A 115,343-nucleotide genomic window follows, 5' to 3' on the forward strand; every position below is an offset into this window, starting at 1 on the left:
CGCCAAGATGGACGACTACATGATCAAACGGAACGAGACCGCCCGCCCCTTCAAGTGGACCTACGCCGCCAGCCCCCTCCAGGAAGCCTGAACCCCCCTCCACGAACTTTCGCGGAGCAGCACTAGGCGCGGATCCAGGCGTAGCAGCCCGTCGAGTTGAACTGCGTGGCACCGGCCGGGATGGTGGCCGTCACCTTGTCGCCCGCCTTGAGGGGGGACGCCGGACCCGACGCGAGGACGGCGCCGTCCTTGCCCTTCGCCTCCCAGGTGCAGGTGGTGCTCTGGGTCAGCGCCCGGTAGTTGCCCGCGGCGGGCGACTTCCGGGGGCCTTCGGGGAAGCCCTTCTCCGCCGCCGCGAGGATCGGCTTCTGCTCCGGGCACAGCAGGGTGATGGCGTCCTTCGCCCCCGGGATCTCCCCGGTGATGACGGCCCCGGTCGCGGCGTCCTTGTCGCGCTTGGCGGTGCGCTCCACGCGCTGGCAGGACTCCTGGCCGGTCTGGAGGACGGCCGCCGGGTCCATCTTCTCCGGCACCCGGCCGCTCAGGTAGTTCTTCTCCTTGTCCGTGAAGTTGCCCGTCTTCGGGGTCAGCTTCGCGTCGGGGAGGACCGGGCCCGTCGGCTTCGTGTCGGTCGACGGGGTCGCCGAGGCCGGCGGGGCGTCCGCCGGGTCGGGAACCGACGACGAGGCCGGCGGCTTCGGCTTCGCGGCCTCGGAGTCGGCCTTGCCGTCGCCCGAACTGCAGGCGGTCAGCGTCAGGGCGGCGGCCAGCAGAACAGCGGCCGCCGCGGGGCGTCGGTACATCAGGGGCTCCCGTACTTGCCGGTGGTGAGACAGGAATACGGGGCCCGCCGGGTGAGGCGGGCCCCGTACTCCGTCAAGCGGTGGTTACTTCGGGCCGAAGGTGAGGATCAGCTGCGGAGCGGCGTCCGCGGCCGTCGACTCCGAGGACCAGAGCCACAGCGGGTCGGTACCCGTGCTGGTCAGCGCGAGGCTGGTGTTGCTGCCCAGCAGGGCGGTGACCGCCGCGGTGTCCAGGTCGATGCCGTGGACGGCAGAGCCGTCCGCGGCGCCCGCGAGGGTGCCGAGCGCGGGGGTGCCCAGCGCCGGCTTGGTGTTGAACGTGGTGGCCGCGGCGGTCCAGGAACCGGTGACCGGGACCACGGACACGGTGTCGGTCGTGCCGGCGCCCGCCTGGGTCGTGGTCTTGACCTGGAGCGAGGCCGCCTTCAGGACCTGCCCGGCCGGGGCGGCCGGGAGGGTGAAGCGCAGGTACGTCTGGTAGGCCGAGGTACCGCGGACCGCGAGCGAGGTGGCCGCGCCGTTGGCGGCGTTGGGCGCGCCCTGGTTGACGTAGGTGTCCTCGGTCGTGACGACCTTGGAGACCGTGTCGGTGGGGGCCTTCGCCAGGTCGTAGTGCGACTTGACCTGGGCCTGGGTGAGCGCCGTCGGGTAGACGGCCGTCTCGTCGATCTGACCGGCGAAGAAGTTGCTGGTCGGTCGGGTCGGCCAGCCGGCGAGGTTGTCGCCGCCCACGTGCCAGAAGCCCTCGTACGCGGTGGAGGTCGAGGCGTTGTTCGTGCCCTTGTTCTGACCGTCCACGTACAGCGTCATGCCACCGGGGCCCTGCGTGCCGACCACGTGGTGCCACTTGTTGTCGTTGTACGAGGAGTCGAACAGACCGGTGGAGATGGTCCGGTTCGAGCCGTTGTAGACGCCGAAGATCAGGCGACCGGTGTTGGTGATGTACAGCTGCTTGTCGTACGTGCCGCTGTTGCTGGTGGTGTTGTTGCCGAAGCCGATCAGCTTGCCACCGCGCGAGCTGTTCGTCTTGAACCAGGTCTCGACGGTGTAGCTGGACCCGACGCTCTGGCGGTGGTCGCTGTACACCTGCTGGCTGGTGCCGTTGAAGCCCATGGACGTGCTGGTACCGGTGACGGCGCCGGGCGTCTGGCGCAGTGCCGGGGCGTTGACCTGGACGCCGCTGGTGTTGCCGGAGACCGAGGAGTCGGCGACATACGGGCTGACCGCGTCGTCGTAGCGCCAGTACAGGTTGGCGCCGTCCGAGCGGACCTTGTCCGGGTACGACTGGACCGAGCTCGGGATCGTGACCGAGGCGGTGGCCGACAGCGCACTGGTGTTGCCGGCGGCGTCGGTCGCGGTCACGCGGTAGGTGTAGGACTGCCCGGCCTTGACCGTGGTGTCGGTCCAAGAGGCCTGCGGGCGCTCCCACTCCAGGGACTCCGCCGCCACGGTGGCGATCGCGGTGCCCGAGCCGTTGCGGTAGATGCGGTACGTCAGCTTGCTGTCGTCCTGGTCGTAGCTGGTGCGCCAGCGGACCTGGGCCTCGCCGGGCTTGACGCTGCCCGCGCCGGCCACCGGGGTGGTCGGCGCGCCGACGTCACCCTTGGAGGAGAAGCGGGTGAGCGCCTGCTGCGGCCGGCCGTTGATCAGGGTGAACTCACCGCCGACCCACATGTACTTGGTGTCGTTCTTCTCCGCGATGGCCATCACGCGCGGGCCGATGCCCTCGCCGAGGCCGTCGTTCGCGGTGGGGTGCCAGCCGAGCTTGCGCGGGCTGCGGACGAAGCCGTCCACGGGCGCGGGGGCGGCGCCTTCGTGGTCGGTGAGCTGCGCCAGCAGGAAGTTGCGCTTGCCGTCGGGGAACTGGCCCTCCAGCGAGCAGTCGTGCGCGTGCGAGGAGCTGTAGAGGACTCCGTCGTACGGCAGGACGAACTGGGTCGCGCCGAGGCAGCGGTCGCGCCACTTCTCGTTGAAGTTGGTGCCGAGACCGATGCGGCCGTCGAAGACGCCGCCGCCGGAACCCTCGTTGCCCGTGTAGTAGCCGGTCGCGTCGGCCGAGATGTGCTTGACGACCGAGTTCGACGGGATGTTGTTGTAGGTCTTGGCGACGGCACCCGTGGTGGCGTTGACGACGGCCAGCGCGTGGGTGTTGGAGCCGTTGACCGAGAAGAAGTCGCCGCCCAGCAGGACGTTCTTGCCGTCGTTGCTGAGCGCGACGGCGCGGCCGGGCTCGTCGGCGTTGGCGACGAAGGGCTTGATCGCACCGGAGGCGGCGTCGACCGCGGCGAACCGCTCGCGGGTCTGGCCCTCGACGGTGCCGAAGTCGCCTGCGGCGTAAAGGGTGTCGTCGGTGACGGCGAGCGCGCGCACGGTGGCGGGGAAGCTCGGGTGGAACGACGCCTTGGGGGTGCAGGACTCGATGTCGATCGCCGCGACGCTGGAGACCGGGGTGCCGTTGACGGCCCCGAAGTATCCGGCCGCGTACAGCGTCTTCTTGTCCTTCGATACGACCAGCGACCGGACGGTCGCACTGCCGTCGCCCGTGGTGAAGGCGAGCTTGCAGGAGGTCGGGGTGCCCGTCGCCGCGTCCAGCGCGACGAAGTTCACGGCTTCCTGCTCGGTGCCGCTGCCGGCGTTGTCCGGCGGACGGACCGCCGAGAAGGTACCGCCGGCGAACACGGTGCCGTTGGCCTGGGCCATGGCAAAGACGATGCCGTTCGGCTGCCAGGTCGGCAGGTCGTCGGCCGTGAATGCCACCGGCTGCGTGATGGCCGACGCCTCGGGCATCAGCACCAGGCCTATGCCGGTGCCGACACCGGCCAGTGACAGGACGAGGGCAGCAGTCAGCCCTCTGGATCTACGCATGAGCCCCCCAGGGCAATTGCCCGGTTTGATGGCTGGAACTATACGAACAGCCATATGTACAGGCGCAGACTAGGGCTCGCGTGAGGGCCCGGTCACCTCACTTGACCCATTGCATACCAACTTGGAATCAACAGGGTTCAGCATGGAGGGTGCACTACGGACATACGGCAGGTTTACCCCGGCCACACCCGCAGAGACCTGCGGAACATGGCCGGGACACGGCAAAGCGTAGGCGAAATATAAGCCCTCAGCGGTCAATCCGTACCGTCACGCCCGCCAGTTGGTCCTCGACCTGGCGGATGTCGGCGTCGACCATGATGCGTGCCAGCTCCGCCACCAGGACCGACGGCTTCCAGCCAAGCAGCTCGTTGGCCTTGGAGGCGTCGCCGATGAGGGCGTCGACCTCGCTGGGGCGCTCGTACTTGGCGTCGTAGCGCACGTGCTCGTTCCAGTCGAGCCCGGCGTGGGTGAAGGAGGACTCGACGAACTCGCGGACGGTCGCGGCCACACCGGTGGCCACCACGTAGTCGGTCGCCTCGTCCTGCTGGAGCATCCGCCACATGGCGTCGACGTACTCCGGGGCGTAGCCCCAGTCGCGGACGGCGTCGAGGTTGCCCAGGTAGAGGTGGTCCTGGAGGCCGGCCTTGATCCGGGCGACCGCGCGGGTGATCTTGCGGGTCACGAAGGTCTCGCCGCGCCGCGGGGACTCGTGGTTGAAGAGGATCCCGTTGACGGCGAACATGTCGTACGCCTCGCGGTAGTTCACCGTGGTCCAGTACGCGAAGACCTTCGCGGCGCCGTAGGGGCTGCGCGGGTGGAACGGGGTCGTCTCGTTCTGCGGCGGCGGGGTGGCGCCGAACATCTCGGAGGACGAGGCCTGGTAGATGCGGGTGTCGATCCCGCTCGCCCGGATCGCCTCCAGCAGGCGCAGGGCGCCGAGGCCGGTCACGTCGCCGGTGTACAGCGGGGCGTCGAAGGACACCCGCACATGCGACTGCGCGCCCAGGTTGTAGACCTCGTCGGGGCGTATGTCGCGCAGCAGGTTCACCAAGGCGACGCCGTCCGACAGGTCGGCGTGGTGCAGGACGAGGGAGCGGTTCTCGGTGTGCGGGTCCTGGTAGATGTGGTCGATCCGCTCCGTGTTGAAGCTGGAGGACCGCCGCACGAGCCCGTGCACCGTGTAGCCCTTGGAGAGCAGGAGCTCGGCGAGGTACGAGCCGTCCTGTCCGGTGACTCCGGTGATCAGTGCGGTCTTGCCCATGTGGGGTCCCCCTGTGAATCGTTGCGGTCTGTTGTGAAGTGCGGGGCGTGCCCCACCGTGCCGGGACGGCGCCCCGGCGTTTCGAGGCCGTGCCTCGGGGTTCGTGACGGGCCTGTCGGCCCGCGGCGGCGGCGCGCCCTGCGGGGGCGCGGGTCCCGGTCGGGGGGCGCTCCGTCCGCGCGGGCGCGGGCGCGGGGGCTGGATGGGTACCGTACACGGCCGAACCGGAGCCACGCCCTCCGGATTCCGGCCGTCCCGACCCGTCGCGGGCCGGCCACCTCGGCGTCGACCCGCGTCCGGGGGCCGGCATCATCGGCGGTATGACAAGTTCGCTGCCGCTCCTGCCTCCGCACGCCCGCGTCTTCGTCGCCGGCCATCGCGGCCTCGTGGGGTCCGCGATCGTCCGGCGCCTCACCGCCGACGGCCACGAGGTGCTCACCCGCGGTCGCGCGGAGCTCGACCTGCGCGACGCCGCCGCCACCGAGGCGTACCTGAAGGACGTCCGTCCGGACGCGGTCGTGCTGGCCGCCGCCAAGGTCGGCGGCATCATGGCCAACAGCACCTACCCGGTGCAGTTCCTGGAGGACAACCTCAAGATCCAGCTCAGCGTGATCGCCGGCTCGCACGCCGCCGGGGTGAACCGCCTGCTGTTCCTGGGCTCCTCCTGCATCTACCCCAAGCTGGCCCCGCAGCCGATCAGCGAGGACGCCCTGCTGACCGGCCCGCTGGAGCCGACCAACGAGGCGTACGCCCTGGCGAAGATCGCCGGCATCGTCCAGGTCCAGTCGTACCGCAAGCAGTACGGGGCCTCGTACATCTCGGCCATGCCGACGAACCTCTACGGTCCGGGCGACAACTTCGACCTGCAGTCCTCGCACGTGCTGCCCGCCCTGATCCGGCGCTTCCACGAGGCCGCGGTCGAGGGGCGCGACGAGGTCACGCTGTGGGGCTCGGGCACCCCCCGCCGCGAGTTCCTGCACGTGGACGACCTCGCGGCGGCCTGCGCGGTGCTGCTGAACGGCTACGACGGGGACGAGCCCGTCAACATCGGCTGCGGCGAGGACCTGACCATCAAGGCCCTGGCCGAGACCGTCGCCGAGGTGACCGGCTTCGAGGGCCGGCTCGCCTGGGACACCACCAAGCCGGACGGGACGCCGCGCAAGCTGCTGGACGTGACCCGTCTGACCTCGCTGGGCTGGAAGCCGGGCATCCCGCTGCGGGACGGCATCGCCTCCACGTACGCCTGGTGGTTGGGGCAGGGCTGATCGCACGGGCCTCGGCCCCTCAGTACGCTCCGCGACCGTCGACGACGGCGCGGAGGGTACGGCCCATGACGTCGACATCGCTGGTGAAGGACCAGTTGTCGACGTACTGCAGATCGAGCTGAATCGTTTCGTCCCAGGACAGGTCCGACCGCCCGCTGATCTGCCACAGGCCGGTCATGCCGGGCCGCACGGTGAGCCGGCGCAGCTCGACCTCGTCGTACCGCGCCACCTCCTCCGGCAGCGGCGGCCGCGGACCGACCAGCGACATGCTGCCGGTCAGCACGTTCACCAGCTGGGGCAGTTCGTCCATCGACGTCCGGCGCAGCAGCCGGCCCACCCGGGTCACCCGGGGGTCACGGCGCATCTTGAACATCAGGCCGTCGTTCTCGTTGGATGCCGCCAGGTCGTCCTTGAGCTTGTCGGCGTCGATCACCATCGTGCGGAACTTCCACATGACGAAGGGCTCGCCGTCGCGTCCGATGCGGTGCTGGCTGTAGAAGGCCGGACCGGGGGAACCGAGGCGTATCGCCAGCACGACCGCGAGGAACATCGGTGACAGGACCAGCAGCCCGATCGCGGCCCCCACCCGGTCCAGCACCGACTTCAACAGGGTCTGGATGCCCCGCCGCACGGGCGGCGCGATCCGCAGCACGGCGAGCCCGCCCGCGGACAGGGTCTCCAGTCGCTTGACGGAGATCTCCACCAGTCCGGGGAAGACGGCCAGTTCCAAGCCGGCGTCGTGCAGGGCCCAGGCGACCCGGCGCAGCCGCTCGCCGGCGATGCGCACGCCGGGGGCGACCAGGACCAGGTCGGCGTGGTGTCCGGCGACGGCGCCGAGCACGGCGGCCGAGTCCCCGTACGGGGTGTCCGGCATCCCCGCTTCGAGCCGGGCCGCGACGGGCACGCCGCTGGAGAGCGGGCCGTCGCCCACCGGGATGACCCCGACCACCACGTAGGGGTGGTCGGTCCGGGCGGCCAGGTGTGCGATGACGCCCTCGGCGGCCTCGGGTTCGCCGACGACCAGCACCCGACTGACGGCCTGCGCCTCGCGACGGGCGGCCGAGAGGTGGCGGTAGGTGAGCTTGTGGACCGCGACGGTGATCAGCAGGGTGGGCAACAGTGCCCCGAGCGCGGCCAGTCGGGGGGTGCTCTCGCCGGTCACCACGCGGGCGACGGCCAGTACCCCGATGAGAATCAGCCAGTCGTGCACGACCGGCAGCACTCCGCGCGATTCGCCGAGCTGCCGGGCCGCGTAGCGCCGGCGCACGGCCTGCACCCCGGTCCACGCGAGAGCGGCGCCGACGGCGCAGTACGCGGGCCGGACCTGCTGCGCGGCCTCGAAGACGAGTCCCACGGGCACGGCGGCACCGAGGAAGTCGGCGGCCACGGCGACCGGCAGGTACCAACCGGCCTTGTCCCCGAGCCGTCGAGCGGGCACGGTGGCCGCCCCGGCCGTATCGGCGACGGTCCTGGCCACTCTTTGCGCAGGAAAATGGACATGCCTCATGGGCCCCCCTGGCACGTGGTCATATGACAGCGGCGAGCGCCCGTGGCTTCCCCTGGCAACGGGCAACAGCCGCACCGGGAAACAGTACGACAAACACCCGTACGGTAAATGCCGTTTGCGTTAACGGTGCCTCTCGTTGCTCAAGCGTTAGCAACCGGTACATCCCGTTCCACATCCCGAACTCCCCCTTCCCACACAAAGGTGAATGGTTCGGATACCGGATACGTATCTTCGGACAACGAACCGTTTCCAGCCAACCTTTTGACGCGGCCCTGACATCAGCGCCCACAGGTGGCACTCTTCGACCGTTCATCGCACCAGCCCTGATCTGCCCGGAGGCCCACCCAGCCATCCGGAACCCCCCTTGCAGAAGGAGTCTGCGTTGAGTCCCACCCCCCAGCGGCGTGCCACTGCGGCCGGCGCTCTCGTAGCCGCGGCAGCCCTGCTCGCCGTAGGTATACAGGCCGGAACAGCCACCGCCGACGCCACCGCGTCCCAGGCCCGCACGGCGGCCCAGCCCAACCCGGGCTCGGTCAACCGCGCACTCAGCGCTTCGGAGCGTGCGACGCTCCTCGCCGACGCCAACTCGACCACCGTGCAGGCGGCGAAGGCGCTCGGGCTCGGCGGCCAGGAGAAGCTCGTCGTCCGCGATGTCGTCCAGGATGCGGACGGCACCACGCACACGACCTACGAACGCACCTACGCCGGCCTGCCCGTGCTCGGCGGTGACCTGACGGTCCACGCCAAGAGCGGTGTCACCAAGAGCGTGACCAAGGCCACCAACCACGAGATCAAGGTCGCGGACACCAGCGCCTCGGTCGCCCCGGCCTCGGCGGAGCAGCAGGCCCTCGGTCTGGCCAAGACCCAGGGTGCCAAGGACGCGAAGGCCTCCAAGAACGCCCGCAAGGTGATCTGGGCCGCCGAAGGCGCCCCGGTCCTCGCGTTCGAGACCGTCGTCGGCGGCCTCCAGCACGACGGCACCCCGAGCGAGCTGCACGTGGTCACCAACGCCAAGACCGGCGCCAAGATCACCGAGTGGCAGGCCATCGAGACCGGCACCGGCAACACGATGTACAGCGGTCAGGTGACGCTGGGCTCCGCGCAGTCGGGCAGCAACTACACGCTGACCGACACCGGCCGCGGCAACCACAAGACGTACAACCTGAACAAGGGCTCGTCCGGCACCGGCACCCTGTTCTCCGGCCCGGACGACATCTGGGGCAACGGCCAGGCGTCCAACGCCGAGACCGCCGCCGCGGACGCCCACTACGGCGCCGCCGCGACGTGGGACTACTACAAGAACGTCCACGGCCGCAACGGCCTGCGCAACGACGGCGTGGCCCCGTACACCCGGGTCCACTACGGCAACGCGTACGTCAACGCGTTCTGGGACGACAGCTGCTTCTGCATGACGTACGGCGACGGCGAGGGCAACACCAAGCCGCTCACCTCGACGGACGTCGCGGCGCACGAGATGACCCACGGTCTCACCTCGGTCACCGGCAACATGACCTACAGCGGTGAGCCCGGCGGTCTGAACGAGGCCACCTCCGACATCATGGCGGCCGCGGTCGAGTTCTACGCCAACAACCCCCAAGACGTCGGTGACTACCTGGTCGGCGAGAAGATCGACATCAACGGCGACGGCTCCCCGCTGCGCTACATGGACAAGCCGAGCAAGGACGGCTCGTCCAAGGACTCCTGGTACTCGGGTCTGGGCGGCATCGACGTCCACTACTCCTCGGGTCCGGCCAACCACTGGTACTACCTGGCCTCCGAGGGCTCGGGCGCCAAGGTCGTCAACGGGGTGAGCTACAACTCGCCCACCGCCGACAACCTGCCCGTCACGGCGATCGGTCGGGACGCCGCCTCGAAGATCTGGTTCCGCGCGCTGACGGTCGGCTACTTCAAGTCGAACACCAACTACGCCGCCGCGCGCACGGCCACCCTGCAGGCCGCCGCCGACCTGTACGGCCAGGGCTCGACCACGTACAACAACGTGGCCAACGCCTGGGCGGGCATCGCGGTCGGCGCCCGCATCACGACCGGTGTCACGGTCACACCGATCGCCAACCAGAACACCCAGGTGGGTGGCGCTGTCAGCCTGCAGGTCCAGGCCACCAGCACCAACCCGGGCGCGCTGAGCTACGCGGCGACCGGCCTGCCGGCCGGCCTGTCGATCAACTCCTCCACCGGCCTGATCTCGGGCACGGCCACCACCGCCGCCACGTCCAACGTGACCGTCACGGTGACCGACTCGCAGAGCAAGACCGGTACGGCCTCCTTCACCTGGACGGTCGGCACCTCGCAGCCGAACGTCTTCGAGAACACGGCCGACTACCAGATCGCGGACAACTCGACCGTCGAGTCCCCGATCACGGTGAACCGCACGGGCAACGCCCCGAGCACCCTCAAGGTGGACGTGAACATCGTCCACACCTACGTCGGTGACCTGAAGGTCGACCTGGTCGCCCCCGACGGCAGCGTCTACAACCTGCGCAACCGCACCGGCGGCAGCGCGGACAACATCGTCCAGTCCTTCACCGTGAACGCCTCCTCCGAGGTCGCCAACGGCGTCTGGAAGCTCCGCGTCGCCGACCTGGCCGGCGCGGACACCGGCTACATCAACAGCTGGAAGCTCACCTTCTGATCCCCGTCGGGGATTGACCGCACCACCGTTCGATCGCGGGGCCGCTCGGGAGAAGACCACCCCGGGCGGCCCTGTTCCATGTCCGGGGGTCCCGCCGAAGGCGGGACCTGGTGCCCCCGCGAGGGGACCTTCGGCGCCCGCCGCCCGACCCCGCCGGGGAGACAGTGGAACCCGGCGAACCTACGCCACCGTAGGTTCGGGTCACCGCACAGGGACGGACGCACGCACATGGCCGCGACAGCACACCAGCCCACCTCCGACCCCGACGCGCCCGGCCGACCCACCGTCCACCGAGCAACCGACGCCGGCTCCGCGCCCGTCCCGGCCCCGGGCGGGCACCCCTGGCTGATCCAGGGCGGCATGGGCGTCGGCGTGTCCGGGTGGCGGCTGGCTCGCGCGGTGTCCCTCACCGGCCAACTGGGCGTGGTCTCCGGCACCGCGCTGGACGTCGTCCTGGCCCGCGTGCTCCAGACCGGCGACCCGGGCGGGCACGCCCGGCGGGCGCTCGCCGCCTTCCCGATCCCCGAACTCGCCCGGGCCGTCCTCGACCGCCACTTCCGCGAGGGGGCCCGCCGGACCCCTCCGCCCCGCTGCGGGCCACCCCGCGGCTACGCGTGACCGGCGGGACCCCGGCGGACGTACTCACCGTCCTCGGCAACTTCGTCGAGGTCGGGCTGGCCAAGGAGGGACACGATGGCCTCGTCGGCGTCAACTACCTGGAGAAGATCCAGCTCGCCACCGCCCCCGCGATGTTCGGCGCGATCCTGGCAGGCGTCGACCACGTGCTCGTGGGCGCGGGAGTCCCCGGTCAGATCCCGTCCCTCGCCTCGCGGTTGGCGCGCGGCGAACCCTGCGTGACCCGGATCTCCGTCGAGGGCGACGAGGAGGAGCCGCTGGAGCACCTCTTCGACCCGGGCGCCCTGTCGGCGGGTTCTGGCGCAACGCCGCCCGGGCGGCCGGGTGGAGCCCCCGTTGGTGACGATCGGCAAGGACCTGTCGTTCCTGCCGAGGCTCTCTCCCGACGCCTCCCCCTACACGGCGGCGGACGTGGTGGCCTGGCTGGCCGGCGGGCTCGGGACGACAGGAGCGACGCCGCCCGTGTAGCCCGACCGACCGTCCCCGCGCGAAGGACCCGGCACCCACGGGGGTGTCGGGCCCTTCGGTTCAGCCGGGAGACATGCCGGCCGAGGCCGGTGTCAGCCGTGACGGGTCAGCCGAGGGTGCGGAAGACGGCGTCCAGGACGCCGTACTCCTCTTCCTCCTCGCCGTCCTGGCCGCGCTCGTCGCGCTGCTCGTCCTCGCCGCGCGCCTCGTTCTCGTCGTCCTGGCCGCGCTCGTCGCGCGCCTCGTCCTCGTCGCGCTGTCCGTTCTCGTCCTCGGCCTGGTCGTCGCCCGGACGGCCGGCCTCGTCGCGCCCCTCCTCGTCCTCGCCGCGCTCCTCGTCCTCGCCGCGCTGCTCGTCCTCGCGCCACTGCTCGTCGGCGGACGGCTCGTCGTCGCCCGGGCGTGCGGCGGGGGCTGCGGCGTGGGCGGCGACGGTGGGCTTGGCCAGGTGCGTCAGCCCACCCTGCTCCGGCCGGGCGTCGCGGCGGACGCTGCGGTCGTCGTCGTTCCAGTCGCCGTCGTGGCCGTGGTGGCCGTTCCCGCCGGTGGGCCGGAAGTACACCGAGAGGGCCTCGACGTCGTGCGCCCCGTCGCCCGGCGCCAGGGTGCGCACCGCCCGGCCGTTGCAGCCGCGGCCCTCGAAGAGCACCGCCAGCGACTCCGTGCGGTTGTACGCCTCGGTGGCCGGCTGGTGCCGGGAGGTGCCCGTCAGCTCGTAGCAGGTGTCGTTGTCGGCCGGGCTGATGTGGCGGGTGTACTCGTCGCCGTCCTCGTCCTCGACGACGTAGTAGAGGCGGCCGAGCGTGTGGCGGTCGTCGTGGTCGTCGTCGGCCATGGCCTGGCCGGAGGCCGGCAGGACGAGCGCGAGAGCGCCGAGGAAGGCCGCGGCAGTGGTGCGAGCACGCATGAAGAGTCCGTTTCTCTGGTCGCTGGATGCCGGATCCGGAGACATCCAGCGGGCAGCGTAGGAGCGGGCCGATCAGCAGAAACGATTCAGCATGCGCAGCGCGTTCGAAGGTTCACCCTCCCGGACCGGGCACCCGGGCCGTACGGCGGTCGTACGCCCGTCCGCCCCCGGGCATACGGACACCCGCGCACCGGGGTCCCGATGCGCGGGTGTCCCTAGGGACTCGGCGGCTCAGGCGGCGGCCCGCTCGGTGGTCGAGTCCTTGGCCTGGGCCGGGACCGACGCCCCGGTCCCCGCGGCGGGACGGATCAGAAGGACGACCACCAGCGCGCCCACCAGACCCATCACCCCGGAGGCCACGAAGGTGTCGCGGAGCCCGCTCGCGAAGGCGGCCTCCACCCACTCCCGGGCCTGCGGGCCGGCCGCGAGGAACCGCCCCGCCCCGCCCGAGGCCAGTGCCTCGGCGGTGCCGTGCGGCTGCCCGCTGCCGGCGAGCCCGCTCGTCAGACCGGCCTGGAAGAGCGCGCCGAGCACCGCGATGCCGAGGGCGTTGCCCAACTGGCGGGCGGTGTTCAGGGCGCCGCCGGCCATTCCGGCCCGGGCCGGGGCCACGGTTCCCATCGCGGCGGCGGCCAGCGGCGGGGTGGCCATCCCGACGCCCACGCCGGTCAGCACCAACCCGGGCACCAGGGCCGTCCAGCCGTCGCCCGCGTCCAGCATCCAGGCCTGGAGCAGCGCGCCCGCCCCGATCAGCAGCAACCCGCCGCCGATGGACAGTCGGGCGGGGGCGCCGTGCAGCAGTCGGCCGGCCACCGCGGAGACGAGGAACGCGGCCAGGCTCAGCGGCACCAGGACCAGTCCGGCCTGGACCGGGCCCATCCCCTCGGCGGACTGGAGCCAGAGCGAGACGTACATGAGGTACGAGAACGCCGCCCCGGACAGCAGCAGTCCGCCGGCCATCACCGCGACGAAGGTCGGGCTGCGGAAGAGGGAGAGGTCGAGCATCGGGTGCGCGGTGCGCAGTTCGACGAGGACGAAGGCGGCGAAGCAGGCCGCGCCGAGACCGAGCAGGCCGAGGGTGGCGGCGGAGGTCCAGCCGTTCTCCGAGACCCGGATGAGGGCGTAGGTGACGATGCCGGCGCCCGCCGTGAAGGTGACCATGCCGGGCAGGTCAAGGCCCTTGGCGTGCGGGTTGCGGGACTCGGCGACGGCCTTGAGGGTGACCCAGACGGCGAGGGCGCAGACGGGCAGGTTGATGAAGAAGATCCAGCGCCAGCCGAAGTGCTCGGTCAGCAGTCCGCCGATGATCGGCCCGGCCGCGGCGGCCGCGCCGTTGACCGCGCCCCAGACGCCGAAGGCGATCCCCCGGTCGCGGCCCTGGTAGGCGCTGCTGAGCAGGGCCATGGTGGTGGCGAACATCGCCGCGCCGCCTATGCCCTGCACGGCGCGGAAGGCGATCAGCAGGCCGGGGCCGGTGGCCAGGCCGCACGCCAGGGAGGCGGCGGCGAAGACGGCGAGCCCGCCGAGGTAGACGCGGCGGCGGCCGATCCGGTCGGCGAGGGAGCCCGCGCCGAGCAGCAGTGCGGCGAGCGCCAGGGCGTAGATGTCCATCACCCACTGGAGTCCGGCGAAACCGGTGTTCATGTCGGTGGCCATGTCCGGGAGCGCGACGGTCACGATGGTGACGTCGACCAGGAGCATGAAGGCTCCGAGGCTCACGGCCGTCAAGGGCAGCCATTTACGCATGGGGGTTCTCCGGATCAAGAGCAGATGAGGTGTGCCACCAGAGTCGCGGTCACTCGTACGGACCAACCATCCAGCGGCCTGCCCTTGCCGGATTTCACTCGTCGGACGCTCTGCCATGATGGAAACCATGCAGCCTCTGGCCGGCCCCGCCGAGATGGACCACCTCGACCTGGCTCTCGTACAGGCCCTCATGATCGACGGGCGGGCCTCCTTCAGCCGGCTCGCGGAGGTGCTGGAGGTCTCCGACCAGACCGTGGTGCGCCGCTACCGCCGGATGCGCACCACGGGCCTGCTCCGGGTGGTCGGGCTGCCGCTGGGCAGCCGGGTCGGACTGTTCGAGTCCTGGTTGCGGGTGCAGTGCACGCCGGACGCCGCGCTCGCCGTCGCGGAGGCGCTGGCCCGACGGCCGGACATCGCCTGGGTCACCCTCAACTCCGGCGGCACCGAGATCCACTGCATGACCAAGGCCCGGACCCGCCAGGACCGCGACGTCCTGCTGCTGGAGAAGCTCCCGCGCACCCGCCGGGTGATCGGGGTGAGCGCCCACACCATCCTGCGCATGTTCACGGGCGGACCCGAGCGCTGGTTCGGCATCGACGCGCTGCGCCCGGACCAGGTGGCGGCGCTGGAGCGGCAGCCGCCGCTGCCGGATCAGGAGCGGTACGCGCTGGACGAGGCGGAGCTGGCGATGCTGGCCGTGCTGGGGCAGGACGGCCGCGCCGGCTATCCGGAACTGGCCCGGGCCACCGGGCTGTCGGAGTCCACCGCCCGGCGCCGGCTGGACCGGCTGCGGGACATGGGGGCGGTCTACTTCGACGTGGAGATCGTGCCCGGGACCCTCGGGTACGAGGCGGAGGCCGCGATGCTCCTGACGGTGGACCCGGCCCGGCTGGCCCGGGTGGGGGCGGCGATAGGCGAGCACCCGGAGGTGCCGTTCGCGGCGGCGGTCACCGGCTCGGCGAACCTGCTCGCGGTGGTGGTGTGCCGGGACACCGACGCGTTGTACACGTACCTCACCGAGCGGATCGGCGCGGTCGACGGCATTCGGCAGGTGGAGCTGGTCCCGATCCTGCGCACCGTGAAGCGGGCCGGGATGCTGGTGGAGGACGGGCGGCTGGTCGATCCGCCGCCCGTCCCCTGAGCGGCGGTCAGCGCAGCAGGACGCCGCCCCCCGCGTCGGTGTCCGCCGGCCCGGCGACCAGGCCCAGTTCGGCCGGGGTCGCCAGCAGCGGGTGCGCGGGCAGGATCCGCACGGTGTAACCGAAGGGCCCGGTCCGGTCGAGCGCGAGCGGGCCCTCGTACACCCAGCGGCCCTCCAGGTCGGGTCCGGCGGCGGCCTTGAGCGGGAAGGACCGGCCGCCCTGGATGACGTCCTGGGCGTCGACCCGGCCCGCGACCGCCTGGACCTCGACGTCCTCCGGCGCGAGGGAGTCGAGGGCGACCCGCACCCGGAGGGTGAGCGTGGCCCCGAGTTCGGCGGTGCCGCCGACGGGCGCGGCGGCCATGGCCTCCACGTGCTCGACGGTGACCCTCGGCCAGGAGCCGCGGACCCGACCCTTCCAGTCGGCGAGGTCGCGGGCGGCCTCCGGGGTGAGGGCGCGGTGGGAGAGCGCGGCCGGCGCGTAGAGCCGTTCCACGTACTCGCGGACCATGCGTCCCGCGAGCACCTTCGGGCCCAGCGACACCAGGGTGCGCCGGACCATCTCGATCCAGCGCGCCGGGAGGCCGGTGTGCCCGGCCCGGTCGTAGAAGCGGGGCGCGACCCGGCCCTCGATCAACTGGTAGAGGGCGTTGGCCTCCAGGTCGTCGCGGCGCTCCTCGTCCGTGCCGATCCCGTCGGCGGTGGGGATGGCCCAGCCGAAGTCGGGCTCGAACCACTCGTCCCACCAGCCGTCCAGCACGGAGAGGTTGAGGCAGCCGTTCAGTGCGGCCTTCATCCCGCTCGTGCCGCAGGCCTCCAGGGGGCGCAGCGGGTTGTTCAGCCAGACGTCGCAGCCCGGGTAGAGCTTCTGGGCCATGGCCATGCCGTAGTCGGGCAGGAAGACGATGCGGTGGCGCACGCGCGGGTCGTCGGAGAACCGCACCAGTTCCTGGACGAGCCGCTTCCCGCCGTCGTCGGCCGGGTGCGCCTTGCCCGCGACGACGATCTGCACGGGCCGCTCCGGGTCCAGCAGCAGCCTGCGCAGCCGCTCGGGGTCGCGGAGCATCAGCGTGAGCCGCTTGTAGGAGGGCACCCGGCGGGCGAAGCCGATGGTCAGCACGTCCGGGTCGAGGACGGAGTCCACCCAGCCCAGTTCGGCGTCGGCGGCGCCGCGCTGCTTCCAGGAGGCGCGCAGCCGGTCGCGGACCTCCTGGACCAGTTGTTCGCGCAGCACCCGGCGCAGGTCCCAGACCTCCTGGTCCCCGATCCCGGCGACGGCGTCCCAGCGCGGGGAGCCGCCGACCGACAGCGCGTCCTCGGTTCGGCCGGCGCCGATCTGCCGGGCGCCGAGCCGGATCACCTCGGGGGCCACCCAGGTCGGCGCGTGCACCCCGTTGGTGACGGAGGTGATGGGGACGTCGGCGGGGTCGAAGCCCGGCCACAGGCCGGCGAACATGCCTCGGCTGACGGCCCCGTGCAGGGTGGAGACGCCGTTGGCGCGCTGCGCGAGGCGCAGCCCCATGACGGCCATGTTGAAGACCCCGGGGTCGCCGCCGGGGTAGGACTCGGCGCCCAGTTCGAGGATCCGGTCCACGGGCACGCCGGGCAGTTCGCCGCCCTCCCCGAAGTGCCGGGCGACCAGGGACCGCTCGAAGCGGTCGATGCCGGCGGGGACGGGGGTGTGCGTGGTGAACACGGTTCCGGCGCGCACCGCCTCGACGGCGGCGTCGAAGCCGAGCCCCGGCTCTCCTCCCAGTTCCCTTATGCGTTCGAGTCCGAGGAACCCGGCGTGCCCCTCGTTGGTGTGGAAGACCTCGGGGTCGGCATGGCCGGTGAGCCGGCAGTACGTGCGGACCGCGCGGACGCCCCCGATGCCGAGCAGCATCTCCTGGAGCAGCCGGTGGTCGCTGCCGCCGCCGTAGAGCCGGTCGGTCACCTCGCGGGCGGCGGTGTCGTTGTCCTCGACGTCGGAGTCGAGGAGCAGCAGCGGCACCCGCCCGACGCGGGCCTGCCAGATGTGCGCGTGCAACGCGCGGCCGCCGGGCAGGCTGAGTGCCACCCGGGCGGGGCTGCCGTCCTCCTCGCGGACCACGGAGACGGGCAGCTCGTTGGGGTCGAGGACGGGGTAGTGCTCCTGCTGCCAGCCGTCGCGGGAGAGCGACTGGCGGAAGTAGCCGTGGCGGTAGAGCAGGCCCACTCCGATGAGCGGGACGCCGAGGTCGCTGGCGGCCTTGAGGTGGTCGCCGGCGAGGATCCCGAGGCCGCCGGAGTACTGCGGCAGGGCTGCGGTGATGCCGAACTCGGGGGAGAAATAGGCGATCCCCGCGGGGAGCCCGCCATCGCTCTCGTGGCTCTGGTACCACCTCCCGCCGTGGACGTAGTCGTCGAGGTCGGCGGCGGCCACGGCGAGCCGGCGCAGGAACCGGCGGTCGCCGGCCAGTTCCTCCAGCCGGGCGGCGGGCACGGCGCCGAGCAGGCGGACGGGGTCGCCGCCGGCGGCCTGCCAGCCTTCGGGGTCGACGGATTGGAAGAGTTCGCGGGTTTCCGCGTGCCAAGACCAGCGCAGGTTGCGCGCGAGGTCGGCGAGCGGCAGAAGGGGTTCGGGGAGGACGGGGCGCACGGTGAATCGACGGATAGCCTTCACGTGTTCCACCTTCGCAGGGGATGACGGATCGGAGCGGTCGCACCACGCTGTGCACCCGCGCTTCGACCCCCGGAAGGCTAGCGGCGCCCCCGCCGCCCGGCCATGGCGCCTCGTGGGGCCGGGTCTCCAACGGGTCTTCCGGCGAAGGCCGCAGACGGCCGGCGACCGGCCGGCACGCCCGCCGCGGGCCGCCCGGTCCCGTCCGCCGCGAGGGTGCGATTCCGGCCGGATCCCTGCCCCGCGGACCATTCGGCCGCGTGCCCCCGCGCTTGCCGGGGCAGACGAGATGCGCGGGCCCGACGGAGCGGAACAAGGGTGTCTGCGGGGCCCGTGAGGCAACTGGGACAGGGGGTGTGCCGCTGTACATCAGTCGGTCCTCACCGACTTGACGGAGCCTCGACCGATGTCGATCCGGCCCTTCGCGATCCGCGTGCCGCTACGTACGAGTAGTTAACCGAGCACCCGGGTTGGGCGGGACCAGAGTGGGAAGGGCTCCCCGGGTACACGCACGGCGCACCAGGCCCCGGGCTCCGTCCGGAGGCAACCCCGCCCACCTCCCGCCACCCGAGTGAACGCGGACAGGAGCGGCCATGCCCGCAGCGCAGCCGTCTTCCGAGCGGCTAGAAACAGAGCGAACAGAGCGTGCACTGCCGGCTGCCCAGACAGTCGGTCCGTTGTCACCGAGCCCTGCGAACTGCCCCCAGGTGATCCCATCATGATCGGTCGCATTCCCGTGCTGGACGTCCGCCCCGCCGTCGACTGCGGCGCCAGACCCGCGAAGGCGGTTGTGGACGAGGTCTTCGAGATCTCGGCCACCGTGTTCCGCGAGGGCCACGACGCCGTCTCCGCCCACGTCGTACTCCGAGATCCGAGCGGGCGGCTGCGGCCTCCCGTACCGCTGCGCGAGCTCGCCCCCGGCACCGACCGGTGGGGGGCCCGGGTGTCCGCCGAGGTCGAGGGGAGGTGGACGTACACCGTCGAGGCGTGGAGCGACCCGCTCGCCACCTGGCGGGCCCACGCCGCCGTGAAGGTCCCCGCCGGGATCGACGCCGACCTGACCCTCCTCGAAGGCGCCGAGCTCCACGAGCGGGCCGCCGCGAAGATCCCCAAGCGGGACGGCCGGGCGGACGTGCTGGCCGCCGCCGAGGTCATGCGCGACGAGGACCGGGACCCCGCCGAGCGGCACGCCGCCGCCCTCGCGCCCGCGGTGGTGGCGGCCCTCGCCCGGCGGCCCCTCCGGGAGCTGGTCACCGCCGCGAAGGCCCTGCCGCTGCTCGTCGAGCGCAAGCGGGCCCTGTTCGGTTCCTGGTACGAAATGTTCCCGCGCTCCGAGGGAGCGGTGCTGGAGCCCGGCTCGGCCCCGGTCAGCGGGACCTTCCGGACCGCGGCCGAGCGGCTGCCGGCCATCGCCGCCATGGGCTTCGACGTCGTGTACCTGCCGCCGATCCACCCCATCGGGAGCACCTGGCGCAAGGGCCCCAACAACACCCTGTCCGCCGGTAGTTGGGATCCCGGTGTGCCCTGGGCGATCGGTTCCACCGAGGGCGGTCACGACGCCGTCCACCCCGAACTGGGCACCATCGAGGACTTCGACGCCTTCGTCGCGCGGGCCCACGAGCTGGGGATGGAGATCGCGCTGGACTTCGCGCTCCAGTGCTCCCCGGACCACCCGTGGGTGGAGAAGCACCCGGAGTGGTTCCGCCACCGCGCCGACGGGACGATCGCCTACGCCGAGAACCCGCCGAAGAAGTACCAGGACATCCACCCGATCCACTTCGACACCGACATGGCCGGCATCGTCGAGGAAACGGTCCGGATCCTGCGCCACTGGATGGATCACGGCGTGCGGATCTTCAGGGTCGACAATCCGCACACCAAGCCTGTCGTGTTCTGGCAGAAGGTGATCGCGGACATCAACAAGTCCGACCCCGACGTGATCTTCCTCGCCGAGGCCTTCACCCGTCCCGCGATGATGCGCGCGCTCGCCGCGGTCGGCTTCCAGCAGTCCTACACGTACTTCACGTGGCGCAACACCAAGGCCGAGCTGACCGAGTACCTGACCGAGCTGTCCGGCGACCGTTCGGCCTCCGTCATGCGGCCGAATTTCTTCGTCAACACCCCCGACATCCTCCACGCGTACCTTCAGCACGGCGGCCGCCCGGCCTTCGAGGTGCGGGCCGTACTCGCCGCCACCCTGTCCCCCGCCTGGGGCGTCTACGCCGGCTACGAGCTCTGCGAGAACACCCCGGTCAAGGAGGGCAGCGAGGAGTACCTGAATTCCGAGAAGTACGAGTTCCGGCCACGCGACTGGGCGGCCGCCGATCGCGACGGGCTGAGCATCGCCCCACTGATCACGGCCCTGAACCGGTTGCGTCGGCGCAACCCGGCCCTCCAACAGCTCCGCGACATCCACTTCCATTCGACCGACAACGAACAGGTGATCGCCTATTCGAAGCACGCCGGAGCCAATTCCGTACTGGTGGTCGTCAACCTCGATCCGCACCACACCCAGGAGGCGACGGTCTCGTTGGACATGCCGGTACTCGGCCTCGACTGGCACGGGTCCCTCGCGGTGCGCGACGAGCTCACCGGCGAGACCTATCACTGGGGCAGGGCGAACTACGTGCGCCTAGAGCCGGGCCGCACGCCCGCGCACGTACTGGCCGCTCTGCGACCGTCCCCGCCCACCGGAGGGTCACCCATCACATGATGATCAACGATCCCGTCCACGACACGTTCGAGGACACCCCCGCCAAGGACCGCGATCCCGACTGGTTCAAGCGGGCGGTCTTCTACGAGGTCCTCGTCCGCTCCTTCCACGACAGCAACGGCGACGGCGTGGGTGACCTCAAGGGGCTCACCGCCAAGCTCGACTACCTCCAGTGGTTGGGCGTCGACTGCCTCTGGCTACCGCCGTTCTTCGCCTCACCCCTCCGCGACGGGGGCTACGACGTCTCCGACTACACCTCGGTACTCCCCGAGTTCGGCGACCTCGCCGACTTCGTGGAGTTCGTGGACGCCGCGCACCAGCGCGGCATGCGGGTGATCATCGACTTCGTCATGAACCACACCAGCGATCAGCACGAGTGGTTCCAGCAGTCCCGCAAGGACCCCGACGGCGCGTACGGCGACTACTACATGTGGGCCGACAACGACAAGCAGTACCAGGACGCCCGCATCATCTTCGTCGACACCGAGACCTCCAACTGGACGTACGACCCGGTACGCAAGCAGTACTACTGGCACCGCTTCTTCTCGCACCAGCCGGACCTCAACTACGAGAACCCTGCCGTGGTCGAGGAGATCATCTCGGCGCTCCGCTTCTGGCTGGACCTCGGCATCGACGGTTTCCGGCTCGACGCCGTGCCCTACCTGTACGCCGAGGAGGGCACGAACTGCGAGAACCTGCCGCGCACCCACACCCTCCTCAAGCGGGTCCGCGCCGAGATCGACGCGCACTACCCCGACACGGTCCTCCTCGCGGAGGCCAACCAGTGGCCCGAGGACGTCGTCGACTACTTCGGCGACTTCGCGAAGGGCGGGGACGAATGCCACATGGCCTTCCACTTCCCCGTCATGCCGCGCATCTTCATGGCGGTGCGAAGAGAGTCCCGCTACCCCGTCTCCGAAATCCTGGCCAAGACACCGGCGATCCCGGACCGCTGCCAGTGGGGCATCTTCCTGCGCAACCACGACGAGCTCACCCTCGAAATGGTCACGGACGAAGAGCGCGACTACATGTACGCCGAGTACGCCAAGGACCCGCGGATGCGCGCCAACATCGGCATCCGCCGCCGGCTCGCGCCGCTCCTGGACAACGACCGCAATCAGATGGAGCTGTTCACCGCCCTGCTGCTGTCGCTGCCCGGTTCGCCGGTGCTCTACTACGGCGACGAGATCGGCATGGGCGACAACATCTGGCTGGGCGACCGCGACGGCGTCCGGACCCCCATGCAGTGGACCCCGGACCGCAACGCCGGTTTCTCCTCGTGCGATCCGGGCAGGCTGAACCTGCCGGTCATCATGGACCCGGTCCACGGGTACCAGGTCACCAATGTCGAGGCGGCCATGGCATCGCCCTCGTCGTTGCTGCACTGGACCCGCAGGCTGATCGAGATCCGCAAGGCGAACCCCGCCTTCGGTCTCGGCTCGTACACCGAACTGCCGTCGTCGAACCCGGCGGTACTCGCGTTCCTCCGCGAGTACGGGGACGACCTGGTGCTGTGCGTGCACAACTTCTCGCGCTTCGCGCAGCCCACCGAGCTGGACCTGCGGTCGTTCAACGGGCGGGTTCCGGTGGAGCTCACGGGTGACGTGCGCTTCCCGCCGATCGGCGAGTGGCCGTACCTGCTGACCCTGGCGGGACACGGCTTCTACTGGTTCCGGCTCCGCACCGAGTAGCACGCGGGGTCCGCTCCCACCGGAGCCGACGTGAACCGACGTCGGCACCGGGCGAGCGAGCCGAAGGGGCACGCCCGCGGAACGGGGTCGAACGCGCGAAGGAACGCCCCACACGAGCGCTTTCGAGCACGTACGACCCCGCGAGTCGGGCTGCCGGGCCCCGGGACGAACCGAGCCCGGGGAACGGCCCGAAGAGCGACCCGAAGAGCAAAAGGCGCGCGAATGGGTCAATCGCCCGCCCCTGTACGGATCATCCATGGCCCGACACTCGTTCACCGCCGGACAGCAACCATCGCCATCCGGGACACTCTGCGCATTCTGTGACGGCCCGGGGAAAGGACGCGACGCCATGTCGGAGGCTGCATCCGCCCGGAGTCGCCAGGGCAGCCTGGCCGCGGTCCCACTCGGACCGCTCGAACCCATGCTGCGCAACTGGCTGCCGAGGCAGCGCTGGTTCGCCGGAAAGGGGCGCGCCATCACGCGCCTTCGACTGGTCTCGGCCGTCGAACTCCTGCCACCCGGGGCCTCACCCGGGTTGCTGCACCTGCTCGTCGGCGTGGACGCCGAGGGCAGCTCGGACTGCTACCAACTGCTGCTCGGGGTACGCCCGAACCTGCCGCCGGCGCTCGCGCCCGCCCTGATCGGGCACGCGGAGCAGGGGCCGTACGCCGGGCAGGCCGTCTACGAGGGACTCGGCGATCCGCGGCTCGCCGCGCTGCTGCTGGAACGATTGCGCTCCCCCGGAGTCCTCGGACCGTTGCGCTTCGAGCGGGACCCGGGAGCCCTGATCCCGGCCGCGCCGACGCCCCGGCCGCTGTCCGGGGAACAGACCAACTCCTCGCTGATCTACGGGGATTCGTACATCCTCAAGGTGTTCCGCCGGGTCGGTCCGGGGGTCAACCCGGACCTGGAGCTGCCCAGGGCGCTGGCCGCCGCGGGCTGCGCCCGGGTGCCCGCGCCGGTCGCCTGGTACGAGGCCGACCTGCCCGGCGGCGAACCGTTGACCCTGGGCGTGCTCCAGCCGTACCTGCGCGGCTCCGACGACGGCTGGCAGCTCGCGCTGCGCCGGCTCGGCGCCGGGGCCGACTTCACCGCCGAGGCCCACGCGCTGGGCCGGGCCACCGCCGAGGTGCACAACGCCCTGGCCGACGCCCTGCCCACCGTGGCCCTGGGGCCGGAGCAGACCGCGCGGCTCGCCGCCGGGATGACGGCCCGACTGGCGGCGACCGCCCGGGAGGTGGCCGCGCTGCGACCGTACGAGGCGGGACTGCGCGGCGCCTTCGACGCCCTGGCCGCCTCGCGGGGCGGCGGGGTGTCCGCCCAGCGCATCCACGGCGACCTGCACCTCGGGCAGACCCTGCGCACCGTCGAGGGCAGTTGGGCGCTGATCGACTTCGAGGGCGAACCGGCCCGGCCGCTGGCCGACCGGCGGCGGCCCGAACCGGCGGTGCGGGACATCGCCGGGATACTGCGCTCCTTCGACTACGCGGCCCGCTCCCACCGTCCGTTCGCGCCCGCCTGGGCGGACGCCTGCCGGGCGGCGTACTGCGAGGGCTATGCCCGCACCAGCGGACGCGACCCGCGCGAGGACCCCGTGCTGCTGCGCGCGTACGAGACCGACAAGGCGGTGTACGAGGCCCGCTACGAGTCCCGGCACCGTCCCGACTGGCTGCACGTCCCGATGGCGGCGATCCGGCGGCTGTCCGAACCCCAGCGGCCCGCCCACCGGCCGGGACACCCCGTGACCCCGCCGACCGTCCCAGGCTCCACCACCCCCCATCCGAAGCCCCCGAGGAGGCCGCTCGCGTGAGCGCCGCACGACAGCCGTCACCGACCGTCCGCGACGAATCCGGGGTCACCCCCGAGCCCGTTCGGAAGGCCCGCGCGCCCCGGGCCCGCAAGGCCGCGCCACCCCACGGGGTCCGGCCGGCGCCCGCGCTGGGCGGCGAGGAACGGGCCCGGCTGCTGGAGGGCCGGCACCACGACCCGCACGCGGTGCTCGGCGCCCGGGCCCGGCGCGGCGGGGTGGCCTTCCGGGTCCTGCGCCCGTACGCGAAGGCGGTGACGGTCCTCGGCAAGGGGCTGCGCGCCGAGTTGTGCGACGAGGGGGACGGGCTGTTCTCCGGGCTGTTGCCGTTGTCCGACGTGCCGGAGTACCGGCTGTTGGTGGCGTACGACAGCGACGAGATCGAGGTTCACGACCCGTACCGGTTCCTGCCGGCGCTCGGCGAGTTGGACCTGCACCTGATCGGCGAGGGCCGGCACGAGGAGCTGTGGACGGCGCTGGGCTCCGAGCCGATGGAGCACCAGGGCGTGGCCGGCACCCGGTTCACGGTGTGGGCGCCGAACGCCCAGGGGGTGCGGGTCACCGGCGACTTCTCGTACTGGGACTCGGTGGCGTACCCGATGCGCTCGCTGGGCTCGACCGGGGTGTGGGAGCTGTTCCTGCCCGGTGTCGGCGAGGGCACCATGTACAAGTACGACATCACGCGCCCGGACGGCAGCCACACCGTGCGCGCCGACCCGATGGCGCGGTACGCGGAGGTCCCGCCGGCGAACGCGTCGGTGGTCACCGCCTCGCACCACACCTGGCAGGACGCGGAGTGGATGGCCACGCGCGGGCTCCGGCCGCCGCACCAGGCCCCGCTGTCCGTGTACGAGTTGCACCTGGCGTCGTGGCGGCCGGGGCTGTCGTACCGGCAGCTCGCCGAGCAGCTGCCGGCGTACGTCAAGGAGCTCGGTTTCACGCACGTGGAGCTGATGCCGGTCGCGGAGCACCCCTTCGGCGGTTCCTGGGGCTACCAGGTCACCGGTTACTTCGCGCCGACGTCCCGGATGGGCACACCGGACGACTTCCGGTTCCTGGTGGACGCGTTGCACCGGGCCGGGATCGGGGTGATCGTCGACTGGGTGCCGGCGCACTTCCCGCGCGACGAGTGGGCCCTGGCCGAGTTCGACGGCCGGCCGCTGTACGAGCACCCCGACCCGCAGCGTGCGGCGCACCCGGACTGGGGGACGCTGGAGTTCGACTACGGGCGCAAGGAGGTCCGCAACTTCCTCGTGGCGAACGCGGTGTACTGGTGCCAGGAGTTCCACGTCGACGGCCTGCGGGTGGACGCGGTCGCCTCGATGCTCTACCTGGACTACTCGCGCGCGGAGGGCGAGTGGACGCCGAACGAGCACGGCGGCCGGGAGAACCCTGACGCGGTGGCGCTGCTCCAGGAGATGAACGCGACGGTGTACCGGCGCTGCCCGGGCGTGATGACGATCGCGGAGGAGTCCACGGCGTGGGAGGGCGTGACCCGGCCGACGGACGCGGGCGGGTTGGGCTTCGGCCTGAAGTGGAACATGGGCTGGATGCACGACACGCTGCGGTACGTGTCGAAGGAGCCGGTGCACCGCAAGTACCACCACCACGACATGACGTTCGGGATGGTGTACGCGTACAGCGAGAACTACGTGCTGCCGATCTCGCACGACGAGGTGGTGCACGGCAAGCGCTCGCTGGTGTCGAAGATGCCGGGCGACTGGTGGCAGCAGCGGGCGGCGCACCGCGCGTACCTGGGCTTCATGTGGGCCCACCCGGGAAAGCAACTGCTGTTCATGGGGCAGGAGTTCGCGCAGGGGTCGGAGTGGTCCGAGACGTACGGGCCGGACTGGTGGGTGCTGGACGAGTCCTATCCGGCGGCCGGTGACCACCGCGGGGTGCGCACGCTCGTGCGCGACCTGAACCGCGCGTACACGTCGGCGCCGGCGCTGTGGGAGCAGGACACGGTGCCGGAGGGCTTCGCCTGGGTGGAGGCGGACGCGGCGGACGACAACGTCTTCGCGTTCCTGCGGTTCGCGCAGGACGGTTCGCAGCTGTTGGCGGTGTCGAACTTCTCGCCGGTGGTGCGGCACGGCTACCGGCTCGGGGTGCCGGAGGAGGTCCCGGTGTGGCGGGAGGTCCTGAACACCGACGAGGAGCGGTACGGCGGCAGCGGTGTCCGGCACCTCCAGTCGCTGCGGCCCGATCCGGTTCCGGCCCAGGGGCGGCCGGCGAGTCTGCGGCTGACGTTGCCGCCGATGGCGACGGTGTGGTTCAGGCCCTGAGGACGACCCTTTTTCGGGGCCCTCGCCACCCCCGTGCGCGAGGGCCCCGAAAGGGATCACGGATCGGTCGCATGGCCGGTTCACATCCTGTGACGGGGATCACTCTCCGATTGTGGGGGTACCGGCGAAATGGAGTGGCTGAATCCGTACGCTGGAAATGGATCTTTCGACGGCCCCGATTACCGGACAGTCGCCAGGAAACCGGCATAAAGCCCCGAATTCCATAGTACTTTCCTACGAGTTATCAGCTTGTTTGAATGGTCTGTAGTCGCCACGCCTTGGCCACTCCTACGGTGTGCTTGTGCACTCCAGCCCCCCCTTCAATGCCCCCGCCGCGCGTCGTCTGCGCGCGGCCCTGGGCATGGCGCCCGGCCACGTCGCTTATGGCCTGCGCGCCCAGTACGGACTGAATGTCGCGCCCGAAACCGTGATGGCCTGGGAGCGGGGCGAGGTCTCACCCACTTCCGCCGAGCTCACGGCGCTCGCCGGCGTGCTGTGGTGTTCCCCCGGGGAACTCATCGCCGCGCCGGTCACCCTTCGGGAGCATCGAATGGCCAGGGGGATGGCCGCCGAGGAATTGGCCCGGCGCATCGGGTTGGAGACGAACTCCTACCAGAAGATGGAGGACACCGGCCGCTGGAAGGGCAACGAGCGGCAGTCCGCCGCCCTCGCCTCGACGCTGGGACTGACCCTGGCCCAGTTCGTGACCGCGACCGGGAAGCACGAGGAACTGGCCGACCTGCTGCGCAGCGCGGTCACCACGCGCTGGCAGGCCTACGGGAAACCGCTGTCCAAGATGCTGCCGGTGCCGAAGGCGCACCTGGAACGGGTGCTGGAGCGGCTGCACGGCGAGTACCAGTCCCGCATGGTCGCGACCCTGAGCTGGGGCGGCGGGGAGGGCACCGCCGGGACGGGGGATTCCGGCCGGGACTACCTCGCGGACATCGTGAACCGCTTCTGGGCCATCGCCGGCGGTGCGGAGTAGGACACGTTCCGGGCGGTTGGGGCCGGGGACGAAACGGCCCCGGTCGGTCCGCGGAGGGACTCGACCGGGGCCGTTCGGCGCGGGAAGTCGGGACGTAGGTCCCGCTCGCGCGGGCCGGGCACCGGTCAGAAGACGGATTCGGCCTCGTACATGCGGTCCTCCGGGACCGTCTTCAGCTCGGTGACGGCGTGCGCCAGCGGGGCCATCACGATGTCGGTGCCGCGCAGCGCGGTCATGTTGCCGTACTCGCCCCGGTGGACGGCCTCGACGGCGTGCCAGCCGAAGCGGGTGGCGAGCACGCGGTCGTACGCGGTCGGGGTGCCGCCGCGCTGGACGTGGCCGAGGATGACCGGGCGGGCCTCCTTGCCCAGGCGGCGCTCCAGCTCGACCGCGAGGCGGTTGCCGATGCCGGCGAAGCGCTCGTGACCGTACGCGTCGATGGCGCCCTTCTCGTACGGCATGGAGCCCTCGGCCGGGTGCGCGCCCTCGGCGACGCAGATGACGGCGAACTTCTTGCCGCGGGCGAACCGCTCCTCCACCATCTTCACCAGCGCGTCCACCTCGAAGGGGCGCTCCGGCAGGCAGATCCCGTGGGCGCCGCCGGCCATGCCGGACTCCAGGGCGATCCAGCCGGCGTGCCGCCCCATGACCTCGACGACCATCACGCGCTGGTGGGACTCGGCGGTGGTCTTGAGGCGGTCGATGGCCTCGGTCGCGACCATGACGGCGGTGTCGAACCCGAAGGTGCGGTCGGTGGAGGAGATGTCGTTGTCGATGGTCTTCGGCACGCCGACGACCGGCATCCCGGCCTCCGACAGCATGCGTGCGGCGGTGAGCGTGCCCTCCCCGCCGATCGGGATGAGCGCGTCGATGCCGTAGCGGGTCGCCAATTCGCGGGCGTTCTCGGCGGCTTCGTGCAGGCGGGCCCGCTCCATGCGGGCCGAGCCGAGAATCGTGCCGCCGCGCGCGAGAATGCCGCTGACGGCATTGATGTCGAGCGGGCGGAAGTTGCCGTCGAGGAGGCCCTTGAAACCGTCCTCGAAGCCGATGACCTCGTCTCCGTGGCCGACGGCGGCGCGGTGTACGACCGACCGGATGACAGCGTTGAGGCCCGGGCAGTCGCCGCCTGCGGTGAGAACTCCGATACGCATCGTGCTGTGTCTCCTGCTCCTGGTCGTACCTGGCCGTCCGCGTGCGGGCGGGCGACCGTACATATGAAGGGCGTATTGATGAAGCCTGTCCGATTGTTCCATGGGCCGGGGGTGGGGCGCTCTGCACGCCACTACCCCCGAAGGGTCTTTCGGCCCCTTGGACAGGCCCTTTTCCCGGCGGGCGACCTATCTGCCCGCAGAGGTATTGTCAAGAGGTCAATCCCCTATCAACCGGGTCGACCGACTCGGAGATCCGCGCGCGGCGCCCAGGAACCGCGCCGCGGCGACACATGGACGGAGAGCACGCGTGACGCGCAGCGTGTACGTGACCGGTATCGAGCGGGGGGACGGCCGACAGGTCGTCGAGCTGGGAATCATGGAGCTGCTGACCCGCCAGACAGCCCGGGTCGGTGTCTACCGTCCGCTGCTGCACGACGCTCCGGACCGGCTCTTCGACCTGCTGAAGGCCCGCTACCGGATCGACCAGGACGCGTCGACGGCCTACGGCATGGAGTACCACGAGGCCTGGGCCATCCAGGCCGAGAAGGGTACCGACGAACTGGTCTCCCGGCTCGTCGACCGCTACCACCGGGTGGCCCGCGACTACGAGGTCATGCTCGTCCTCGGCACCGACTACGCCGACACCAACCTCCCGGACGAGCTGGCGCTGAACGCCCGCCTCGCCAACGAGCTGGGGGCCGTGGTCGTGCCCGTCGTGGGCGGCACCAAGCACCCCGCCGAGGCCGTGCGCGCCGAGACCCGCAACGCCTACCGGGCGTACGAGAGCCTGGGCTGCCACGTCGTGGCGATGGTCGTCAACCGGGTGGCGGCCGAGGACCGGGACCACATCGCCGAGCGCCTGGCCGCCCGGATGCCGGTGCCCTGCTACGTGCTGCCGGACGACAAGTCGCTCTCCGCGCCGACCGTCGCCCAGATCACCCGCGCGCTCGGCGGCGAGGTGCTGCTGGGCGACGAGGCCGGGCTGGCGCGCGACGCCGTGGACTTCGTCTTCGGCGGCGCGATGCTGCCGAACTTCCTCAACGCGCTGACCCCCGGATGCCTGGTGGTCACCCCCGGGGACCGCTCCGACCTGGTCGTGGGCGCGCTGGCCGCGCACACCTCCGGCACCCCGCCGATCGCCGGCGTGCTGCTGACGCTCAACGAGCGGCCGACGCCGGCCGTGCTGACGCTGGCCTCGAAGCTCGCGCCGGGCACCCCGGTGGTCTCGGTCGCCGGCAACAGTTTCCCCACGGCCGCCGAACTCTTCTCGCTCCAGAGCCGGTTGAACTCGGCGACCCCGCGCAAGCTGGAGACCGCGCTCGGCCTGTTCGAGCGTCACGTGGACACCGCCGAGCTGCGCGACCTGCTGTCGGTGGCGCGCTCCGAACGCGTCACCCCGATGATGTTCGAGCACGAGCTGTTGGAGCGGGCCCGCTCCGAACGCCGCCGCGTGGTGCTGCCCGAGGGCACCGAGGAGCGCGTGCTGCGCGCCGCGGACGTGGTGCTGCGGCGCGGGGTCTGTGACCTGACCCTGCTCGGCGAGGAGCCGGCGATCCTGAAGAAGGCCGCCGACCTGGGCATCGACATCTCGGCGGCCCAACTGATCGACCCGGCGACCTCTCCCCTGCGGGAACGATTCGCCGAGTACTACGCGCAGGTCCGCGCCCACAAGGGCATGACCGTCGAACTGGCCCACGACGTGGTCACCGACGTCAACTACTTCGGCACCCTGATGGTCCAGGAGGGCCTGGCCGACGGCATGGTCTCCGGCTCGGTGCACTCCACCGCCGCGACCATCCGCCCGGCCTTCGAGATCATCAAGACCAAGCCCGACGCCTCCATCGTCTCCTCGGTCTTCTTCATGTGCCTGGCCGACAAGGTCCTCGTCTACGGCGACTGCGCGGTCAACCCGGACCCGGGCGCCGAGCAGCTCGCGGACATCGCCGTCCAGTCGGCCGCCACCGCCGCCGCCTTCGGCGTCGAGCCGCGGATCGCGATGCTCTCGTACTCCACCGGCACGTCCGGCTCCGGCGCGGACGTCGACAAGGTGCGCAAGGCCACCGAGATCGTCCGCGAGCTGCACCCCGACCTGCTGATCGAGGGTCCGATCCAGTACGACGCCGCCGTGGAACCCTCCGTCGCCGCGACCAAGCTGCCCGAGTCGGAGGTGGCCGGCCGGGCGACCGTGCTGATCTTCCCCGACCTCAACACGGGCAACAACACGTACAAGGCCGTGCAGCGCTCGGCGGGCGCCGTCGCGGTCGGCCCGGTCCTCCAGGGCCTGCGCAAGCCGGTCAACGACCTCTCGCGCGGCGCCCTGGTCCAGGACATCGTCACCACCGTGGCGATCACCGCGATCCAGGCCCAGACGCAGCAGACGCAGCAGACGGCCGGCTGACCCGCACGCCCCCCACCCCACGCGTCACCCCCACACACGAGAAGGCACCGCACCCGTGACCGCATCGCGCGTACTCGTCCTCAACTCCGGCTCCTCGTCGGTGAAGTACCAGCTCCTCGACATGGCGGACTCCCGCCGTCTCGCCGTCGGGCTGGTGGAGCGGATCGGGGAGGAGACCTCGCGCCTGGTCCACGAACCGCTGACCGGACCCGGCGCCGCCGGCGGCAAGCGCGAGCGGGTCGGCGCGATCGCCGACCACGAGGCAGCGCTGCGGGCGGTGGCCGAGGAGCTGGCCGCCGACGGCCTGGGGCTGGACTCCCCCGAACTCGCGGCCGTGGGCCACCGGGTCGTGCACGGCGGGACCCGGTTCACCCGGCCCACGGTGATCGACGACGAGGTGCTGGCGGAGATCCGCAGCCTGATCCCGCTCGCCCCGCTGCACAACCCGGCGAACGTGACCGGCATCGAGGTGGCCCGCTCGCTGCGCGCCGACCTCCCGCAGGTGGCCGTCTTCGACACCGCCTTCCACTCGACGATGCCGGAGCACGTGGCCCGGTACGCGATCGACGCCGAGACGGCGGACAAGTACTCCATCCGGCGGTACGGCTTCCACGGCACCTCCCACGCCTACGTCTCGCGGGCCACGGCCGAGCTCCTCGGCCGGCCGGTGGAGGACGTGAACGTGATCGTGCTGCACCTGGGCAACGGCGCCTCGGCCTCGGCCGTGCGCGGCGGGGTGTGCGTGGAGACCTCCATGGGGCTGACCCCGCTGGAGGGACTGGTCATGGGAACCCGCTCGGGTGACCTGGATCCGGCCGTGATCTTCCACCTGGCGCGGGTAGGCGGCCTCTCGGTGGATGAGATCGATTCGCTCCTGAACAAGAAGAGCGGTCTGCTGGGCATGTGCGGCGACAACGACATGCGCGAGGTGCTGCGGCGCGCGGGCGAGGGCGACGAGGCGGCGGCGACCGCCTTCGCCGCCTACGTCCACCGTCTGAAGAAGTACATCGGCGCCTACTCGGCCGTGCTCGGCCGGGTGGACGCGGTGGCGTTCACGGCGGGCGTGGGCGAGAACGCCCACCAGGTCCGGGAGGCCGCGGTCGACGGGCTGGCCGAGCTGGGCCTCGCGCTGGACCTGGAGGCCAACGCGGCACGCTCCTCGGAGCCGCGCCTGATCTCGACGGAGTACGCCCGGGTGGCCGTGGCCGTGGTCCCGACGGACGAGGAACTGGAGATCGCCGCCCAGACGTACGCGCTGGTTACTCAGTAGTCACTTGGACTTTCCACCAGACGGAATATTCCGCTGCGAAACAAACCGGATAGGATCCGCTTCATGCGCCGTTCCAAAATCGTCTGCACCCTGGGCCCCGCCGTCGACTCGTATGAGCAGCTGAAAGCGCTCATCGAGGCAGGCATGAACGTGGCCCGATTCAACTTCAGCCACGGATCCCAGGCGGAACACCAGGAGCGGTACGACCGCGTCCGGAAGGTCTCCGAGGACACCGGGCGTGCCGTCGGCGTCCTCGCCGACCTCCAGGGTCCGAAGATCCGCCTGGAGACCTTCGCCGAGGGTCCCGTCGAGCTGGTGCGCGGTGACGAGTTCACCATCACCACCGAGGACGTCCCCGGCGACAAGTCCATCTGCGGAACCACCTACAAGGGCCTGCCGGGCGACGTCTCCCAGGGCGACCCGATCCTGATCAACGACGGCAACGTCGAGCTCCGCGTGACCGCGGTCGAGGGCCCCAAGGTCAAGACCATCGTCATCGAGGGCGGTGTCATCTCGGACCACAAGGGCATCAACCTGCCGGGTGCCGCCGTCAACGTCCCCGCCCTGTCGGAGAAGGACGTCGACGACCTGCGCTTCGCGCTGCGGATGGGCTGCGACATGGTCGCCCTGTCCTTCGTCCGCGACGCCAACGACGTCAAGGACGTCCACAAGGTCATGGACGAGGTCGGCCGCCGGGTCCCCGTCATCGCCAAGGTGGAGAAGCCCCAGGCCGTCGAGAACATGGCGGCCGTGGTGGACGCCTTCGACGCCGTCATGGTGGCCCGCGGTGACCTGGCCGTCGAGTATCCGCTCGAAAAGGTCCCGATGGTCCAGAAGCGGCTCATCGAGATGTGCCGCCGCAACGCCAAGCCGGTGATCGTCGCGACCCAGATGATGGAGTCGATGATCACCAACTCGCGCCCGACGCGCGCCGAGGCCTCCGACGTCGCCAACGCCATCCTCGACGGTGCGGACGCGGTCATGCTGTCCGCCGAGTCCTCGGTCGGCGCGTACCCGATCGAGACCGTCAAGACGATGTCGAAGATCGTCACGGCGGCCGAGGAGGAGCTCCTCTCCAAGGGCCTCCAGCCGCTGGTCCCGGGCAAGAAGCCGCGCACCCAGGGCGGCGCCGTCGCCCGCGCGGCCTGCGAGATCGCCGACTTCCTCGACGCGAAGGCCCTCGTCGCCTTCACCCAGTCCGGCGACACGGCCCGCCGCCTGTCGCGCTATCGCGCGTGCCAGCCGATCCTGGCCTTCACCACCGACACCGGCACCCGCAACCAGCTCACGCTGAGCTGGGGCGTCGAGTCGTACGTGGTCCCGCACGTGGACAACACCGACGCGATGGTCGACCTGGTGGACGCGGAGCTGCTGAAGCTCAACCGCTACCACCCGGGCGACTCGATGATCATCACGGCCGGCTCCCCTCCCGGTGTCCCGGGCACGACCAACATGGTCCGCGTCCACCACCTGGGCGGCGACGACTCCCGCGCCTGACCCCGGGCGCGACCCGTCGCGCGACTCTGCCGCACAGAGACGGAGGGCGGCACCCCGGATGATCCGGGGTGCCGCCCTCGGTGCGTTCGGGGCGGCGCGGCGGGGCGCGAAGACTCGCTGTGAATTCGCTGTGCGTTTCCTACTTCTCGGTAGACATGGCCGAAAACGCGCTACCAGCGGTAAGTCGGATCATGAAACTGTCTGTTCACGCCTTGGGGGAAGGCAAAGACCAGCCCACTCGCGCCTGACCAGCGCACACGTATCTGCACGCCTTCCTTCGGGCTGTCCACTTCGCTTCGAAGAACAGGCAAATCGTGCAGAGATCGACCCTATTGCGAGGCAGAAACCCGGCCGTCCGGGCCGCCCTGCGGCGCAGCCTCGCCAGCACCGCCCTGGCCACCAGCGCCGCCCTCTTGGCTGGCCTGATCAATGCCGCCCCGGCCTCTGCCATCGAGATTCCGCCGGACGACGAGCCGTCATACCGTCCCATCAGCCTGGGCGAGCAGGCTCGTCTGGACCGATGCTCGGGTGGCTTCGCCCTGCACGTCGGCGGGCCCCAACTGAAGAAGTCGGCGGCAAGGGCCCTCACCGGTACCGCTGCCGAGCTGGCCGCCGCCACCGACCCGGTCATGGGCATGGACCCGCTGCGCCAAGCGATGCTGAATGACCGCGACGCCTACGAGGGCTCCTTCGGCGCCTCCAACGACCGGCGGGATCGCTGGCAGGCTTCCAACAAGGTCTACTGGGAAACCGGCAACCGCGGTGGGGTTGCCCAGTACGCGCCCCAGTTCGACAAAGACATCGTCGCCTTCACCTATGACCAGCGGAACTTGTACTACCGGCTCGGCGAGGACGGCCACGCGCCGGCCTCGAAGGCAGCGGTCGGGAAGGCGAGGGAACTGGCGGCCCAACTCAAGGGCCAAGACACGAACCAGGACTTCGTCACCGACTTCATGCTGGGCGACGCGGACAAGACCGAGTACAACTACCGCGCCACCACCTCCAGTGACATCGCCCGCTACCTGCGGCTCGGCGGGTTCATGAAGCAGACCCCGGCCGAGGACTCGGTCGAGTTCCGCCTGGAGGTCGAAGCGCTGAAGGCCGGCTGGGGTGCCTGCGACAGCCGCAACCCCGCGGACTTCTACCGCGTCATGTCCCCGATCGTCGTCACCGCGCACATGGAGTGGGAGCAGGAGTACGCCACTCAGGTCACGCCGCGTAACGAGATCGTCAACGCCGAGGTCACCGCTGCCGGCGAGGTACGCAAGGCCACCGACGCGATGACCGAATCGCTCGGTCAGGCTTGGCTCGCCGACCAGATCCTGACCTGGCAAAAATACTGGGGCAGCCAGCCGGCGAACGCGTCCGGCCGACCCGCCGCGTCTGTCTTCACCCAGGCCACAAAGGACCTGGGGGCGGCCCGCACCCGGGCCGCCGACCAGGCGAAGATCGCTGCGACCGCTTCGGCCGCCGCGAAGACGGCTTCCGACAAGGCCAACACCGCGCAGAACACGGCGTGGACCATCGCCGACGTCGCCAAGACCCCGCGCGGCCGCGGCCTGCTGTTCGCGCAGCAGTCCGTCCAGGTCGCGAAGGCCTCGGCCGCCGCCGCCGAGGCCGCGGCAAAGGCGACACTGACCGCTGCGAACGCCGCGAAGGCGACCGTCGCCGACAGCAAGACCCTGTACGCGCTGGCCCAGACCCAGTCGCACGCCCTGAACACCGAGTTCAGGCGGATCGCCGCCCAGGAGGCTGCCGCCCAGGCCAAGGCCGCCGCCGCCTCGGCAGCGGCCCAGGCCAAGGAGGCCGCGGACAACGCGACCAAGGCGAAGGCCGCCCAGGCCACCGCCGAGGCCGCGCAGGAGACCGCCCGCAAGGCGGCCGCCACCGCGAAGGCGGAGCGTGCCAAGGCCGAGAAGGAGAAGGCGACCGCCGTCAAGGAGCGGCAGACCGCCGCCACGGAACGCGCCAAGGCCCAGGCAGCCGAACAGCGTGCGGCGAGTGAGCGCGAGGCGGCGGGGAGGGCCCGGACCGCAGCCGAAGCGCAGGCGACGACCGCGAGGGACCAACTCGGATTGGCCTTGGACGCCGAGGGCAAAGCCGCCGAGGCTCGGGAGAAGGCCGAGACCGCCGAGGTCGAGAAGAACGCCACCGCGTCACGCGCCGCCGCACTGGAGGCCGCCGCTGCGGCAGCCGTCGGAACGCCTGCGGCCGCGGAGACCCGGGAGGCCGCCACCGCCGCCCGGGCCGCTGCGAACGACGCGGCCGGCGCGGCCGGTCGAGCCCGTACGGCGGCCAACGAGGCGTCCACCGCCGCCGGAAACGCGCGCGCGGCCTCAACCCGTGCCGACGGAGCAGCAGAGCGGTCCCGGGCATCCGCGGACAAGGCGTGGTCCGCTTGGGAAACCAGCTTCGCCGCGTCCCTGACCTCACACGCTGCTGCGGCCGACGCCATCGACGCCGCCGACGCGGCCTCCGTCAACGCCACCAAGGCCGAGGCCGAAGCAAAGAAGGCCCAAGCCGCATCGCTCCAGGCGCTCAAGAATGCCGCGGCCGCCCGTACCGAGGCCCTCCAGACGGCAGCGTGGTCGGCCGTCACCGCCGGACACGCCTACGCCACCTCCATGGCAGCCTCGGCCGCGCGCGACTCCGCGGCCCAGGTCATCCAGCCGGCCAACACCGCCATCGCGATCGGCACTGCCTACCGCGAAACCGACTCGGCGGCAGCTTTCGCCGCCTTGGTCGGCCAGTCCGCCAAGACCCACGCCGAGCAGCAGGCGGCGGCTGCCACCGCGAAGGCCGACGAGGCCACCAAGGCAGCGGCGACGGCCAAGGCCTTGGCCGACAAGGCCGCCGGCGATTCCAAGCTCGCCGCCCAGGCGGCAGCGGCAGCGGCGGCCGACACTGCGGCCGCGCTCAGGTCCATGGCAGCCGCCCGCGCCTCGGCGGCGGAAGCCTCTCGGGCCGCTGACGCCGCCAAGAAGGCGGACGACAAGACGAAGGAATACAGCGCCCAGGCCGGCACCGACGCCGTCTTCGCGAAGAGCGCTGCCAAGGACGCCTCCGACGCGGCGCTCGGCGCCAACAACGAGGCCACCGAAGCCGAGAAGAGCGCGGCCAACGCCCACGCCTCGGCCGACGCCGCCACCCGAGATGCAAGCGCGGCCGACGCCGCGGCGACCCAGTCCGAGAAGGATGCCGTCTCCGCCGAGACGGCCGCCGCCAACGCCAACCAGGACGCGAAGGACGCCGAATCGGCCGCCGACCGCGCTGAGGAGGAGTTCCGAAAGGAGCAGGAGGAAGCGCGCAAGGCGCTGGTCGAGGCTCCCAAACCCGACACAGGTTCCGACCTTTCGCAGGATGAGGAGGCCCTGCTGCTGGCAAACTGCGGACAGTCTTGTGTCGATGAGTTCCGCGAGGCCAAGGAGCTCGCGGGCAAGGACGTGCTCGATTGGGTGATCGAGATCGGCGGGCAGGTCCTGCTCGACGAACTCGGCTACACGGATGCCAAGAAGTGCTTCGGCCAGCGTGACGTCGAAAGCTGCCTGTGGACCTTGGTCAACGCCGTGATGCTCGGCGTGGCCGTCGCGAAGATCCCGGCAGTGGCCAAGGTGATCTACAAGGTGGGCAAGGGCGTCAATACCTTCCTGGACGGCATGGACCGGGCCCGCTCCACGCTGGAGCGGATGCGCAAGCTGCTGGACACCCTCAAGAAGGGCCAGCCCGTCATCCAGTGCCTGACAGACCTGGCTCAGAGCACTGCGCACGTGGGCGCCGACGAGCACCGAACCCTGCCGAAGTCCGGTCCCTCAGGGCTCGCCGCCGGCACGCGCGCCGCTGCGGCCGCGGCCACGCCGAAGGTCTGCGTGACGGTCAACATCCCGGCCGGAAGCACCCTGGCGAAGCTCGCGGAGAAGTCGGCCAAGAACCAACAGGTGGCCCAGGACCTCAAGAACCTCGAAGCCAAACTCAAGAACGGCAATGACCAGGCCGGAGTCGGCGGGGCCGCCCTCAGTGGAGGAGTGCGGTACCAGCGTGCCAGGAACGGCGGACGGCTGTTCTACCGTAGGGTAGGTGATGCGTTCGAGATCGTGGCGAAGTCTGACAAGTACTACGAGCAGAAGGTCATCGCGGAGCTCAAGAGGATCTATGGCTGACAGTCCCTTCCACCTCGTGGAGACGTCCCGGTTCACCATCACGTACATCCTCGGCCTCGATGACGATCCGTTGACGATCGAGAACACCGATGCGATCGTCACGGCCCCGGACGGCACGCGATGGAGTGCCACGCTCCTGACCCGCCGCGAGATAGACAGGGTCATGGACCGCTGGGTGACCTCCGGCGAGTGCGCCCACGGCTCCTACCTCCAGGTACAGGACCTGGTGATCGTCCGGGATCCCGGGATGGACTCCATGACACGTGCGCTGGTGGACATCTTCGAGGAGTACGGCATGGACACCGACGTCCTTCCCAAGCTGCGCAACTGACGACACCAACGCCGATAAGGCCGGCCCCCGGAGGCAGCTTCCAGGGGTCGTCGCAACACGTGGTCGGTTTGGTCAGGCGGCGGTTATTTCATGCAGACGCTCGGCTGGGGTTCCCAGTCGAGCGTTTTGCTTGGGCGGCCGTTGAGTTGGGCTACGACGACGGTGAGATGTGCGCGGTCGTGGACCGACGGGTCGGTGGAGGATGCGTCGGGTTCGGTAGGCTCCTTTGGTCGGCTGGCGGCGGGCCAGGATTACTCGCGCGCCCGGATGGAATCTCTGCTGGACGATGGACGTCGTGAAGAGCAGGCGGTTGAGCCGCCGATTTCCGCCTCGGCGCAGTCGGTAGCGTTTCATGTCGGAGGAATAGACCGGAATCAGTGCGATTGCGGTGTAGCGGGCGGGCTTATCTGAGCTGAGGCGGACTGCCGAGGAGAGGAGGCTGATCCCTGTGATCTCCAGAAACACGGGTGCCAGCGGGGTGCTCAGTTCCCGGATCGTGATTCGAATCCGTGGATACGTGCGTTCAACTCGTCTATCTCCGTGCGATGTAGGGCCATCTCACTGCCTTGGTCCCAGGTCAGAGACCGCGTGAGGTGGGAGGGCAGGGTCTGGACTGTTTCGACCAAGGCGTCGCGGACGTGTTCGGCGCCGCGGCCGTCCAGGCCCGCCTGAACGGCGGCCCGCAGCGCGGGGTTCCGGCCGATCCTGCACGGCTTGGGCCCGGTGCCGGCGAGCATCGGCGCGGGCTTGGGCAGCGAATGGCCGGTACCGACCATTGCCGGGGTGCCGGTTGCGGTGGCTGCGTACGGCCACTACTCCCCGCCGGGGTCGATCTCCCGGCCCATGGAGTCCCAGACCCGCATGAAACCGAAGCCCTCCTGGGTCAGGATCAGGGCGCCGCCCCGGAGGTGGACCGAGCTCGGCGGATCGGACTCGGCGAACTCCACATCGATCCAGTCGCCCGGAAGGATGAGGCACTGGCCGCCGATGATCTCGAAGTGGACCATCAGCGGTTCGTCGTGGTTGGCGTGGAAACGGGTTCTCATGGCACATCGTCCCAGTGCTGGAGCAGCGATCGAGCAGCACACAGGCGACTGAGGCCCGCTCCGGGAAGGAAGCGGGCCTCAGTCGTGCGTGCGGGGTGTGCGGGGGTTCTACTCCGGCGGGCCGATGTAGTTCTTGAGGCCCGGGACCGTGAGGTTGCCGCCGAACTGGCCGGCCTGGACGACCTTGACGTTCGTGAAGAACGCGAAGGGGACGTTCAGGGGCGGCGGGCTGTTCGGGGTGAACTCGATCGGGATCAGACCGAAGAGGTTGCCCTTGAGGCTCTCGGTGTACATCGTCACCGTGGCGCCGCGGATGGTGGACGTGGAGCCCGGACGCGACTTCAGGTGGGCGACGTTCCCCTCCTTGCCGACGGTCTGGTACAGGTCCTTGATGTCCAGGGAGTCCGCCGTGAACTTCAGAACCTTCTTGACCTTGCCGCCCGCCGTCTTCACCTCGACGATGCCCGCGTAGTCCAGGCCGTAGAGGGTCAGTCGGGAGCTGTCGAGGTACCAGGGCTCGTCGGGCAGGAGCGGGATGCCCGGCTCCAGCTTGGCGTCGGCCAGTGCCTTGGCGTCGAGGGTCGGACAGGGGAAGGGTTCCTTCCCGTCCGCGTCCTTGGTGGCCGAGGTCGAGGGAGAGGGGGACGGCGAGGTCTTGTCCTCGTCATCGTCCTTCTTCTCGTCGGACTTGTCCTTGTCGGCCTTGTCCCTGTCGGTGGCCTTGCCCGTCTCGTCCTTGGGGGACTTGGCGGTGTCCTTGACGTCCTGGGGCAGTTCCTCGACCTTGGCGCCCGCCTGCTTCGCCGCCTCGCGGATCGCGTCCGCCGACGGGTCGGGCTTGGGCGCGGTGGACGTGGTGGGCGCCGGGGTGGCCGGCTTCTGCGCGAGGGGCTTGCCGAGCTCGTCGAAGAAGTCCTTGACCTTGTCGCCGACACCCAGCGGGTCGAGGGGGTTCGTGGGCTTGGCCGCCGAGGCGGACGGCGACGGGGAGGCGCTCGCGGACGGGGTGGCCGCCGGAGTGCTCTGCTTCGCCTTCTCGGGCGTGGTGGGCTTGGAGGCGGACGGCTTCGTACCGGGCTTGGGTGCCACCGCGCTCGCACCGGGCGAGGGGGTCGCGCTCGGCGACGTGCTCGCACTGGCGCTCGGCGAAGGCGACTTGGACGCGGACGGCGAGGCCGACTCCGCGGGCTCGTCGGACCGTGTCACGCACGGACCGGGCGCGAAGGGGATGTCCTTGTCGTCGGCCAGGGCCAGCTTGGGGGCCATGCCCATCCCGACGAACACGGCGGTCGGCATGGCCGCCAGTGCCATCGTCTTGCCGACGGGTATCTGGAACTTGGTCAGCAGCGACTTCCTGGGCGCCGCGTGTCGCGGGCCCTTCCTTTCACGGGACTCCGCGTCCGGGGTCACACCCCGCCGCGTCTCGTCACCCCGCACTGTTCCTCCCGCCATCGGCGTGGGCAGTCGTCTCGGTCGCGTAAGCCGTTTCCGTGTCGCGGGGACCGGGGACGGCCAGGTACGGGCCGTCCGCGAGGGCCGCGCCCTTGTCCGTGGCGTCCACTTCCTCCGGATCTGCCGGCTTGCCGGGCGCCCAGGAGAGCGCGAGCGCACCGCCCAGCAGGGAGAAGAGGAACCCGATGAAGAAGCCTCCGAGGTTGGAGACCGGCAGGGACACCAGGGCCAGCAGGATCGACGCGACTCCTGCGAAGACCCGCATGCTCTGCTGGAACCAGAGGGCGACACCCAGGGTCATCAAGAGGAGGCCGATGATCAGCGAACCCGCGCCCGCCGTCGTCGCCATGGCGAGGGTGACGTTGCCCAGCCGAAGGTCCGCGTAAGGGAAGTACGCGATCGGGAAGCCCCCGAAGAGGATGAAGAGCCCGGCCCAGAAGGGGCGTTGCCCCCTCCAGTCGCGGAAGCGGTGACGCACCACGGTGAGCCAATGTTCGTCTGCGGAGCGAACCGGGGCCTCGGCGTTCATGGACAACAGCTCCCTGGAAACGGTGGTACGGAAAAACTGTGTGGGCCCGGGAGGGTCGGCGACGACATAGCCGGCCCTCCCGGTCACGCACCGGAACCGACTACTTGACGTCGGAGTCCTTGTAGCAGGGCTCGTCCCCACCGAGCAGGCGCAGCTTGAGGTCGGGCAGCGTGAAGGTACCCGCCGTCGTCGCCCACGCCTTCTGGCGCACCTTGGTCAGCTTGGCCACCTTGGCCCGCTGGGAGAACAGCGCGCCGTCGGAGACCGTGCCGGCCTTCGGCTTGGTGGTGTGCGAGCCGTCGCCCACTGCGACACCGATGTCGAGGTCGGTGAACTCGGCGTCCGCGTCGAGCTCGGCGACGTCGAGGTAGATGTTCTTCGCAACGGCGGCTTCGCCCTTGTTGCCCGTGCGCAGCTGGAGCGTGATGTTGCCGAGCGGAGTCGGCGTCACCAGGGACTGGCACATGTTGGTGATCTTGGCGGAGCTGAAGCCCGACACCGTGACCGGGTGGTACGACTTCTTGTCCTTGTTGCCCAGGGTGGCACCCTCGGCGACGCTGCCGTACTGGATCAGGTTCTCACCGACGAGCTCGTCGGCCGAGACCTTGAAGTCCTGGCCCGAGACGCTGAAGGACGCCGCGAGGGCACCCTGCGCCAGACCCACACCGACCGCGGCCGTGGCCGCGATGCTCGGCACCATGACGAGAGCGAAGCGCTTCCATCTGGTCCCACCACGAACCTGAGAACTCATTTTCGTTCCTCCTTCTCGGACGTACATCTCCGGTCCGGGCAGTGCCCGTCCTGGGATGGGAGAAGTGCTACGTCCTCGGGAAGAAGCGCGAGCGGCCGAGCCGCGGCGAGGCCGCGTCCGTACACAGGCGTTCACCCCCGAGCGACAACCACTGGGCCACGCGTTCGCGCAACCTGGGGGGACAGGCCCTGCCGGTGCGGCAGGTACCCCCCTGTCCCACGGCCGGTGCCACTGCCACAGGCCGACTCGGTGGGGACCCTCCACCGCGGCTCCGGATGAGCGGCTCTGCGGGAAGGACCGAGCGTGGCCGATCGTGGTCCATTCGCGGCCGGGGCACAAGGGGGTTCGTTACTGGCGGGTAACGGCTGGATAACCGGAGTGAGGCCCACTGTCGTCCGGGGGCAACACAGGGTGTCACCCAGGGCCACGACAAACAGGGAACGAGCGAACCAACCGGACAGATCACGGGGTTCGACTTACTGCGAGTAACAGCGGCCGCGATTACCAAGTTTTGGTAAAGCGCGGCCGCTGTTACTCCATGTGTCAACAAATCGCCGGCGGCCCGTCGAACTCCGGGGACGCCCCCGGACCGGCCACGGACCGTTTCGGGACCGGGCCTAGAAGAGCACCCGCGCGAGGGCGGTACGGGCCGCCGACACCCGGGGGTCGTCCGCCCCGATGACTTCGAACAGCTCCAGGAGCCTCAGCCGTACCGTGTCCCGGTCGTCACCGAACGTCACCCGCACGGTGTCCACCAGGCGCCCGAAGGCGTCCTCCACGTGACCGCCGACCAGGTCCAGGTCGGCCGCGGCGATCTGCGCCGCCGGGTCCTTGGGGTTATCGGCGGCCACGGTGCGCACCGCCTGCGGGTTCATGTCCTGGACCCGGACGAGGAGTTCCGCCTGGGCCAGGCCCAGCTTGGCCTCGCTGTTGGCCGGGGCGTCGGCCAGTACGTTCTTGTACGCCTGCACCGCGCCGGCCAGGTCGCCCGCGTCGAGCGCGACGACGGCCGCCTCCAGCAGGGCGTCGTACGGGCCGACGGGCTCGGCGGTCTCGACCGGGGCCCGTTCGGCGCTCGGGTCGACCTGGACGCCGATGAGACCGAAGCGCTCCTCCGCGACCTGGACCAGCTGGGCCAGGGTCTCGCGGATCTGCTGCTCGGGGGCCGCACCCTGGAACAGGGGCAGCACCTGGCCGGCAACCACGGCGAAGACGGCCGGGATGCCCTGGATGCCGAACTGCTGCATGAGCAGCTGGTTGGCGTCGACGTCCACCTTGGCCAGGACGAGGCGACCGTTCGCCTCGATGGTCAGCCGCTCCAGGAGGGGGCTGAGCTGCTTGCACGGCTCACACCACTCGGCCCAGAAGTCGAGGACGACGGGAACCTGGTCGGAGAGCTGGATGACATCGCGGTCGAAACCGGCCTCGTCTACGTCGATGACGAGCGCGGACGGCGGTACGGCGCCGGTGGGCGCGACGTCGGCGCCGGCGCCGCCCTGGCGGTTCGCCTCGGCTCGCGCCTGCTCGGCCTTCGCCTTGGCCTCGCCGGCGGCCTTCACCGCGGCGAGGTCGACGACGCCGCTCATGGACATGTTTCTGGGCTGCATGCGTACATCCTCCCCCGTGTGCGCGCGCCGACGAAAAAGATCGGACAAGATCGCGTGAGGAATTCCCGCGCGGGCCCGATCGGTGTTACCCGTGTTGTTGATGTTGCCTGTGCTGCCTGTGTTGCCGCTCCACCGCTGACGCGGTGGAGCAGCGCCCCGTGTTGCGTCGTACCGCTTCGGTACGGCTTCGCTTCCCTGAGGTCGGCACCGGGTCCCCACCCGGCGCCCGTAGCTTCGCGTGGTTGTCGCTCTTACGCTACGAGCCGTAGCGTAACTCCCCCCGGCCTCCGGCGCCCCGTGATCTGAACCACAGTGAACGGGCCCCCGATGGGTCACCTACTGGCGGGTATGGTCACCGCCATGCGCAACCCCATCCCCGGCACCAGCTCCCCGCAAGGCCGTACCGGCCGTCCCCGCAGCGCGGCGGCGGACGAGGCGATCCTCGCCGCGACGCGGGACGCGCTGGTCGAGCTGGGCTGGTCGAAGCTGACGATGGGCGACGTCTCGGCCCGCGCGGGTGTCGCGAAGACCACCCTGTACCGGCGGTGGGCGAACAAGAACGAGCTGGTGGTCGACGCGGTCGCGGAGCTCTTCGACGCGCTCGAACTGCCCGACCGGGGCTCGTTGGAAGCCGACATCGAGTACGTGGTGCTGCGCTTCGCGGAGTTGCTGCGGCGGCCGGAGGCCCGTACGGCCCTGATGGCGGTGGTCGCCGAGTCCACCCGGGACGAGGCCCTGCGGGACCGGATCCGGTCGGCGATCGTGGATCGGCAGAAACGTCTCGTCGTACTGGGTCGCGAGCGCGCGCAGGCGCGGGGCGAACTCCCCTACGAGGAGGACGAGTCCCTGGCGAACCACACCACGGACCTGATCTTCGACGTGATCGCGGGCACGGTGGTGCACCGGGCCCTGGTCAGCTCCGAGCCGGTGGACGAACTCTGGGTGGCCACCTTCACGGCCCTGCTGATGCACGGCCTCCTGGGCGCGACACCGGCCTGAACCGCAGGCCCCCTGAGCCTGGCCCGGACCCGGGCCACGACCGCGGCCCGGGCCACGGCCCACGCGACAGCCGGCCGCGGCGCCTCCCGCAGGGGGCACCACGACCGGCTGTCGTGAACGCGTCGACCTCACGCGGTGTGGGGATCAGAAGCCGGGCGGCTCGGTGTACGTGCCCCACTCGTCCCGCAGGACGTTGCAGATCTCGCCCATGGTGGCCTCGGCCCGCACCGCGTCCAGCATCGCCGGGATCATGTTCGAACCGTCCCGGGCGGCGGCCAGCATGGTGTCCAGCGAGGCCTTGACCTTGGCGTCGTCCCGACGGCCCTTGCGCGCGGCCAGTTCCTCGACCTGTACGCGCTCCACCTCGTGGCTGACCCGGAGGATCTCCAGGTCGCCGGTGACCGATCCGTGGTGGACGTTGACGCCGACGACCCGCTTGTCGCCCTTCTCCAGGGACCGTTGGTAGGTGAAGGCCGATTCGGCGATCTCCCCGGTGAACCAGCCGTCCTCGATGCCGCGCAGGATGCCCGAGGTGATCGGCCCGATGGGGTGCCGGCCGTCCGGATGGGCGCGCAGTCCGCGCTCCTTGATCTGGTCGAAGATCTTCTCGGCATCGGCCTCGATGCGGTCGGTGAGCTGCTCGACGTACCAGGAACCGCCCAGCGGGTCGGCCACGTTGGCCACGCCGGTCTCCTCCATCAGCACCTGCTGCGTGCGCAGGGCGATCTCGGCGGCCTGCTCGCTCGGCAGGGCGAGGGTCTCGTCGAGGGCGTTGGTGTGCAGCGAGTTGGTGCCGCCGAGGACGGCCGCGAGGGCTTCCACGGCGGTCCGCACGACGTTGTTGTACGGCTGCTGGGCGGTGAGGGAGACGCCGGCGGTCTGGGTGTGGAAGCGCAGCCACATCGTCTTGTCGGACTGTGCGCCGTAGACCTCCTTCATCCAGCGGGCCCAGATCCTGCGGGCGGCGCGGAACTTGGCGATCTCCTCGAAGAAGTCGAGGTGCGCGTCGAAGAAGAAGGAGAGGCCGGACGCGAAGTGGTCCACGTCCAGGCCGCGGGAGAGGCCCAGCTCCACGTAGCCGAAGCCGTCGGCGAGGGTGTAGGCGAGTTCCTGCGCGGCCGTGGCTCCGGCCTCGCGGATGTGGTAGCCGGAGACGGACAGCGGCTTGTAGGCCGGGATGCCGTTCGCGCAGTACTCCATGAGGTCGCCGATGAGGCGCAGGTGCGGCTCGGGTTCGAAGAGCCACTCCTTCTGGGCGATGTACTCCTTGAAGATGTCGGTCTGGAGCGTGCCGTTGAGCACGGCCGGATCGACGCCCTGGCGCTCGGCGGCGACCAGGTACATGCAGAAGGCGGGGACGGCGGGGCCGCTGATGGTCATCGAGGTGGTGACGTCGCCGAGCGGGATGTCCTTGAACAGGATCTCCATGTCGGCGGCGGAGTCGATGGCCACACCGCAGTGCCCGACCTCGCCGAGGGCGCGGGGGTCGTCGGAGTCGCGTCCCATCAGGGTCGGCATGTCGAAGGCGACGGAGAGCCCGCCACCGCCGGCGGCCAGGATCATCTTGTAGCGCTCGTTGGTCTGCTCGGCGTTGCCGAACCCGGCGAACTGCCGGATCGTCCAGGTCCGCCCGCGGTATCCGGTGGCGTGCAGGCCCCGGGTGTAGGGGTACTCCCCCGGCCAGCCGATGCGCTCGAATCCCTCGTACGAGTCGCCGGGCCGGGGCCCGTAGACGGGATCGACGGCATCGCCGGAGAGCGTCGTGAAATCGGCCTCGCGCTTGCGGGCTTTGTCGTACCGGGCCTGCCAGCGACGGCGGCCCTCCTCGATGGCGTCAGCGTCCATACCCATGAATTTACTAGGACGTCCTAGTAAATGTCGATGGCAAACCCCCGGGGAGTCGTCCCGGGGGTGTTCGCTCAGGCGCGCCGCGAGCCGCGCGCCGGCGCCAGGGCCGGCGCCGAGACTAGGCCTTGGCGGTGGTCAGACCGTCTTCGACCAGCGGCTCGACCTCGGCGCGGACCTTGCGCTCGACGAAGAAGGCCGCGAGCGGAATCGTTCCGCTGACCATGACCCAGAGCATCTTCCCGAAGGGCCACCGGGCCTTGGAGCTCAGGTCGAAGGCGAAGACCAGGTAGATCATGAAGAGCACGCCGTGGGCCTGCGAGACCACGAAGGTCAGGTCGGCGCCCTTGTCGAAGCCGTACTTGAAAACCATGCAGGTGCACAGCACCAGCAGCATCACGGCAGTGACAAAGGCCATCACCCGGTACCGGGTCAGCACGCTTCGTTTCATGGCCACGAGCCTAACCGTCCGTTTTGCGCGATCTTGACGCGGGCCCTGTGAGCGAGATCGTGATCGACACCGTGCCCGACGCCGTGCCCGACGCGGGCCCCGCGTGCGGGAGCTACTTCTCGTCGAAGTCGCCCGCGGACACCCGCAGGGGGCGCAGCAGGGCGAAGATCTCCCCGCACTCCTCGGTGTCGTACGCCCCGAGGCCGAAGTCGATCTCCATCAGGTCCCGGGTCGCGGCCTCGACGACCTCGCGACCCTTGTCGGTGATCGACGCGAGCGTGCCGCGCCCGTCGTTCGGGTTGGGCCGCTTGGCCACCAGTCCGGAGCGCACCAGCCGGTCCACGGTGTTGGTCACCGAGGTCGGGTGGACCATCAGTCGCTCGCCGATCTTCGACATCGTCAGCTCGCCGGCCTGCGAGAACGTCAGCAGCACGAGGGCCTCGTACCGGGCGAAGGTCAGTCCGTACGGCTTCACCACGGCGTCGACCTCACCGAGCAGGATCTGGTGCGCCCGCATGATCGAGGTGATGGCTGCCATCGAGGGCACCGGACCCCAGCGGCGCTGCCAGAGTTCGTCTGCGCGGGCGATGGGGTCGAAGGGAAGGCTGAGCGGCTTGGGCATCCACCAGACCCTACCGGGCGGTCATTTGGCGGTCAGCCCCGTCTCATCCCTCGGCCCCCCGGCGGCCGGGGCGCAGGCGCGCAATTCGGCCAGCAGGGCCAGGACGACGAGGGTGCCGAGCACCCCCGACGCGGTGACGACGACGTGGACCGGCACGAACTCGGCGGCGAGCCCCGCCAGGGCCATGCCGACTCCCTGGAGGGTCATCATCCCGGTCCCGAGCAGGGTCATCGCCCGACCGCGCAGCTCCTCGGGCACGGCGTCCACGTACATCCGGTCGAGCCCGAGGGTGTACGCGTGCGCCAGCCCGGCCAGCAGCAGCGCCGCCAGGGTGACGGCGATGCCCGGCCGCGCGGCGTACAGCAGGAGCGGCGACAGGCCGGCCGCCGCGAGCGGGGCCACGATCCGCGAACGCGTTCGGGCGGTGAGTACGGAGCCCGCCCAGAGTTCACCCGCGATGGTGCCGACGGGCAGCGCGCACATCAGCAGGCCGAGGGTGACGGTTCCGGCGCCGATGCCGTCGACGTACGGGGCGAGCAGCGCCTCGGGGACCACGACGAAGACCGGCGGCAGCCAGAACAGCAGGGTCAGCACGCGCGTCCGGCGGTGCCCGAAGACGGCCCGCAGCCCGCCGAGCGGGGTGCCGCCGGCGCCGGCGCGGGCGGGTCGGGCCGCCGTGCCGAGGCGCAGCAGGAGCGCGGAGCCCAGGAAGCCGGCGGCGGTGAGCGCGAGGGCCCCGCGGGGCGCGAGGACCGTGAGCAGCAGCCCCCCGAGGCCGAATCCGATGAGTTGGGCGCTCTGCGCGACCATGCGCAGCAGCGACCGGCCGAGGACGAAGACGTCGCCGGCCCCGAGGATGTCGGCGAGCGAGGCGCTGCGGGCGCCCTGGAAGAGGGGTGCGACGAACGACATGGCGCAGCGCAGGGCGAGGAGCCCGGCGACGGGGGTGCCGGGCAGGACCATGGCCGCCGCGCAGGCCGCGCAGACGAGGTCGCAGACCACGAGCACCCGGCGGGCGGGGTACCGGTCGGCGAGCCCGGCGAGCAGGGTGCCGCCGAGGGCGTAGGGGAGGAATCCGAGGGCGAAGGTGAGCGCGCTCATCAGCGGTGAGCCGGTGAGCCGGTACACGAGGACGGTCAGGGAGATCTCGGCGACGACGACGCCGAGCACGGACATCAGGTGCGCGGCGAAGACGCTCCGGAACTCCCGGACCCGGAAGACGGCCCGGTATCCGGAGTCGGCCGGGTCCGCCGCGTGATCGACGGCCGGTTGGTTGACGGTTGCCATGCGGCCAGCCTGGTCGGGGTTAGGCTCCGGGGGCAGGGATTCGTTCCCCGCCGAATCTTCGCCCCCGATCTTCGCCCCGCCTTCCGCCGTGAGGGCCGCCGGGGAGTCCTCGGGAGGGTCGATGCCATACCACTACCGCTTCGGTCCGGTGGACCTGCTGCGCTGCCGCTTCTCGATCTCCCCGCGCTGGGAGACGCACGAGGCGGTCCGGGTCCTGCTGTACCGGAACCGCCAGGCCTACCACCTGCCCTGGCTGCGGGGGATCCGTGAGGCGGCGGACGGCCTGGACCTGCGTCCGCTGTGGCTGCTGATGCCCGACAAGGGGCACAATCCGGACTTCCTCAGCCCGCCGCCGTCCGGACCGTCGGTGACCTTCGAGGAGGAGCTGGCCCGGGTGCGCGCGGCCGATCCGGGCGCGGCCCGGGAGGACCTGCGGCGCTCCCTGGTGTGTACGCCGGGGGCCGCGGAGAGCGAGATCGGGCAGCGGTTGCTGGCGGATCCGGAGCGGGCCGTGCGGGAGTTGGCGGATCTGCTGGAGCGGGCCTGGACCTGCCTGGTCGCCCCGCACTGGCCGAGGCTGCGGGCCCTGCTGGAGGCGGACGTCCTCTTCCACTCCCGCAGGCTCGCGGCGGGAGGGTTGGAGGCCCTCTTCGACGGGCTCCACCCGGACCTGCGGTGGTCCGGGGACACCCTCGTCATCGACCGGCGCACGCACCACGACCGCTCGCTCGACGGCCAGGGCCTGTTGTTGATGCCGAGCGCGTTCGTCTGGCCCGAGGTGGTCGGGGGCTACGACCCGCCGTGGCAGCCGACGGTCGTCTACCCGGCCCGGGGCATCGGGGCGCTGTGGGCGGCCTCGGAGGGGCCGACCCCGCAGGCGCTCACCCGGCTGCTGGGGCGGGCCCGGGCCGAGATCCTGCGCGCCCTGGAGGAACCCGCGTCCACCTCGGCGCTGGCCCACCGGCTCCGCCTGGCGCCGTCCACCGTCTCGGCCCACCTGAAGACCCTCCAGTCGGCGGGGCTCCTCCTCTCGTCCCGGCACGGCCACCGGATCCTCTACGAACGCACGCCCCTGGCCATCGCGTTGGCCATGGGCGCCGATCCCGGGGCCGGGTCCCCCACGCCCTGACGGGAGCCTCGTACCGACGGGAGGGCGGGCGGCGGGCGGCGGGCGGCGGGCGGCGGGCGGCGGTGCACGGTGTTGCGGACCGGGCCCCTCGATGCCCGACATGTCACGATGTGCCGGACCGCTGCCCGCCACTTCGTCGCGAGAAGCCGCCGGATGCCAGGTCGTCACCCCCCGTTCCGCAGCCGCCGCGTCCCCGCCGCACTCGGCCTCGTGCTCCTGCTCCTGGCCGCCCCCGGCTGCGGCGGCGCCCCGGACCGTCCCGAGCCGGCGCCCCCGGGGTGAGCGCGGGGGCCGTCCGGGTGAGCGCGCCGGCCCCGGCGGGGCAACACGCAAGCGCCCCCGGCCTGGTCGGCCGGGGGCGCTTCGCGTCACGAAGGGTGCGGGGGCGTCAGCCCTCGGAGCCGGCGGCGAGGTGCCGCTCGACGGTCTCCACCTTGGAGGTCATGCCGTCGCTGACGCCGGGACGGATGTCGGCCTTGAGGATGAAGGAGACCCGGGGCGCCCGCGCCTCCACGGCGGCGACGGCGCGCTTCACCACGTCCATCACTTCGTCCCAGTCGCCTTCCACGGTCGTGAACATCGCGTCGGTGTGGTTCGGCAGCCCGGACTCCCGTACGACACGGACCGCGTCGGCGACGTACTCGCCGACCTCCTCGCCCACCCCGAGCGGGGTCACGGAGAAGGCGATGATCATGCGCGGGCCGCCTCGCGCGCCCGCGCGGCCAGGACGCTGTCGGCCTCTTCGCGCTTGAGCAGCCGGTCCCCGTACAGCCCGCCGAACGGCAGCAGCGCCAACAGGAAGAACAGCGCCACCTTCTTCAGCGGCCACTTCGCCTTGTTCCAGACGTCGAGCAGGAAGACCGCGTAGATGACGAAGAGGATCCCGTGCAGGATTCCCAGCGGCATCATCAGGTAGTCGATGTCGGAGACCCGGCTGAGCAGCGAGCCGAAGATCAGCAGGGCCGGGAACGACAGTGCCTCCGGTACGGAGATGAGGCGCAGCCGGTGCAGGGCGGAAGCGGTCTTGATGTCCACGTGGAACCTTCGCGGGAGGAGGCCGGGGGTCCTTCCCAGTGTCTCAGCCGCACTTCGGGATCTTGACCGGGGTACCCGGGAACGACCGAGTGTGGCGGATATCGGCCACGAAGCCCTGTTCGGTCCCGCACTCTGCGGATAACGTCATCCCGTGGCTCAGTTCCGACTCCAAGGCAGCAAGGTGCTCGCCGTCGACCTGACCGGGGACGCCGTCAAAGCGAAAAACGGCTCCATGGTCGCGTACGACGGCCAGATGGCCTTCAAGAAGATGACCGGCGGTGGCGAAGGCCTCCGCGGGATGGTGACCCGCCGGCTGACCGGCGAACAGATGACGGTGATGGAGGTCCAGGGGCAGGGCACCTGCTTCTTCGCCGACCGCGCGAGCGAGATCAATCTGGTCAACCTGCGCGGCGAGAAGCTGCACGTCGAGGCCGGCAACCTGCTGTGCACCGACGCCGGTCTGCGCACCGGCACGACCTTCACCGGCCTGCGCGGCGCGACGTCGGGCAACGGCCTGTTCACCACGACCGTGGAGGGCTCCGGCCAGGCCGCGATCATGTCCGACGGTCCGGCGGTCGTGCTGCGCGTCAGCGCCCAGTACCCGCTGTCGGTCGACCCGGGCGCGTACGTCGCGCACACCGGGGACCTCCGGCAGTCCTTCCAGTCGGGCGTGAACTTCCGCACCCTGATCGGCGAGGGTTCGGGCGAGGCGTTCCAGATCCGCTTCGAGGGCGAGGGCCTGGTCTACGTGCAGCCCAGCGAGCGCAACACCATCGGGGGCGACGTCTGATGCCGTTCCGCGAGGTCAACTCCAAGATGGTCGAGGCGCAGGTCGTCCCGGGGCAGAAGATGTACAGCCAGCGCGGCGCGATGCTCGCGTACCGGGGCGAGGTCTCCTTCACCCCGAGCCTGACCGGCGGTCAGGGCGGCGTCATGGGCATGATCGGCCGTCGGGTGGCGAACGAACAGACGCCGCTGATGTCGGTCGAGGGCAGCGGCACCGTGATGTTCGGCCACGGCGGCCATCACATCCAGGTGATCAACCTGTCGGGCGAGACCCTGTACGTGGAGGCGGACCGGCTGCTCGCCTTCGACGGCACCCTCCAGCAGGGCACGATGTTCATGGGCGCGCAGGGCGGCGTCATGGGCATGGTCCGCGGTCAGGTGTCCGGCCAGGGCCTGTTCACCACCACCCTCAAGGGGCACGGCTCCGTGGCCGTCATGGCCCACGGCGGGGTCATCGAGCTGCCCATCACCCCGAACCGGCCGGTGCACGTCGACCCGCAGGCGTACGTCGCCCACCACGGGGACGTCAGGAACAAGCTCTCCACGGCGCTCGGCTGGCGCGACATGGTGGGGCGCGGCTCGGGCGAGGCGTTCCAGTTGGAGCTGTCGGGCCAGGGCGCGGTGTACGTACAGGCCTCGGAGGAGAAGCTGTGAACTTTGGCCCCGTGACCGGTGTACCGGGAGGTCCGACGGTCTTCGACCCGTACACGCTGCCCTCCGACGACAACGTGAACGCGTACACCTTCTGCGTGGAGCTCAAGGGGAGCCAGTGGTTCCTGCAGAAGGGCAAGATGATCTCGTACTACGGGAGCATCGAGTTCAACGGCATCGGCAACGGCCGCTTCGACCGGCTGCTGCGCACGAGCTTCCACTCGCCCCTGCACGCCGCGGACTGGGTGGTGGCCGAGGGTCAGGGCAAGATGCTGCTGGCCGACCGGGCCTTCGACGTGAACTCGTACGACCTGGACAAGGGCAACCTGACGATCCGGTCGGGCAACCTGCTGGCCTACCAGCCGACGCTGGCGCTGAAGCAGTCGATCGTGCCGGGCTTCCTGACGCTGATCGGAACCGGGAAGTTCGTGGCCGCGTCCAACGGGCCGGTGGTGTTCATGGAGCCGCCGCTGCGGGTGGACCCGCAGGCGCTGGTGGGCTGGGCGGACTGCCCCTCCCCCTGCCACCACTACGACCACGGGTACATGTCGGGCGTGATCGGCGGCCTGCGCTCGCTGACGGGCATCGGCGGTTCCTCGGGCGAGGAGCACCAGTTCGAGTTCGTGGGGGCGGGCACGGTGCTGCTCCAGTCGTCGGAGATGTTGATGGCGGAGCAGGCGGTCGGGGCGGTCGGCGCCGGCGCGGCGACGGGCAACGCGCAGGGTGTTCCCGGGGCCGGTCAGGGGCCGCTCGGTCAGATCGGCGTGCCGCGGATGCCCGGACAGCTGGGTGATCTGCAGAGGCGCTTCGGGCTGTGACCTCGTACTGCGATCGTCCTATTTTTGTACGCAATTCAACTTTTTAGGTAGAGTTCAGTCATGGAGACCATGGAGACCGAGACGGCCACGCGCTGGCTGACCGACGCCGAGCAGTGCGCCTGGCGCACCCACCTGGACGTCAGCAGGCTGCTGATGCACCAGCTGGAAAAGGATCTCCAGCCCTTCGGGCTCACCAACAACGACTACGAGATCCTCGTGAACCTCTCCGAGTCGGAGGGGCACCGGATGCGGATGAGCGACCTCGCGACCGCGACCCTGCAGTCCAAGAGCCGGCTCTCCCACCAGATCACCCGAATGGAGGCGGCCGGACTGGTCCGCCGGGTGAACTGCGAGTCCGACCGCCGCGGCCTGTTCGCGGTCCTCACGGACGAGGGCATGGAGACCATGCGCAAGGTCGCCCCGCACCACGTGGCGTCCGTGCGACAGCACTTCATCGACCTGCTGCCGCCGGCCGCCCTGGCGGCCCTGCGCGAGTCCCTGCACCCCGTGGCGGAGCACCTGCGGGACAACCGCGGCAAGGGCTGACGGCCCTCCCCGCGCCGGATTCTGCGATCGATCGCAGAATGGTCGATATCGCCCGCCGGTCCACCCGCCGAGCAACCGTAGGCGCCGGGGCCGGCCCGAAGAGGTACTGCCCATGAAGCGCAACGTGATCATCTCGGCGGCCGCGGCCGCCGTCCTGACGGTCGGCGGCCCGACCGCGGCGGTCCTCGCCGCCACCGGCGACACGGCCCGGACCACGACCACGGCCACCGCCGCCCGCGCCGACGTGACCGCAGAAAGCGCGAGCGCCGCGGCCCTCAAGCACCACCCGGGTGTCGTCGAGTCCCTCGACAAGGACGGCGCCGTCTGGCACGTCAACGTGATCGCCAAGAACGGCAAGAACACCGAGGTCGAGGTCGACTCCGCCGGCAAGGCCACCACCCGCGACACGGACGACGACAACGGCAAGGAGTACGCGCCCCTGATCGCCGCCAAGGTCGACGCCAAGAAGGCGATGGCCGCGGCCCTCGCCGCCAACAAGGGCGCCAAGGTCTGGTCCGCCGACTGGGACGATGACGACGACAACGGCAGCACCTACTGGGACATCGAGGTCAGGGCGAGCGACGGCTCGACCAAGCACGTCCACGTCGACCCCACGTCGGGGAAGGCCACCGCGTCCACGTCGGACTCGGGGGACGACAACGACGACGACAACTAGGTCGTCTCCTTCGCCCGGACACGAAGAGGGCCGCGCCCCGGCTCGGGGGCGCGGCCTTCGTCGTGTGCGGTCAGGCGTTGGGACGCTTGCCGTGGTTCGCCTTCTTCTTCTTGCGGGCTCGCTTCTTGTTGCCGCGCTTCGCCATGACACCACTCCCTTACAGGGGATCCTTCGGGCCATTCCGGGCGATTGCCAGTTTAGGGTCGCCCCTGGGAGTCCGCATCGGTGAGCGTCGCCAGCAGGGCGTCCGAAGCCGCGTACGGGTCCAGCTCCCCCACGGCCACCCGGGCGGCGAGCGCGTCCAGACGCGCGTCCCCGTGCAGATCGGCCATCCGGGCACGCAGGGCCGTCACGGCGATGGTCTCCACCTCCCGGGCGGCGCGGGCCGTGCGGCGCTCGGCCAGCACACCGCGCTCGTCCATCCAGGCCCGGTGCTTCTCCAACGCCTCGACCAGTTCGTCGATGCCCTGGCCCCGCGCGGCGACCGTCTTGACGATCGGCGGCCGCCAGTCGCCCTTGCCCCGGGACTCCCCCAGGCTGAGCATGTGGTTCAGCTCCCGGGCGGTCGCGTCCGCGCCGTCCCGGTCGGCCTTGTTGACCACGTACACGTCACCGATCTCCAGGATGCCCGCCTTCGCGGCCTGGATCCCGTCACCCATGCCGGGCGCCAGCAGCACCACCGAGGTGTCGGCCTGCGAGGCGATCTCCACCTCCGACTGCCCGACCCCGACCGTCTCGACCAGGATCACCTCGCACCCGGCCGCGTCCAGCACCCGGATCGCCTGCGGCGCCGCCCAGGCGAGACCGCCCAGGTGACCGCGGGTGGCCATGGAGCGGATGTAGACCCCCGGGTCGGAGGCGTGGTCCGACATGCGCACCCGGTCGCCGAGCAGCGCGCCCCCGCTGAAGGGCGAGGACGGGTCCACGGCGAGCACCCCGACGCGCTTGCCGGCCTTGCGGTACGCCGAGACGAGCGCCGAGGTGGACGTGGACTTGCCCACGCCCGGAGAGCCCGTGAGCCCCACCACGTACGCCCCGCCGGTGAGCGGGGCCAGGGCGGCCATCACCTCGCGCAGGTGCGGGGACGCCCCCTCGACCAGTGAGATCAGCCGGGCCACGGCCCGGGGTCGGCCTTCTCGGGCCTGGGCCACCAGTGTGGGGACGTCCACCGTCGTCATCCTCGTGACACCTACGCCTTCGCGCCGGGCACGCGCACGATCAGGGCGTCGCCCTGGCCGCCGCCGCCACACAGGGCCGCCGCGCCGACACCGCCGCCGCGCCGGGCCAGCTCCAGGGCCAGGTGCAGCACGACCCGGGCGCCGGACATGCCGATCGGGTGCCCCAGGGCGATGGCGCCGCCGTTGACGTTCACCTTTTCCGGGGTCACGCCGAGGTCCTTCATTGACTGCACGGCGACCGCCGCGAAGGCCTCGTTGATCTCGATGAGGTCCAGGTCGGAGACCTCCAGGCCCTCCTTCTTCAGGGCGTGCAGGATGGCGTTCGACGGCTGCGACTGGAGCGAGTTGTCCGGTCCCGCCACGTTGCCGTGGGCGCCGATCTCGGCGATCCACTCCAGGCCGAGCTCCTCCGCCTTGGCCTTGCTCATCACGACCACGGCGGCGGCGCCGTCGCTGATCTGCGAGGAGGTGCCGGCGGTGATGGTGCCGTCCTTGGTGAAGGCGGGGCGCAGCTTGCCGAGGGACTCGGCCGTGGTCTCGGCACGGATGCCCTCGTCCTGCGAGAAGACCACCGGGTCGCCCTTGCGCTGCGGGATCTCGACCGGGGTGATCTCGGCCTCGAAGACGCCGTTCTTCTGCGCGGCGGCGGCCCGCTGGTGCGAGGACGCGGCGAACGCGTCCTGCGGGGCGCGCTCGATGCCCAGGCGGGTGTTGTGCTTCTCGGTGGACTCGCCCATCGCGATGTTCTCGAAGGCGTCGGTGAGGCCGTCGTAGGCCATCGCGTCGAGCATCTCGATGGCGCCGTACTTGAAGCCCTCGCGGGACTTCGGCAGCAGGTGCGGGGCGTTGGTCATCGACTCCTGGCCGCCCGCGACCACGATGTCGAACTCACCGGCGCGGATGAGCTGGTCGGCGAGCGCGATGGCGTCGAGCCCGGAGAGGCACACCTTGTTGATGGTGAGCGCGGGCACGTTCATGGGGATCCCGCCCTTGACGGCGGCCTGTCGGGCGGGAATCTGACCCGCGCCGGCCTGGAGCACCTGGCCCATGATCACGTACTGGACCTGGTCTCCGGAGATCCCGGCCCGCTCCAGCGCGGACTTGATCGCGAAGCCGCCGAGGTCGGCACCCGAGAAGGACTTCAGCGAGCCCAGCAGGCGCCCCATGGGCGTGCGGGCCCCTGCGACGATCACCGAAGTGGTGTTGTTCGTTCCGGACATGATGGCGGATCCCCTTTCAGCGGGGAAGCTGAGGAGTGAACGAGGGTTTACCTGAATGTACTGAGCAGTACCCGCGCAGTCACCGGCCAGTCGGTGTGATCGCTGGCACGTTGCGTGACGCCCCTCCCGAGCTGTGCACTGGTCCCATGCTGACAAGAATCGACCACATCGGGATCGCCTGCTTCGACCTCGACAAGACTGTCGAGTTCTACCGTGCCACGTACGGATTCGAGGTGTTCCACTCCGAGGTCAACGAGGAGCAGGGCGTCCGCGAGGCCATGCTCAAGATCAACGAGACCTCCGACGGGGGCGCCTCCTACCTCCAGCTCCTGGAGCCCACCAGGGAGGACTCCGCGGTCGGCAAGTGGCTCGCCAAGAACGGGGAGGGCGTCCATCACATCGCCTTCGGGACCGAGGACGTCGACGGCGACGCCGAGGCCATCCGCGGCAAGGGCGTCCGCGTGCTGTACGACCAGCCCCGCATCGGCTCCATGGGGTCCCGGATCACCTTCCTGCACCCGAAGGACTGCCACGGCGTCCTGACCGAACTGGTCACCTCCGCCCCGGAGGCGGCGGAAGGTCACTAGGCCCTGTCGTCGGACGACCGGTCGTGACGCCTCGCGCGGAGGTTTGCGTTGCGTCATGCCGGCCGGCGCGCGACACGGTTCCGGAACGGCTGTTTCCGCTGCCGGGCGGGCCGGCGAAGGGGGTCGGCGGGTTCGGACACCGGCCCGGGGTCCGTGCGCGTGCGCGAACGCGGCGGCCGTCCCCGCGGCCGGCGGCCCGTCACCCGCCGGCGCCGGTGATCGACTGCGACCACCACCGGTCAGCTCGTCTGAAGATCTGTTCGTACCCACGGGTACACCCCGCTCCACCCCTGCTGACAGGCGTTCTTCGGGCTCCCTGCCAGGCGATGCGCACCCAAGCGCACTGATGTCCCGTTTCTCCGGCCGGTAGAGTGGCCATGGCTCGGCCGGGGTTCGGTGCGGAGACGAGGTCGGGGCCTGTGAGCCCTGCCCCGGTATCTGACACCATTCCCCGGGGGCGTCGTTCAGCGGGCGAGCGATGCTCAATTGGGAGTGAGCTTGCGACCAGGGGACGGATGGGACCGCGCTGTGCGGGGCTACGAAAGCCAGGAGAGCCACCAGGCCGAGGTCGACCATCTCTCGCGCTTCGAAGCCGAGATGGAGCGGCTGAAGAAGGAGCGCGGGAAGGCCGTCCAGCACGCCGAGGACCTGGGCTACCAGGTCGAGGTGCTGCGCGCCAAGCTCCATGAGGTACGCCGCAATCTCGCGTCCCGCCCCGCCTACGACGGCGCGGACATGGGCTACCAGGCGGAGCAGCTGCTCCGCAATGCCCAGATCCAGGCCGACCAGATGCGCTCCGACGCCGAACGCGAGCTGCGCGACGCCCGGGCCCAGACCCAGCGGATCCTCCAGGAGCACGCCGAACACCAGGCACGCCTCCAGGCCGAGCTGCACAGCGAGGCCGTCAACCGCCGCCAGCGCCTCGACCAGGAGCTGAACGAGCGCCGCCAGACCGTCGAGGCGCACGTCAACGAGAACGTCGCCTGGGCCGAACAGTTGCGCGCCCGTACCGAGGCCCAGGCGCGCCGGCTCATGGAGGAGTCCCGCACCGAGGCCGAGCAGGCGCTGAACGCCGCCCGCGCCGAGGCCGCCCGGCTCGCGGAGGAGGCCCGACGCCGGCTCACCGCCGACTCGGAGGCCGCCCGTACCGAGGCCGAGAGCACCCTGCTGCGGGCCCGCAAGGAGGCCGAGCGGCTGCTGACCGCCGCCTCCTCGCAGGCGCAGGAGGCCACCGAGCACGCCGAACGGCTGCGGAGCACCACCTCCGCCGAGGCCGAGCAGACCCGTCAGCAGACCATGGACCTCGGCCGCGTCGCGGAGTCCCGGGTCCAGGAGGCCGACTCCGCGCTGCGCACCGCGCGCGCCGAGGCGGAGACCCTCCTCGCGGAGGCCAAGGAGAGCGCCGCACGACAGCTCGCCTCGGCGGAGTCCGTCAACGAGCAGCGCACCCGCACCGCGAAGGAGCAGGTCGCCCGGCTGGTCGGCGAGGCCACCAAGGAGGCCGAGGTCCTCAAGGGCGAGGCCGAACAGTTGCTGGCCGACGCCCGCGCCGACATGGAACGGCTGCGCGCCGAGGCCGGGGAGCAGGCCCGCGCCGCCGCCGCCGAGGACACGGCCGCTCAGCTGGCGAAGGCCGCCCGCACGGCCGAGGAAGTACTGAACAAGGCCTCGGAGGACGCCCGCGCCACCACCCGCGCCGCGTCCGAGGAGGCCGAGCGGATCCGCCGCGAGGCGGAGGCCGAGGCCGACCGGCTGCGCGTGCAGGCCGCCGCCACGGCCGACGAACTCAAGGGCGCCGCGAAGGACGACACCGAGGAGTACCGGGCCCGTACGGTCGAACTCCAGGCGGACGCCCGCAGGCTGCGCGGCGAGGCCGAGCAGTTGCGCGCGGAGGCCGTCGCCGAGGGCGAGCGGATCCGCGGCGAGGCCCGCCGCGAGGCGGTCCAGCAGATCGAGGAGGCGGCCAGGACCGCCGAGGAGCTGCTGGGCAAGGCCAAGTCGGACGCGGACGAGCTGCGCGGCGGGGCGACCGCCGAGAGCGAGCGGGTCCGCGGCGAGGCCGTGGAGCGGGCCGGGACCCTGCGCCGGCAGGCCGAGGAGACCCTGGAGCGCACCCGCGCCGAGGCCGAGCGGCTGCGCGCCGAGGCCGAGGAGGAGGCGGAGTCCGTCCGCGCCGAGGCCGACGCGGCGGCGCGGGCCCGGCGCGAGGAGACCGAGCAGGCGCTGGCGGCGAAGCGGGCGGAGGCCGACGAGGAACTGGTCCGGCTCCACACGGACGCCGAGAACCGGCTGACCACGGCCGAGCAGACGCTGCGCGACGCCCGGACCTCGGCGGAGAACATCCGCCGGGAGACCACGGAGGAGAGCGACCGGCTGCGCGCCGAGGCGGCGGAGCGGATCCGTACCCTCCAGGCCCAGTCGGAGGCGGAGGCCGACCAGCTGCGCACGGACGCGGCGGAGGACGCCGGCCGGGTGCGCGCGGAGGCCGAGCAGGTCGCGGTGCGGCTGCGCGGCGAGGCCGAGTCCGAGGCCGAACGAGTGCGTTCGGAGGCGCAGGAGACCGCCGACCGGCTGCGCGCGGAGGCCAAGGCCGCCGCCGAGCGGGTCGCCGCGGAGGCCGCGGAGGCGCTGGCCGCCGCGCAGGAGGAGGCCGCCCGGCGTCGCCGGGAGTCCGAGGAGACGCTGGCGTCCGCGCGCACCGACGCGGAGAACGAGCGGGCCCAGGCCCGCGAGCAGAGCGAGGAACTGCTGGCGCAGGCCCGCAAGCGCTCCGAGGAGGCACAGGCCGAGGCGGTCTGGCTGACCGAGGAGGCCGAGCGGCGCGCGTCCGAGGTCGTGTCGGCCGCGGAGACGACCGCCCAGCAGGTACGGGACGCCGTGGCCGGGCTGCACGAGCAGGCCGAGGAGGAGATCGTCGGGCTGCGCAGCGCGGCCGAACACTCCGCCGCGCGCACGAGGGACGAGGCCGAGGAGGAGGCCGGACGGGTCCGCGCCGACGCCCACGCGGAGCGCGAGCGGGCGTCCGAGGACGCCACCCGGCTGCGCACCGAGGCCCGGGTCGAGACGGACGCCGCGAAGGCCCTCGCGGAGCGCACGGTCGGCGACGCCATCGCCGAGGCCGAACAACTGCGCACCGACACCGCCGAGTACGCGCAGCGGTTGCGCACCGAGGCCACCGACGCGCTGGCTGCGGCGGAGCGGGACGCGGCCCGGACCCGGGCGGACGCCCGGGACGACGCGAACCGGATCCGCGGCGAGGCCGCGGAGTCCCTGGACGCCTCCCGCGCCGAGGGCACCCGAATCGTCGACGAGGCCACGCGGCTGGCGGAACTGCACACCGAGGAGACCCGCGCGGCGAACGCCGCCACGGTCGAGGAGGCCCGCGAGCAGGCGGCCCGACTCACCTCCGAGGCCGAGGCCGCGGCCGACGCGACCCGCGCCGAGGCGGCGGGCACGCTGGACGAGGCCCGCTCCGAGGCCAACCGGCTGCGCAGCGAGGCCGCCGAGCAGGCGGACCGACTCGTCACCGAGGCGGCGTCGGAGGCGGACAAGCTCACCGAGGAGACCCTCGCGGCGAACGCGGCCACGGTCGGCGAAGCCGCGACGGAGGCCGAGCGGCTGCGCACCGAGGCGGCTCGGATCCTGGACGACGCACGCGCCGAGGGCGCCCGTCTGATCGGGGAGGCCGCGGCCGAGACCGAGCGCATGACGGTCGAGACGCGGGCGGCCAACGACCTCACGGTCGGCGAGGCGGCCGAGGAGGCCCGGCGGCTGCGCACCGAGGCGGCGCGGATCCTGGACGAGTCCCGCGAGGAGGGCGGCCGGATCATCGGCGAGGCCACCGCGGAGGCCGAGCGGGTCACCGAGGCGGCGAACGAGACGCTGGCGAGCGCCGAACGGGAATCCGAGCGGATGCTCGACGAGGCCCGCGAGGAAGCCAACAAGCGTCGCAGCGAGGCCGCCGAGCAGGTGGACCGGCTCATCACCGAGACCGCCGCCGAAGCGGAGAAGCTCACCGAGGAGACCCGCAAGGACAACGAGCGGACGGTCGGCGAGGCCGCCGCGGAGGCCGAACGGCTGCGCACGGAGGCCGCCGAGACCCTGTCCTCGGCGCAGGAGCACGCGACCCGTACCCGGTCGGAGGCCGAGCGGGTCAAGGCGGAGGCGGCGAGCGAGGCGGAGCGCACCCGCGCGCAGGCCCGTACGGAGTCCGAGCGGCTGCTGGACGAGGCCCGCGAGGAGGCCAACAAGCGTCGCAGCGAGGCCGCCGAGCAGGTGGACCGGCTCATCACGGAGTCCTCGGCGGAGGCGGAGAGGCTCACCACCGACGCGCAGCAGCAGGCCCTCGCCGCCACCACGGCGGCCGAGGAGCAGGCCGACGCGATGGTCGACGCGGCCCGCAAGGAGGCCGCGCGGATCACCTCGGAGGCGACCGTCGAGGGCAACTCCACGGTGGAGAAGGCCCGTACGGACGCGAACGAGTTGCTGGTCGGGGCGCGTACGGACGCCGCCGCCATAAGGGAGCGGGCGGAGGAGCTGCGCGGCCGGGTCGAGTCCGAGGTCGAGGAACTGCACGAGCGGGCCCGCCGCGAGTCGGCGGAGCAGATGAAGTCCGCGGGCGAGCGCGTGGACAAGTTGGTGCGGGCGGCGACCGAGCAGAGCGTCGAGGCCGACAAGAAGGCCAAGGAGCTGGTGTCGGGGGCGAGCAGCGAGGCCGGCAAGGTCCGCATCGCCGCCGTGCGCAAGGCGGAGGCGCTGCTGAAGGAGGCCGAGCAGAAGAAGGCCGAGGTGACGCGCGAGGCCGAGAGGACTCTGGCCGAGGCGAAGGCGGAGGCCGAGCGTCTGGTCGACGAGGGCCGCCGCGAGCTGGAGGTCCTGGTGCGCCGGCGCGAGGACATTCAGGCGGAGATCTCCCGTGTCCAGGACGTTCTTGAGGCGTTGGAATCATTCGAGGCGCCTTCGGGCGGCGGAAAGCCGACGGTCGGCGGTCAGGGCGCGGGGGGCGTGAAGGCCGGAGCGGCAGCGGGTTCCACTCGTTCGAGTGGCAAGTCGTCAGAGAGCTAGTCAGCACATGAAGATGTGTGCTCCTGATGGAGGTTCAGGCGAACGGGTGACAAGCATTCTGTCGCCTTGCCACTCAAAAGGGGTGTCATTGTCCAGATCAAACGCGGATTGACTCGATGACACGCCGTCTGGGCGCCTAGGATTCCCCTAACACCTCACGTAGCACCTCATCGGTCTCATTCGACAGGAACCCCATGAGCGACACTTCCTCCCCCTTCGGCTTCGAGCTCGTGCGGCGTGGTTACGACCGCGGTCAGGTGGACGACCGCATTACCAAGCTGGTCTCCGACCGCGACAGCGCACTAGGACGTATCAACTCTCTGGAAAAGCGGATCGAGGAGCTGCACCTCGAAACGCAGAACGCCCAGGCGCAGGTGAGCGACGCGGAGCCGTCGTACGCCGGCCTCGGTGCCCGGGTCGAGAAGATCCTGCGACTGGCCGAGGAGGAGGCGAAGGACCTTCGCGAGGAGGCCCGTCGCGCGGCCGAGCAGCACCGCGAGCTGGCCGAGTCGGCCGCCCAGCAGGTGCGCAACGACGCCGAGTCGTTCGCCGCCGACCGGAAGTCGAAGGCGGAGGACGAGGGCGTCCGCATCGTCGAGAAGGCCAAGGGCGACTCCGCCACCCTGCGCTCCGAGGCCCAGAAGGACGCGGCCTCCAAGCGCGAGGAGGCCGACGCGCTCTTCGAGGAGACCCGCGCCAAGGCCGCCCAGGCCGCCGCGGACTTCGAGACCAACCTGGCCAAGCGCCGCGAGCAGTCCGAGCGCGACCTGGCCTCGCGTCAGGCCAAGGCGGAAAAGCGTCTCGCGGAGATCGAACACCGCGCGGAGCAGCTGCGCCTGGAGGCGGAGAAGCTCCGTACCGACGCCGAGCGTCGCGCGCGTCAGACCGTGGAGACCGCGCAGCGTCAGGCCGAGGACATCGTCGCCGACGCCAACGCGAAGGCGGACCGGATCCGCAGCGAGTCCGAGCGCGAGCTGGCGGCGCTCACCAACCGCCGCGACTCGATCAACGCGCAGCTGACCAACGTCCGCGAGATGCTGGCGACGCTGACCGGTGCGGCCGTGGCCGCCGCCGGCTCCCCGATCGACGACGAGCCGGTCACGCGTGGAGTTCCGGCTCAGCAGAGCCGCTAGTACGGCACCGCGCGTAGGCGTCGTACGCCATTGCGCCGGACAGTTGGTACCGAGGGCCTTGTGTCACCTGTTTGAGGTGGCGTGGGGCCCTCTGCCGTTCTAGCGTGGCCGCATGATCGAGCTTGAGGGCCTCACCAAACGCTTCGGTGCGAAGACGGCAGTGGACAACCTCAGCTTCCAGGTCAGACCCGGGGTGGTGACCGGCTTCCTCGGCCCCAACGGGGCGGGGAAGTCGACGACGATGCGCATGATGCTCGACCTCGACAATCCGACCGCCGGGCGGGTACGGATCGACGGGAAGCGCTACCGGGACCTGCCGGAGCCGCTCACGCACCTCGGGGCTCTGCTGGACGCGAAGGCCATGCACGGCGGACGCAGCGCGTACAACAACCTTCTCTGCCTGGCCCAGTCGAACCGGATCCCGAGGAGTCGGGTCTCCGAGGTGCTGGACCAGGTCGGACTGACGGCCGTGGCGCGGAAGAAGTCGAAAGGATTTTCGCTCGGCATGGGGCAACGGCTTGGAATCGCCGCCGCACTGCTCGGTGATCCGGAGATCCTGATGTTCGACGAACCCGTCAATGGTCTGGACCCCGAGGGAATTCTCTGGATCAGGAATCTCATGAAAGCGCAGGCCGCCGAGGGGAGGACGATCTTCGTTTCCTCTCACCTGATGAGTGAAATGGCGCTGACCGCCGACCATTTGGTGGTCATCGGGCAGGGAAAGCTGCTCGCCGACTTGTCGATGGCCGATTTCATTCGGCAGAACTCACGGAGTTACGTGCGGGTGCGCTCGCCCCAGCAGGAGCGGCTGAAGGATCTCCTGCACGAGGAGGGCATCGACGCGATCTCCGTCCCGGCGACCGGAACGCTGGAGGTCGACGGTGTGGAATCGGAGCGACTCGGCGAGCTGGCGGCCCGGCACGGGGTGGTGTTGCACGAGCTCAGCCCACAGCGGGCGTCCCTGGAAGAGGCGTTCATGCGCATGACGGCGGACTCGGTCGAGTACCACGCCCACGCGGCGGGAGCACCCGGCACACCGCCCGGTCCCGGGCCGGCCGACGTGCTCCCCGACCCGCCCGGTTCCGGACCGGCCTGGGGCTCCTCGTATGACGCGGCGCAGCGGAAGGGGAAGTGATCATGGCTGATTTCCCCGCCGTCCTCGCGTCCGAGTGGACCAAGATCCGCACGGTGGCCTCGACCACCTGGACGCTCGTCGCCGCCCTCGTGGTCACGGTCGGCGTGAGCGCCGGGCTCTGCGCGTTCATCAACGCCTCGTTCGACGACATGCCTCCGCAGGAGCAGCTCACCTTCGACCCGACGCTGTCGGCCTTCGCCGGGATGGCCCTCGGCCAGCTCGCCATGATCGTCTTCGGGGTGCTGGTCGTCGGCACCGAGTACAGCTCGGGCATGATCCGCACCTCACTCGCGGCCGTGCCGCGCCGCGGGAGCCTGCTGCTCGGCAAGCTCATCGTCGCCACCGCCCTGGCGCTGATCGTGGGCCTCGCGACCAGCTTCCTGTCCTTCTTCCTCGGGCAGGCCCTGCTGGGCGGGCGCAGCGTGGGGATCGGCGAGCCCGGCGTCCTGCGCGCGGTGATCGGTGCCGGGCTCTACATGGCCATGATCGCCCTGTTCTCCATGGGCGTGGCCACGATGCTGCGCAGTTCGATGCTCGCCCTGTGCGTGCTGATGCCGTTCTTCCTGATGATCTCCACCATCCTCGGGGCCGTCGAGGCGACCCGGAAGGTGGCCCGGTACTTCCCGGATCAGGCCGGCTCCCGGATCATGCAGGTCGTCCCGCCGGGTGCGGCGGGCGGGGACGCGCCGCCCTACGGGCCCTGGGGCGGCTTCGGGATCATGGCCCTGTGGACGCTGGCCGCCGTGCTCGCCGGGTTCCTTGTCCTCAGGAAGCGCGACGCGTGACGGAGGGGCCGGGCCCGGCCACCCCCGTGTGACGGACGAGTGCGGGCGGATGTCCGTCCCGAGAAGGACGTCCGCCGTACTACGGGGGATCTTCGGGTTGGTCTCAGGGGTACCTCAGGGATGACGGCCGAGACGGAACCGTAGGAGACTGGATATCCTCTTAACCCTTACACGGGCGAGAGTCGTACCGGCCTGCTAAGGGGCAGAACCATGATCGAGGCAGTCGGCCTTACCAAGCGCTTCGGCGCGAAGACCGCCGTCGACCAGCTGTCCTTCCAGGTCAGGCCAGGTCACGTCACCGGATTCCTGGGGCCCAACGGCTCCGGCAAGTCCACCACCATGCGCATGATCGTCGGGCTGGACAGGCCTACTTCCGGCCATGTCACCATCAGCGGGATGTCGTTCCGCGACCTGCCCAACGCGCAACGTCACGTCGGCGCGCTCCTCGACGCGAAGGCCATGCACGGCGGCCGTCGCGCCCGTACCCACCTCCTGGCCGTCGCCCAGCTCTCCGGCATCCCGGAGAAGCGGGTGGACGAAGTCCTGGCCGTGGTGGGCCTCCAGGACGCGGCCCGACAGCGCACCAAGGGCTTCTCCCTCGGCATGGGCCAGCGGCTCGGCATCGCCACCGCCCTGCTCGGCGATCCCCGGGTACTGCTCTTCGACGAGCCCGTCAACGGTCTGGACCCCGAGGGCATCCTGTGGGTGCGCACGCTCATGCGCCGGCTCGCCGCCGAGGGCCGTACGGTCCTGGTCTCCTCGCACCTGATGAGCGAGATGGCGCTGACCGCCGACCACCTGATCGTGATCGGCCGGGGGCGGCTGTTGGCCGACATGGGCACCCAGGAATTCATCACGCACAACTCGGCCGGATTCGCTCGGGTGCGCGCGGCCGAGACCGATCGGGTTGGCCGGGACACGCTCGGTGAAGCCTTCCGCAAGGCCGGTGGTCGGGTGCTCCAGGAGTCCGACGGCGCCCTCCGGGTGACCGGGCTGGACCTGCCGCAGCTGTCCGACCTCGCGCACGAGGCGGGCGTACGGCTGTGGGAGCTGTCACCGCACCGGGCCTCGCTGGAGGAGGCGTACATGCGGATGACCCAGTCCTCCGTCCAGTACACCTCCACCGACGACCCCCGGGCCGAGCTGTGGGAACCGGAGCCGCTGAGCGTGCCGGAGTGGGAGGCGGACGCGGCCCCCGAGGTGCCGCAGAAGGGGTTCTACGCGCCCCCGCCGCCCGGCGCGGACGCGCGGCCCTTCCTGATGCCCGGCAACCCCGGCGAGCTCGCCGGCGCCACCCAGAGCAACCCCGAGGACACCCGATGACCGGCCCGACCGCGACCGCCCCCACCGTGCCCGGTGCGCCGCACGACGACACCCGGCCGCACGTCGGGCACGCGGTGGCCTCGGAGTGGACCAAGCTGACCTCGGTGCGCTCGACGATCTGGACCCTCGGGTCGCTGGTCGTGATCGTCGTCGGCATCGGGTTGCTCTTCGTGTCCCAGACCGCGGACCAGGACTACGTCGCGATGCCGTTCACCACCCCGGCGCTGTTCGGCCTGCTGGTCGGCCAGCTCGCGGTGATCGTGCTGGGCGTCCTGACCATCACCTCCGAGCACGGCACCGGCCTGGTCCGCACCACCTTCACCGCCGCCCCCGACCGGCACCGGGTGCTCACCGCGAAGTACCTCGTCTTCAGCGCCACGGCCCTGGCGGCGACGGTCGGCTCGGTCTTCGTGGTGGCCGCCGCCGCGATGGCCGTGCACAACGGACCCGCCGCCGGACCGCACACCTTCGGGGAGTGGAGCGGCGCGCTCGTCGGCTGCCTCTACGTCACGCTGCTCGGGGTGCTCGCCCTCGCGATCGGGGCGCTGGTCCGGCACTCCGCCGGGGCGATCACCCTGATGCTCGGCCTGGTCACGCTGCCGCCGGTGATCGGCGGGATGCTCAGCTACTGGGAGGCCTCGGCCCGGATCGGGGAGATCGTCCTCCAGTACAACGTGCCGGTGGCGATGATGCAGTTGTTCGGCATGCCGACGGGCAACGACACGAGGGTGCCCGGCGACCTGCCCCAGATGCTGCTGCTCCTGCTGGTGACCGGCGCCGCGGTGACGGCCTCGTACGTGATCGTCGACCGCCGGGACGTCTGACGCGTCCGACCGGCCCGCCTCAGTGCCGGGGCGCGTTCCGGGACCGCTGCACCCGCGAGGTGCGGCGGTCCTTCGCGTTCCAGCAGGCTTTGTGCCAGTGCCGCCGGTCGTCCACGCCGCCGTACTCGGGCCAGGCCACCAGGTGCGGGGTGCCGGAGGGGATCTCCTGGTCGCAGCCGGGGCAGCGGTAGCGCTTGCCGGCCGCGCTCGCGCCGGCGACGTGCCGGACCTTCCACTCCTCGCCCTGGTACTCCTCGGTCTGCTCCAGACCGAACCGGTCCAGGCCCCCCGAGCCCGACCCGGAGCCCCGGTCCGAGCGGTCGGACGGATTCCCCCCACCCCTGGGGCGGTTGTGGCGCGGCGACACGTATACCTCACGGATGGGCGGACGGCAGTGACTTTCTCCCAGACTACGCGCAGCGAGCTCGGGTACCCGCAGGGTGTCCGAAGGAGGGTGACCGAACGGCCCGTGGCGCGTGGGGCGGCATGACAATCCCAATAACTTTCCTGTCAGGCCGTGCCTTTGGCACTTGTCAGACGTTGTTGCCATCAGACGTTGATGCCATGAAACGGCACCGAGCCGGTCCACCTGGGGGAGGCCGCGCCGGCCGCGAGGAGGCTAAGGGCGATGCGCGTAGGAGCGTTTGTACTGGCGGCCCAGTTCCCGGGCCAGGGGCAGGGGGAGGCACTGCACCGGGCGGTGCGGACCGCCGAGGTGGCCGAGGAGGCCGGGCTGGACTCGGTCTGGTTGGCCGAGCACCACTTCGTGCCGTACGGGGTCTGCCCGTCGGCGGTGACCCTCGCGGCCCTGCTGCTCGGGCGGACCCGGCGGCTGCGGGTGGGCACGGCCGTGAGCGTGCTGCCGAGCACGCACCCGGTGGCCCTCGGGGAGCAGGCGGCGCTGCTCCACGTCACCTCGGGAGGCCGGTTCACCCTCGGGGTGGGCCGCGGTGGCCCCTGGGTGGACCTGGAGGTGTTCGGGGGCGGTCTGGACGCGTACGAGAAGGGTTTCCCGGACGATCTGGACCTGTTGCGGCGGTGGCTGTCCGAGCCGCGCGTGGGGGCGGCCGGCGAGCGGTACGCCTTCCGCGAGGTGGCCGTCGTACCGCGTCCGTCGGAGGCGCTGGACGGCGACGGGAAGGGGCCTGAAGTGATCGTCGCGTGCACCTCCCCCACGTCGGTGCGGCTGGCCGCGGAGCGGGGTCTGCCGATGTTGCTGGGCATGCACTGCGGGGACGAGGACAAGGCGGAGATGGTCGCGCTGTGGCGGCGCACCGCGCGGGCCGCCGGTCACGACCCCGAGGCGGGGCACGTGTCGGCGGGGGTGTGCCAGCTGGCGGACCGGACGGCGGACGCCCGGGAGACGCTGGTGAAGGCGATGCCGGGCTGGTTCCGGCAGGGGCTGGACGCGCACGTGACGGTGGACGGCAGGCAGCGCGCGATGCGCGATCCGGTCGCCTACACGGAACTGCTGTGCGACCTGCATCCGGTCGGTACGCCGGAACTGGCGGCGGACCGGCTGGCGGCGACCGCGGAACGCACGGGCATCACCCGGTTCGCCCTGCTCACGGAGGGCTCCGGCGATCTCGCCGCGACGGAGGAGAACGTACGGCGCCTGGGCGCCGAGGTCCTGCCCCGCCTCGGCTGAGATCCGGCTCCCGTGAGATCGACCCCCGGGCCGACGGTGGCCGGGGAGTCGGGGCCCCGGGGCTGCCGCTCCGGTGTCAGTCGCACCTCTCGCGACTCGGAGCGGCAGCGGAGTACCGGTGGCGACAGGACCTGGCGCCGCGGCCCCGGCAAGATCCGAAAGAGACGGCCTAGCAGTCCCGCAGTTCCGGCGACTGGTTGAGCAACTGGCCCCGGATCGAGGTGAAACGGGCGTGCCTGTCATCCGACGAGGTGTCCAGCGGGAACACGGCGACACGGTGGCAGTTCTGGAATGCCAGACGCACTCCGAAGTGCCGCTGGAGCGCACCACGTATCGCGTCACTCGCGAGGGCGCGCAGCAGCTGACCACGCGCCTGCTCGTCCGGCGGCGGCGTCTGGTTGTCGGCGAACTCTCCGCCCTCAACCTCCAGCTGAGCCACCAGCGAGCTGATCATCTCCCATGCGTAAGGCAGGGAGGTCCGGACGCAGTCGACGAAGGCGGCTTCGTCGACCTCGCCTCGCTCGGCCTGTTCGAGTAGGGCCGGTGAGACGTCGAGCGACATGGGTTCTCCTCTCGTGACCCCGGCGTTTGGGTTGCCGGAGTCTTACGGGCAGGGAAGGAGAGTCGCGACGCAGTGTGCACGCTCGACGACCTCCCGCTATCCACGGTAGGCGCCCACCGGGCACGGCACCAGGAGAATGCGCATACAACGCGCCATCCGCGAACGGGGCTTTCACGGGCGAATCGCGCGGAGGCCCATCGGTCGAGTAGCGTTGCCGACCATGCGTCTCGTCATTGCCCGCTGCTCCGTCGACTACGCGGGCCGGCTCACCGCCCATCTGCCCTCGGCACCCCGTCTGATCCTCGTGAAGGCCGACGGCAGTGTCTCGATCCACGCGGACGACCGGGCGTACAAACCGCTCAACTGGATGTCGCCCCCGTGCACCCTCAAGGAGGGGAGCGGGGACGAGGCCGGTCTCTGGACCGTCATCAACAAGGCGGGCGAGAAGCTCATCATCACGATGGAAGAAGTCCTGCACGACTCCTCCCACGAGCTGGGCGTCGACCCGGGCCTGATCAAGGACGGCGTGGAAGCGCACCTCCAGGAGCTGCTGGCCGACCGCATCGACACCCTCGGCGAGGGCTACAGCCTGATCCGGCGCGAGTACATGACCGCGATCGGTCCGGTGGACATCCTGTGCCGCGACGCCGACGGCGCGACGGTGGCGGTGGAGATCAAGCGGCGCGGCGAGATCGACGGTGTCGAGCAGCTGACCCGCTACCTGGAGCTGCTGAACCGGGACCCGCACCTCGCCCCCGTCCGGGGCGTGTTCGCGGCCCAGGAGATCAAGCCCCAGGCCCGCGTCCTGGCGACGGACCGCGGCATGGACTGCGTGATCCTCGACTACAACGCCATGCGCGGCATCGAGGACGACAAGCTCCGCCTGTTCTAGGTCCTCTCGTCGCGGGCGGGGGGTCACGAGCGTGACCCGGGCCGCGGCGTCCCCCCCTCTCACGGCCCCGTCGGCGATCGCCGGCGGGGCCGTTGCCGTTCTCCGGCCCCGGCGAGATCCGGAAGAGACGGCCTAGCGGGACGTGGAGGCCTCGGGCGAGGTGTCGCCCTCCGTCGGGCCGGTGGGAACCGTCGGTCCCGTCGGCCCGGTCGACACCGGCGGTTCCGGGGTCACCGAGGACGTGGACGGCTTGGGGTCCGCGGAGGTCGGCGACTGGACCGGCGTCGAGGGCGGCGTCGAGGTGCGCGGCGTCGTCGGGGTCGAGGGCCGGCCGGACGGCGTGCGCGCGGGCGGTGTCTTGCCCGGGCCCGGGACGGTGCCCGGATCGGGGTCGGTCCCCGACGGCGTGGGGCGGCCCGGGTCCGTCGGATCGGCCGGGTCGGACGTCCCCGGCTCGGGTGCGGAAGGCTCCGCGGGAACGTTCCCGCCGCTGTCGGTCGCGGACGTCGTCGGGGTGGACGACACGGCGGGCCCCTGCGGCTCGTCGTCGCCCGACGGGACCATCGCCAGGGCCACCACCGTGCCCAGCACCGCCACCGTCACCGCGCCGGCCGCGGCCAGCAGCGCCGTGCGGCGTCGGGACGCCGGAGCGGGCGGGGGCGGCGGGGCGACCGGCGGCGCGGCGGGCTTCGCCGTCAGGGGGAACGCGTCGTCGAAGACGTCCGACAGGGCCGAGGAGGACTTCTGGTCCCCCTGCTGGATCACGGGAACGACCTGCGTGACGGCCTCCCTTGCGGGCGAGGGCGGGAGCCCGGGCCCCGTCGAGGTCACCGCGCCGACCGGGCGCGTCGGCGGCGACACGGGCGGGGTGGCGGCCGGCGGCGGGGAAAGGGTCGCGGGAAGGGACGCGGCCAGGGAGGTGGGCAGGGACACCGACGGGAAGGCCGTCGGCTGCGTGGAAGCCTTGGCAGTCACGGGCGCCGCGGGCGCCACGGGAGCCGCAGGCGTCACCGGGGTCGCGGGCGCCTCCAGCCGCAGCGGCGGCGACACCACGCCTCCCGCCGTCTCCCGGTCCGTGACCAGGGCCAGCGCCCGCCGCCCCGCGACCGTGCCCCGCTTGTCGGCGAGCGCGCCGCGCAGCCCGATCGAGGCCTCCAGCTCCGCCCGGGCCCGCTCCAGCCGGCCCTCGCACAGCGCGAGCACGCCGAGCTCGTGGTGGAAGTACGCCTGTTCCGCGACCTCCCCCGCCTTGCGCGCGGCCTCCGCGCCCGAGCGCAGCACCCGCTCCCACGCCTCCCAGTGCAGCGACGCCGCGAAGGCAGGGGCGGCCGTGCGGGCCAGCAGTACGGCCGCCACCACGTCGGCGCCGGCCAGGGCCGCCAAGACCGCGTCGGCCTCCGCCGCGACCCGCTCCGGGGTCACCGAGGCGTGGCCGGTCCACCAGACGTAGTGCCGGGCGGCCGTGCGGGCCTCCTCGGCAGCACTCTCCCCGTACCCGGCCTCCTCCAGCTGCCGGGCCACCCCGGGCGCCAGTCGGTAGCGCGGTCCGACCGGGGTGAGCAGCCCGCAGCCGAGGAGTTCCGCGACCGCCACGTCGGCGTGCGTGTCCCCCACCAGGGCCGGCAGGTGCGCGTGGTGGGGCATCTCCCCGCCGAGCGCGCACGCGATGCGCAGGGCGGCCCGCGCCGATTCGCTCACCCGGGAGGCGAGGAGTTCCGCCGGCGCGGCGGCCTCGGCCAGGGTGGGCAGCGGTACGTCGACGGGTTCGCGGGGGCGCTCCTCGAAGACGCCGGGCTCCTCCTCGTCGTCCGTCTCGTCGGTCCGGTTGAGTTCGTCGCGCTGTCGCAGCAGCGCGGCGGCCTGGACGAAGCGCAGGGGCAGCCCCTCGGAGGCGAACCGCAGGTCGCCCGCCCAGGCGCTCTCCTCCTCGGTCAGGGCGCGGCCGGTGAGTGCCTCCAGCAGCAGGACGCAGTCGGCCCGGCCGAGGCCGCCGAGGAAGACCTCCTCCAGGTGCGAGTCGTCGGAGGGGGACTTGGTGTCGGGGGTGGCGGCCAGCAGGTAGGCGCATTCGGGCGTGGCCCGCAGCAGCTCGTCGAGCGCGGGGCCGCCGAGTTCCAGGTCGTCGAGGAGGACGACCGCGCCTATCTCCTTCACCCGGGCGAGGAGTTCCGTGCGGTCGGGGCGTCGGTCGGAGCCCTCGTACACGGCCGCGTACAGCGCGTGGAGCAGTTCCGCGGGTTGCTGCTGCCCGTGCCCGGAGAGGCGTACGACCCCGTCGGGCGCGAGGCCCTCGCAGGCGAGGGCCACCGAGTCGAGCAGTGCGGAACGGCCCGATCCGGCGGGTCCGGTCAGGCGTACGGAGCGTCCGCGCCCCAGCAGCCGTACGAGTCGTTCCCGCTCCTCCTCGCGTTCCAGCAGGAGCCGGCCGGGGAGCGGGGTGCCGGGCAGCGCGGGCGGTCTCGCGGCGGCGTCCCGCTCGGCACGGGCGGCCGGACCGCGCTTGGCGGGGCGCTCCGTGCCGGTGCCCGGGCGCGGGGGTTCTATCTCGCTGCCGTCGACCGGGTTGACGGTGAGGGTGAAGTCCCCCGCGGTCAGGGTGACGACCCGGGCGACGGGCCCGCTGGCGGGGCCCGTCGACGTCGCCGGGGTGTCGTCGCCCGGTTCGGGCTGTCCCTGAGTTCGGTCCATGACCAAGTCCCCCGATCGCGTCGCGCGTACCGCCGCTGCCGCCGTCGTACCGCCCGGCCTTCGCTCGCACACGCCGCAGTCGCTACTGGTCCGGTTTCCGCCCGAACCCTAGACCGTGGCCGGCCCCGCCGGAACCGCCGGGGTGCCTTCACCACCGGACCGTTACGTTTCTGCGGAATCCGACGCACCCGGTCGTCACACCCGCGGCAGGGACTCCGCTTCCAGTCCGCCCTCGATGGCGAGGATCCGGTGCAGCCGGGTCGCCACCAGCAGCCGCTGCATCTGCGCGGGCACCCCGCGCAGCACCAGGCGGCGTCCGCTCCGGCCGGCCCTCCGGTGGGCGCCCATGATCACGCCGAGGCCGGTCGCGTCCCAGGAGTCGAGTGCCGTGAGGTCCAGCACGAGGTCGCCGTGGCCGTCGTCGAGGGCGGAGTGCAGGGCCGTACGAGCGTCCGCCGCGCTGCGCACGTCGAGGCGACCCCCGACCGCGAGTTCGGCGTGGTCGCCCCTGATGTGCATATGCGCTCCCGGCAGTCCTGCGTTCGTCTGGTCCGACTGGTCCGTGGTCGGCAACTCTCACTGCAACTGACTGCCTCAGGAGCAGGGAAGTTGCCGACCGTGAGCGAACCGATACCTAATTCACCCTGTCGGGCGATGGCATTCGAACGATCGTGCTCAGTGCTTGTAGAAACCCTGGCCGCTCTTGCGGCCGATGTCGCCCGCGTCCACCATGCGGCGCATCAGCTCCGGCGGCGCGAACTTCTCGTCCTGCGACTCGGTGTAGATGTTGCTCGTGGCGTGCAGCAGGATGTCGACGCCCGTGAGGTCGGCGGTGGCGAGCGGGCCCATCGCGTGACCGAAGCCCAGCTTGCAGGCGATGTCGATGTCCTCGGCGGAGGCGACGCCCGACTCGTACAGCTTGGCGGCCTCGACGACGAGCGCGGAGATCAGACGGGTCGTCACGAAGCCGGCGACGTCGCGGTTGACGACGATGCAGGTCTTGCCGACCGACTCGGCGAACGCCCGGGTGGTGGCGAGGGTTTCGTCGCTCGTCTTGTAGCCGCGGACGAGTTCGCACAACTGCATCATCGGGACGGGCGAGAAGAAGTGCGCGCCGACGACCCGCTCCGGACGCTCCGTCACGGCCGCGATCTTGGTGATCGGGATGGCGGAGGTGTTGGAGGCGAGGATCGCGTCGTCCCGGACGAGCTTGTCGAGCGCGCGGAAGATCTCGTGCTTGACCTCGAGCTTCTCGAAGACGGCCTCGACGACGATGTCGGCGTCGGCGACCGCGTCGAGGTCGGTGGAGGTGGTGATCCGCGCCAGCGCCGCCTCGGCGTCCTCGGCCGTCAGCTTGCCCTTGGCGACGAAGCGGTCGTAGGAGGCCTTGATCCCGTCCGTGCCGCGGGTCAGCGCGGCGTCGGTGACATCACGCAGTACGACGTCCCAGCCCGCCTGAGCGGAGACCTGAGCGATACCGGATCCCATGAGTCCGGCACCGATGACGGCGAGCTTCCCAGCCACTGCACACCCCTCGTTCTCGAATACGGCCCAGTCCCATGGCCTCTCCGGCGGAGACTAGCGCCCGTGAGGGGTCGTGTGACCGCGAAGTAACACGCGTCACGTCTCATCTGACGGACATCACACCGGGACGGCTCAGCCCGCGGCCGCCGCCCCCAACCGGTCCTCGATCGGCCGGAGTCGCCCGATCCGGCGCTCCGCCGCACCGGGCCCGAGGGGCCGCCCGGGCCGGCGCGGGAGCGTCAAGACGGCAGCCCACCGGGCCTGTTCGGCCCCGCGTCGGACGGCGTCCGGGTCGGGCATGCCGTCCCCTCTTCCCGTACCGCCATCTCTGCGCCGTTGCGTACCCTTTCGGGCCGATCTGCGGCCCCCACCGGTGGAGGGGTGCCGAGTGCGCGAGGGCCGCCGCACGCGGGTTTCGGGGCCGCTCACTAGGCTGGACACATGGTGAACCTCACGCGCATCTACACCCGCACCGGCGACCAGGGCACGACCGCCCTCGGCGACATGAGCCGTACGCGGAAGACCGACCTGCGGATCTCCGCGTACGCCGACGTCAACGAGGCGAACGCGGCCATCGGCACGGCGATCGCCCTCGGCGGGCTGTCCGAGGACCTGGTGAAGGTCCTGGTCCGGGTGCAGAACGACATGTTCGACGTCGGCGCGGACCTGTGCACCCCCGTCGTCGAGAACCCCGAGTACCCGCCGCTGCGCGTCGAGCAGTTCTACGTGGACAAGCTGGAGGCGGACTGCGACACCTTCAACGGGGAGCTGGAGAAGCTGCGCAGCTTCATCCTGCCCGGCGGCACCCCCGGCGCGGCCCTGCTGCACCAGGCCTGCACCGTCGTGCGGCGCGCCGAGCGGTCGACCTGGGCGGCGCTGGAGGAGCACGCGGAGGCGATGAACCCGCTGACGGCCACCTACCTGAACCGTCTCTCCGACCTCCTGTTCATCCTGGCCCGGACGGCCAACAAGGAGGTCGGGGACGTGCTGTGGGTGCCGGGCGGCGAGCGCTGACGGCGTGCGGGAGGCCCTAACGCTTGAGGAGGCCGGCGGGGTCTTCCGCATCACGGTCGGTCGTGCCCGCCGGGGCCTTCCGCGGCCAGATCGAGTGGGTGGCCGCGACCAGGGCCTGGATGCCGACGATGCGCAGAACGATGAACTGCCACTGCCGGATCCCGTCGACGTCCACTCCGGCGCCCACGTACCGGATCGCGGCCTCCAGCAGTCCCAGCGAGACGGCCGCGGCGACGAGGGTCCGCAGCCACAGCTTCCACTCGTGGACGGCCCGCGCCCTGCCGTACTTGGTGCCCGGCGGCTTCGGGCCCCCCGCCCAGCGGTGGGCGGCGTGCCCGTCGAGCCACTTCACCGTGTAGTGGCCGTAGCCCACGGTGTAGCCGATGTAGAGGGCGGCCAGGCCGTGCGTCCAGCCCGGTCGGCCGCCGTTCTTCAGGTCCAGCGTGGTGAACACGAACAGGACCAGCTCCAGCAGCGGCTCACACAGGAGCACCGCCGCGCCCAGCCTCGGCATCCGGGCGAGGTAGCGCAGAGCGAGCCCTGCCGCCAGCAGCACCCAGAAGCCGACCTCGCAGGCGATGATCAGCGCGACGAGCACGGTACTCACTCTCCCTCTCGGCCTCTCGACGCGAACGGGTCGGCCGTTCCCGGTCCATCCCAGAGTCCCGTCCGGTCCGGTCCGGCACGTCGTCTGTGATGACGAGAGTCGACTGCACCCTTCGATGTAGTGGCTCCTCCGCCCAGCCGGCGAGGCCCGGGAGCGCTTCACCGTGTTGGATGGACGCGTGCCCTCGAAGACCCGTGTGTCCGCCTTCCGCCCCCACCGCGACGACGTGCTGCTGTGCGTCGTCAGCGTGCTCGCCGGGGTGTTCCTGTGGTCGCTCGGGGTACACAGCTCCCCGAACCGGAACCTGCTCCCCGACTGGGCCGCCCTGGTCCCGCTGGTCGTCCTCGGCGCGATGGAGCTGCTGCGCCGCACCGCACCGCGCGTGACCCTGCCCGTGGGCACCGTCGGGATCATCGCGGACCAGTTCACCGTCGGGAACATGGCCACGGTCCTGATCTTCACCGACCTGATGTACGCCGCCGTCGTGTACGGCAAGCCCTCCATGGCCCGACGGCTCCCGGTCTCCACCGGACTGATCACCATCGCCGTCACGATCGCCTCGGTGGCCTGGCTGCGCACCCCGCAGGCCCTGCTGATCGGCGTGATCACCGGCATCGTCAGCTTCGGGCCGGCCCTGACCGGCGCCACCCTGCGCAACCACCGCGAGGCGGCGGAGGCCGCCCGGCTGCGCGCCGAGCAGACCGCGCTGCTGGCCGAGATGGACCGTTCGCAGGCCGTGGTCGCCGAACGGGCCCGGATGGCGCGGGAGTTGCACGACATGGTGGCCAATCACCTGTCGGCCATCGCCATCCACTCCACCGCCGCGCTGTCCATCGACTCCCCCGCGACCAGTCGGGACGCCCTGGGCGTGATCCGCGAGAACAGCGTGCAGGGGTTGGCCGAGATGCGCCGGTTGATCGGGCTGCTGCGGGACGCGGGGGCGGAGCAGGAGCCGGTGGCGGTGCCCTCCCTCGATGGACTGGACGTACTCGTCAACAAGGCCCGCGTGAACGGGGCCGGCAGCGGTCTGGACTTCGTACTGGAGGACACCCGTGCCGATGGGGAGCCGCTGCCCGCGCCGGTGGAGCTGGCGGCGTACCGCATCGTCCAGGAGTCGCTGACGAACGCCCTCAAGCACGCGGTCGCGGGGACGGTCCGGGTGCGCCTGACGTCCGCGGACGGGTTGCTGACCGTACGGGTGGACTCGCCGTACGGGGAGCGGCCCGGGCCGCGTGCCCCGGGTTCCGGCGCGGGGCTGGTCGGCATGCGCGAGCGGACGGAGTTGCTCGGTGGCGCGTTCCGCGCGGGGCGGGCCGGCACGGTGTGGCAGGTGCGGGCGTCCCTGCCCGCGGAGGAGAAGGCGGTGACCGGGTGACCATCCGGGTCGTGGTGGCGGAGGACCAGAGCGCGGTGCGCGCGGGTCTGGTGATGATCCTGCGCAGTGCGGGCGACATGGAGGTGGTGGGCGAGGCGGCGGACGGGGAGGAGGCGGTCCGTCTGGCCCGTGGGCTTCGGCCGGATCTGGTCCTCATGGACGTGCAGATGCCCCGGCTCGACGGGGTCTCGGCCACCCGGCAGGTGGTCGCGGAGGGGCTGGCCGACGTGCTGGTGCTGACGACCTTCGATCTCGACGAGTACGTCTTCGGAGCGCTGCGCGCGGGCGCCTCGGGCTTCCTGCTGAAGGACGCGGAGGCGGCGGAGCTGATCGAGGCGGTCCGCACCGTCGCCCGCGGCGAGGGGTTGATCGCGCCCGCGGTGACCCGCCGGTTGATCGCCGAGTTCGCGACGCCGCGGCCGGTGCGGGCGGCCGTGCCGCCGGAGCGGGTCGCGGCGGTGGCCTCGCTGACCCGGCGCGAGCGGGAGGTGTGGGGGTGCCTGGGCGAGGGCCTGTCGAACGCGGAGGTGGCCGGCCGGCTGGACATGGCGGAGGCGACGGTGAAGACGCACGTCAGCAGGTTGCTGGGGAAGCTGGAGCTGCGCAGTCGGGTCCAAGCGGCGGTACTGGCACAGGAGTTGGACATCTAGAAGCACGCTCGAAGGGAGGTCTGGACCTCTTGACGGTTGGTCCAGACCTTTCTAATCTCACCGCAACACTGTGGTGAGCGTGTCATGACAAGAACCTTGACGAGACGTGCTCACGGGCGGCGCAGGTCCCACCCCCATGTCGGAGTCGGCCCCACGACTTCGACGGACCTACGGAGGAGCACCCTTGAGCACAGCACCCCCACGACGCGTACGACTGCTCAGAAGGCTGGCCGCGACCGCGGTCGCCCTGGCCCTGCCCGTCGCCGGCCTCGTCGGCCTGGCCGGCACCGCACAGGCCGCCACCTCCGCCACCGCGACCTACGCCAAGGCCTCCGACTGGGGCTCCGGCTTCGAGGGCAAGTGGACGGTCAAGAACACCGGCACCACCGCCATCAACAGCTGGACCGTGGAGTGGGACTACCCGGCCGGCACCAAGGTCACCTCGGCCTGGGACGCCACCGTCACCAGCTCGGGCAACCACTGGACCGCCAAGAACGTCGGCTGGAACGGCGCCCTCTCCCCCGGCGCCAGCGTCACCTTCGGCTTCAACGGCACCGGCCCGGGCGCCCCCTCCGGCTGCAAGATCAACGGCGGCTCCTGCGACGGCGGCACCACCCCCACCGACAACCCGCCGTCCGCCCCCGGCACCCCCACCGCGACCGGGGTCACCGAGACCTCGCTCACCCTGAACTGGGCCGCGGCCACCGACGACAAGGGGATCAAGAACTACGACGTCTACCGCGGCGGCAGCAAGGTCGCCACGGTGACCGGCACCAGCTACGCCGACAGCGGCCTGACCAAGGGCACGACGTACGCCTACACGGTCACCGCCCGCGACACCGTCGACCAGACCGGCCCCTCCTCCGGCTCCCTCTCGGTGACCACCCCGGGCGGCGGCACGGGCCCCGGCCCCGACCCCGGTGACGGCACCAAGGTCAAGCTCGGCTACTTCACGAACTGGGGCGTCTACCAGCGCAACTACCACGTGAAGAACCTGGTCACCTCCGGCTCCGCCGCGAAGATCACGCACATCAACTACGCCTTCGGCAACGTCCAGGGCGGCAAGTGCACCATCGGCGACGCGTACGCCGACTACGACAAGGCCTACACCGCCGACCAGAGCGTCGACGGCGTCGCCGACACCTGGGACCAGCCGTTGCGCGGCAACTTCAACCAGTTGCGCAAGCTCAAGGCGAAGTACCCGAACATCAAGATCCTCTGGTCCTTCGGCGGCTGGACCTGGTCCGGCGGCTTCGGTCAGGCCGCCGCGAACCCGGCCGCCTTCGCCCAGTCCTGCCACGACCTGGTCGAGGACCCGCGGTGGGCCGACGTCTTCGACGGCATCGACCTCGACTGGGAGTACCCGAACGCCTGCGGCCTGACCTGCGACACCAGCGGCGCGGCCTCCCTGAAGAACCTGATGCAGGCCGTCCGCGGCAAGTTCGGCGCGAACAACCTGGTCACCGCCGCGATCTCCGCCGACGGCTCCAACGGCGGCAAGCTCGACGCGGCCGACTACGCGGGCGCCGCGCAGTACGTCGACTTCTACAACGTCATGACGTACGACTTCTTCGGCGCCTGGGCGGCGCAGGGCCCCACGGCCCCGCACTCCCCGCTCACCGCCTACTCCGGCATCCCGCAGGACGGCTTCAACTCCGAGGCCGCGATCACCAAGCTCAAGGGCAAGGGCATCGCCGGCTCCAAGCTCAACCTCGGCATCGGCTTCTACGGCCGCGGCTGGACCGGCGTCACCCAGGCCACCCCGGGCGGCACGGCCACCGGGCCCGCCCCCGGCACGTACGAGCCGGGCATCGAGGACTACAAGGTCCTCAAGGCGAGCTGCCCGTCCACCGGCACCATCGCCGGCACCGCCTACGCCAAGTGCGGAAGCAACTGGTGGAGCTACGACACCCCCGCCACCGTCGCCTCGAAGATGACCTGGACCAAGCAGCAGGGACTGCGCGGAGCCTTCTTCTGGGAGTTCAGCGGCGACACCACCAACGGTGAGCTCGCCAACGCGATCCACACCGGTCTGCAGTAGCCCCCACGCTCCGCACCGGTGAACCGACGAAGCCGGGGAGAAGGGTCCGTCCCCCTTCTCCCCGGCTTCTTCACGTGCCGGTACCGCTCAGGCCACGTTCACCCGCTGGCCGGGCGGCGCCGCCTCCAGCCAGGCCAGGAAACCGGTCAGCGCGTCGTCGCTCATCGCCAGCTCAAGGCGCGTCCCCCGGTGGGAACAGCCGAGCACGACGGCGTCGGACAGCAGTGCCAGCTCCTCCTCGCCCTCGGGCGCGCGACGGGCGAGCACCTCGATGGAGGAACGCTCCAGCAGCCGGCGCGGGCGCGGGGAGTAGCTGAAGACCCTGAACCATTCGATCCGGTCACCGCTGTAGCGGGCGACCCCGTACACCCATCCCTTGCCGGAGACGTCGGGCCCCTCGGCCACGCCGCCCCACCGCAGGCTGCAGTCGAAGGTCCCCCCGGACCGCTGGATCAGTCTCCGGCGCAGCCCGAAGACAAAGAGTCCGATCGCCAACAAGACCACGATCAGGCCGCTCACAAGCAGAGCGAGGAGCATCTTCACCGACCTCCTCGCTCATCGAATACCGCCATGCGAAAAACGGACGTACATCGCCTCAGCCGCGACCCGGTCTGGAAAATTCCAGAACGAACCGCGGCTGAGGTCGCACACTATTCGGTACGGGGCTCAGTGCCCCGTTACCGCGCGCAGTCGGACATCCGCGCGACGCTCGGCGGCCGCGTCGGCCTCCGACTTCGCGCGATCCAGTGCCCGCTCCGCCCGCTGGACGTCAATCTCGTCCGCGAGCTCGGCGATCTCGGCCAGCAGCGACAACTTGTTGTCCGCGAACGAGATGAATCCGCCGTGCACCGCGGCGACGACAGTGCCGCCCTCGCTGGTGCGGATGGTCACAGGGCCCGATTCCAGCACACCGAGAAGCGGCTGGTGACCGGGCATGACGCCGATGTCGCCGGACGTGGTGCGGGCGACAACAAGGGTGGCCTCGCCGGACCAGACATTGCGGTCCGCCGCGACCAGCTCGACGTGCAGCTCAGCAGCCAAGGTGGCTCCTCGGGTCACCACCCGGCGGGTCGGCCGGGTGTTGGGTCAAATTCTAATGGGCGTGGGGAGAGGGACGGGACACACCCGCCCCTCTCCGTCAATCAGCTCTGCTCACGAGGAGCGGGGCTTCAGGAGACGCCCAGCTCCTTGGCGTTGGCCTTCAGGTCCTCGATGCCACCGCACAGGAAGAACGCCTGCTCGGGGAAGTGGTCGTAGTCGCCGTCGCAGATCGCGTTGAACGCCACGATCGACTCCTCCAGCGGAACGTCCGAACCGTCCACGCCGGTGAACTGCTTCGCCACGTGGGTGTTCTGCGACAGGAAGCGCTCGACGCGACGGGCACGGTGGACAACGAGCTTGTCCTCCTCGCCCAGCTCGTCGATACCGAGGATCGCGATGATGTCCTGGAGGTCCTTGTACTTCTGGAGGATCCCCTTGACGCGCATCGCCGTGGCGTAGTGGTCCGCCGCGATGTACCGCGGGTCGAGGATGCGGGACGTCGAGTCCAGCGGGTCCACGGCCGGGTAGATGCCCTTCTCGGAGATCGGACGGGAAAGAACCGTCGTCGCGTCGAGGTGGGCGAAGGTGGTCGCCGGCGCCGGGTCGGTCAGGTCGTCCGCGGGGACGTAGATCGCCTGCATCGAGGTGATCGAGTGACCACGGGTCGAGGTGATGCGCTCCTGGAGGAGACCCATCTCGTCGGCCAGGTTCGGCTGGTAACCCACCGCGGAGGGCATGCGGCCGAGCAGGGTCGACACCTCGGAACCCGCCTGGGTGTACCGGAAGATGTTGTCGATGAAGAACAGCACGTCCTGCTTCTGCACATCGCGGAAGTACTCCGCCATGGTCAGACCGGCCAGGGCGACGCGCAGACGGGTGCCCGGGGGCTCGTCCATCTGACCGAAGACAAGCGCCGTCTTGTCGATGACGCCCGAGTCGGCCATTTCCTCGATGAGGTCGTTGCCCTCACGGGTACGCTCACCGACGCCCGCGAAGACCGACACACCGTCGTGGTTGTTGGCGACGCGGTAGATCATTTCCTGGATCAGAACGGTCTTGCCGACACCGGCGCCACCGAACAGACCGATCTTTCCACCCTTGACGTACGGGGTGAGAAGGTCGATGACCTTGACGCCGGTCTCGAACATCTCGGTCTTCGACTCGAGCTCGTCGAAGCGGGGCGCCTTGCGGTGGATGGGCCAACGCTCGGTGACGTTGGCGTTCTCCTCCGGGTAGTTCAGCACCTCACCGAGGGTGTTGAACACCTTGCCCTTGGTGAAGTCACCGACGGGGACGGTGATGCCCTCGCCCGTGTCGGTCACCGGGGCCTGGCGGACCAGACCGTCGGTGGGCTGCATGGAGATGGTGCGGACCAGGCCGTCACCCAGGTGCTGGGCGACTTCCAGGGTCAGCGTCTTGAGCGCGCCCTCCTCGGCCGGGTCTGCGACCTGGACCTTCAGCGCGTTGTAGATCTCGGGCATGGCGTCGACGGGGAACTCCACGTCGACGACCGGGCCGATGACCCGGGCGACGCGGCCCGTGGCGGCGGCCGTCTCAACAGTGGTCGTCATTACTTGTCACTCCCCGCGGTCGCGTCAGCCATGGCGCTCGCGCCACCGACGATCTCGCTGATTTCCTGGGTGATTTCGGCCTGGCGGGCCGCGTTGGCAAGCCGGGAGAGGCTCTTGATGAGGTCTCCGGCGTTGTCGGTCGCCGACTTCATCGCGCGGCGGCGGGCGGCGTGCTCGGAAGCGGCCGACTGCAGCAGTGCGTTGTAGATGCGGCTCTCGACGTAGCGCGGCAGCAGGGCGTCGAGGACGTCCTCCGCCGACGGCTCGAAGTCGAACAGCGGAAGGATCTCGCCCTTCGCGCCGGACTCTTCTTCGGCCTTGTCGAGGCTGAGCGGCAGCATCCGGCCGTCGACCGCGTTCTGCGTCATCATCGACACGAATTCCGTGTAGACGATGTGCAGCTCGTCGACGCCGCCCTCGGCCGTTTCCTTCTGGATGGCCTCGATCAGCGGCTCCGCGACGCGCTTGGCGTCGGCGTAGGCCGGGCTGTCGGTGAAGCCGGTCCACGACTCCGCGACCTTGCGCTCGCGGAAGCCGAAGTAGGCCAGACCCTTACGGCCGACGATGAACGTGTCGACCTCCTTGCCCTCGCCGCGCAGCCGCTCGCTGAGCCGCTCCGCCTGCTTGATGGCATTCGAGGAGTAGCCGCCGGCCAGGCCGCGGTCGCTCGTGATGAGCAGGACCGCGGCGCGTGCCGGCGCCTCGACCTCGGTGGTCAGGGCGTGCTTGGTGTTCGAGCCGGTCGCCACCGCGGTCACCGCACGGGTGAGCTCGGTCGCGTACGGCATCGATGCCGCCACCTTGCGCTGCGCCTTGACGATGCGCGAGGCGGCGATCATCTCCATCGCCTTGGTGATCTTCTTGGTCGCCGTGACGGCACGGATGCGACGCTTGTAGACCCGGAGCTGCGCTCCCATGAGTCAGGTCCCTTCCGTCGTCACTTGGAGACGTTGACGGCCGGCGCGTCCTCGCCCAGAAGCTTGCCGTCCGAGGTCTCGAACTGCTGCTTGAAGGCGGCGATGGCGTCGGCGATCGACGTCAGGGTGTCGTCCGACATCTTGCCGCCCTCGGCGATGGAGGTGAGGAGGTCCTTGCGCTCGCGGCGCAGGTGCTCCAGCAGCTCCGACTCGAAGCGACGGATGTCGTTGACCGGGACCTCGTCCATCTTGCCGGTGGTACCGGCCCAGACGGAGACGACCTGCTCCTCGACGGGCATCGGCTGGTACTGGCCCTGCTTCAGCAGCTCGACCAGACGCTTGCCGCGCTCCAGCGAAGACTTCGAAGCGGCGTCCAGGTCGGAACCGAAGGCGGCGAACGCCTCCAGCTCGCGGTACTGGGCGAGGTCCAGGCGCAGACGGCCGGAAACCTGCTTCATCGCCTTGTGCTGGGCGGAGCCACCGACGCGGGAGACCGAGATACCGACGTTCAGCGCCGGGCGCTGGCCCGCGTTGAACAGGTCGGACTCCAGGAAGCACTGGCCGTCGGTGATGGAGATGACGTTGGTCGGGATGAACGCCGACACGTCGTTCGCCTTGGTCTCGACGATCGGCAGACCGGTCATCGAACCGGCACCCATGTCGTCGGAGAGCTTCGCGCAACGCTCCAGCAGACGGGAGTGCAAGTAGAAGACGTCACCCGGGTAGGCCTCGCGGCCCGGCGGGCGACGCAGCAGCAGCGACACGGCGCGGTAGGCGTCGGCCTGCTTCGACAGGTCGTCGAAGATGATCAGGACGTGCTTGCCGGCGTACATCCAGTGCTGGCCGATGGCGGAACCGGTGTACGGCGCCAGGTACTTGAAGCCGGCCGGGTCGGACGCCGGGGCGGCGACGATCGTCGTGTACTCCAGCGCGCCGGCGTCTTCCAGGGCGCCGCGAACGGACGCGATGGTCGAGCCCTTCTGGCCGATGGCGACGTAGATGCAGCGAACCTGCTTGTTCACGTCGCCGGAGCGCCAGTTGTCGCGCTGGTTGATGATCGTGTCGACGGCCAGAGCGGTCTTGCCGGTCTGACGGTCGCCGATGATCAGCTGACGCTGGCCGCGGCCGATCGGCACCATCGCGTCGATGGCCTTGTAGCCGGTCTGCATGGGCTCGTGGACCGACTTGCGGACCATGACGCCCGGGGCCTGCAGCTCGAGGGCGCGGCGGCCTTCGGTCGCGATCTCGCCGAGACCGTCGATCGGGTTGCCGAGCGGGTCGACAACACGGCCGAGGTAACCCTCGCCGACACCTACGGAGAGAACCTCACCGGTGCGCTGCACCGGCTGGCCCTCCTCGATGCCGCTGAACTCGCCGAGGACGACCGCACCGATCTCGCGCTCCTCGAGGTTGAGGGCGAGACCGAGGGTGCCGTCCTCGAACTTCAGCAGCTCGTTCGCCATGGCGGAGGGCAGGCCCTCCACCTTCGCGATGCCGTCGCCGGCAACGCTGACCGTTCCGACCTCCTCGCGCGAGGCCGCGTCCGGCTGGTACGACTGGACAAAGTTCTCCAGTGCGTCCCGGATCTCCTCCGGCCGGATCGTGAGCTCCGCCATCTGGGTTCCCTGCTCTCCTTGTTGGGCCTGAAGCTTCTTAGGGGTCTGGGGGCGACCCCCAGGAATCTTCTGCAAGTTCTGCACGGCCCAACCGGGCCGCTAGGAATGCTTTGTTCTATTGGTGGCTGATCAGCCGGCCATGCGGCGGGTCGCCTCGGAGAGGCGGTCCGCGATGGTGCCGTCGATGACCTCGTCGCCGACCCGCACCACGATCCCGCCGAGGACCGTGGGGTCCACGTCGAGGTTGAGGTGCATCTGGCGGCCGTACAGCTTGGCCAGCACCGCGCCGAGACGCTGCTTCTGCGCGTCGCTGAGCGGAACCGCGGTGGTCACGATGGCGACCATGCGGTTGCGGCGCTCGGCGGCGAGCGTGGAAAGGGACTCCAGTCCCGCTTCCAGGCTACGTCCACGCGGGTGCGTGACGAGTCGGGTCACCAGTCGCTCGGTGACCGCGTTCGCCTTGCCGCCGAGCAGGCTGCGCAGCAGCTCGCTCTTGGCGGCGGCGGTGGCCGCCCGATCGGTCAGCGCTGAGCGCAGGCCGGTGTTCGAGGAGACGATCCGGCCGAACCGGAACAGCTCGTCCTCGACGTTGTCGAGCCCGTTCGTCTGCTGGGCCGCGGTGAGGTCGGCGGTGGCCGCCAGTGCCTCGAGCGAGTCCACCAGGTCGCGGGACTGCGACCAGCGGGAGCGCGCCATGCCGGACACCAGGTCGAGGGTCTCCCCGCCCACCTGGTCCGCCAGCAGGCGACCCACCAGCTCGGCCTTGGCCTCGCCGGGCTGCGCCGGGTCCGTGATGACCCGACGCAGCGAGACCTCACGGTCGAGCAGCGCGGTGACGGCAGCCAGCTCACCGGCGAGCTTCGTCGCGTCGACGGACGTGTTGTCCATCAGCGCGTCGAGACGCTCACGCGCGGAGGCCAGTGCCTCGCGGCTCGCTCCGTTCATCGGGCGGCCTCGGCCTTCTCCTCGAGCTCGCCGAGGAAACGGTCGATCGTGCGGCTCTGTCGGGCGTGGTCCTCAAGGGACTCGCCGACGAGCTTTCCGGCCAGGTCGGTGGCGAGCTTGCCCACGTCCTGACGCAGTGCCTGCGAGGCGGCCTTGCGGTCCGCCGCGATCTGGGCGTGGCCGGCAGCGATGATCTCCTCACGCTGCCGCTGGCCCTCTGCGCGCAGTTCTTCCTTGAGCGCAGTGCCCTGCTCCAGCGCTTCCTGGCGCAGGCGCGCGGCCTCGTGCCGGGCCTCGGCGAGCTGAGCCTTGTACTGCTCGAGCACGCTCTGGGCCTCGGTCTGGGCTGCCTCGGCCTTCTCGATGCCACCCTCGATGGCCTCGCGACGCTCTTCCAGAACCTTGTTGATGTTCGGGAGGAGCTTCTTCGCGAGGAAACCGAAGACGATGACAAAGGCGATCAGGCCGATGACAAGCTCGGGGATCGGCGGGATGAGGGGGTTTTCCGCCTCTTCGGCCGCGAGCTGAACCAGAGGGTTCACATCAGTGCCTTCCGTCTAAAGGGTCTGTTCGCTACCGGGATCAGGAGGTCGGGTAGACGAACGGCATGACCAGACCGATGAGGGCGAGCGCCTCACAGAAGGCGAAGCCGAGGATCTGGTTGGCGCGGATCAGGCCGGCGGCCTCGGGCTGGCGGGCCAGCGCCTGGGTGCCGTTACCGAAGATGATGCCGACGCCGACGCCGGGGCCGATGGCCGCGAGGCCGTAACCGATGGAGCCGAGGTTGCCCTTGATTTCGACGCCAGCAGCGAGGGTCTGGAGAGCGGACATGCCGGTTCTTCCTTCTCTTTCATGGACCGGTGGGGGTTGGCCACCGGACGACTGTTGGTTTGGGGGTGGGGCGGCCGGTCAGTGGTGCTCGGCGACGGCGCCCTGAATGAAGCTGCAGGCCAGCAGCACGAAGACGTAGGCCTGGACAGCCTGGATGAAGAGCTCGAACGCGGTCATCACGATGACCATCACGAACGACACACCCGCGTAGGCGATGCCGATTCCGTTCAGCAGGTACCAGCTGGCGATCGTGAAGAGCAGCAGCAGGGTGTGGCCGGCGAACATGTTCGCGAAGAGACGGACCGCGTGCGTGAACGGTCGGACGATCACGTTCGAGAAGAACTCGATCAGCATGACCAGCGGCAGGATTCCGCCGAGCGACTTGTCGTAGCCCGTGAGGTTCTTCAGACCGCCGACGAAGCCGTGGCGCTTGAAGGTGACCGACATCCACATGACGTAGATGACGAGGGCGAGAGCCGCCGGGTACGCGATGACCGCGGTCACCGGGAACTGCGCGAGCGGGATGATCGACCAGAGGTTCAGCATCCAGACGAAGAAGAACGTCGCGACCATGAAGGGGACGTACTTCTCGCCTTCCTTCTTGCCGAGCGTCTCGTAGACGATCCCGCGGCGCACGAAGTCGTATCCGGCTTCGGCGACCATCTGGAGCTTTCCGGGAACCAGCTTCGGCTTGCGGAAGGCGGCCCAGAAGAATCCGACGATGATGATCGACCCGAGCAGGGCCAACAGCATCGTCTTGTTGAAGTAGACGGTGCCGTCGATGTCGCCGAAGATCGGCTCGAACAGGAACGAGTGCAGGCCAGGAGCCGGGAAGCCACAGCCGTCGAAGATGTGGCAATCGGTCTCGAAGGCGAGCACCTGCGTCGGGTCAGCACTCACCGCGGGCTCCTTCAGCGTGGCGCATAGGTACGGCAACCTCGTTGTGTCGGCGCGGCGCACAGCCGCGGTTCGGCACGGGACTGGTCTTACGGATGTGGGGGCGGCTTGCAGGCAGTGAGCCTCGCGTTGAAGCAGGCGTCAGCTCAGATGCCTGCGCCCGCGATGCCGCAGTTGGCACCGGACGATAGCAGCATCTCGAACGCGCACTTATTCCGCCCCTACCGTTCACGAAGAGGACCCCGTGTTTTCGGGCTTCTCACCCTTGTCACGCTTGGCGGACTCGGGCTCGACGTAAAGGATCTTGGCCTTCATGTGCGCGCGCGTCTGCGCGGCGATCCAAGCAAGGGTCGCCGCGACGATGGTGATCGCGAATGCCCTGGGATTGAACAGCGTCGTGTTCTTGAACACGGCGACGAAGACGAAGAGCAGCAGGATCTGGGTCGTGTAGAGCGCCAGACCCATCATCTGGAACAGATGCGGCAGCGATCGTGCCGTCCGCTGCAGGATGACAAAACCGATCCCCATGAACAGGATCACGACGATCGTGGCCATGACGGCCCCGAGAGCCCCCTTCCCGCCGGCGACGACGCCGCTGACGGCAGCGGCCACAAGGCCGACCACAGCGGTGGGTACCGCGGTATGCAAAAGGGATCGGGCGTCATCGGACAGCATGGCGCATGGCTCCGCGTGATGGTGGGGGTATACGGGACTCGTACGGGACGAGCGTAAGCCCGGTCCGAGTGAGAGCCTCGGGCCAATGGACCGTCGCACTACGGTCCTTCGGCTCTGTCGCCGGGTTTAGTGAACGGTATCACAAAGTATTTGATGAGAGCTTTACCCGGTGGGTGTGCTGACTGTCACACATGAGAGTGACCCTGCGCGTGTGTGCAGGACAGCCATGTGACTTGTCTGGTAAAGGGAGTTCATGTCGGACATGCCCATCTGGCGTCAGCGCGCGGAACCGGCCTTACGCCGGTCGGGGAGGCGCGAACGGGGGCCAATGGCAGTCGCGCCGTTGACGCCGGACACCCCGGCCGCGATCGGGCGGGCCGGCTCGGGCTCCGTGCCCGTCGCGTCCCGCGCGGCCGCCTCGGCCGCCGCCTCCGCCGCCCGCTCCGCGTGCCGGTACCGCGGCGGCACGAGACCCTCGGCCCACCTCGGCGCGCGCGGGGTGAACCGCGGCAGCAACAGGAGGACGAGACCCAGGGCGCTCAGCGCCGCGATGGCCAGCACGATCCACATCGAGGTGGAGTGCACGGAGTAGGCCACCGCCCCGAAGGCGATCAGGCCGGACCAGAAGTACATGATGAGCACCGCACGGCTGTGCGAGTGCCCCAGTTCCAGCAGCCGGTGGTGCAGGTGGCCGCGGTCGGCCGCGAACGGCGACTGGCCCTTCCAGGTGCGCCTGACGACGGCCAGCACCAGGTCGGCCATGGGGATCGCGATGATCGTCAGCGGCAGGACCAGCGGGATGAAGACGGGCAGCATCGCGTGGGTCGCGTTGCGCTCACCACCCGCGAACAGCGCCATGGTGTCGGGGTCCACCTGCCCGGTGATCGAGATCGCCGAGGCGGCCAGCACCAGGCCGATCAGCATCGAGCCGGAGTCGCCCATGAAGATGCGGGCCGGGTGCATGTTGTGCGGCAGGAAGCCGAGGCACATGCCCATCAGGATCGCGGCGAAGAGGGTGGCCGGGGCCGCCGCCTCGATGCCGTAGCCGAACCAGATCCGGTACGCGTAGAGGAAGAAGGCGCCGGTCGTGATGCAGACCATGCCGGCGGCGAGCCCGTCGAGGCCGTCGACGAAGTTCACGGCGTTGATGGTGAGCACGACGAGGGCGACGGTCAGCAGGTTGCCCTGCCACTGGGTGAGCGCGACGGTGCCGATGAAGGGGACCGGGATCCACAGGATCGTCAGACCCTGGATGACCATCACGCCCGCGGCGATCATCTGGGCGCCGAGCTTGATCAGGGCGTCGATCTCGAACTTGTCGTCGAGGACGCCCACCAGCCAGATCAGCGCCGCCCCGGAGAGCAGTGCCCGCGGTTCGTTCGAGGCGGTGAACACCGCGTTCAGGTTCTGCAGGTGGTCGGCGACCAGGAGGCCGGCGCACAGACCGCCGAACATCGCGATGCCGCCGAGCCTCGGCGTCGGTTCGCGGTGCACGTCACGCGCGCGCACCTCCGGCATGGCCCCGGCCGCGATCGCGAACTTCCGCACGGGCCCGGTCAGCAGGTAGGTCACCGCGACCGTGACGCACAGCGTCAGCAGATATTCACGCACGGGCTGCCCCAGATGTATCGCCGGCCATCTCAGCCCCACACATTAGCTGCGATGTACCCCACTCCGAGGACGCGCGGGGAGGCTACCGCGGTTGCGGTACGCCCGGCTTGTCCCTGTCAGTACCCATACGGTGGAAATTCGCGCGTCAGTTCTTCGACCTCCGTACGGGTTTTCGCGGCTTCCCCGTGGAGGGCGCTCGTAAACAGCGCTCCGATCCGCCGCATCTCGGCCCCGCCCATGCCCTGCGTGGTCACGGCCGCCGTGCCGAGGCGGAGCCCGCGCTGGTCCCCGTACGGGAGGGCGCAGGTGTCCAGCACGATCCCGGCGGCGGCCAGCCGGCCGCGCGCGGTCGGGCCGTCCAGCCCGAGGGGGGCCGGGTCGACGCTGATCAGGTGGGTGTCGGTGCCGCCGGTCGTCACGAGGAAGCCGCCGGCCTCCAGCTCCTCGGCGAGGGCCCGGGCGTTGGCGACCACCCGATGGGCGTACGTGGTGAACGCGGGCCCGGCGGCCTCCCCGAAGGCCACGGCCTTGGCGGCGATGGTGTGCATCTGGGCGCCGCCCTGGGTGAAGGGGAACACCGCCCGGTCGACCCGTTCCGCGAACTCGGCGCCGCACAGGATCATCCCGCCGCGGGGTCCGCGCAGCACCTTGTGCGTGGTCGCGCAGATCACGTCCGCGTACGGGACGGGGCTGGGGGCCGCCCCGCCGGCGACCAGGCCGATCGGGTGCGCGGCGTCCGCGATCAGGAAGGCGCCGACCTCGTCGGCGATCTGGCGGAAGACCGCGTACTCGGGGTGGCGGGGGTAGCAGATCGAGCCACAGACGATGGCCTTGGGACGGTGCCGGCGGGCGAGTTCGTGGACCTGTTCGTAGTCGATGTGGCCCGTCTCGGCGTCCACCCCGTAGCCGATGAACTCGAACCACTGGCCGGAGAAGTTCGCAGGTGAGCCGTGTGTGAGGTGCCCGCCGTACGGGAGTCCCATCGCCAGGACCGTGTCGCCGGGGCGCAGCAGCGCGGCGTACGCGGCGAGCACCGCGGAGGAACCGGAGTGCGGCTGCACATTGGCGTGATCCACCCCGAACAGGGCGCGGGCCCGCTCGACGGCGATCCGCTCGGCCAGGTCGGCGTACTCGCACCCGCCGTGGTGGCGGGCGCCCGGGTAACCCTCGGCGTACTTGTTGGCGAGCGCCGATCCGAGGGCCGTGAGCACGGCGGGCGAGGTGAAGTTCTCGGCGGCGATCAGCTGGAGGGTGCCGGCCTGCCGTCGCGCCTCTCCGACGAGCACGTCGGCCATCTGCGGGTCCTGCTGCCGCAGCAGGTCCGTGGGCTGGGTGATGACGCTCATGGCGCGACTCCAGAGGCGTGTACCGGGTACCGCCCACTGTAGGTCCGCGGTGCCCGTCGCGCCTTGCGGCGCACGCGCGGGGGTGAGGCCTCAGCGCCCGGCGGTGACGCCCGTCAGGGCCGTGACCACGGGGTCCAGGGCCTGGTTGATCTCGTCGCCGATGGAGCGGAAGAAGGTGATGGGGGCGCCGTACGGGTCGTACACCTCGTCGGCGTCCGGCGAGGGGGCCAGCAGCCAGCCGCGCAGCGCGGCGGCGGCCCGTACCAGGGCGCGGGCCCGCTCCGCCATGCCGTCGTCCAGCGGCGGCAGGGTGGCCGGATCTATCGCCCGCACGAGCCGGGTGAACTCCTTCAGCGTGAAGGTCCGCAGTCCCGCCGAGTGGCCCATGGAGATGACCTGCGCCCGGTGGTCCCGGGTCGCGGTGAGCACCAGGTCGGCGCGTATGACGTGCTCGTCCAGCAGCTCGCGTCCGGTGAACCCGGAGGCGTCGGCCCCGAAGTCGGCGAGGACGGCGGCGGCGTTGGCCTCCATGGGCGCCCCCTCGTGGCCCCAGGTGCCGGCGCTCTCCACGATGAGGTCCCCGGTCACGGGGCCGCCGAGGCGGTGCGACAGGGCGTGCCGCGTCAGCCGCTCGGTGATCGGCGAGCGGCACACGTTGCCGGTGCTGACGTGGAGTATGCGGAAGGATCCGCCCCCGGCCACGGCCGGGAGGTGTCCTGCTATGCCACGCCCCTCAGGGCTCACGGGGCCACCTCGAGGTCGGGTACGACCTCCCGCAGCTGGTCCGCGGTCAGCGCGCCCTCGCGCAGCAGGACCGGGACCTTCCCGGTGACATCGACGATCGACGACGGCTGGATGCCGGGCGTCGGCCCGCCGTCCAGGTACACGGACACGGAGTCGCCCAGCATCTCGCGGGCCGCGTCACAGTCCTCCGGGGCCGGGTGCCCGGTCAGGTTCGCCGAGGACACGGCCATCGGGCCGACCTCGGTGAGCAGCTCGATCGCGACGGGGTGCAGGGGCATCCGCACGGCGACGGTGCCGCCGGTCTCCCCCAGGTCCCAGGCCAGCGACGGCTGGTGCTTGGCGACCAGCGTCAGCGCGCCCGGCCAGAAGGCGTCGACGAGTTCCCAGGCCTGCTCGGAGAAGTCCGTGACCAGGCCGTGCAGGGTGTTCGGCGAGCCGATGAGGACCGGGGTGGGCATGTTGCGGCCGCGCCCCTTGGCGGCGAGCAGGTCGCCGACGGCCTCGGCGCTGAAGGCGTCCGCACCGATCCCGTACAGGGTGTCGGTGGGCAGCACGACGAGCTCGCCGCGGCGCACGGCGGATGCGGCTTCGCGCAGGCCCGTCTTGCGGTCCGTCGCGTCGTTGCAGTCGTATCGCCGGGCCATCAGCGGGCCTCCTCAAGCAGCGGGGTGGTGACGGGAAGGGGCGCGCTCACGGCAGGGCCTTGCGGGCGGTGGCGAAGCGCGGGCGGTTGTTGAGGTCGGGGTGGTCGGCCGCGTCGGCCCAGCCCCGCTCCTCGGCGAAGATCCACGGGACCTGGCCGCCCTGGGTGTCGGCGTGCTCGATGACGACGATCCCGCCGGGTCGCAACAGCCGGTGGGCGGTGCGCTCGATGCCGCGGATGGTGTCGAGGCCGTCCTCGCCGGAGAACAGCGCCATCTCGGGGTCGTGGTCGCGGGCCTCGGGGGCGACGTACTCCCACTCGGTGAGCGGGATGTACGGCGGGTTCGAGATCACCAGGTCCACCTGGCCGTCCAGCTCGGGCAGCGCGCTCAGCGCGTCGCCCTGGTGGACGGTGACCCGGGAGCCCTCGGCGTTCTTGCGGGTCCACTGGAGGGCGTCCTCGGACAGCTCGACCGCGTGCACGCGCGAGCGCGGCACCTCCTGGGCCATGGCCAGGGCGATGGCCCCGGATCCGGCGCACAGGTCCACGATCAGCGGTTCGACGACGTCCATCGCCCGGACGGCCTGTATGGCCCAGTCGACGACCGACTCGGTCTCGGGCCGGGGCACGAAGACCCCGGGGCCGACCTGGAGCTCCAGGTACCGGAAGAAGGCACGGCCGGTGATGTGCTGGAGCGGCTCGCGGGCCTCGCGCCGGGCGATGGTCTCCCAGTACCGGGCGTCGAAGTCGGCGTCCTTGACGTGGTGCAGTTCCCCCCGTTTGACGTCGTGCACGAAGGCCGCGAGTTCCTCGGCGTCGAAGCGCGGTGAGGGCACGCCGGCGGCGGCCAGCCGCTGGGTGGCCTGGGCCACCTCGGCAAGCAGCAAGTTCACGCTGGTCCTCCGGGCTGCTGTCGTACGGGGGGTGGTGCGGGTCTGGATCAGTGGGCGGCCGCGAGCTTGGCCGCGGAGTCGGTGTCGACGCAGGCCTGGATGACCGGATCGAGGTCGCCGTCGAGCACCTGGTCCAAGTTGTACGCCTTGAAGCCGGTCCGGTGGTCCGAGATCCGGTTTTCCGGGTAGTTGTACGTGCGGATCTTCTCGGACCGGTCCACGCTGCGCACCTGGCTGCGGCGCACGTCGGAGGCCTCCTGCTCGGCGGCTTCCTGGGCCGCGGCGAGCAGCCGCGAGCGCAGGATGCGCATGGCCTGCTCCTTGTTCTGGAGCTGGCTCTTCTCGTTCTGGCAGGACGCGACGACACCGGTCGGGATGTGCGTGATGCGCACGGCCGAGTCGGTGGTGTTGACGGACTGGCCGCCGGGGCCCGAGGAGCGGTACACGTCGATGCGGAGGTCGTTCATGTTGACCTCGACCTCGACCTCCTCGGCTTCCGGGGTGACGAGCACGCCGGCGGCGGAGGTGTGGATGCGGCCCTGGGACTCGGTGGCCGGCACGCGCTGGACGCGGTGCACGCCGCCCTCGTACTTCAGGCGGGCCCAGACGCCCTGGCCGGGCTCGGTCGCGCCGTTGCCGCCCTTGGTGCGGACGGAGACCTGGACGTCCTTGTAGCCGCCGAGCTCGGACTCGGTGGCGTCGATGATCTCGGTCTTCCAGCCCACGCGCTCGGCGTAGCGCAGGTACATGCGCAGCAGGTCGCCCGCGAAGAGGGCGGACTCGTCGCCGCCCGCCCCGGCCTTGACCTCGAGGAGCACGTCCTTGTCGTCGCTGGGGTCGCGCGGAACGAGCAGCAGGCGGAGCTTCTCGGTGAGCTCTTCGCGCTGTGCGGTCAGTTCCTTGGCCTCGGCGGCGAAGTCGGGGTCGGTCGCCGCGAACTCCTTGGCCGTCTCGATGTCCTCGGCCGCCTGCTTCCACGCGCGGAAGGTGGCGATGATCGGCGTGAGCTCCGCGTAGCGCTTGTTCAGCTTGCGGGCGTTGGCCTGATCGGAGTGGACCGAAGGGTCGGCGAGCTTCTTTTCCAGATCGGCGTGCTCGCCGATCAGTTCCTCGACCGCCTCGAACATCGGGGGCTCCTGGAGATAAGTGAGAAATGGCTGCGGGACGAGAAAGGCGCCGGCCCGGCTGCCCCCGTGTGAAACGGTGCGCAGCCGGGATCCGGCGCCGGAGGCTCGCTACTTCGAGCCGGCAGCCTTGCCGAAGCGGGCCTCGAAGCGGGCCACACGGCCACCGGTGTCGAGGATCTTCTGCTTGCCCGTGTAGAACGGGTGGCACTCGGAGCAGACCTCGGCACGGATGGTGCCCTCGGTCAGGGTGCTGTGGGTCGTGAACGACGCGCCACAGGTGCAGCTGACCTGGGTCTCGACGTACTGGGGGTGAACATCGCGCTTCAAGGTGTCTCCTAGATTCGGGAGGGCGCCGGGTCGCAGGAGCCGAATTGCGCGCTGCGTGAACCGGGGCCGACAGACCAGTCTGCCAGGACCGGGCCGCCTGTCAAAATTCTGAGGACGCCCTCGTCAACAGGGAGCGGCGGGCATCTATTCCGGCCCCCGGAGGAACCGCCCTGACCTGCGGTGACTCGCGTCAGGGGCTCTGCACGATCGACCCGGCCGCACCCTTGTCCCCGGCCGAGTTCGCCGTGGCCTCGGCCGGAATCGGCTGGTCGGCGAGCAGGGAGTCCCAGACCATCTTGGACTCCTTGGTGAGCGGGACGACCCGGTTGGGGTCGACGGGGTCGCCGGCCACGGGGAGGGTGATCATCTGCATGTCCGCGCCGTCGATGCCCTGGAGGCCCTGCGCGAAGCCCATCAGGGACTTCACGTCGCCGAGCGCCCGGTCGGTGGTGATCGCCTTGGTGGCGGAGTCCGCGAGGTCGAGCAGCCGCTTGGGGTTGTCGAAGACGCCGACGCTCTTGACCTGCTTGATCAGCGCCTTGATGAAGGCCTGCTGGAGTTGTATTCGTCCCAGGTCGCTGCCGTCGCCGACGCTCTTGCGGGTCCGGACGAGGCCGAGGGCCTGTTCGCCGTTGAGCTTGTTGGCGCCGGCCGGGAGGTTGAGGTGGCTGGCGCCGTCCTTGATCGGCTTGTTGGTGGTGACCTCGACGCCGCCGAGGTTGTCGATGATCTTCTTGAAGCCCGTGAAGTCGACCTCGATGTAGTGGTCCATGCGGATCCCCGAGATCTTCTCGACGGTCTTGACCGCGCAGACGGCCCCGCCGACCGTGAAGGCCTCGTTGAACTGCGAGCGGTTGCCGCCCTGGTCCGTCTTTCCGTCCGAGGTCTCGCAGGAGGGTCGCTTCACGATGGTGTCGCGCGGTATCGACACCACGCTCGCCTTCTTGTGGCCCTCGTACAGGTGGATGATCATCGCGGTGTCGGAGCGGGCGGAGCCGCCGTCGTCGCGGCCGTACTCGCCGTTGGCCCCGCCGCGCGAGTCCGAGCCGAGGACGAGGATGTCCATCGAGCCGTTGTCGATGTTCTGCGGGCGGTCGCTGCCCAGGGCCTGGTCGATGTCGACGCTCTTCAGGTTCCCGTTGAACTTGAAGTAGAAGTAGCCCAGTCCCCCGCCGCCCAGCACGACCACGCCGGCGGCCGTCCACGCGGCGACGGTGAGGGCCTTGCGGCGCCGCGGCGGCGGCTTGCGTCGGCGCCCTCCGCCGGTGGCGCGGCGGCCCGTGCTGTCCTCGCTCATGGTCTCCTCAGTCCTGCGTACGGCGCCCGGCCCGGTCGGCCGATCTCCCCCTGCTGCCCCCTCACACAGACGGACCAACGTCCCTCAGGGTTCCATGCCCGCAGGCCTGATCCTGTCCCCTCCCGGGCCGCAGGTACGGGGAACGGCACCGTTCGCCGGGGCGCTCGCCTGGGGTTTCCCGACGGGAGGGGGCGGCGCGCACGGGGGTGCCGTAGGGGCGGGAGTGTGTCGAACGTCGCACCGAGTGCCGACAGCATGTACGCCGCGTGTACGAACCGGCGCACGCCCGCGGTGCCCGTACACGACGAGACCGCCCCCGTCGCGGATGCGGCGGGGGCGGTCTCGGTCGGACGTGCGGTTACGGCGACGGTCAGTCGTCGTTCTTGCCCGCGGGCGTCGTCTTGGCGATCTGCATCAGGAACTCGGCGTTCGACTTCGTCTGCTTCATCTTGTCGAGCAGCAGCTCGATCGCCTGCTGCGAGTCGAGGGCGTGCAGCACCCGACGCAGCTTCCAGACGATGGCGAGCTCCTCCGCGTTGAGGAGGATCTCCTCCTTGCGGGTGCCCGACGGGTCGACGTCGACGGCCGGGAAGATGCGCTTGTCGGCGAGCTTGCGGTCGAGCTTGAGCTCCATGTTGCCGGTGCCCTTGAACTCCTCGAAGATCACCTCGTCCATGCGCGAGCCGGTGTCGACCAGCGCGGTGGCCAGGATGGTCAGCGAGCCGCCGTCCTCGATGTTGCGCGCGGCACCGAAGAAGCGCTTCGGCGGGTACAGCGCGGTCGAGTCGACACCACCGGACAGGATGCGACCGGAGGCGGGCGCCGCGAGGTTGTACGCGCGGCCCAGACGGGTGATGGAGTCCAGCAGGACGACCACGTCGTGACCCAGCTCGACGAGACGCTTGGCGCGCTCGATGGCCAGCTCGGCGACGGTGGTGTGGTCCTCGGCCGGACGGTCGAAGGTCGAGGAGATGACCTCGCCCTTGACCGACCGCTGCATGTCGGTGACCTCTTCCGGACGCTCGTCGACCAGGACGACCATCAGGTGGCACTCGGGGTTGTTGACCGTGATCGCGTTGGCGACGGCCTGCATGATCATGGTCTTGCCGGTCTTCGGCGGGGCCACGATCAGACCGCGCTGGCCCTTGCCGATCGGTGCGACGAGGTCGATGATGCGGGTCGTCAGCACGCCCGGGTCGGTCTCCAGACGGAGCCGGTCCTGCGGGTACAGGGGCGTCAGCTTCTGGAACTCCGGCCGGCCGCGGCCGGATTCGGGCGCCATGCCGTTGACGGAGTCCAGGCGCACGAGGGCGTTGAACTTCTCGCGGCGCTCGCCGTCCTTGGGCTGACGGACCGCACCGGTGGTGTGGTCGCCCTTGCGCAGACCCGCCTTGCGGACCTGGGCGAGGGAGACGTACACGTCGTTCGGGCCGGGCAGGTAGCCGGAGGTCCGGATGAACGCGTAGTTGTCGAGGATGTCGAGGATGCCCGCGACGGGGATCAGGACGTCGTCGTCGGCGACCTGCGGCTCGCTCGGCGCGAACTCGTCACGGCCACGACGGCCACGACGGTCGCGGTAGCGGCCACGACGGCCGCGACGGCCGTCCTCACCGTCGAAGTCGTCCTGGGGGCCGTTGTCCTGACGGTCCTGACGACCCTGCTGGCCCTGGTTCTGGCCCTGGCCGCGGCCGCCCTGCTGCTGACGGTCGCCGCGGTCCGGGCGGTCGCCGCGGTCCGGGCGGTCGCCGCGGTCCTGCCGGCCTCCGCCCTGAGCGCCCTGACCGGCCTGGCCCTGACCCGTCTGGGGCTGGGTCTGGCCGCCCTGACCCTGGCCGGCCTGGCCCTGGTCGTCGGCCTTGGCGCCGCGGTCGCGGCGGTCGCGCCGGCCGTCGCCGCGCTCGGCACGGTCACCGCGGTCGCGACGGTCGCGGCGACCGCGACCCTCGCCGGCCTCCTGGGCCTGACCCTGTCCACCGGAGACGGCGGTCGCGGCCTCGGCCTTGACGTCGGTCTGCGCGGCGGGGGCGGTCTCGGTCTTCTGCTCGACCTGCACGGCGACGGGCGCCGCGGACTCCGGGCTTCCGGAGGGGGCGGTGGCACGACGCCGGCGACGCTCGCCGGCCGGGGCGTCTTCTGCCCCGCGCTCGGTTTCGCTCGCGCGGGAGGGGCCCCCGGCCGGCTGGCCCGGAATGTCGATCTGGGCCTGCTGAGCGGCCTTCTCGACGGGCGCCTCGGCGGCGACGTCGCCCGTGCGGGCCTTGCTGGTGGCGCGGCGCTTCGGCTTGGCCTCGGCGGTGTCCGCGGCGGCGGCGGCCTTGGGGGCGCTGCCGCCCGCCTGCGCCTCCTTGATGACCTCGATCAGCTGGCTCTTGCGCATGCGCGCGGTACCCCTGATACCGAGGCCGGACGCGACCTGCTGAAGCTCGGCCAGGACCATGCCGTCGAGGCCGGTGCCGGAGCGGCGGCGCTTGGGCGCGGCGCCCGCGGCGGGGGCACTGGTGTCGACGTTGGTGTCGGCAGCGCCCATCAGATCGGTGGTGTCGCTCACGAAGGGTCCTTCCCTGGAGCGGACGTCGGCCTGTCTGGCTCGGCGACCGGTTGTGCTGTCCGACAACAGACCATGACGTGAGGGGTCATGGACCGCGGCCGGGGCGGTGGTCCGCCTGTAGAGATACGGCGGAGAGAAACGTGCGTGGGTGGTTCCGGCGAGAAGCCCCCGAGCTGAAAGCGTGGGAATGTCACGCCGATTCCGGAGCGTGCTCGAAACTGCTGGTGACGATCAAAGCAGTCGGGGAGGCTCCCGGAAGAAAGGTGGTCCCGAATGGGGACACTGAGCACCGAGCCATGGCGGCTTCGGATGCGCACTTGAGACTAACACTACCGGATCCAACAGACATTCCCCCTCTCAATCACCGGCTGTAACGCCCTTCCGCGCGGGCGGCCTGCCCGGCCGCCCGCCCTGGTCACTGGCCGGCCCTTCCCTTTTTCGGCCGCGCCTTTTCGGCCTCGGCCATTCGGGAAAGGCTCAGCCGCCCTGCGTGCCCAGCGGAAGTACGCTCGCGCCCGCGGCGTCGAGGGCGAGCCGGTTCGCGGCCCACCCCTCGCCCGCGAGCCGCGCGACCTTGTCGGCCGCACCGTTGTCGACCAGCGCGAGGACCGTGGGGCCCGCGCCGGAGATGACCGCGGGGATGCCGTCCGCCCGCAGTCGGCCCACCAGTGCCACGCTCTCGGGCATCGCCGGGGACCGGTATTCCTGGTGCAGCCGGTCCTCGGTGGCGGGCAGCAGCAGCTCGGGACGCCTGGTCAGGGCCTCCACGAGCAGGCCCGCGCGGCCCGCGTTCACGGCCGCGTCCACATGCGGGACGGTGCGCGGAAGCAGGCCGCGCGCGGTCTCGGTCAGGACGGGCCTGGACGGCACGAAGACCACCGGAACGATGGAATCGGCGGGCTCCATACGGATGGCCTTGGCGCTGCCGCCGTCCATCCAGGCGAGGGTGAAACCGCCGAGGAGACAGGCGGCGACGTTGTCGGGGTGGCCCTCGATCTCGGTGGCGAGTTCCAGCAGCGCGGCGTCGTCGAGCTTCGTCTCCCCGCCTATGGTCACCGCGCGGGCGGCGACGATGCCGGCGCAGATCGCGGCGGAGGAGGAGCCCAGGCCCCGACCGTGCGGGATCCGGTTGGCACAGACGACTTCCAGACCGCGCGGCTGTCCGCCCAGCAGGTCGAAGGCGGTGCGCATGGAACGCACGAGGAGGTGGCTCTCGTCGCGCGGGAGGGTGTCGGCGCCCTCGCCGGCGATGTCGATGTTCAGGCCGGAGTCGGCGACCCGGACGACCACGTCGTCGTAGAGCCCCAGGGCCAGACCGAGGGCGTCGAAGCCCGGGCCGAGGTTGGCGCTGCTGGCGGGGACGCGCACTCGTACGGCGGCGGCGCGGAACGCTGGACCTGCCATCGGTCGATGACACTCCTTGTGACTGTGCGAGATCTGGTGCTGGGCGGGATCTTCGCTGCGAATGTACTGGAGAACGTACGACACCCGAAGGCCCGTGGGGCAGCACCGAGTCATATGCGCGGTGGCGGATGTAAGTACAGCGTATCGAAGGAAGGTTCTCTCGCGACATAGGGCGCACAGGAGGCGCACGATGCGTGTCGTGTTCTTCCGCTGAATTCCGTTGTCTTTTGTGCCGTACGGACCGAGTTGCCGGATTCCGGGGACTTCCGGAATCCGGCAACTCGGCGAGGGGTCCGACCGGGGTCGGATCCCGGGGTCAGATCAGGCCGAGCCGGGCGGCCGCGGCCTCGGCGTCCACCGGGATGGTGACGGGCTGCGGGGCGCCGGCGACGGCCCAGTCGGGGTCCTTCAGACCGTTGCCGGTGACCGTGCAGACGATCTTCTGGCCGGGGTCGACCAGACCGAGATCGGCGGCCTTGAGCAGGCCGGCCACCGAGGCGGCCGAGGCGGGTTCGACGAAGACACCCTCCTGCGCGGCCAACAGGCGGTAGGCCGCGAGGATCTGGCGGTCCGTCACCTCGTCGATGAAGCCGCCCGACTCGTCCCGCGCCTGGAGGGCGTAGTCCCAGGAGGCAGGGTTGCCGATCCGGATCGCGGTGGCGATGGTGTGCGGCTCCTTGACGACCTCGCCGCGCACGATGGGCGCGGAACCGGAGGCCTGGAAGCCCCACACGCGGGGCGTACGGGAGGACAGACCGTCGGCCTTGTACTCCTTGAAGCCCTTCCAGTACGCGGTGATGTTGCCGGCGTTGCCGACGGGCAGCACGTGGATGTCGGGGGCGTCACCGAGCGCGTCGACGATCTCGAACGCGGCCGTCTTCTGACCCTCGATGCGCACCGGATTGACGGAATTGACCAGCGCCACCGGGTAGTTGTCGGACAGCGCGCGGGCCAGGTCCAGGCAGTCGTCGAAGTTGCCGTCGACCTGCAGGATCTTGGCGCCGTGCACGAGGGCCTGGCCCATCTTGCCAAGCGCGATCTTGCCGCGCGGCACGAGGACCGCGCAGACCATGCCGGCGCGGACCGCGTAGGCCGCGGCCGAGGCCGAGGTGTTGCCGGTGGAGGCGCAGATGACGGCCTTGGCGCCCTCCTCCTTGGCCCGGGTGATCGCCATCGTCATGCCGCGGTCCTTGAAGGACCCGGTGGGGTTGGCACCCTCGACCTTCAGGTGGACCTCACAGCCCGTGCGCTCGGAGAGCAACTGGGCCGGGACGAGGGGAGTACCGCCCTCACGGAGCGTGACCACCGGAGTCGTGGCCGTGACCGGCAGGCGGTCCCGGTACTCCTCGATGATGCCGCGCCACTGGTGGGTGCGATTGCTGCTCATGGGTCCTTACTCCCCTTCAACACGCATGATGCTGGCGACACCGCGCACGGTGTCCAGCTTCCGCAGCGCCTCGACGGTCCCGGAGAGGGCGGCGTCGTGCGCGCGGTGAGTGACGACGACGAGGGAGGCCTCGCCGTCCTTGCCCTGCTGCCGGACGGTGTCGATGGAGACACCGTGCTCCGCGAACGTCGTCGCCACCTGGGCGAGGACGCCCGGCTTGTCCGCCACATCGAGGCTGATGTGGTAGCGCGTGACGACGTCGCCCATGGTGCTGACCGGCAGCTGGGTGTACGCCGACTCGCCGGGCCCCGTTGCCTCGGCGAGCTTGTTGCGGCAGACGGCGACGAGGTCGCCGAGGACCGCGGACGCGGTGGGGGCACCGCCCGCGCCGGGCCCGTAGAACATGAGCCGACCGGCGGCCTCCGCCTCGACGAAGACGGCGTTGTACGCCTCGCGGACGGACGCCAGCGGGTGGCTGAGCGGGATCATCGCGGGGTGCACGCGGGCGGTGACGGACTGGCCGTCGGCGGCGCGCTCCAGGATCGCGAGGAGCTTGATGGTGCAGCCCATCCGCTTGGCGGAGGCGAAGTCCGCGGCGCTGACCTCGGTCATGCCCTCGCGGTACACGTCGTCGAGGCGGGCCCGGGTGTGGAAGGCGATGCCGGCGAGGATCGCGGCCTTGGCGGCGGCGTCGTAGCCCTCGACGTCGGCGGTCGGGTCGGCCTCGGCGTAACCGAGGGCGGTGGCCTCGTCGAGGGCCTCCTGGTAGCCGGCGCCGGTCGAGTCCATCTTGTCGAGGATGAAGTTCGTGGTGCCGTTGACGATGCCCATCACCCGGTTGATCTTGTCGCCGGCGAGGGACTCGCGCATCGGGCGGACCAGCGGAATGGCGCCGGCGACGGCCGCCTCGTAGTACAGGTCCAGCCCCGCGGCGTCGGCCGCGGCGTGCAGCGCGGCGCCGTCCTGGGCGAGCAGCGCCTTGTTCGCCGAGACCACGGAGATGCCGTGCTCGAACGCGGTGTGGATGAGGGCGCGGGCCGGCTCGATGCCGCCGATGACCTCGATGGCGACGTCGATGTCACCGCGTTTGAGGAGGGCGGTCGCGTCGGTGGTGACGAGCGCCGGGTCGATGCCCTCGCGCACCTTGGAGGGGCGGCGCACGGCCACGCCGGCGAGCTCGACGGGCGCGCCGATCCTGGCCGCGAGGTCTTCGGCGTGCGTCGTCATGATGCGCGCCACCTCTGAGCCGACCACTCCACAGCCCAGCAGCGCCACCTTCAGCGGACGCGTACGCATCATTCGACCTACGCCTTTCGATCTTCCATCGCTACCCGGAGCGCCGTTTGCACACCAGGTGTGAACCAGTCTCACTCAATGGACAGCAGTTTCCATCCTCGGTCCATTGAGTGAGACGTCTATTTCATCATCCGAGGTCGAGACTCAGGAGATCCTCCTCCGTCTCCCGACGGACGATCACGCGCGCCTGTCCGTCGCGCACGGCGACGACGGGCGGGCGCAGCGAGTGGTTGTAGTTGCTGGCCATGGAGCGGCAGTACGCGCCGGTGGCGGGTACGGCCAGCAGGTCGCCCGGGGCCAGGTCGGCCGGCAGGAACGCGTCCTTGACCACGATGTCGCCGCTCTCGCAGTGCTTGCCGACGACGCGGACGAGCATCGGTTCGGCGTCGGAGACGCGCGATACCAGGTTGACCGTGTACTCGGCGTCGTAGAGGGCGGTACGGATGTTGTCGGACATGCCGCCGTCGACGGACACGTACGTCCGCAGCCCGTCCAGCGGCTTGATCGTGCCGACCTCGTACAGGGTGAAGGCCGTGGGGCCGACGATCGCCCGTCCGGGTTCCACGGAGATCCGCGGGGCGCGCAGCCCGGCCGACTCGCATTCGCGGGCGACGATCTCGTGCAGGGCCTTCGCGATCTCGTGGGGCTCGCGCGGGTCGTCCGCGGAGGTGTAGGCGATGCCGAGGCCGCCGCCCAGGTCGATCTCCGGGAGTTCGATGCCGTGCTCGTCGCGGACGGCGGCCAGCAGCCGGACCACGCGCTTGGCCGACACCTCGAAGCCCGCCATGTCGAAGATCTGCGAGCCGATGTGGGAGTGGACGCCGAGCAGCTCCAGGCTGTCGTGTCCGAGTGCGCGGCGCACGGCCTCGGCGGCGGAGCCGTCCGCGACGGCGATGCCGAACTTCTGGTCCTCGTGGGCGGTGGCGATGAACTCGTGGGTGTGCGCCTCCACGCCGACGGTCACGCGGATCTGCACCGGCTGCCGTACGCCCAGCTCGCGCGCGATGTGCGCGACGCGGGCGATCTCCTGGTAGGAGTCGAGGACGATGCGACCGACGCCGGCCTCGATGGCGCGGGTGATCTCGGCGACGGACTTGTTGTTGCCGTGGAAGGCGATGCGCTCGGCGGGCATCTCGGCGGCGAGCGCCGTGGCCAGCTCGCCAGCGGAGCAGACGTCGAGGTTGAGCCCCTCTTCCTTGAGCCACTTCACGACGGCCTTGGAGAGGAACGCCTTGCCGGCGTAGAACACGTCCGCGTCCGGCCCGAAGGCGTGCGCCCAGGCGCGGCAGCGGGCGCGGAAGTCCGCCTCGTCGAGGAAGAAGGCGGGTGTCCCGAACTCCTCGGCGAGCCGGGTGACTTCGACTCCGCCGACGCTGACCACGCCGTCGTCGCCGCGCGTGACGGTCCGGGCCCAGACCTTCTCGTCGAGCGCGTTCAGGTCGGCGGGCGGCGGGGCGTAGTGGCCCTCGGGCAGGACGTCGGCGTGGCGGGGGCCGGCGGGGTGCGCGGAACGGCTCATCGAAATCTCTCTTTGCGGGTCACAGGCGTTCAGGGGCGTCCATGCCGAGCAGGGTCAGGCCACCGGCCAGCACCGTCCCGGCGGCTTCGGCGAGAGCCAGCCGGGAGCGGTGGGCGGCCGAGGGTTTCTCGTCGCCCTGGGGCAGGACGTCGCACTGGAAGTCGAGCAGCGCGTCGGCGACGGTGACGAGGTGCCGCACGAGTCGCTCGGGCGCCCGGTGGTGCGCGGCGGCCTCGAGGACGAGGGGGTGCTCGCCGAGGACACGCAGGAGGGTGTCCGTGAGGAGGGTGTCGGCGTGGACGGTGTCCGCGTGGAGGGTTTCTGCGGGCGCCTCGCCGGGCGCGCTCTCGAACCCGAGGAGGGCGGCGTTGCGCGTCAGCGCGCGGGCGCGGGAATGGGCGTACCGGACGCGGAAGAACTCGTTGGACTCGTCCTGCGCGAGCAGCCGCCCGGCGAACACCGGGCTCTCGTGGGGCGCGACGGCGAGCATGGCCCAGGCGGCGGCGTCGACGCCGAAGCGCGCGACGACGTCCCCTTCCCCGGCGGGGACGGGGGCGATGGTCGGGGTGGTGGCGGCGCTCGGTGCGGGTTCGGCGGTCTGGGTGGCCGCGATCCTCAGCAGGACGTCACGAACGACGCGCGCGCGGAGTTCGGTGCGGGGGGTGGGGACGACGGCGAGGCCTTGGCCGTGGTCCTGGTCCTGATCTTGGTCCTGTTCCTGGTCGGAATCCGGGGCGCATCCGTACCGGATTCCCTGGGAGTGGATCTCGCGCACCAGATCGGCGACGGAACGCTTCCGCAGCACGAAGTTCAGGAACCCCGCCCCGGTGATCTCGACGCGCTCGATCCCGTCCGATACCTCCAGCCGGCGCGCGAGCACCGCCGCCACCTGCCCGGGTGCGCGGCGGGCCGACCTGGCCACCTGGAACGCGACGGGCGTGGCGTACTCCCCCACCCCACCGGGACGGGTCCGCTCGACCACGACCCGCTCGGGAACGACCGCGTCCACCGGCAGCTCCCCGTCCTCGACGGCGCAGCGCACGGCACGCACGACGGTACGAGAGAGGTCAGCGGGGGTCACGTCACCCAGCCTAGGGGAGAAGCCCCCGGGTCACGCGAAGGGTTTCGGCATGTGAACACACGCGTGAACACATACAAGAGGACAGCACCCGCGCGTGCGGTTCACACACGAGGCTCATCCGTCCTTCACCGCTCGCCCTCGGGCTTACCCGCGCCCTCTCCCTGCCGGTGTCCCTTTCCGCTCGCGCCGGTCCCGACGCTCGGCCAGCCTGCGCACGACGCGCACCAGCTCGGCGGGCTCGAAGGGCTTGGCGAGGAACGCGTCCACACCGGCGGCGATCCCGACCTCGACCTCGTACTGGGTGCACGCGCTGACGATGGCGACGGGCAGGTGCCGCGTCCGCGGATCGGCCCGCAACTGCGCGGCCGCCCCGAACCCGTCCAACCGGGGCATGACCACATCAAGGGTGATCACGTCGGGACACACCTGGTGCACGACGTCCAGGCACTCGGCACCATCGTTCGCGGTCACGACCTCGAAGCCCTCCAGCTCGAGATTGACCTTGATCAACTGCCGGATGACCTTGTTGTCGTCGACAACAAGCACCCGACCCGAGGCGCCTGACACAACTCGAGAGTAGGTCCGCCACAGGCCCCGCGTCCGGGTTTTTGCCACTTCCACCCCCTGCGGGCGACGCACTCCCCACTCCCCGGTAAACGAGTTCCTGATCACCCGGTGAGAGCTGGTAGTGTTCCACCCGTCGCCGCAACACAGACGACGCGCCCCCGTAGCTCAGGGGATAGAGCAACGGCCTCCGGAGCCGTGTGCGCAGGTTCGAATCCTGCCGGGGGCACACTGTGCAAGTGTGCCCAAGACCCCGCCATCAGCGAGTTCGCTGAGACGGGGTCTTCGCGTATGCGCAGTCATGCCTGATCCGGCTCCGGAGACCACCAGGGTGACCAGTCGACGCATGGCTCGCGGGGCGGGGCCGCTGTAGAGTTGAATTGCGGTCCTGTTGCCGCGGATGCGAGTGACAGGTCTGCTTTCACGGACCCCGGCTTCGGCCGGGGTTCCGTCATTTCCGGGCCGGTGGGTGTCCAGGTGGTTTAGGCCTGGATTGGCCCCTCCGCCTTAGGCAAGTGGCGGCTGTACCAGCCCCACATGAACTCGCGGTTGGGCCGGCGTGCGATGGCATGGCAGGCCGTGTAGGCGACCAGGTCCGCCATCTGAAGCCAGTGACTCTCGTGCGCAGGGAGGGCAGTCGGCTCTTCTGGGATGTGTGGAGGGTCGAGGTCGAAGTGGCGGTCTCCGTACATGCGGTCCGTGCCGTCCCCATCGATGATCACGTGCCCGCGAGCACCCTGTTCAGCGAGACTTTGGTCGATGGTGCGCAGTAGCCCGGTGAAGGCGGTCTCGCGAGGGACACGCGGCCAGTGCTCCCAGGCATAGACACATCCGATGCTGACCCCGGGCAGGTCGGCAATGACGTCCAGAGCCCACTGGGCTGCCCGGCGGCGGGCGTGCTTGGTCGGGTTGAGGCCCCCCGGGCGACCTCGGCCGCTGATGAAGAGGTGGGCGTGGAGTTCGTACTCCACCGGCACGCTTATGTCCTGTTGGAGGTCGGCGCGGAAGTCGAGCCATTGCTGCTCAACCGCGACCGCCGCCTCATCGGGGACGCCGATCCAGGAATACAGCGCGAGACCATCCTGCGGGATACCGGAATCGTCGACGTAGTACGTGTACCCGGCGCCGTTGCCGCCCATGACCTGTGCCCCCATCGCATTCCGGCGGGAGTCCATCGGCCAGGCCACGGCCCGCTCTTCAGGTGTGCCGGATCATGCTATCGCCCGTCCGGACGGCGATCGCCGTGTCAGAAGAGCACCTCTTGGCGCATCCGGACGACGCGCTTGCGTGTGCCGGGCATCGTCAGTGTGCGGCGAGCCGGTGGCGGCAGGTTCTTCCACGTGGGGCGCAGGCCCTCGTGTGCTACCGCTCCCACCTTGCGCTTCAGGTACTCCTGGGTCTGCGGGTCCGTGGAGTAGAGGACGACAGCGCGGCTGCCCCGAGTGAGCAGCACGTGGTACGCGTTGCGGACGCAGTCCTCGAAGTCATCCTGTTCCACGCTGCTACTGCGGACCTCTGGGTCGAACGATCCGGACTTGCGGACCCGCCAGATCTTCACCGGGGACACGCGGCGCCGCTTGCCCCGCTGGAACACCCAGGTGCCGTCGCGCCAGACCATGTCATCACCCAGAATCACGCCGCACCAGTCCCACTCCAGACCCTGCGACGAGTAGACACAACCGATCTGACTCACGCCCTCAGGCTTGACTCCCCACAGTTTGGCGGGCGGTGCCCCGTCCTCGCAGTAGTTGTCCCCCCAGGCATTCCACTTGCGGTGCCAGCCTCCGACGCGGACATCCCTGACCAGACGCCTGATGCGGCCTTTCGGCTTGTTCCAGGGCCAGCAGAAGCCCGCGACCATCCGGGCACTGGCGCCTGCCCGATGCTCCTGCAGGATCGTCTGCTCCAGCTCTCCGGGGCTGTCGGCCACCTCAATGTGCATCAACCCGTCCGGCTGCCATGGTTGAGCGCTCCGGTCAGCAAAGCCAAGGAGGTCGTGGACCCAGCGTCGGTAAGCATCACTGCCCCCGCAGCGGAACTGATCCTGCAGGTCGAAGATGACCGGCTCTATTCCTCGACGTTGTGCCGCCTCCGTGATGAGCTGGACGGAGCCGACTTCATTTGGCCGGACCGACTGGCGGGCGTCGAGCAAGAAGACGGTAACGGCGGCGGCGTTCATGAGCTCATCTACCTGCGCCCCCTTGCCCCACCGCTCCTCCGGTAGGCGGTGGTTCGTGGACCTCTCGCGCAGTCGGTGAGCCTCGTCGCAGATCAGCAGGTCCAGCCTGGTCTCCGGCGGTTCGATGTAGCTGCTGAAGAAGACGAATTGGTCCTTGAAGGCACGGTCACGGAAACCCACGTGATTCTTCATGCTCGCGTCGAAGGCTCTGGAGCCACTCGCGTACTTGACCGTGTGTCCCTGTGCGCTGAGCCGACGCATGAGCTCCAGGCCGATGGCGCTCTTTCCGCTGCCCGCTCCTCCGCGGATGACGAACACGGCATCCTTTTGGAAGCTGTTCGTCAGCAGGTTTTGGCTCGGGGATGCGGCCGTTCGTTGCACTGCCATGCACACGGCGTCGGCCGCCCGCCGCTGCTCGCCTCGCAGAATAAAAACGGAGTCCTTCCCCCGGGACTGGACCATCGCTTGGAGCAGGGGCGGATTGCGTACGCCCATACGCTGGAGCAAGGTCTCTGCGGCCGAAGCGCCAGAGCTGTTGTCGAACTGGCGCAGGAGTTCACGGTGCAGGTCACTCCTGGTCTCTCGGGTGAAGCAGAGCGAGTGGGGGCCAGTCGCCGTGCCCGGGGCGAAGAGATCCCGTACCGCGCCCTCTTCCGCGTTGTGGAGAAAGCTGAATCCCGCGTAGTGGATCTGCAGACCCTTCAGCGGACCTAGGTCACCGACGAAGAAGTCGTAAGTGCGCCCGAGTTGATCGCCCGGGTGGTTCTTGGCACCCAGACCCGGCACCTCGACCTTCGCTGGGTCGTGTCCGCTTCGTGCAGCTGAGGACCACGCCTTCAGTTCGACGAGGGTGAAGGATTCCCGGCCGGTGTCGGGGTGGCGGCCGGCGAGGACGACGTCGATCGGTGCCGGAGCGCCGTCCGGCTTGCACTCGACGAGCATGTGCACTTCGCCACGGCCCACCTCCATAAGCTCCGTGGCCATCTCTATCAGGCTCTCCGCCCAGGCCCGATGCTCGCCCTCGCTCGCCTCCGCACCCGACATCGCGGCGTGACGGGCCGCCAAGTAGGGAATGAGGAGGCGGCGCTTCCTGTGGAGCATGAGCAGGTTGCTCGCCGAAAGATTCAGCAGCAGAACAGGCACGAGGTAGGTCCCCCAAGGCACGAGCTACTTCGTGCTGCCTGGGGGCAATCCTTGCTGTTCCGCGAGTCCGCCGCGTCCGTTGCCGCTCGCACACTCGAGGGGTCGCTGGCACTGCACCTGACCGAGAACTTCACGCACACCCACGGCTGTCGTCCGGGCCCCTCCGAGGTTCGTTCCTGGGAGCGCAGTATCCCCGCGCTGACGAACGCCCTGCTGGATGCGGGACTCGGCCAGGTCGAGGTGCTCCTGGAATACAGCCTCCCGCTGACGAGCAAGCGCGCGGACGCGATACTGGCGGGCGTACACCCGGTGACGGGCGAGCCGTCGTATGTGGTGGTCGAGCTCAAGCAGTGGAGCGAGGCTCACCCCGAAGAGGACGACCCGTTGCTGTGCAGGATCGATGCCTACAGGCAGTCCGTACTCAATCCGATCGAGCAGGTCCGCGGGTACTGCGAGTACCTGATCGCCTTCAACGGTGCACTCTCGGAGAAGCCGGACCGGATAGCAGGGGCCGCCTATCTGCACAACGCCACCGAGTTCGGCGTAAGCGGTCTGCATGCCGTGGAGCAGAGTGACCATGGAATGCTCTTCACCGCGGACAAGCGTGGTGCCTTCCTGGATTTCCTCCGGTCGAAACTCGCACCCAAGCCCGGAGCTGCAGCGGCCGACGTGCTCCGCGACGGCAAAGTTCAGCCCTCCACCCAGCTGATGTCCGTCGCGGCGCAGGAGATCCGCGAGCGCGAGCAGTTCGTCCTGCTGGATGAGCAGCGCCTCGCGTATGAGCTCGTACTGTCGGCGGTGCGCAAGGCACAGCGGTCCGACCACAAGGAAGTGGTCGTGGTGGCCGGCGGGCCCGGCTCGGGGAAGAGCGTGATCGCGCTGTCGCTCCTCGGCGAGATGTACCGGCGTGACGTCTCCGCTCTGCATGCAACCGGCTCGCAGTCGTTCACCAAGACCATGCGGAAGGTTGCCGGCGCGCGCAAACGCGAGGTACAGGACCTCTTCAAGTACTTCAACAGCTTCATGGAGGCGGAACGCAACGGTCTCGACGTGCTGATCTGCGACGAGGCCCACCGCATCCGCAAGACCTCGGCCAACCGCTACACCAAGGCCGAGCTGCGCAGCGGACGGGCGCAACTTGAGGAGCTGATTGACGCGGCGCGCGTGCCGGTGTTCCTACTGGACCAGCATCAGGTGGTGCGTCCCGGAGAGATGGGCACGGTTGAGCAGATCCGTGATGCAGCGGCAGCAAAGAATCTCAGCTGCCGAGTGGTCTCCCTCGAGAGCCAGTTCCGGTGCGGGGGAAGTGACTCCTATCTCCGGTGGGTCGTACAGCTGCTAGGCCTGGAAGGGGACGCGCCGGTCGAGTGGGAGAGGGACGGACGGGTGCAGTTGGAGACGGTCGACAGCCCGCGGGAATTGGAGGTCTTCCTCGCTACGCGCCGGGCCGAAGGGTACGGGGCACGCATGTCCGCCGGGTACTGCTGGAAGTGGACCACCAAACTCACACCTGGCCAGGCGTTGCCGGCCGATGTCGTCATCGGCGACTGGGCCCGGCCTTGGAACGTGTACGGGGACCGGTCGGTGCTCGGCGCCCCTCCCGCCGCGCTATGGGCTACTGACCCGGCGGGCTTCGGTCAGGTCGGATGTGTCTACACCGCTCAGGGGTTCGAGTACGACTGGAGCGGAGTGATTCTCGGTCCGGACCTCGTATGGCGTACGGACCGTTGGGTGGTAGACCGAGCGGCATCGAAGGATCCCGTCTTCACCAAGGCCACGCCGGACGCAGACGTTAACCGGCTGATCCGGAACACCTACAAGGTGTTGCTGACCCGGGGGATGGTGGGCACGGTCATCTATTCGACGGACCCAGAGACGCGCGATAAGCTCAAGTCTCTCGTCCGACCGGAGCCCCCCATCTCTGCGAAGGGCCGCTCAGCCCGATTGGCGCCTGTCCCTGAGGGGGCCATCTAACGGAACGAGTAGCCGCCGCCAGGGTGGCAGCCGCGGAGGGGGCCTTCGTCTCTGCAGCCACGTGGCAGCATTCCGTTCTACGGCTGCCCCCGTACGGCCACCGGCTCCGCCGCTGGGAGGTGTAGGGGTGGGCCCTCGGTCAGGCCGAGGACGATCGACAGGGCGCCGGTGGTGTGGCGAGCCGTTCGTACGTCGCGGACTTCGCGCCAGGTGCCCCAGACGCGGACGTGTTGGCCGGGTCGGACCGCGATCGCGGCGATCTCCCTCGTGGAGGGTGCGGGGACGAGGTCCGGGGCCTTCAGCTCCGACCAGACGGTCTTGCCGATGCCGCATGCGCGGGTGCTGACGCCCCAGCGGTGGCTGAGGGCGTCGACTACCTGTAGACCGCGGCCGTGCTCGTCGTTTGCTTCGGGGCACCCGAGCGAAGGCCGGCCGGACCCCGCGTCGCTCACCTCCAGACGCAGCAGCCCGTCCGCCGAGGAGTGGGCGATGCGTACGCCGACCTGGCGGTCGCTGGGCGCCGGTGCGCGCAGCGCGTTGGTCACGAGCTCGGAGAGGACGAGTTCGGCGCTGTGGAGGATGTCCTCCCCCCCGCCCCAGTCCGCGAGTACGGCGTGCAGCGCCGCGCGGGCCCCTGCCACGCTGCGGGGCCTGCGTGTGAGCCGGAAAGAGACATCGATCAGTGCAGTCATCGTGCAACCCCCTGAGGGTCGGCGATCCACCAGCGCTAGACGGCCGGTGCCATACCGAAGAATGGCCGGACTCCTCGCCAACTTGCAACGTTGCTAGTAGCTTCATGACCTACTTTCGCTCTTTCGAGTTAAGGCGAGGCCATCAGGATCCCCGCTCTGCTAGAGGTGTTGACATGGAAGCCAAGAGCACCATCACGCCATCGACCGTCCTCGGGCGCCAACTGGGCGACGAGCTGCGGCGGTTGCGCGAGGCGGCCGGTCTGACGACAACGGATGCAGCCGACGCGCTCGACTGCACCAAGGGCAAGATCAGTCGTATCGAGAACGGTCGCGTCACCGTCCGACTGCCGGATCTCGCGGCCATGTTGCACGCATACGGGGTGGCGGACGCGGCTGTGCTGTCCCGGCTGAGTGCACTCGCCAAGAAGGCCAACCGCCGGCGCAGGGAAAGCTGGTGGCATCAGTACGGTCCAGTTCTCGCCGACACCTATCGCGACTACATCGCGCTGGAAGCAATCGCCGGATCCATCCGCACCTTTCAAGCCCAGCTCATTCCTGGGCTGCTCCAAATCCCCGAGTACGTCCGCGCGGTGACCGTCGCCTCCCAGCAGTGGCAATCCGGCGACGAGATCGAGAAGTTCGTTCAGGTGCGGCTCGCACGGCAGGAGAGACTGACGGGCGAAGCACCGCTTCAACTCTGGGCCGTACTCTCGGAATCTGCACTCCTCCAGCAAGTCGGCGGTCCACACGTGATGCATGCCCAGTTGGAGCACTTGCTGACGGCATCAGAGCTACCGAACGTCACTGTCCAGGTGCTGCCGTTCTCGCGCGGAGCCCATGCGAGTATGTTCGGCCCATACGTAGTGCTGGGGTTCCGCGAGGAGGGGGCACTCGACGTGGTGCTGGCGGACAACCCAACCGGATCCATTTGGTTGGAACGGGAACCGGAGGTTGCCCGTTACCAAGACTTGTTCGACGCCGCACGCACGTCCGCTCTGTCACCCGTCGAGTCCCGCACTGTCATCCAGCGCAGGGCCAAGGAGCACGGAAGATGAACAGCGAACGCCACCCCACGCCGGATCTGACGGGCGCAGTGTGGCGCAGCAGCACGTTCAGCGGTGGCAACAACGAGTGCGTCGAGGTGGCCGACAACGTCCCCGGAATCGTCCCCGTCCGCGACAGCAAGCGGCCCGCCGGGCCTGTGATCGGGTTCGGGGCCGGCGCCTGGCGGGCGTTCGTCACGCAGGTGCGCTGACCGGGCGGCCCGGGGACAGGGACCGGGCGGCCACGTCGCCGGCGCGGGGCGGGCTCCGCGCGGCCCCGCCCCGGTGTTCGCGTCGGTCAGCGCCGCTTGCGCTTCCCGCCGGCGCGCTTGGCGGGCTTCCTGCCCGGGAAGCGGGTCGTACCGCTGGTCTGGAAGGCCCGCCAGGCTCGGCGGGCCTGTTCGGCGGTGGCGCGGTCGGGGTGGCGTGAGAGCTGCTCCGCCAGAAAGGCGGACGTGTACGGGTCCGCCGCCGTGAGGGCGGTGAGCAGGGCCGGGCCACCGCCCGGCCAGGCTGCCGCGGCCTTGTCGAAGACTGCGTGGACCTCGGCGAACAGTTCGGGCTCCTCCTCGTTCGCAGCCGCCGTCATGCGGTGTTCGAGGGATGCGGCGCTCCGTACGGCTTCGAGTGCGTCGACCAGGTACACCGCGCGGGCCGACAGCGGAACGGCTGAGGGGGCGGGCGCCTGGCCGCGTGCGTGCAGGGCGTGTTCGGCCCACCCGCCCAGGACCGGGTCGGCCAGCAGTGCGTACAGGGCCTCGCCGGGCACGACCATCGCGTCCAGAGCCGCGAGCAGCGCCCGCCGCCTCGCGGGCTCGTCCTCAGGGCAGGCGGCGGAGATGGCCTCGAACAGAGGGGTCCATCCGTCGGTGCCCTGCGCGTCCAGCCAGTCGCCGACGGTCTGCCGGGCGGCCCGCTTCGGCCACCACTGGGCTGCCGCGACGAGCCGTTCCGCGTCCCAGGCGAGCGCCTGCTCCCGCGTGGGGAAGACATCCGCGGCTTCGCCTTCGAGACCCACGAGGAGGATGTCGCGCAGCAGGGCGGAGCCGAGTGGGGTGAGGCTGAGGGCGTCTCCGGTGCGCTCGGTGATGCCCAGAGCGGCCAGGCGGTCCATCAGGCGCACGAGGCGGGCAGCGGACGGGATGAGGTCCGTACGGTCGGACTCGGTGAGTGCCGGAAGTCCCAGGACCGCGGACAGGGCCTGGGGGGCGGGCAGTTCGTAGTCCCCGGTGGCCGGGACGGACGCGTCGGGGGCGCTCTCATGGCCCGGCGGCACGAACCACATGTCGTTCAGGGCAGCCATGCGGGCCACGGACTGCGTCATCCCTGCTTGCTCGCATAGGAGGTAGAGGGTGATCAGGTGCTCGCCTTCGTACT

General features: G+C 70.5%; 97 protein-coding genes, 1 tRNA gene and 1 pseudogene (1 of these 99 running past the window's edge). 40 read left to right on the top strand and 59 right to left on the bottom strand.

Features of this window, described 5'->3' with window-relative positions; translation table 11 throughout:
* Positions 1 to 122 precede the first annotated feature (122 nt).
* From OTB19_RS11430 to gmd, 3 genes are all read right to left on the bottom strand, one after another.
* Positions 123 to 803, bottom strand: a complete 681-nt coding sequence (locus OTB19_RS11430) for a hypothetical protein (RefSeq protein ID WP_267797951.1) — start codon at positions 801 to 803, stop codon at positions 123 to 125.
* An 84-nt stretch (positions 804 to 887) separates the two neighbouring features.
* Positions 888 to 3,668, bottom strand: a complete 2,781-nt coding sequence (locus OTB19_RS11435; RefSeq protein ID WP_267797952.1) for a LamG-like jellyroll fold domain-containing protein — start codon at positions 3,666 to 3,668, stop codon at positions 888 to 890.
* Between the two features lie 247 nt (positions 3,669 to 3,915).
* Entirely contained in the window at positions 3,916 to 4,929 is a 1,014-nt protein-coding gene (gene gmd, locus OTB19_RS11440) for a GDP-mannose 4,6-dehydratase (protein ID WP_267797953.1), read from the bottom strand.
* Between the two features lie 320 nt (positions 4,930 to 5,249).
* Here gmd and OTB19_RS11445 point away from each other — a divergent pair, with 320 nt between their 5' ends.
* Positions 5,250 to 6,194 carry a GDP-L-fucose synthase family protein gene (locus tag OTB19_RS11445; protein WP_267797954.1) on the top strand — a complete coding sequence of 315 codons (945 nt, stop codon included), beginning with the start codon at positions 5,250 to 5,252 and terminating at the stop codon, positions 6,192 to 6,194.
* Between the two features lie 19 nt (positions 6,195 to 6,213).
* Here the strand turns inward: OTB19_RS11445 and OTB19_RS11450 are convergent, their stop codons facing one another.
* Positions 6,214 to 7,701 (bottom strand): sugar transferase, encoded by a 1,488-nt coding sequence (locus OTB19_RS11450; protein WP_267797955.1) that lies wholly within the window; start codon positions 7,699 to 7,701, stop codon positions 6,214 to 6,216.
* A gap of 382 nt (positions 7,702 to 8,083) precedes the next feature.
* Between OTB19_RS11450 and OTB19_RS11455 the strand changes: the two genes are divergently transcribed.
* Positions 8,084 to 10,351 (top strand): M4 family metallopeptidase, encoded by a 2,268-nt coding sequence (locus tag OTB19_RS11455; RefSeq protein WP_267797956.1) that lies wholly within the window; start codon positions 8,084 to 8,086, stop codon positions 10,349 to 10,351.
* Between the two features lie 228 nt (positions 10,352 to 10,579).
* Complete coding sequence (locus OTB19_RS11460; RefSeq protein WP_267797957.1) at positions 10,580 to 10,969, top strand: hypothetical protein; 390 nt, start codon at positions 10,580 to 10,582, stop codon at positions 10,967 to 10,969.
* On the opposite strand, the gene OTB19_RS11465 is transcribed toward OTB19_RS11460, so the two are convergent.
* Positions 10,960 to 11,340, bottom strand: a complete 381-nt coding sequence (locus tag OTB19_RS11465) for a hypothetical protein (protein WP_267797958.1) — start codon at positions 11,338 to 11,340, stop codon at positions 10,960 to 10,962. The two genes, OTB19_RS11460 and OTB19_RS11465, sit on opposite strands and share 10 nt — an antisense overlap.
* On the opposite strand from OTB19_RS11465, the gene OTB19_RS11470 reads away from it, so the two are divergent.
* The gene (locus tag OTB19_RS11470; RefSeq protein WP_267797959.1) at positions 11,327 to 11,455 is read left to right on the top strand and encodes a hypothetical protein; all 129 of its coding nucleotides are present in this window, start codon (positions 11,327 to 11,329) and stop codon (positions 11,453 to 11,455) included. The genes OTB19_RS11465 and OTB19_RS11470 overlap by 14 nt on opposite strands.
* A gap of 106 nt (positions 11,456 to 11,561) precedes the next feature.
* Here OTB19_RS11470 and OTB19_RS11475 read toward each other — a convergent pair whose 3' ends face one another.
* Together OTB19_RS11475 and OTB19_RS11480 are read right to left on the bottom strand one after the other, a co-directional pair.
* A complete protein-coding gene (locus OTB19_RS11475; RefSeq protein ID WP_267797960.1) occupies positions 11,562 to 12,362 on the bottom strand; it encodes a hypothetical protein in 801 nt (266 codons plus the stop codon).
* 231 nt (positions 12,363 to 12,593) lie between these two features.
* Positions 12,594 to 14,108, bottom strand: coding sequence for a DHA2 family efflux MFS transporter permease subunit (locus tag OTB19_RS11480; protein ID WP_267797961.1), 1,515 nt, complete (start codon positions 14,106 to 14,108; stop codon positions 12,594 to 12,596).
* A 127-nt stretch (positions 14,109 to 14,235) separates the two neighbouring features.
* Here OTB19_RS11480 and OTB19_RS11485 point away from each other — a divergent pair, with 127 nt between their 5' ends.
* Positions 14,236 to 15,249, top strand: coding sequence for an Lrp/AsnC family transcriptional regulator (locus tag OTB19_RS11485; protein WP_267797962.1), 1,014 nt, complete (start codon positions 14,236 to 14,238; stop codon positions 15,247 to 15,249).
* A 7-nt stretch (positions 15,250 to 15,256) separates the two neighbouring features.
* On the opposite strand, the gene glgP is transcribed toward OTB19_RS11485, so the two are convergent.
* A complete protein-coding gene (gene glgP, locus OTB19_RS11490) occupies positions 15,257 to 17,893 on the bottom strand; it encodes an alpha-glucan family phosphorylase (protein ID WP_267797963.1) in 2,637 nt (878 codons plus the stop codon).
* A 715-nt stretch (positions 17,894 to 18,608) separates the two neighbouring features.
* Between glgP and OTB19_RS11495 the strand changes: the two genes are divergently transcribed.
* The 5 genes from OTB19_RS11495 (at position 18,609) to OTB19_RS11515 (ending at position 27,371) form a co-directional block, all read left to right on the top strand.
* Positions 18,609 to 20,603: an alpha-1,4-glucan--maltose-1-phosphate maltosyltransferase gene (locus OTB19_RS11495; protein WP_267797964.1), complete on the top strand. Its 1,995-nt coding sequence runs from the start codon at positions 18,609 to 18,611 to the stop codon at positions 20,601 to 20,603.
* Positions 20,600 to 22,294, top strand: a complete 1,695-nt coding sequence (treS, locus tag OTB19_RS11500) for a maltose alpha-D-glucosyltransferase (protein ID WP_267797965.1) — start codon at positions 20,600 to 20,602, stop codon at positions 22,292 to 22,294. The genes OTB19_RS11495 and treS overlap by 4 nt, the downstream gene beginning before the upstream one ends.
* Before the next feature lie 349 nt (positions 22,295 to 22,643).
* The gene (locus OTB19_RS11505) at positions 22,644 to 24,104 is read left to right on the top strand and encodes a maltokinase N-terminal cap-like domain-containing protein (RefSeq protein WP_267797966.1); all 1,461 of its coding nucleotides are present in this window, start codon (positions 22,644 to 22,646) and stop codon (positions 24,102 to 24,104) included.
* Positions 24,101 to 26,386 (top strand): 1,4-alpha-glucan branching enzyme, encoded by a 2,286-nt coding sequence (glgB, locus tag OTB19_RS11510; protein ID WP_267797967.1) that lies wholly within the window; start codon positions 24,101 to 24,103, stop codon positions 26,384 to 26,386. The genes OTB19_RS11505 and glgB overlap by 4 nt, the downstream gene beginning before the upstream one ends.
* Positions 26,387 to 26,681: 295 nt before the next feature.
* Positions 26,682 to 27,371, top strand: coding sequence for a helix-turn-helix domain-containing protein (locus OTB19_RS11515; RefSeq protein ID WP_267797968.1), 690 nt, complete (start codon positions 26,682 to 26,684; stop codon positions 27,369 to 27,371).
* Between the two features lie 125 nt (positions 27,372 to 27,496).
* Here OTB19_RS11515 and OTB19_RS11520 read toward each other — a convergent pair whose 3' ends face one another.
* Entirely contained in the window at positions 27,497 to 28,522 is a 1,026-nt protein-coding gene (locus OTB19_RS11520) for an ATP-dependent 6-phosphofructokinase (protein ID WP_267797969.1), read from the bottom strand.
* A gap of 307 nt (positions 28,523 to 28,829) precedes the next feature.
* Here OTB19_RS11520 and pta point away from each other — a divergent pair, with 307 nt between their 5' ends.
* From pta to OTB19_RS11545, 5 genes are all read left to right on the top strand, one after another.
* Positions 28,830 to 30,920, top strand: coding sequence for a phosphate acetyltransferase (pta, locus tag OTB19_RS11525; RefSeq protein ID WP_267797970.1), 2,091 nt, complete (start codon positions 28,830 to 28,832; stop codon positions 30,918 to 30,920).
* A 55-nt stretch (positions 30,921 to 30,975) separates the two neighbouring features.
* On the top strand, positions 30,976 to 32,190 hold the full coding sequence (locus tag OTB19_RS11530) for an acetate kinase (protein WP_267797971.1): 1,215 nt from the start codon (positions 30,976 to 30,978) through the stop codon (positions 32,188 to 32,190).
* Between the two features lie 63 nt (positions 32,191 to 32,253).
* Positions 32,254 to 33,687 (top strand): pyruvate kinase, encoded by a 1,434-nt coding sequence (gene pyk, locus OTB19_RS11535; protein ID WP_053677515.1) that lies wholly within the window; start codon positions 32,254 to 32,256, stop codon positions 33,685 to 33,687.
* 314 nt (positions 33,688 to 34,001) lie between these two features.
* Positions 34,002 to 37,844 carry a hypothetical protein gene (locus tag OTB19_RS11540; protein WP_267797972.1) on the top strand — a complete coding sequence of 1,281 codons (3,843 nt, stop codon included), beginning with the start codon at positions 34,002 to 34,004 and terminating at the stop codon, positions 37,842 to 37,844.
* On the top strand, positions 37,837 to 38,175 hold the full coding sequence (locus OTB19_RS11545; RefSeq protein ID WP_267797973.1) for a hypothetical protein: 339 nt from the start codon (positions 37,837 to 37,839) through the stop codon (positions 38,173 to 38,175). The genes OTB19_RS11540 and OTB19_RS11545 overlap by 8 nt, the downstream gene beginning before the upstream one ends.
* Positions 38,176 to 38,247: 72 nt before the next feature.
* Here the strand turns inward: OTB19_RS11545 and OTB19_RS43590 are convergent.
* From OTB19_RS43590 to OTB19_RS11570, 6 genes and pseudogenes are all read right to left on the bottom strand, one after another.
* Positions 38,248 to 38,822, bottom strand: a pseudogene (locus OTB19_RS43590) (hypothetical protein); the annotation flags it as partial.
* Positions 38,823 to 38,987: 165 nt separating this feature from the next.
* Positions 38,988 to 39,221, bottom strand: coding sequence for a hypothetical protein (locus OTB19_RS11550; RefSeq protein ID WP_267797974.1), 234 nt, complete (start codon positions 39,219 to 39,221; stop codon positions 38,988 to 38,990).
* 108 nt (positions 39,222 to 39,329) lie between these two features.
* Positions 39,330 to 40,658, bottom strand: a complete 1,329-nt coding sequence (locus tag OTB19_RS11555; RefSeq protein WP_267797975.1) for a hypothetical protein — start codon at positions 40,656 to 40,658, stop codon at positions 39,330 to 39,332.
* Positions 40,648 to 41,202 carry a DUF6114 domain-containing protein gene (locus OTB19_RS11560; RefSeq protein ID WP_267797976.1) on the bottom strand — a complete coding sequence of 185 codons (555 nt, stop codon included), beginning with the start codon at positions 41,200 to 41,202 and terminating at the stop codon, positions 40,648 to 40,650. The genes OTB19_RS11555 and OTB19_RS11560 overlap by 11 nt, the downstream gene beginning before the upstream one ends.
* A gap of 100 nt (positions 41,203 to 41,302) precedes the next feature.
* On the bottom strand, positions 41,303 to 41,953 hold the full coding sequence (locus tag OTB19_RS11565; protein WP_267797977.1) for a DUF6230 family protein: 651 nt from the start codon (positions 41,951 to 41,953) through the stop codon (positions 41,303 to 41,305).
* A gap of 617 nt (positions 41,954 to 42,570) precedes the next feature.
* On the bottom strand, positions 42,571 to 43,560 hold the full coding sequence (locus OTB19_RS11570) for a tetratricopeptide repeat protein (RefSeq protein ID WP_267797978.1): 990 nt from the start codon (positions 43,558 to 43,560) through the stop codon (positions 42,571 to 42,573).
* Between the two features lie 360 nt (positions 43,561 to 43,920).
* On the opposite strand from OTB19_RS11570, the gene OTB19_RS11575 reads away from it, so the two are divergent.
* Positions 43,921 to 44,559: a TetR/AcrR family transcriptional regulator gene (locus OTB19_RS11575; RefSeq protein WP_267797979.1), complete on the top strand. Its 639-nt coding sequence runs from the start codon at positions 43,921 to 43,923 to the stop codon at positions 44,557 to 44,559.
* A 144-nt stretch (positions 44,560 to 44,703) separates the two neighbouring features.
* On the opposite strand, the gene OTB19_RS11580 is transcribed toward OTB19_RS11575, so the two are convergent.
* The 4 genes from OTB19_RS11580 to OTB19_RS11595 all read right to left on the bottom strand — a co-directional run bounded on the left by OTB19_RS11580 (position 44,704) and on the right by OTB19_RS11595 (position 48,764).
* Complete coding sequence (locus OTB19_RS11580) at positions 44,704 to 46,404, bottom strand: acyl-CoA mutase large subunit family protein (protein ID WP_053677502.1); 1,701 nt, start codon at positions 46,402 to 46,404, stop codon at positions 44,704 to 44,706.
* Between the two features lie 121 nt (positions 46,405 to 46,525).
* Positions 46,526 to 46,855: a DUF3817 domain-containing protein gene (locus tag OTB19_RS11585; protein ID WP_053677720.1), complete on the bottom strand. Its 330-nt coding sequence runs from the start codon at positions 46,853 to 46,855 to the stop codon at positions 46,526 to 46,528.
* Positions 46,856 to 46,967: 112 nt separating this feature from the next.
* Positions 46,968 to 47,477, bottom strand: coding sequence for a MarR family winged helix-turn-helix transcriptional regulator (locus OTB19_RS11590; RefSeq protein WP_267797980.1), 510 nt, complete (start codon positions 47,475 to 47,477; stop codon positions 46,968 to 46,970).
* Between the two features lie 21 nt (positions 47,478 to 47,498).
* Positions 47,499 to 48,764 (bottom strand): MFS transporter, encoded by a 1,266-nt coding sequence (locus tag OTB19_RS11595; RefSeq protein ID WP_267797981.1) that lies wholly within the window; start codon positions 48,762 to 48,764, stop codon positions 47,499 to 47,501.
* A 121-nt stretch (positions 48,765 to 48,885) separates the two neighbouring features.
* On the opposite strand from OTB19_RS11595, the gene OTB19_RS11600 reads away from it, so the two are divergent.
* Together OTB19_RS11600 and OTB19_RS11605 are read left to right on the top strand one after the other, a co-directional pair.
* Positions 48,886 to 49,893: an ArsR/SmtB family transcription factor gene (locus OTB19_RS11600; RefSeq protein WP_267797982.1), complete on the top strand. Its 1,008-nt coding sequence runs from the start codon at positions 48,886 to 48,888 to the stop codon at positions 49,891 to 49,893.
* A gap of 153 nt (positions 49,894 to 50,046) precedes the next feature.
* Positions 50,047 to 50,175 carry a hypothetical protein gene (locus OTB19_RS11605; RefSeq protein ID WP_267797983.1) on the top strand — a complete coding sequence of 43 codons (129 nt, stop codon included), beginning with the start codon at positions 50,047 to 50,049 and terminating at the stop codon, positions 50,173 to 50,175.
* A gap of 106 nt (positions 50,176 to 50,281) precedes the next feature.
* On the opposite strand, the gene OTB19_RS11610 is transcribed toward OTB19_RS11605, so the two are convergent.
* Positions 50,282 to 50,587 (bottom strand): MTH1187 family thiamine-binding protein, encoded by a 306-nt coding sequence (locus OTB19_RS11610; protein WP_267797984.1) that lies wholly within the window; start codon positions 50,585 to 50,587, stop codon positions 50,282 to 50,284.
* The gene (locus tag OTB19_RS11615) at positions 50,584 to 50,928 is read right to left on the bottom strand and encodes a DUF3817 domain-containing protein (protein ID WP_267797985.1); all 345 of its coding nucleotides are present in this window, start codon (positions 50,926 to 50,928) and stop codon (positions 50,584 to 50,586) included. The genes OTB19_RS11610 and OTB19_RS11615 overlap by 4 nt, the downstream gene beginning before the upstream one ends.
* A gap of 151 nt (positions 50,929 to 51,079) precedes the next feature.
* Here OTB19_RS11615 and OTB19_RS11620 point away from each other — a divergent pair, with 151 nt between their 5' ends.
* The 5 genes from OTB19_RS11620 (at position 51,080) to OTB19_RS11640 (ending at position 54,405) form a co-directional block, all read left to right on the top strand.
* A complete protein-coding gene (locus OTB19_RS11620) occupies positions 51,080 to 51,718 on the top strand; it encodes an AIM24 family protein (protein ID WP_267797986.1) in 639 nt (212 codons plus the stop codon).
* Complete coding sequence (locus OTB19_RS11625; RefSeq protein WP_267797987.1) at positions 51,718 to 52,368, top strand: AIM24 family protein; 651 nt, start codon at positions 51,718 to 51,720, stop codon at positions 52,366 to 52,368. The genes OTB19_RS11620 and OTB19_RS11625 overlap by 1 nt, the downstream gene beginning before the upstream one ends.
* Before the next feature lie 11 nt (positions 52,369 to 52,379).
* Positions 52,380 to 53,183, top strand: coding sequence for an AIM24 family protein (locus OTB19_RS11630; RefSeq protein WP_267797988.1), 804 nt, complete (start codon positions 52,380 to 52,382; stop codon positions 53,181 to 53,183).
* A 69-nt stretch (positions 53,184 to 53,252) separates the two neighbouring features.
* Positions 53,253 to 53,729 (top strand): MarR family winged helix-turn-helix transcriptional regulator, encoded by a 477-nt coding sequence (locus OTB19_RS11635; protein ID WP_267798030.1) that lies wholly within the window; start codon positions 53,253 to 53,255, stop codon positions 53,727 to 53,729.
* A 112-nt stretch (positions 53,730 to 53,841) separates the two neighbouring features.
* Positions 53,842 to 54,405 (top strand): PepSY domain-containing protein, encoded by a 564-nt coding sequence (locus OTB19_RS11640; protein ID WP_267797989.1) that lies wholly within the window; start codon positions 53,842 to 53,844, stop codon positions 54,403 to 54,405.
* A gap of 70 nt (positions 54,406 to 54,475) precedes the next feature.
* On the opposite strand, the gene OTB19_RS43595 is transcribed toward OTB19_RS11640, so the two are convergent.
* The 3 genes from OTB19_RS43595 to OTB19_RS11650 are packed head-to-tail and all read right to left on the bottom strand — an operon-like array spanning position 54,476 to position 56,803.
* A complete protein-coding gene (locus tag OTB19_RS43595; protein WP_099895366.1) occupies positions 54,476 to 54,550 on the bottom strand; it encodes a 50S ribosomal protein bL37 in 75 nt (24 codons plus the stop codon).
* A 52-nt stretch (positions 54,551 to 54,602) separates the two neighbouring features.
* On the bottom strand, positions 54,603 to 55,583 hold the full coding sequence (meaB, locus tag OTB19_RS11645) for a methylmalonyl Co-A mutase-associated GTPase MeaB (protein WP_267797990.1): 981 nt from the start codon (positions 55,581 to 55,583) through the stop codon (positions 54,603 to 54,605).
* Between the two features lie 11 nt (positions 55,584 to 55,594).
* On the bottom strand, positions 55,595 to 56,803 hold the full coding sequence (locus tag OTB19_RS11650; RefSeq protein ID WP_267797991.1) for an acetyl-CoA C-acetyltransferase: 1,209 nt from the start codon (positions 56,801 to 56,803) through the stop codon (positions 55,595 to 55,597).
* A gap of 146 nt (positions 56,804 to 56,949) precedes the next feature.
* Here OTB19_RS11650 and mce point away from each other — a divergent pair, with 146 nt between their 5' ends.
* The 7 genes from mce to OTB19_RS11685 all read left to right on the top strand — a co-directional run bounded on the left by mce (position 56,950) and on the right by OTB19_RS11685 (position 67,654).
* Positions 56,950 to 57,390, top strand: a complete 441-nt coding sequence (mce, locus tag OTB19_RS11655; RefSeq protein ID WP_267797992.1) for a methylmalonyl-CoA epimerase — start codon at positions 56,950 to 56,952, stop codon at positions 57,388 to 57,390.
* 528 nt (positions 57,391 to 57,918) lie between these two features.
* Positions 57,919 to 62,454, top strand: a complete 4,536-nt coding sequence (gene scy / locus OTB19_RS11660) for a polarized growth protein Scy (RefSeq protein ID WP_267797993.1) — start codon at positions 57,919 to 57,921, stop codon at positions 62,452 to 62,454.
* A gap of 194 nt (positions 62,455 to 62,648) precedes the next feature.
* Positions 62,649 to 63,587: a cellulose-binding protein gene (locus OTB19_RS11665; protein WP_053677477.1), complete on the top strand. Its 939-nt coding sequence runs from the start codon at positions 62,649 to 62,651 to the stop codon at positions 63,585 to 63,587.
* A gap of 112 nt (positions 63,588 to 63,699) precedes the next feature.
* Entirely contained in the window at positions 63,700 to 64,722 is a 1,023-nt protein-coding gene (locus OTB19_RS11670; protein ID WP_267797994.1) for an ATP-binding cassette domain-containing protein, read from the top strand.
* A gap of 2 nt (positions 64,723 to 64,724) precedes the next feature.
* Entirely contained in the window at positions 64,725 to 65,507 is a 783-nt protein-coding gene (locus OTB19_RS11675) for an ABC transporter permease subunit (protein ID WP_267797995.1), read from the top strand.
* Between the two features lie 210 nt (positions 65,508 to 65,717).
* The gene (locus OTB19_RS11680; protein ID WP_267797996.1) at positions 65,718 to 66,830 is read left to right on the top strand and encodes an ABC transporter ATP-binding protein; all 1,113 of its coding nucleotides are present in this window, start codon (positions 65,718 to 65,720) and stop codon (positions 66,828 to 66,830) included.
* Positions 66,827 to 67,654: an ABC transporter permease gene (locus OTB19_RS11685; protein ID WP_267797997.1), complete on the top strand. Its 828-nt coding sequence runs from the start codon at positions 66,827 to 66,829 to the stop codon at positions 67,652 to 67,654. The genes OTB19_RS11680 and OTB19_RS11685 overlap by 4 nt, the downstream gene beginning before the upstream one ends.
* Before the next feature lie 19 nt (positions 67,655 to 67,673).
* On the opposite strand, the gene OTB19_RS11690 is transcribed toward OTB19_RS11685, so the two are convergent.
* On the bottom strand, positions 67,674 to 68,021 hold the full coding sequence (locus OTB19_RS11690) for an ATP/GTP-binding protein (RefSeq protein ID WP_267797998.1): 348 nt from the start codon (positions 68,019 to 68,021) through the stop codon (positions 67,674 to 67,676).
* A 261-nt stretch (positions 68,022 to 68,282) separates the two neighbouring features.
* Between OTB19_RS11690 and OTB19_RS11695 the strand changes: the two genes are divergently transcribed.
* On the top strand, positions 68,283 to 69,302 hold the full coding sequence (locus OTB19_RS11695) for an LLM class flavin-dependent oxidoreductase (protein ID WP_267797999.1): 1,020 nt from the start codon (positions 68,283 to 68,285) through the stop codon (positions 69,300 to 69,302).
* 169 nt (positions 69,303 to 69,471) lie between these two features.
* On the opposite strand, the gene OTB19_RS11700 is transcribed toward OTB19_RS11695, so the two are convergent.
* Positions 69,472 to 69,864 (bottom strand): SCO5389 family protein, encoded by a 393-nt coding sequence (locus OTB19_RS11700; protein WP_053677465.1) that lies wholly within the window; start codon positions 69,862 to 69,864, stop codon positions 69,472 to 69,474.
* Between the two features lie 220 nt (positions 69,865 to 70,084).
* On the opposite strand from OTB19_RS11700, the gene nucS reads away from it, so the two are divergent.
* Complete coding sequence (gene nucS / locus OTB19_RS11705; RefSeq protein WP_267798000.1) at positions 70,085 to 70,756, top strand: endonuclease NucS; 672 nt, start codon at positions 70,085 to 70,087, stop codon at positions 70,754 to 70,756.
* A 132-nt stretch (positions 70,757 to 70,888) separates the two neighbouring features.
* Here nucS and OTB19_RS11710 read toward each other — a convergent pair whose 3' ends face one another.
* The 3 genes from OTB19_RS11710 to OTB19_RS11720 form a co-directional block, all read right to left on the bottom strand.
* Entirely contained in the window at positions 70,889 to 73,444 is a 2,556-nt protein-coding gene (locus OTB19_RS11710; RefSeq protein WP_267798001.1) for an ATP-binding protein, read from the bottom strand.
* A 195-nt stretch (positions 73,445 to 73,639) separates the two neighbouring features.
* Positions 73,640 to 73,963, bottom strand: a complete 324-nt coding sequence (locus tag OTB19_RS11715; protein ID WP_053677459.1) for an STAS domain-containing protein — start codon at positions 73,961 to 73,963, stop codon at positions 73,640 to 73,642.
* Positions 73,964 to 74,119: 156 nt separating this feature from the next.
* The gene (locus OTB19_RS11720) at positions 74,120 to 74,968 is read right to left on the bottom strand and encodes a 3-hydroxyacyl-CoA dehydrogenase family protein (RefSeq protein WP_053677457.1); all 849 of its coding nucleotides are present in this window, start codon (positions 74,966 to 74,968) and stop codon (positions 74,120 to 74,122) included.
* Positions 74,969 to 75,409: 441 nt separating this feature from the next.
* On the opposite strand from OTB19_RS11720, the gene OTB19_RS11725 reads away from it, so the two are divergent.
* Positions 75,410 to 75,982 carry a cob(I)yrinic acid a,c-diamide adenosyltransferase gene (locus OTB19_RS11725; RefSeq protein ID WP_053677455.1) on the top strand — a complete coding sequence of 191 codons (573 nt, stop codon included), beginning with the start codon at positions 75,410 to 75,412 and terminating at the stop codon, positions 75,980 to 75,982.
* Between the two features lie 16 nt (positions 75,983 to 75,998).
* Here the strand turns inward: OTB19_RS11725 and OTB19_RS11730 are convergent, their stop codons facing one another.
* Positions 75,999 to 76,580: a hypothetical protein gene (locus tag OTB19_RS11730; RefSeq protein WP_267798031.1), complete on the bottom strand. Its 582-nt coding sequence runs from the start codon at positions 76,578 to 76,580 to the stop codon at positions 75,999 to 76,001.
* 187 nt (positions 76,581 to 76,767) lie between these two features.
* Here OTB19_RS11730 and OTB19_RS11735 point away from each other — a divergent pair, with 187 nt between their 5' ends.
* The 3 genes from OTB19_RS11735 to OTB19_RS11745 all read left to right on the top strand — a co-directional run bounded on the left by OTB19_RS11735 (position 76,768) and on the right by OTB19_RS11745 (position 80,655).
* Positions 76,768 to 77,964 (top strand): sensor histidine kinase, encoded by a 1,197-nt coding sequence (locus OTB19_RS11735; protein ID WP_267798002.1) that lies wholly within the window; start codon positions 76,768 to 76,770, stop codon positions 77,962 to 77,964.
* Positions 77,961 to 78,614, top strand: coding sequence for a response regulator (locus OTB19_RS11740; RefSeq protein ID WP_267798003.1), 654 nt, complete (start codon positions 77,961 to 77,963; stop codon positions 78,612 to 78,614). Before OTB19_RS11735 ends, OTB19_RS11740 begins: the two co-directional genes overlap by 4 nt.
* Positions 78,615 to 78,750: 136 nt before the next feature.
* Entirely contained in the window at positions 78,751 to 80,655 is a 1,905-nt protein-coding gene (locus tag OTB19_RS11745) for a glycoside hydrolase family 18 chitinase (protein WP_267798004.1), read from the top strand.
* 87 nt (positions 80,656 to 80,742) lie between these two features.
* Here OTB19_RS11745 and OTB19_RS11750 read toward each other — a convergent pair whose 3' ends face one another.
* From OTB19_RS11750 to OTB19_RS11870, 25 genes are all read right to left on the bottom strand, one after another.
* Complete coding sequence (locus OTB19_RS11750) at positions 80,743 to 81,192, bottom strand: DUF2550 domain-containing protein (RefSeq protein ID WP_053677710.1); 450 nt, start codon at positions 81,190 to 81,192, stop codon at positions 80,743 to 80,745.
* A gap of 129 nt (positions 81,193 to 81,321) precedes the next feature.
* Positions 81,322 to 81,696 (bottom strand): F0F1 ATP synthase subunit epsilon, encoded by a 375-nt coding sequence (locus tag OTB19_RS11755; protein WP_053677447.1) that lies wholly within the window; start codon positions 81,694 to 81,696, stop codon positions 81,322 to 81,324.
* 128 nt (positions 81,697 to 81,824) lie between these two features.
* Positions 81,825 to 83,267 carry a F0F1 ATP synthase subunit beta gene (atpD, locus tag OTB19_RS11760; protein ID WP_267798005.1) on the bottom strand — a complete coding sequence of 481 codons (1,443 nt, stop codon included), beginning with the start codon at positions 83,265 to 83,267 and terminating at the stop codon, positions 81,825 to 81,827.
* Complete coding sequence (locus OTB19_RS11765; protein WP_267798006.1) at positions 83,267 to 84,184, bottom strand: F0F1 ATP synthase subunit gamma; 918 nt, start codon at positions 84,182 to 84,184, stop codon at positions 83,267 to 83,269. The genes atpD and OTB19_RS11765 overlap by 1 nt, the downstream gene beginning before the upstream one ends.
* 20 nt (positions 84,185 to 84,204) lie before the next feature.
* On the bottom strand, positions 84,205 to 85,800 hold the full coding sequence (atpA, locus tag OTB19_RS11770) for a F0F1 ATP synthase subunit alpha (RefSeq protein WP_053677441.1): 1,596 nt from the start codon (positions 85,798 to 85,800) through the stop codon (positions 84,205 to 84,207).
* A 129-nt stretch (positions 85,801 to 85,929) separates the two neighbouring features.
* On the bottom strand, positions 85,930 to 86,745 hold the full coding sequence (locus OTB19_RS11775; protein ID WP_267798007.1) for a F0F1 ATP synthase subunit delta: 816 nt from the start codon (positions 86,743 to 86,745) through the stop codon (positions 85,930 to 85,932).
* Positions 86,742 to 87,287 (bottom strand): F0F1 ATP synthase subunit B, encoded by a 546-nt coding sequence (locus OTB19_RS11780; RefSeq protein WP_267798008.1) that lies wholly within the window; start codon positions 87,285 to 87,287, stop codon positions 86,742 to 86,744. Before OTB19_RS11780 ends, OTB19_RS11775 begins: the two co-directional genes overlap by 4 nt.
* A 40-nt stretch (positions 87,288 to 87,327) precedes the next feature.
* On the bottom strand, positions 87,328 to 87,576 hold the full coding sequence (locus OTB19_RS11785) for an ATP synthase subunit C (protein ID WP_030008695.1): 249 nt from the start codon (positions 87,574 to 87,576) through the stop codon (positions 87,328 to 87,330).
* Positions 87,577 to 87,654: 78 nt separating this feature from the next.
* Positions 87,655 to 88,491, bottom strand: coding sequence for a F0F1 ATP synthase subunit A (gene atpB, locus OTB19_RS11790; RefSeq protein ID WP_267798032.1), 837 nt, complete (start codon positions 88,489 to 88,491; stop codon positions 87,655 to 87,657).
* Between the two features lie 210 nt (positions 88,492 to 88,701).
* On the bottom strand, positions 88,702 to 89,148 hold the full coding sequence (locus OTB19_RS11795) for a hypothetical protein (protein ID WP_267798009.1): 447 nt from the start codon (positions 89,146 to 89,148) through the stop codon (positions 88,702 to 88,704).
* Positions 89,149 to 89,424: 276 nt separating this feature from the next.
* Positions 89,425 to 90,771: an MraY family glycosyltransferase gene (locus OTB19_RS11800; protein WP_267798033.1), complete on the bottom strand. Its 1,347-nt coding sequence runs from the start codon at positions 90,769 to 90,771 to the stop codon at positions 89,425 to 89,427.
* Between the two features lie 104 nt (positions 90,772 to 90,875).
* Positions 90,876 to 92,105 (bottom strand): serine hydroxymethyltransferase, encoded by a 1,230-nt coding sequence (glyA, locus tag OTB19_RS11805; protein WP_267798010.1) that lies wholly within the window; start codon positions 92,103 to 92,105, stop codon positions 90,876 to 90,878.
* A gap of 90 nt (positions 92,106 to 92,195) precedes the next feature.
* A complete protein-coding gene (locus OTB19_RS11810; protein ID WP_053677427.1) occupies positions 92,196 to 92,849 on the bottom strand; it encodes a low molecular weight phosphatase family protein in 654 nt (217 codons plus the stop codon).
* The gene (locus OTB19_RS11815) at positions 92,846 to 93,493 is read right to left on the bottom strand and encodes an L-threonylcarbamoyladenylate synthase (protein ID WP_267798011.1); all 648 of its coding nucleotides are present in this window, start codon (positions 93,491 to 93,493) and stop codon (positions 92,846 to 92,848) included. Before OTB19_RS11815 ends, OTB19_RS11810 begins: the two co-directional genes overlap by 4 nt.
* 46 nt (positions 93,494 to 93,539) lie before the next feature.
* On the bottom strand, positions 93,540 to 94,385 hold the full coding sequence (gene prmC, locus OTB19_RS11820) for a peptide chain release factor N(5)-glutamine methyltransferase (RefSeq protein WP_267798012.1): 846 nt from the start codon (positions 94,383 to 94,385) through the stop codon (positions 93,540 to 93,542).
* A gap of 47 nt (positions 94,386 to 94,432) precedes the next feature.
* Complete coding sequence (gene prfA / locus OTB19_RS11825; RefSeq protein ID WP_267798013.1) at positions 94,433 to 95,512, bottom strand: peptide chain release factor 1; 1,080 nt, start codon at positions 95,510 to 95,512, stop codon at positions 94,433 to 94,435.
* 108 nt (positions 95,513 to 95,620) lie between these two features.
* A complete protein-coding gene (gene rpmE, locus OTB19_RS11830; RefSeq protein WP_267798014.1) occupies positions 95,621 to 95,839 on the bottom strand; it encodes a 50S ribosomal protein L31 in 219 nt (72 codons plus the stop codon).
* A 190-nt stretch (positions 95,840 to 96,029) separates the two neighbouring features.
* Positions 96,030 to 97,136, bottom strand: a complete 1,107-nt coding sequence (locus OTB19_RS11835; protein ID WP_267798015.1) for an LCP family protein — start codon at positions 97,134 to 97,136, stop codon at positions 96,030 to 96,032.
* A gap of 370 nt (positions 97,137 to 97,506) precedes the next feature.
* A complete protein-coding gene (gene rho / locus OTB19_RS11840) occupies positions 97,507 to 99,684 on the bottom strand; it encodes a transcription termination factor Rho (protein WP_267798016.1) in 2,178 nt (725 codons plus the stop codon).
* Positions 99,685 to 100,161: 477 nt separating this feature from the next.
* Complete coding sequence (gene thrB, locus OTB19_RS11845) at positions 100,162 to 101,088, bottom strand: homoserine kinase (RefSeq protein WP_267798017.1); 927 nt, start codon at positions 101,086 to 101,088, stop codon at positions 100,162 to 100,164.
* 316 nt (positions 101,089 to 101,404) lie between these two features.
* Positions 101,405 to 102,475: a threonine synthase gene (gene thrC, locus OTB19_RS11850; RefSeq protein WP_267798018.1), complete on the bottom strand. Its 1,071-nt coding sequence runs from the start codon at positions 102,473 to 102,475 to the stop codon at positions 101,405 to 101,407.
* A gap of 6 nt (positions 102,476 to 102,481) precedes the next feature.
* Entirely contained in the window at positions 102,482 to 103,774 is a 1,293-nt protein-coding gene (locus OTB19_RS11855) for a homoserine dehydrogenase (RefSeq protein WP_267798019.1), read from the bottom strand.
* 124 nt (positions 103,775 to 103,898) lie between these two features.
* Complete coding sequence (gene lysA, locus OTB19_RS11860) at positions 103,899 to 105,290, bottom strand: diaminopimelate decarboxylase (RefSeq protein WP_267798020.1); 1,392 nt, start codon at positions 105,288 to 105,290, stop codon at positions 103,899 to 103,901.
* Positions 105,291 to 105,309: 19 nt separating this feature from the next.
* A complete protein-coding gene (nrtL, locus tag OTB19_RS11865; RefSeq protein ID WP_267798021.1) occupies positions 105,310 to 106,371 on the bottom strand; it encodes an ArgS-related anticodon-binding protein NrtL in 1,062 nt (353 codons plus the stop codon).
* Between the two features lie 144 nt (positions 106,372 to 106,515).
* Positions 106,516 to 107,010 carry a response regulator gene (locus OTB19_RS11870; protein ID WP_267798022.1) on the bottom strand — a complete coding sequence of 165 codons (495 nt, stop codon included), beginning with the start codon at positions 107,008 to 107,010 and terminating at the stop codon, positions 106,516 to 106,518.
* Between the two features lie 82 nt (positions 107,011 to 107,092).
* Between OTB19_RS11870 and OTB19_RS11875 the strand changes: the two genes are divergently transcribed.
* Positions 107,093 to 107,164, top strand: a tRNA-Arg gene (locus OTB19_RS11875).
* 253 nt (positions 107,165 to 107,417) lie between these two features.
* On the opposite strand, the gene OTB19_RS11880 is transcribed toward OTB19_RS11875, so the two are convergent.
* Positions 107,418 to 108,074, bottom strand: a complete 657-nt coding sequence (locus tag OTB19_RS11880) for a DUF3800 domain-containing protein (protein ID WP_267798023.1) — start codon at positions 108,072 to 108,074, stop codon at positions 107,418 to 107,420.
* A 107-nt stretch (positions 108,075 to 108,181) separates the two neighbouring features.
* Positions 108,182 to 110,257: a DUF2075 domain-containing protein gene (locus OTB19_RS11885; protein ID WP_267798024.1), complete on the bottom strand. Its 2,076-nt coding sequence runs from the start codon at positions 110,255 to 110,257 to the stop codon at positions 108,182 to 108,184.
* 51 nt (positions 110,258 to 110,308) lie between these two features.
* On the opposite strand from OTB19_RS11885, the gene OTB19_RS11890 reads away from it, so the two are divergent.
* Complete coding sequence (locus OTB19_RS11890) at positions 110,309 to 112,231, top strand: DUF2075 domain-containing protein (RefSeq protein WP_267798025.1); 1,923 nt, start codon at positions 110,309 to 110,311, stop codon at positions 112,229 to 112,231.
* A gap of 77 nt (positions 112,232 to 112,308) precedes the next feature.
* Here the strand turns inward: OTB19_RS11890 and OTB19_RS11895 are convergent, their stop codons facing one another.
* Positions 112,309 to 112,923, bottom strand: coding sequence for an ATP-binding protein (locus OTB19_RS11895; protein ID WP_267798026.1), 615 nt, complete (start codon positions 112,921 to 112,923; stop codon positions 112,309 to 112,311).
* A gap of 173 nt (positions 112,924 to 113,096) precedes the next feature.
* Here OTB19_RS11895 and OTB19_RS11900 point away from each other — a divergent pair, with 173 nt between their 5' ends.
* Both OTB19_RS11900 and OTB19_RS11905 read left to right on the top strand, forming a co-directional pair.
* Positions 113,097 to 113,978 (top strand): helix-turn-helix domain-containing protein, encoded by an 882-nt coding sequence (locus OTB19_RS11900; protein ID WP_267798027.1) that lies wholly within the window; start codon positions 113,097 to 113,099, stop codon positions 113,976 to 113,978.
* Positions 113,975 to 114,178, top strand: a complete 204-nt coding sequence (locus OTB19_RS11905; RefSeq protein WP_267798028.1) for a DUF397 domain-containing protein — start codon at positions 113,975 to 113,977, stop codon at positions 114,176 to 114,178. The genes OTB19_RS11900 and OTB19_RS11905 overlap by 4 nt, the downstream gene beginning before the upstream one ends.
* Positions 114,179 to 114,264: 86 nt before the next feature.
* Here OTB19_RS11905 and OTB19_RS11910 read toward each other — a convergent pair whose 3' ends face one another.
* Positions 114,265 to 115,343, bottom strand: partial view of a hypothetical protein gene (locus tag OTB19_RS11910; protein ID WP_267798029.1) — the 3' portion only. It continues 1,183 nt past the right edge of the window; 1,079 of the gene's 2,262 nt are visible here — the last part of the coding sequence; its start codon lies off the right edge, out of view; its stop codon occupies positions 114,265 to 114,267.

The sequence above is a fragment of the Streptomyces sp. H27-H5 genome, assembly GCF_026627505.1.
Classification (GTDB): domain Bacteria; phylum Actinomycetota; class Actinomycetes; order Streptomycetales; family Streptomycetaceae; genus Streptomyces.

Excerpts from the sequence above, each read along its gene's own strand:
- OTB19_RS11600 (WP_267797982.1), top strand. The coding sequence starts at position 48,886 with ATGCCATACCACTACCGCTTCGGTCCGGTGGACCTGCTGCGCTGCCGC.
- OTB19_RS11575 (WP_267797979.1), top strand. The coding sequence starts at position 43,921 with ATGCGCAACCCCATCCCCGGCACCAGCTCCCCGCAAGGCCGTACCGGC.
- lysA (WP_267798020.1), bottom strand. The coding sequence starts at position 105,290 with ATGAGCCGTTCCGCGCACCCCGCCGGCCCCCGCCACGCCGACGTCCTG.
- OTB19_RS11610 (WP_267797984.1), bottom strand. The coding sequence starts at position 50,587 with ATGATCATCGCCTTCTCCGTGACCCCGCTCGGGGTGGGCGAGGAGGTC.
- meaB (WP_267797990.1), bottom strand. The coding sequence starts at position 55,583 with ATGACGACGGTGGACGTCCCCACACTGGTGGCCCAGGCCCGAGAAGGC.
- thrC (WP_267798018.1), bottom strand. The coding sequence starts at position 102,475 with ATGAGCAGCAATCGCACCCACCAGTGGCGCGGCATCATCGAGGAGTAC.
- OTB19_RS11795 (WP_267798009.1), bottom strand. The coding sequence starts at position 89,148 with ATGCTGTCCGATGACGCCCGATCCCTTTTGCATACCGCGGTACCCACC.
- OTB19_RS11905 (WP_267798028.1), top strand. The coding sequence starts at position 113,975 with ATGAACAGCGAACGCCACCCCACGCCGGATCTGACGGGCGCAGTGTGG.
- OTB19_RS11710 (WP_267798001.1), bottom strand. The coding sequence starts at position 73,444 with ATGGACCGAACTCAGGGACAGCCCGAACCGGGCGACGACACCCCGGCG.
- OTB19_RS11565 (WP_267797977.1), bottom strand. The coding sequence starts at position 41,953 with ATGAGTTCTCAGGTTCGTGGTGGGACCAGATGGAAGCGCTTCGCTCTC.
- OTB19_RS11545 (WP_267797973.1), top strand. The coding sequence starts at position 37,837 with ATGGCTGACAGTCCCTTCCACCTCGTGGAGACGTCCCGGTTCACCATC.
- OTB19_RS11580 (WP_053677502.1), bottom strand. The coding sequence starts at position 46,404 with ATGGACGCTGACGCCATCGAGGAGGGCCGCCGTCGCTGGCAGGCCCGG.
- pyk (WP_053677515.1), top strand. The coding sequence starts at position 32,254 with ATGCGCCGTTCCAAAATCGTCTGCACCCTGGGCCCCGCCGTCGACTCG.
- OTB19_RS11570 (WP_267797978.1), bottom strand. The coding sequence starts at position 43,560 with ATGCAGCCCAGAAACATGTCCATGAGCGGCGTCGTCGACCTCGCCGCG.
- OTB19_RS11450 (WP_267797955.1), bottom strand. The coding sequence starts at position 7,701 with ATGAGGCATGTCCATTTTCCTGCGCAAAGAGTGGCCAGGACCGTCGCC.
- OTB19_RS11520 (WP_267797969.1), bottom strand. The coding sequence starts at position 28,522 with ATGCGTATCGGAGTTCTCACCGCAGGCGGCGACTGCCCGGGCCTCAAC.
- prfA (WP_267798013.1), bottom strand. The coding sequence starts at position 95,512 with ATGTTCGAGGCGGTCGAGGAACTGATCGGCGAGCACGCCGATCTGGAA.
- OTB19_RS11585 (WP_053677720.1), bottom strand. The coding sequence starts at position 46,855 with ATGAAACGAAGCGTGCTGACCCGGTACCGGGTGATGGCCTTTGTCACT.
- OTB19_RS11625 (WP_267797987.1), top strand. The coding sequence starts at position 51,718 with ATGCCGTTCCGCGAGGTCAACTCCAAGATGGTCGAGGCGCAGGTCGTC.
- OTB19_RS11485 (WP_267797962.1), top strand. The coding sequence starts at position 14,236 with ATGCAGCCTCTGGCCGGCCCCGCCGAGATGGACCACCTCGACCTGGCT.
- OTB19_RS11495 (WP_267797964.1), top strand. The coding sequence starts at position 18,609 with ATGATCGGTCGCATTCCCGTGCTGGACGTCCGCCCCGCCGTCGACTGC.
- atpD (WP_267798005.1), bottom strand. The coding sequence starts at position 83,267 with ATGACGACCACTGTTGAGACGGCCGCCGCCACGGGCCGCGTCGCCCGG.
- OTB19_RS11560 (WP_267797976.1), bottom strand. The coding sequence starts at position 41,202 with ATGAACGCCGAGGCCCCGGTTCGCTCCGCAGACGAACATTGGCTCACC.
- OTB19_RS11680 (WP_267797996.1), top strand. The coding sequence starts at position 65,718 with ATGATCGAGGCAGTCGGCCTTACCAAGCGCTTCGGCGCGAAGACCGCC.
- OTB19_RS11775 (WP_267798007.1), bottom strand. The coding sequence starts at position 86,745 with ATGAACGGAGCGAGCCGCGAGGCACTGGCCTCCGCGCGTGAGCGTCTC.
- OTB19_RS11815 (WP_267798011.1), bottom strand. The coding sequence starts at position 93,493 with ATGGCCCGGCGATACGACTGCAACGACGCGACGGACCGCAAGACGGGC.
- OTB19_RS11635 (WP_267798030.1), top strand. The coding sequence starts at position 53,253 with ATGGAGACCGAGACGGCCACGCGCTGGCTGACCGACGCCGAGCAGTGC.
- OTB19_RS11900 (WP_267798027.1), top strand. The coding sequence starts at position 113,097 with ATGGAAGCCAAGAGCACCATCACGCCATCGACCGTCCTCGGGCGCCAA.
- OTB19_RS11675 (WP_267797995.1), top strand. The coding sequence starts at position 64,725 with ATGGCTGATTTCCCCGCCGTCCTCGCGTCCGAGTGGACCAAGATCCGC.
- OTB19_RS11835 (WP_267798015.1), bottom strand. The coding sequence starts at position 97,136 with ATGAGCGAGGACAGCACGGGCCGCCGCGCCACCGGCGGAGGGCGCCGA.
- OTB19_RS11725 (WP_053677455.1), top strand. The coding sequence starts at position 75,410 with ATGGTGAACCTCACGCGCATCTACACCCGCACCGGCGACCAGGGCACG.
- OTB19_RS11460 (WP_267797957.1), top strand. The coding sequence starts at position 10,580 with ATGGCCGCGACAGCACACCAGCCCACCTCCGACCCCGACGCGCCCGGC.
- OTB19_RS11745 (WP_267798004.1), top strand. The coding sequence starts at position 78,751 with ATGTCGGAGTCGGCCCCACGACTTCGACGGACCTACGGAGGAGCACCC.
- OTB19_RS11590 (WP_267797980.1), bottom strand. The coding sequence starts at position 47,477 with ATGCCCAAGCCGCTCAGCCTTCCCTTCGACCCCATCGCCCGCGCAGAC.
- glyA (WP_267798010.1), bottom strand. The coding sequence starts at position 92,105 with ATGAGCGTCATCACCCAGCCCACGGACCTGCTGCGGCAGCAGGACCCG.
- OTB19_RS11430 (WP_267797951.1), bottom strand. The coding sequence starts at position 803 with ATGTACCGACGCCCCGCGGCGGCCGCTGTTCTGCTGGCCGCCGCCCTG.
- OTB19_RS11665 (WP_053677477.1), top strand. The coding sequence starts at position 62,649 with ATGAGCGACACTTCCTCCCCCTTCGGCTTCGAGCTCGTGCGGCGTGGT.
- OTB19_RS11550 (WP_267797974.1), bottom strand. The coding sequence starts at position 39,221 with ATGAGAACCCGTTTCCACGCCAACCACGACGAACCGCTGATGGTCCAC.
- thrB (WP_267798017.1), bottom strand. The coding sequence starts at position 101,088 with ATGGCAGGTCCAGCGTTCCGCGCCGCCGCCGTACGAGTGCGCGTCCCC.
- gmd (WP_267797953.1), bottom strand. The coding sequence starts at position 4,929 with ATGGGCAAGACCGCACTGATCACCGGAGTCACCGGACAGGACGGCTCG.
- OTB19_RS11595 (WP_267797981.1), bottom strand. The coding sequence starts at position 48,764 with ATGGCAACCGTCAACCAACCGGCCGTCGATCACGCGGCGGACCCGGCC.
- OTB19_RS11605 (WP_267797983.1), top strand. The coding sequence starts at position 50,047 with ATGCCAGGTCGTCACCCCCCGTTCCGCAGCCGCCGCGTCCCCGCCGCA.
- OTB19_RS11445 (WP_267797954.1), top strand. The coding sequence starts at position 5,250 with ATGACAAGTTCGCTGCCGCTCCTGCCTCCGCACGCCCGCGTCTTCGTC.
- OTB19_RS11880 (WP_267798023.1), bottom strand. The coding sequence starts at position 108,074 with ATGGGCGGCAACGGCGCCGGGTACACGTACTACGTCGACGATTCCGGT.
- treS (WP_267797965.1), top strand. The coding sequence starts at position 20,600 with ATGATGATCAACGATCCCGTCCACGACACGTTCGAGGACACCCCCGCC.
- OTB19_RS11650 (WP_267797991.1), bottom strand. The coding sequence starts at position 56,803 with ATGTCCGGAACGAACAACACCACTTCGGTGATCGTCGCAGGGGCCCGC.
- OTB19_RS11895 (WP_267798026.1), bottom strand. The coding sequence starts at position 112,923 with ATGACTGCACTGATCGATGTCTCTTTCCGGCTCACACGCAGGCCCCGC.
- OTB19_RS11695 (WP_267797999.1), top strand. The coding sequence starts at position 68,283 with ATGCGCGTAGGAGCGTTTGTACTGGCGGCCCAGTTCCCGGGCCAGGGG.
- OTB19_RS11435 (WP_267797952.1), bottom strand. The coding sequence starts at position 3,668 with ATGCGTAGATCCAGAGGGCTGACTGCTGCCCTCGTCCTGTCACTGGCC.
- OTB19_RS11700 (WP_053677465.1), bottom strand. The coding sequence starts at position 69,864 with ATGTCGCTCGACGTCTCACCGGCCCTACTCGAACAGGCCGAGCGAGGC.
- OTB19_RS11855 (WP_267798019.1), bottom strand. The coding sequence starts at position 103,774 with ATGATGCGTACGCGTCCGCTGAAGGTGGCGCTGCTGGGCTGTGGAGTG.
- OTB19_RS11640 (WP_267797989.1), top strand. The coding sequence starts at position 53,842 with ATGAAGCGCAACGTGATCATCTCGGCGGCCGCGGCCGCCGTCCTGACG.
- OTB19_RS11670 (WP_267797994.1), top strand. The coding sequence starts at position 63,700 with ATGATCGAGCTTGAGGGCCTCACCAAACGCTTCGGTGCGAAGACGGCA.
- OTB19_RS11765 (WP_267798006.1), bottom strand. The coding sequence starts at position 84,184 with ATGGGAGCGCAGCTCCGGGTCTACAAGCGTCGCATCCGTGCCGTCACG.
- OTB19_RS11475 (WP_267797960.1), bottom strand. The coding sequence starts at position 12,362 with ATGCGTGCTCGCACCACTGCCGCGGCCTTCCTCGGCGCTCTCGCGCTC.
- nucS (WP_267798000.1), top strand. The coding sequence starts at position 70,085 with ATGCGTCTCGTCATTGCCCGCTGCTCCGTCGACTACGCGGGCCGGCTC.
- OTB19_RS11750 (WP_053677710.1), bottom strand. The coding sequence starts at position 81,192 with ATGCTCCTCGCTCTGCTTGTGAGCGGCCTGATCGTGGTCTTGTTGGCG.
- atpA (WP_053677441.1), bottom strand. The coding sequence starts at position 85,800 with ATGGCGGAGCTCACGATCCGGCCGGAGGAGATCCGGGACGCACTGGAG.
- mce (WP_267797992.1), top strand. The coding sequence starts at position 56,950 with ATGCTGACAAGAATCGACCACATCGGGATCGCCTGCTTCGACCTCGAC.
- OTB19_RS11715 (WP_053677459.1), bottom strand. The coding sequence starts at position 73,963 with ATGCACATCAGGGGCGACCACGCCGAACTCGCGGTCGGGGGTCGCCTC.
- OTB19_RS11685 (WP_267797997.1), top strand. The coding sequence starts at position 66,827 with ATGACCGGCCCGACCGCGACCGCCCCCACCGTGCCCGGTGCGCCGCAC.
- OTB19_RS11505 (WP_267797966.1), top strand. The coding sequence starts at position 22,644 with ATGTCGGAGGCTGCATCCGCCCGGAGTCGCCAGGGCAGCCTGGCCGCG.
- OTB19_RS11480 (WP_267797961.1), bottom strand. The coding sequence starts at position 14,108 with ATGCGTAAATGGCTGCCCTTGACGGCCGTGAGCCTCGGAGCCTTCATG.
- OTB19_RS11785 (WP_030008695.1), bottom strand. The coding sequence starts at position 87,576 with ATGTCCGCTCTCCAGACCCTCGCTGCTGGCGTCGAAATCAAGGGCAAC.